The organism is Robertmurraya dakarensis (genome assembly GCF_900156875.1).
In the GTDB taxonomy this organism is placed as follows: Bacteria; Bacillota; Bacilli; order Bacillales; family Cytobacillaceae; genus Robertmurraya; species Robertmurraya dakarensis.
Map to the genome: position 1 here is coordinate 1,037,789 of NZ_LT707409.1, position 115,343 is coordinate 1,153,131.

General features: G+C 38.5%; 107 protein-coding genes and 1 riboswitch (1 of these 108 cut by a window edge). Of the genes, 60 read left to right on the plus strand and 47 right to left on the minus strand.

Annotated features, from left to right (window positions below; translation table 11 throughout):
* Nucleotides 1-175 precede the first annotated feature (175 nt).
* Entirely contained in the window at nt 176-1,411 is a 1,236-nt protein-coding gene (locus CZ487_RS14010) for an IS110 family RNA-guided transposase (RefSeq protein ID WP_077210804.1), read from the minus strand.
* 614 nt (nt 1,412-2,025) lie between these two features.
* Between CZ487_RS14010 and rbsD the strand changes: the two genes are divergently transcribed.
* From rbsD to rbsB, 4 genes are all read left to right on the plus strand, one after another.
* On the plus strand, nt 2,026-2,421 hold the full coding sequence (gene rbsD / locus CZ487_RS14015; protein WP_077212912.1) for a D-ribose pyranase: 396 nt from the start codon (nt 2,026-2,028) through the stop codon (nt 2,419-2,421).
* The gene (locus tag CZ487_RS14020; protein WP_077212914.1) at nt 2,421-3,938 is read left to right on the plus strand and encodes a sugar ABC transporter ATP-binding protein; all 1,518 of its coding nucleotides are present in this window, start codon (nt 2,421-2,423) and stop codon (nt 3,936-3,938) included. Before rbsD ends, CZ487_RS14020 begins: the two co-directional genes overlap by 1 nt.
* On the plus strand, nt 3,919-4,860 hold the full coding sequence (locus CZ487_RS14025; RefSeq protein ID WP_077212916.1) for an ABC transporter permease subunit: 942 nt from the start codon (nt 3,919-3,921) through the stop codon (nt 4,858-4,860). The genes CZ487_RS14020 and CZ487_RS14025 overlap by 20 nt, the downstream gene beginning before the upstream one ends.
* A gap of 79 nt (nt 4,861-4,939) precedes the next feature.
* Entirely contained in the window at nt 4,940-5,878 is a 939-nt protein-coding gene (gene rbsB / locus CZ487_RS14030; protein WP_077212918.1) for a ribose ABC transporter substrate-binding protein RbsB, read from the plus strand.
* Nucleotides 5,879-5,936: 58 nt separating this feature from the next.
* Here rbsB and CZ487_RS14035 read toward each other — a convergent pair whose 3' ends face one another.
* On the minus strand, nt 5,937-6,353 hold the full coding sequence (locus CZ487_RS14035; protein WP_077212920.1) for a DUF1284 domain-containing protein: 417 nt from the start codon (nt 6,351-6,353) through the stop codon (nt 5,937-5,939).
* A 235-nt stretch (nt 6,354-6,588) separates the two neighbouring features.
* Complete coding sequence (locus tag CZ487_RS14040; RefSeq protein ID WP_077212922.1) at nt 6,589-6,783, minus strand: H-type small acid-soluble spore protein; 195 nt, start codon at nt 6,781-6,783, stop codon at nt 6,589-6,591.
* Nucleotides 6,784-6,935: 152 nt separating this feature from the next.
* Here CZ487_RS14040 and CZ487_RS14045 point away from each other — a divergent pair, with 152 nt between their 5' ends.
* The 6 genes from CZ487_RS14045 (at nt 6,936) to CZ487_RS14070 (ending at nt 18,429) form a co-directional block, all read left to right on the plus strand.
* Nucleotides 6,936-7,859 (plus strand): YhcN/YlaJ family sporulation lipoprotein, encoded by a 924-nt coding sequence (locus CZ487_RS14045; protein ID WP_077212924.1) that lies wholly within the window; start codon nt 6,936-6,938, stop codon nt 7,857-7,859.
* A gap of 5,642 nt (nt 7,860-13,501) precedes the next feature.
* The gene (locus CZ487_RS14050; RefSeq protein ID WP_077212925.1) at nt 13,502-14,455 is read left to right on the plus strand and encodes an aldolase catalytic domain-containing protein; all 954 of its coding nucleotides are present in this window, start codon (nt 13,502-13,504) and stop codon (nt 14,453-14,455) included.
* A gap of 204 nt (nt 14,456-14,659) precedes the next feature.
* Nucleotides 14,660-15,691, plus strand: coding sequence for a Delta(5) desaturase DesA (gene desA / locus CZ487_RS14055; protein WP_077212926.1), 1,032 nt, complete (start codon nt 14,660-14,662; stop codon nt 15,689-15,691).
* 65 nt (nt 15,692-15,756) lie between these two features.
* Nucleotides 15,757-16,260 (plus strand): response regulator, encoded by a 504-nt coding sequence (locus CZ487_RS14060; RefSeq protein ID WP_077212928.1) that lies wholly within the window; start codon nt 15,757-15,759, stop codon nt 16,258-16,260.
* A 413-nt stretch (nt 16,261-16,673) separates the two neighbouring features.
* Nucleotides 16,674-17,831, plus strand: coding sequence for a DUF4317 domain-containing protein (locus tag CZ487_RS14065; protein WP_077212930.1), 1,158 nt, complete (start codon nt 16,674-16,676; stop codon nt 17,829-17,831).
* A 133-nt stretch (nt 17,832-17,964) separates the two neighbouring features.
* Nucleotides 17,965-18,429: a RidA family protein gene (locus tag CZ487_RS14070; protein ID WP_077215323.1), complete on the plus strand. Its 465-nt coding sequence runs from the start codon at nt 17,965-17,967 to the stop codon at nt 18,427-18,429.
* Between the two features lie 67 nt (nt 18,430-18,496).
* Here the strand turns inward: CZ487_RS14070 and CZ487_RS14075 are convergent, their stop codons facing one another.
* Complete coding sequence (locus CZ487_RS14075) at nt 18,497-19,027, minus strand: ECF transporter S component (protein WP_077212932.1); 531 nt, start codon at nt 19,025-19,027, stop codon at nt 18,497-18,499.
* A 261-nt stretch (nt 19,028-19,288) separates the two neighbouring features.
* On the opposite strand from CZ487_RS14075, the gene bluB reads away from it, so the two are divergent.
* Nucleotides 19,289-19,942: a 5,6-dimethylbenzimidazole synthase gene (gene bluB, locus CZ487_RS14080; RefSeq protein ID WP_077212933.1), complete on the plus strand. Its 654-nt coding sequence runs from the start codon at nt 19,289-19,291 to the stop codon at nt 19,940-19,942.
* A gap of 36 nt (nt 19,943-19,978) precedes the next feature.
* On the opposite strand, the gene CZ487_RS14085 is transcribed toward bluB, so the two are convergent.
* Complete coding sequence (locus tag CZ487_RS14085; protein ID WP_237562888.1) at nt 19,979-20,389, minus strand: VanZ family protein; 411 nt, start codon at nt 20,387-20,389, stop codon at nt 19,979-19,981.
* Nucleotides 20,390-20,792: 403 nt separating this feature from the next.
* Between CZ487_RS14085 and lepB the strand changes: the two genes are divergently transcribed.
* Both lepB and CZ487_RS14095 read left to right on the plus strand, forming a co-directional pair.
* On the plus strand, nt 20,793-21,338 hold the full coding sequence (gene lepB / locus CZ487_RS14090; protein ID WP_077212935.1) for a signal peptidase I: 546 nt from the start codon (nt 20,793-20,795) through the stop codon (nt 21,336-21,338).
* A 75-nt stretch (nt 21,339-21,413) separates the two neighbouring features.
* Nucleotides 21,414-22,151: a YwaF family protein gene (locus tag CZ487_RS14095; RefSeq protein ID WP_077212936.1), complete on the plus strand. Its 738-nt coding sequence runs from the start codon at nt 21,414-21,416 to the stop codon at nt 22,149-22,151.
* Between the two features lie 348 nt (nt 22,152-22,499).
* On the opposite strand, the gene CZ487_RS14100 is transcribed toward CZ487_RS14095, so the two are convergent.
* On the minus strand, nt 22,500-23,510 hold the full coding sequence (locus CZ487_RS14100; protein WP_077212937.1) for a DUF3231 family protein: 1,011 nt from the start codon (nt 23,508-23,510) through the stop codon (nt 22,500-22,502).
* Between the two features lie 193 nt (nt 23,511-23,703).
* On the opposite strand from CZ487_RS14100, the gene CZ487_RS14105 reads away from it, so the two are divergent.
* Nucleotides 23,704-25,140, plus strand: coding sequence for a glycoside hydrolase family 1 protein (locus CZ487_RS14105; RefSeq protein WP_077212938.1), 1,437 nt, complete (start codon nt 23,704-23,706; stop codon nt 25,138-25,140).
* A gap of 81 nt (nt 25,141-25,221) precedes the next feature.
* On the plus strand, nt 25,222-25,554 hold the full coding sequence (locus CZ487_RS14110; RefSeq protein WP_077212939.1) for a hypothetical protein: 333 nt from the start codon (nt 25,222-25,224) through the stop codon (nt 25,552-25,554).
* Between the two features lie 80 nt (nt 25,555-25,634).
* Here the strand turns inward: CZ487_RS14110 and CZ487_RS14115 are convergent, their stop codons facing one another.
* Nucleotides 25,635-26,264, minus strand: coding sequence for a nitroreductase family protein (locus tag CZ487_RS14115; protein WP_077212940.1), 630 nt, complete (start codon nt 26,262-26,264; stop codon nt 25,635-25,637).
* 142 nt (nt 26,265-26,406) lie between these two features.
* On the opposite strand from CZ487_RS14115, the gene CZ487_RS14120 reads away from it, so the two are divergent.
* The 5 genes from CZ487_RS14120 to CZ487_RS14140 all read left to right on the plus strand — a co-directional run bounded on the left by CZ487_RS14120 (nt 26,407) and on the right by CZ487_RS14140 (nt 30,415).
* Entirely contained in the window at nt 26,407-26,760 is a 354-nt protein-coding gene (locus CZ487_RS14120; RefSeq protein ID WP_084783272.1) for a winged helix-turn-helix transcriptional regulator, read from the plus strand.
* A 29-nt stretch (nt 26,761-26,789) separates the two neighbouring features.
* Nucleotides 26,790-27,731 (plus strand): hypothetical protein, encoded by a 942-nt coding sequence (locus tag CZ487_RS14125; protein WP_077212941.1) that lies wholly within the window; start codon nt 26,790-26,792, stop codon nt 27,729-27,731.
* A gap of 95 nt (nt 27,732-27,826) precedes the next feature.
* Nucleotides 27,827-28,057 (plus strand): spore germination protein, encoded by a 231-nt coding sequence (locus tag CZ487_RS14130; protein WP_077212942.1) that lies wholly within the window; start codon nt 27,827-27,829, stop codon nt 28,055-28,057.
* A 216-nt stretch (nt 28,058-28,273) separates the two neighbouring features.
* A complete protein-coding gene (locus CZ487_RS14135; RefSeq protein WP_077212943.1) occupies nt 28,274-28,657 on the plus strand; it encodes a VOC family protein in 384 nt (127 codons plus the stop codon).
* A gap of 333 nt (nt 28,658-28,990) precedes the next feature.
* Entirely contained in the window at nt 28,991-30,415 is a 1,425-nt protein-coding gene (locus CZ487_RS14140; RefSeq protein WP_077212944.1) for an aldehyde dehydrogenase family protein, read from the plus strand.
* Between the two features lie 118 nt (nt 30,416-30,533).
* Here the strand turns inward: CZ487_RS14140 and CZ487_RS26655 are convergent, their stop codons facing one another.
* From CZ487_RS26655 to CZ487_RS14155, 4 genes are all read right to left on the minus strand, one after another.
* Nucleotides 30,534-30,674 (minus strand): hypothetical protein, encoded by a 141-nt coding sequence (locus CZ487_RS26655; protein ID WP_154676038.1) that lies wholly within the window; start codon nt 30,672-30,674, stop codon nt 30,534-30,536.
* A gap of 38 nt (nt 30,675-30,712) precedes the next feature.
* Nucleotides 30,713-31,447: a twin-arginine translocase subunit TatC gene (gene tatC, locus CZ487_RS14145; protein WP_077212945.1), complete on the minus strand. Its 735-nt coding sequence runs from the start codon at nt 31,445-31,447 to the stop codon at nt 30,713-30,715.
* A gap of 70 nt (nt 31,448-31,517) precedes the next feature.
* Nucleotides 31,518-31,745 (minus strand): twin-arginine translocase TatA/TatE family subunit, encoded by a 228-nt coding sequence (locus CZ487_RS14150; RefSeq protein WP_077212946.1) that lies wholly within the window; start codon nt 31,743-31,745, stop codon nt 31,518-31,520.
* 30 nt (nt 31,746-31,775) lie between these two features.
* Nucleotides 31,776-33,221 (minus strand): alkaline phosphatase PhoX, encoded by a 1,446-nt coding sequence (locus CZ487_RS14155; protein ID WP_077212947.1) that lies wholly within the window; start codon nt 33,219-33,221, stop codon nt 31,776-31,778.
* Between the two features lie 513 nt (nt 33,222-33,734).
* On the opposite strand from CZ487_RS14155, the gene CZ487_RS14160 reads away from it, so the two are divergent.
* The 3 genes from CZ487_RS14160 (at nt 33,735) to CZ487_RS14170 (ending at nt 36,773) form a co-directional block, all read left to right on the plus strand.
* The gene (locus CZ487_RS14160) at nt 33,735-34,709 is read left to right on the plus strand and encodes a 2-hydroxyacid dehydrogenase family protein (RefSeq protein ID WP_077212948.1); all 975 of its coding nucleotides are present in this window, start codon (nt 33,735-33,737) and stop codon (nt 34,707-34,709) included.
* A gap of 144 nt (nt 34,710-34,853) precedes the next feature.
* Complete coding sequence (locus CZ487_RS14165) at nt 34,854-35,669, plus strand: MOSC domain-containing protein (RefSeq protein ID WP_077212949.1); 816 nt, start codon at nt 34,854-34,856, stop codon at nt 35,667-35,669.
* A gap of 231 nt (nt 35,670-35,900) precedes the next feature.
* Complete coding sequence (locus CZ487_RS14170; protein WP_077212950.1) at nt 35,901-36,773, plus strand: patatin-like phospholipase family protein; 873 nt, start codon at nt 35,901-35,903, stop codon at nt 36,771-36,773.
* 78 nt (nt 36,774-36,851) lie between these two features.
* Here the strand turns inward: CZ487_RS14170 and CZ487_RS14175 are convergent, their stop codons facing one another.
* The gene (locus CZ487_RS14175; RefSeq protein WP_077212951.1) at nt 36,852-38,045 is read right to left on the minus strand and encodes an MFS transporter; all 1,194 of its coding nucleotides are present in this window, start codon (nt 38,043-38,045) and stop codon (nt 36,852-36,854) included.
* Between the two features lie 97 nt (nt 38,046-38,142).
* A riboswitch (purine riboswitch) is annotated at nt 38,143-38,242 on the minus strand.
* Between the two features lie 216 nt (nt 38,243-38,458).
* Between CZ487_RS14175 and CZ487_RS28170 the strand changes: the two genes are divergently transcribed.
* Nucleotides 38,459-40,426 (plus strand): methyl-accepting chemotaxis protein, encoded by a 1,968-nt coding sequence (locus tag CZ487_RS28170; RefSeq protein ID WP_077212952.1) that lies wholly within the window; start codon nt 38,459-38,461, stop codon nt 40,424-40,426.
* Between the two features lie 49 nt (nt 40,427-40,475).
* Entirely contained in the window at nt 40,476-40,631 is a 156-nt protein-coding gene (locus CZ487_RS26355) for an FbpB family small basic protein (RefSeq protein WP_139339575.1), read from the plus strand.
* Between the two features lie 76 nt (nt 40,632-40,707).
* Here CZ487_RS26355 and CZ487_RS14185 read toward each other — a convergent pair whose 3' ends face one another.
* From CZ487_RS14185 to CZ487_RS14195, 3 genes are read right to left on the minus strand one after another with little or no spacing between them, the layout of a single operon-like run.
* Nucleotides 40,708-41,820 carry a Ger(x)C family spore germination protein gene (locus CZ487_RS14185; RefSeq protein WP_077212953.1) on the minus strand — a complete coding sequence of 371 codons (1,113 nt, stop codon included), beginning with the start codon at nt 41,818-41,820 and terminating at the stop codon, nt 40,708-40,710.
* On the minus strand, nt 41,817-42,911 hold the full coding sequence (locus CZ487_RS14190) for a GerAB/ArcD/ProY family transporter (protein WP_077212954.1): 1,095 nt from the start codon (nt 42,909-42,911) through the stop codon (nt 41,817-41,819). The genes CZ487_RS14185 and CZ487_RS14190 overlap by 4 nt, the downstream gene beginning before the upstream one ends.
* The gene (locus CZ487_RS14195) at nt 42,908-44,275 is read right to left on the minus strand and encodes a spore germination protein (RefSeq protein ID WP_077212955.1); all 1,368 of its coding nucleotides are present in this window, start codon (nt 44,273-44,275) and stop codon (nt 42,908-42,910) included. Before CZ487_RS14195 ends, CZ487_RS14190 begins: the two co-directional genes overlap by 4 nt.
* A 306-nt stretch (nt 44,276-44,581) precedes the next feature.
* Between CZ487_RS14195 and CZ487_RS14200 the strand changes: the two genes are divergently transcribed.
* From CZ487_RS14200 to CZ487_RS14210, 3 genes are all read left to right on the plus strand, one after another.
* A complete protein-coding gene (locus CZ487_RS14200) occupies nt 44,582-44,851 on the plus strand; it encodes a hypothetical protein (protein ID WP_077212956.1) in 270 nt (89 codons plus the stop codon).
* Between the two features lie 325 nt (nt 44,852-45,176).
* The gene (locus tag CZ487_RS14205; protein ID WP_077212957.1) at nt 45,177-46,220 is read left to right on the plus strand and encodes an SGNH/GDSL hydrolase family protein; all 1,044 of its coding nucleotides are present in this window, start codon (nt 45,177-45,179) and stop codon (nt 46,218-46,220) included.
* A gap of 368 nt (nt 46,221-46,588) precedes the next feature.
* A complete protein-coding gene (locus tag CZ487_RS14210; RefSeq protein WP_077212958.1) occupies nt 46,589-47,422 on the plus strand; it encodes an STAS domain-containing protein in 834 nt (277 codons plus the stop codon).
* Between the two features lie 172 nt (nt 47,423-47,594).
* Here the strand turns inward: CZ487_RS14210 and CZ487_RS14215 are convergent, their stop codons facing one another.
* On the minus strand, nt 47,595-47,774 hold the full coding sequence (locus CZ487_RS14215) for a hypothetical protein (protein ID WP_077212959.1): 180 nt from the start codon (nt 47,772-47,774) through the stop codon (nt 47,595-47,597).
* Between the two features lie 365 nt (nt 47,775-48,139).
* Between CZ487_RS14215 and CZ487_RS27540 the strand changes: the two genes are divergently transcribed.
* The 4 genes from CZ487_RS27540 to CZ487_RS14235 all read left to right on the plus strand — a co-directional run bounded on the left by CZ487_RS27540 (nt 48,140) and on the right by CZ487_RS14235 (nt 51,969).
* Nucleotides 48,140-48,520 carry a hypothetical protein gene (locus CZ487_RS27540; RefSeq protein WP_077212960.1) on the plus strand — a complete coding sequence of 127 codons (381 nt, stop codon included), beginning with the start codon at nt 48,140-48,142 and terminating at the stop codon, nt 48,518-48,520.
* Nucleotides 48,521-48,691: 171 nt separating this feature from the next.
* Nucleotides 48,692-49,993, plus strand: coding sequence for an aminotransferase family protein (locus CZ487_RS14225; protein WP_077212961.1), 1,302 nt, complete (start codon nt 48,692-48,694; stop codon nt 49,991-49,993).
* A 22-nt stretch (nt 49,994-50,015) separates the two neighbouring features.
* Nucleotides 50,016-51,443, plus strand: coding sequence for an aldehyde dehydrogenase family protein (locus CZ487_RS14230; protein WP_077212962.1), 1,428 nt, complete (start codon nt 50,016-50,018; stop codon nt 51,441-51,443).
* A gap of 313 nt (nt 51,444-51,756) precedes the next feature.
* Complete coding sequence (locus CZ487_RS14235) at nt 51,757-51,969, plus strand: DUF2187 family protein (RefSeq protein ID WP_077212963.1); 213 nt, start codon at nt 51,757-51,759, stop codon at nt 51,967-51,969.
* Between the two features lie 124 nt (nt 51,970-52,093).
* Here CZ487_RS14235 and CZ487_RS14240 read toward each other — a convergent pair whose 3' ends face one another.
* From CZ487_RS14240 to CZ487_RS14255, 4 genes are all read right to left on the minus strand, one after another.
* Nucleotides 52,094-54,175 carry an EAL domain-containing protein gene (locus CZ487_RS14240; RefSeq protein ID WP_161949647.1) on the minus strand — a complete coding sequence of 694 codons (2,082 nt, stop codon included), beginning with the start codon at nt 54,173-54,175 and terminating at the stop codon, nt 52,094-52,096.
* 218 nt (nt 54,176-54,393) lie between these two features.
* On the minus strand, nt 54,394-55,758 hold the full coding sequence (locus CZ487_RS14245; protein ID WP_077212964.1) for an MFS transporter: 1,365 nt from the start codon (nt 55,756-55,758) through the stop codon (nt 54,394-54,396).
* A 316-nt stretch (nt 55,759-56,074) separates the two neighbouring features.
* Nucleotides 56,075-56,209, minus strand: coding sequence for a sporulation histidine kinase inhibitor Sda (locus CZ487_RS14250; protein ID WP_077212965.1), 135 nt, complete (start codon nt 56,207-56,209; stop codon nt 56,075-56,077).
* Nucleotides 56,210-56,614: 405 nt separating this feature from the next.
* The gene (locus CZ487_RS14255) at nt 56,615-57,556 is read right to left on the minus strand and encodes a LysR family transcriptional regulator (RefSeq protein ID WP_077212966.1); all 942 of its coding nucleotides are present in this window, start codon (nt 57,554-57,556) and stop codon (nt 56,615-56,617) included.
* Nucleotides 57,557-57,795: 239 nt separating this feature from the next.
* Between CZ487_RS14255 and CZ487_RS14260 the strand changes: the two genes are divergently transcribed.
* The 13 genes from CZ487_RS14260 to CZ487_RS27190 all read left to right on the plus strand — a co-directional run bounded on the left by CZ487_RS14260 (nt 57,796) and on the right by CZ487_RS27190 (nt 72,951).
* Nucleotides 57,796-59,214, plus strand: a complete 1,419-nt coding sequence (locus tag CZ487_RS14260) for an amidase (protein WP_077212967.1) — start codon at nt 57,796-57,798, stop codon at nt 59,212-59,214.
* Nucleotides 59,215-59,237: 23 nt separating this feature from the next.
* Entirely contained in the window at nt 59,238-60,218 is a 981-nt protein-coding gene (locus CZ487_RS14265; RefSeq protein WP_077212968.1) for an ABC transporter ATP-binding protein, read from the plus strand.
* Between the two features lie 22 nt (nt 60,219-60,240).
* Nucleotides 60,241-61,836, plus strand: coding sequence for an ABC transporter substrate-binding protein (locus tag CZ487_RS14270; RefSeq protein WP_077212969.1), 1,596 nt, complete (start codon nt 60,241-60,243; stop codon nt 61,834-61,836).
* Nucleotides 61,837-61,862: 26 nt separating this feature from the next.
* Nucleotides 61,863-62,810 carry an ABC transporter permease gene (locus CZ487_RS14275; RefSeq protein WP_077212970.1) on the plus strand — a complete coding sequence of 316 codons (948 nt, stop codon included), beginning with the start codon at nt 61,863-61,865 and terminating at the stop codon, nt 62,808-62,810.
* Nucleotides 62,811-62,823: 13 nt separating this feature from the next.
* On the plus strand, nt 62,824-63,723 hold the full coding sequence (locus tag CZ487_RS14280) for an ABC transporter permease (protein WP_077212971.1): 900 nt from the start codon (nt 62,824-62,826) through the stop codon (nt 63,721-63,723).
* A 14-nt stretch (nt 63,724-63,737) separates the two neighbouring features.
* Nucleotides 63,738-64,727 carry an ABC transporter ATP-binding protein gene (locus CZ487_RS14285; RefSeq protein WP_139339576.1) on the plus strand — a complete coding sequence of 330 codons (990 nt, stop codon included), beginning with the start codon at nt 63,738-63,740 and terminating at the stop codon, nt 64,725-64,727.
* 24 nt (nt 64,728-64,751) lie between these two features.
* Complete coding sequence (locus tag CZ487_RS14290; RefSeq protein WP_161949648.1) at nt 64,752-65,381, plus strand: cysteine hydrolase family protein; 630 nt, start codon at nt 64,752-64,754, stop codon at nt 65,379-65,381.
* A 25-nt stretch (nt 65,382-65,406) separates the two neighbouring features.
* Nucleotides 65,407-65,589 (plus strand): hypothetical protein, encoded by a 183-nt coding sequence (locus CZ487_RS14295; RefSeq protein ID WP_077212974.1) that lies wholly within the window; start codon nt 65,407-65,409, stop codon nt 65,587-65,589.
* A 129-nt stretch (nt 65,590-65,718) separates the two neighbouring features.
* On the plus strand, nt 65,719-67,137 hold the full coding sequence (locus CZ487_RS14300) for an Asp-tRNA(Asn)/Glu-tRNA(Gln) amidotransferase GatCAB subunit A (RefSeq protein ID WP_077212975.1): 1,419 nt from the start codon (nt 65,719-65,721) through the stop codon (nt 67,135-67,137).
* Nucleotides 67,138-67,150: 13 nt separating this feature from the next.
* Complete coding sequence (locus CZ487_RS14305) at nt 67,151-68,578, plus strand: DHA2 family efflux MFS transporter permease subunit (protein ID WP_077212976.1); 1,428 nt, start codon at nt 67,151-67,153, stop codon at nt 68,576-68,578.
* Nucleotides 68,579-68,777: 199 nt separating this feature from the next.
* Nucleotides 68,778-71,939, plus strand: coding sequence for an efflux RND transporter permease subunit (locus tag CZ487_RS14310; RefSeq protein ID WP_084783276.1), 3,162 nt, complete (start codon nt 68,778-68,780; stop codon nt 71,937-71,939).
* 257 nt (nt 71,940-72,196) lie between these two features.
* Nucleotides 72,197-72,601: a YkvA family protein gene (locus CZ487_RS14315; protein WP_077212977.1), complete on the plus strand. Its 405-nt coding sequence runs from the start codon at nt 72,197-72,199 to the stop codon at nt 72,599-72,601.
* 209 nt (nt 72,602-72,810) lie between these two features.
* A complete protein-coding gene (locus CZ487_RS27190; protein WP_202617838.1) occupies nt 72,811-72,951 on the plus strand; it encodes a hypothetical protein in 141 nt (46 codons plus the stop codon).
* Nucleotides 72,952-73,002: 51 nt separating this feature from the next.
* Here the strand turns inward: CZ487_RS27190 and CZ487_RS14320 are convergent, their stop codons facing one another.
* Nucleotides 73,003-73,380 (minus strand): hypothetical protein, encoded by a 378-nt coding sequence (locus CZ487_RS14320; RefSeq protein WP_077215326.1) that lies wholly within the window; start codon nt 73,378-73,380, stop codon nt 73,003-73,005.
* Between the two features lie 21 nt (nt 73,381-73,401).
* The gene (locus CZ487_RS14325; RefSeq protein WP_237562889.1) at nt 73,402-73,668 is read right to left on the minus strand and encodes a DUF1292 domain-containing protein; all 267 of its coding nucleotides are present in this window, start codon (nt 73,666-73,668) and stop codon (nt 73,402-73,404) included.
* 233 nt (nt 73,669-73,901) lie between these two features.
* Here CZ487_RS14325 and CZ487_RS14330 point away from each other — a divergent pair, with 233 nt between their 5' ends.
* The 5 genes from CZ487_RS14330 to CZ487_RS14350 all read left to right on the plus strand — a co-directional run bounded on the left by CZ487_RS14330 (nt 73,902) and on the right by CZ487_RS14350 (nt 77,890).
* On the plus strand, nt 73,902-74,276 hold the full coding sequence (locus CZ487_RS14330; protein WP_077212978.1) for a hypothetical protein: 375 nt from the start codon (nt 73,902-73,904) through the stop codon (nt 74,274-74,276).
* A complete protein-coding gene (locus CZ487_RS14335; protein ID WP_077212979.1) occupies nt 74,266-74,739 on the plus strand; it encodes a hypothetical protein in 474 nt (157 codons plus the stop codon). The genes CZ487_RS14330 and CZ487_RS14335 overlap by 11 nt, the downstream gene beginning before the upstream one ends.
* A 70-nt stretch (nt 74,740-74,809) precedes the next feature.
* Nucleotides 74,810-75,376 (plus strand): class I SAM-dependent methyltransferase, encoded by a 567-nt coding sequence (locus tag CZ487_RS14340; RefSeq protein ID WP_077212980.1) that lies wholly within the window; start codon nt 74,810-74,812, stop codon nt 75,374-75,376.
* Between the two features lie 210 nt (nt 75,377-75,586).
* Nucleotides 75,587-75,871, plus strand: coding sequence for a putative quinol monooxygenase (locus tag CZ487_RS14345; RefSeq protein WP_077212981.1), 285 nt, complete (start codon nt 75,587-75,589; stop codon nt 75,869-75,871).
* A gap of 390 nt (nt 75,872-76,261) precedes the next feature.
* Entirely contained in the window at nt 76,262-77,890 is a 1,629-nt protein-coding gene (locus CZ487_RS14350) for an MDR family MFS transporter (protein ID WP_077212982.1), read from the plus strand.
* 35 nt (nt 77,891-77,925) lie between these two features.
* Here the strand turns inward: CZ487_RS14350 and CZ487_RS14355 are convergent, their stop codons facing one another.
* Entirely contained in the window at nt 77,926-78,141 is a 216-nt protein-coding gene (locus CZ487_RS14355) for a hypothetical protein (protein WP_077212983.1), read from the minus strand.
* Between the two features lie 239 nt (nt 78,142-78,380).
* On the opposite strand from CZ487_RS14355, the gene CZ487_RS14360 reads away from it, so the two are divergent.
* Nucleotides 78,381-80,030, plus strand: coding sequence for a hypothetical protein (locus CZ487_RS14360; protein WP_077212984.1), 1,650 nt, complete (start codon nt 78,381-78,383; stop codon nt 80,028-80,030).
* Between the two features lie 152 nt (nt 80,031-80,182).
* Here CZ487_RS14360 and CZ487_RS14365 read toward each other — a convergent pair whose 3' ends face one another.
* Complete coding sequence (locus tag CZ487_RS14365; RefSeq protein WP_077212985.1) at nt 80,183-81,151, minus strand: DMT family transporter; 969 nt, start codon at nt 81,149-81,151, stop codon at nt 80,183-80,185.
* A 145-nt stretch (nt 81,152-81,296) separates the two neighbouring features.
* Here CZ487_RS14365 and CZ487_RS14370 point away from each other — a divergent pair, with 145 nt between their 5' ends.
* From CZ487_RS14370 to CZ487_RS14385, 4 genes are all read left to right on the plus strand, one after another.
* Nucleotides 81,297-82,151 (plus strand): LysR family transcriptional regulator, encoded by an 855-nt coding sequence (locus tag CZ487_RS14370; RefSeq protein WP_077212986.1) that lies wholly within the window; start codon nt 81,297-81,299, stop codon nt 82,149-82,151.
* A gap of 157 nt (nt 82,152-82,308) precedes the next feature.
* Nucleotides 82,309-82,959, plus strand: a complete 651-nt coding sequence (locus tag CZ487_RS14375; RefSeq protein ID WP_077212987.1) for an NUDIX hydrolase — start codon at nt 82,309-82,311, stop codon at nt 82,957-82,959.
* A 154-nt stretch (nt 82,960-83,113) separates the two neighbouring features.
* A complete protein-coding gene (locus CZ487_RS14380; RefSeq protein WP_077212988.1) occupies nt 83,114-83,563 on the plus strand; it encodes an LAGLIDADG family homing endonuclease in 450 nt (149 codons plus the stop codon).
* A gap of 3 nt (nt 83,564-83,566) precedes the next feature.
* Entirely contained in the window at nt 83,567-83,938 is a 372-nt protein-coding gene (locus CZ487_RS14385) for an rRNA methyltransferase (protein ID WP_077212989.1), read from the plus strand.
* A gap of 469 nt (nt 83,939-84,407) precedes the next feature.
* On the opposite strand, the gene CZ487_RS14390 is transcribed toward CZ487_RS14385, so the two are convergent.
* From CZ487_RS14390 to CZ487_RS14460, 15 genes are all read right to left on the minus strand, one after another.
* Nucleotides 84,408-85,628 carry an acyl-CoA dehydrogenase family protein gene (locus CZ487_RS14390; RefSeq protein ID WP_077212990.1) on the minus strand — a complete coding sequence of 407 codons (1,221 nt, stop codon included), beginning with the start codon at nt 85,626-85,628 and terminating at the stop codon, nt 84,408-84,410.
* A gap of 64 nt (nt 85,629-85,692) precedes the next feature.
* Nucleotides 85,693-86,496, minus strand: coding sequence for a cyclase family protein (locus CZ487_RS14395; protein WP_077212991.1), 804 nt, complete (start codon nt 86,494-86,496; stop codon nt 85,693-85,695).
* A gap of 34 nt (nt 86,497-86,530) precedes the next feature.
* A complete protein-coding gene (locus tag CZ487_RS14400) occupies nt 86,531-87,532 on the minus strand; it encodes a hydroxyacid dehydrogenase (protein ID WP_077212992.1) in 1,002 nt (333 codons plus the stop codon).
* A 26-nt stretch (nt 87,533-87,558) separates the two neighbouring features.
* The gene (locus CZ487_RS14405) at nt 87,559-89,214 is read right to left on the minus strand and encodes a thiamine pyrophosphate-binding protein (RefSeq protein ID WP_077212993.1); all 1,656 of its coding nucleotides are present in this window, start codon (nt 89,212-89,214) and stop codon (nt 87,559-87,561) included.
* 26 nt (nt 89,215-89,240) lie between these two features.
* Complete coding sequence (locus CZ487_RS14410) at nt 89,241-90,320, minus strand: mandelate racemase/muconate lactonizing enzyme family protein (protein WP_077212994.1); 1,080 nt, start codon at nt 90,318-90,320, stop codon at nt 89,241-89,243.
* A 34-nt stretch (nt 90,321-90,354) separates the two neighbouring features.
* Nucleotides 90,355-91,476 carry a mandelate racemase/muconate lactonizing enzyme family protein gene (locus tag CZ487_RS14415; protein ID WP_077212995.1) on the minus strand — a complete coding sequence of 374 codons (1,122 nt, stop codon included), beginning with the start codon at nt 91,474-91,476 and terminating at the stop codon, nt 90,355-90,357.
* A 31-nt stretch (nt 91,477-91,507) separates the two neighbouring features.
* Complete coding sequence (locus tag CZ487_RS14420) at nt 91,508-92,878, minus strand: MFS transporter (RefSeq protein WP_077212996.1); 1,371 nt, start codon at nt 92,876-92,878, stop codon at nt 91,508-91,510.
* 181 nt (nt 92,879-93,059) lie between these two features.
* Nucleotides 93,060-93,887, minus strand: a complete 828-nt coding sequence (locus tag CZ487_RS14425) for an aldo/keto reductase (protein WP_077212997.1) — start codon at nt 93,885-93,887, stop codon at nt 93,060-93,062.
* A 124-nt stretch (nt 93,888-94,011) separates the two neighbouring features.
* Nucleotides 94,012-94,491, minus strand: coding sequence for a staygreen family protein (locus CZ487_RS14430; RefSeq protein WP_077212998.1), 480 nt, complete (start codon nt 94,489-94,491; stop codon nt 94,012-94,014).
* 80 nt (nt 94,492-94,571) lie between these two features.
* Complete coding sequence (locus CZ487_RS14435) at nt 94,572-95,345, minus strand: hypothetical protein (RefSeq protein WP_077212999.1); 774 nt, start codon at nt 95,343-95,345, stop codon at nt 94,572-94,574.
* A 128-nt stretch (nt 95,346-95,473) separates the two neighbouring features.
* Nucleotides 95,474-96,928 carry an alanine/glycine:cation symporter family protein gene (locus CZ487_RS14440; protein WP_084783279.1) on the minus strand — a complete coding sequence of 485 codons (1,455 nt, stop codon included), beginning with the start codon at nt 96,926-96,928 and terminating at the stop codon, nt 95,474-95,476.
* Between the two features lie 175 nt (nt 96,929-97,103).
* Complete coding sequence (gene parC, locus CZ487_RS14445) at nt 97,104-99,545, minus strand: DNA topoisomerase IV subunit A (protein ID WP_077213000.1); 2,442 nt, start codon at nt 99,543-99,545, stop codon at nt 97,104-97,106.
* Nucleotides 99,542-101,521, minus strand: coding sequence for a DNA topoisomerase IV subunit B (gene parE, locus CZ487_RS14450; protein WP_077213001.1), 1,980 nt, complete (start codon nt 101,519-101,521; stop codon nt 99,542-99,544). The genes parC and parE overlap by 4 nt, the downstream gene beginning before the upstream one ends.
* A gap of 334 nt (nt 101,522-101,855) precedes the next feature.
* Nucleotides 101,856-102,269 carry a CoA-binding protein gene (locus CZ487_RS14455; protein ID WP_077213002.1) on the minus strand — a complete coding sequence of 138 codons (414 nt, stop codon included), beginning with the start codon at nt 102,267-102,269 and terminating at the stop codon, nt 101,856-101,858.
* Between the two features lie 164 nt (nt 102,270-102,433).
* Nucleotides 102,434-104,152 carry a glycosyl hydrolase family 18 protein gene (locus CZ487_RS14460; protein ID WP_077213003.1) on the minus strand — a complete coding sequence of 573 codons (1,719 nt, stop codon included), beginning with the start codon at nt 104,150-104,152 and terminating at the stop codon, nt 102,434-102,436.
* A 291-nt stretch (nt 104,153-104,443) separates the two neighbouring features.
* Between CZ487_RS14460 and plsY the strand changes: the two genes are divergently transcribed.
* The 5 genes from plsY (at nt 104,444) to CZ487_RS14485 (ending at nt 108,118) form a co-directional block, all read left to right on the plus strand.
* Nucleotides 104,444-105,028, plus strand: coding sequence for a glycerol-3-phosphate 1-O-acyltransferase PlsY (gene plsY / locus CZ487_RS14465; RefSeq protein ID WP_077213004.1), 585 nt, complete (start codon nt 104,444-104,446; stop codon nt 105,026-105,028).
* Between the two features lie 259 nt (nt 105,029-105,287).
* Nucleotides 105,288-106,064, plus strand: a complete 777-nt coding sequence (locus CZ487_RS14470; protein ID WP_077213005.1) for a two-component system sensor histidine kinase NtrB — start codon at nt 105,288-105,290, stop codon at nt 106,062-106,064.
* A gap of 136 nt (nt 106,065-106,200) precedes the next feature.
* Entirely contained in the window at nt 106,201-106,392 is a 192-nt protein-coding gene (locus tag CZ487_RS14475) for a hypothetical protein (RefSeq protein ID WP_077213006.1), read from the plus strand.
* Between the two features lie 483 nt (nt 106,393-106,875).
* Nucleotides 106,876-107,712, plus strand: coding sequence for a CPBP family intramembrane glutamic endopeptidase (locus CZ487_RS14480; protein ID WP_077213007.1), 837 nt, complete (start codon nt 106,876-106,878; stop codon nt 107,710-107,712).
* Between the two features lie 118 nt (nt 107,713-107,830).
* Nucleotides 107,831-108,118, plus strand: a complete 288-nt coding sequence (locus tag CZ487_RS14485) for a HesB/YadR/YfhF family protein (RefSeq protein WP_077213008.1) — start codon at nt 107,831-107,833, stop codon at nt 108,116-108,118.
* Between the two features lie 32 nt (nt 108,119-108,150).
* Here CZ487_RS14485 and CZ487_RS14490 read toward each other — a convergent pair whose 3' ends face one another.
* The 8 genes from CZ487_RS14490 to acnA all read right to left on the minus strand — a co-directional run.
* Nucleotides 108,151-108,447 (minus strand): hypothetical protein, encoded by a 297-nt coding sequence (locus CZ487_RS14490; RefSeq protein WP_077213009.1) that lies wholly within the window; start codon nt 108,445-108,447, stop codon nt 108,151-108,153.
* Between the two features lie 12 nt (nt 108,448-108,459).
* Nucleotides 108,460-108,891, minus strand: a complete 432-nt coding sequence (locus CZ487_RS14495) for an acyl-CoA thioesterase (RefSeq protein ID WP_077213010.1) — start codon at nt 108,889-108,891, stop codon at nt 108,460-108,462.
* The gene (locus tag CZ487_RS14500; protein WP_077213011.1) at nt 108,891-111,236 is read right to left on the minus strand and encodes an AAA family ATPase; all 2,346 of its coding nucleotides are present in this window, start codon (nt 111,234-111,236) and stop codon (nt 108,891-108,893) included. Before CZ487_RS14500 ends, CZ487_RS14495 begins: the two co-directional genes overlap by 1 nt.
* A 127-nt stretch (nt 111,237-111,363) precedes the next feature.
* Entirely contained in the window at nt 111,364-111,603 is a 240-nt protein-coding gene (gene tlp, locus CZ487_RS14505; protein WP_077213012.1) for a small acid-soluble spore protein Tlp, read from the minus strand.
* Nucleotides 111,604-111,770: 167 nt separating this feature from the next.
* Entirely contained in the window at nt 111,771-111,923 is a 153-nt protein-coding gene (locus CZ487_RS14510) for an acid-soluble spore protein N (RefSeq protein WP_077213013.1), read from the minus strand.
* A gap of 71 nt (nt 111,924-111,994) precedes the next feature.
* Nucleotides 111,995-112,126, minus strand: coding sequence for an FbpB family small basic protein (locus tag CZ487_RS14515; RefSeq protein ID WP_077213014.1), 132 nt, complete (start codon nt 112,124-112,126; stop codon nt 111,995-111,997).
* 232 nt (nt 112,127-112,358) lie between these two features.
* Nucleotides 112,359-112,871, minus strand: a complete 513-nt coding sequence (locus CZ487_RS14520) for a peroxiredoxin family protein (protein ID WP_077213015.1) — start codon at nt 112,869-112,871, stop codon at nt 112,359-112,361.
* A gap of 157 nt (nt 112,872-113,028) precedes the next feature.
* Nucleotides 113,029-115,343, minus strand: the 3' portion of a protein-coding gene (acnA, locus tag CZ487_RS14525; protein ID WP_077213016.1) for an aconitate hydratase AcnA. 394 nt of this gene lie beyond the right edge of the window; the window shows 2,315 of its 2,709 coding nt (coding positions 395-2,709); the start codon falls outside the window, past its right edge; it ends in the stop codon at nt 113,029-113,031.

Genomic DNA, 115,343 nt, shown 5'->3' on the forward strand with positions numbered 1-115,343 from the left:
AAGCCCAGTGGTAATATGTCAAGCACTAAAATTCAATGAATTGGAAATTAATATTGTCTTTCATTGAAAAGTGTTTAAAAAAGAGTATACCTAATAAACCTCACACTATTTTCAATTTTTTACCAATACTTTCAAGTGTGAAGCTGGGTGTTTGAAAGGGTGTGAATGAGAAGTTTTAATCTCTCCTTTCGGGTGGTGTGTACAACTGATTGGTGCGTAGTAGCGAAAACACCAATCGTACCAGTTTTCTTGCGGTTAAGACGAGAGCGCGTTTGTGTTTATGTTTTGGAACTTCATCGTACTTCTTTGTGTAAAAAGCTTTATATTCAGAGTCGTACTTTCGGATCTTATCGGCAGCTTGAATAAGGTAGTAACGCAGGTATTTATTACCTGTCCTCATTCTAGCCGTTTCCTGGGATTCGAATTCGCCTGATTGGTTCTGGTTCCATACCAAACCTGCATATTTCGCTAAGGCATGATGATCTTTAAATCGCTTTATATCGCTAATTTCAGCTATCAACCCTGCCGCATAAACGTCTCCAATTCCTTTTACAGACGTTAGGGTTTGCGGTATGCCTTTCATTAACTTGGCAATTTCTTTATCCAGACGCTTTACCTGTGACTCGATATGTTGAATGGTACTTAAAGTAACAGACATCGAAATATTTACGGGGTCCTGCATAGCCTTATTCAGCCGGTAAGATGATCTAGCCAACTTTTGAAGGTATTTTGCGATTTCCTCTGGCTTTTCAAATCGGTTTTTTCCTTTATCTTGCAGGAACTCGACGAGTTCCTCGAGGCTCATTTCAGCGATCGTTTCGGGCTCTAGTTCCTCCATGACAGCCATACTCGTAGCTCCGAATTTATCTGAAAATGGATTATCCTGTCTCAGTCCACTGAACTTTAAAAAGAGCTGGTTAAGGAAATACGTTTTATTTCGGGCAATCTCCCGCATAAAATGAAACCTTGTTCGCGTTAAGCGCTGAAGAGCTTCATATTGTATGGCATCTTTCATTTGGGCTGGCAGTCGGCCAAAGCGCAAGTGGTCAGCGATGACCCAGGCATCTATGCGATCGTTTTTTACAAGAGAATCATACCCTTTTTTGAAACGAGCGACTTTTCTCGCATTTAGTACGTAGATAGAGGCTTGAAACTTAGGTTCATAGCCTTTCATTTGGTCTTGTAGATAATGGGCAAGGTGCCAACTGTAAAGATCAGTGGCTTCCATCCCAATCTTCAATTGGTTGGCCTGACTTTTTTCCGCAGTTTCTAGCATTCGTTTGATCAGGGTTTCGGCCCCGGTTTGATCATTAGAAACAGAAAAGTCGGCGAGTGTGGACCCGTCCTCCTTCATGAAATGGACATGATGGGACTTCAAGCTTACATCTACACCAACAAGCATTTGTGACATACCAATCACCTCCAGTATGTAAGTTAATCAAGAACGTTCAGACCTGGGTGCCCACGGGAATCATCGATGTCTTCCTCGTCATCAGCACTCAAAGAAAAGAAGTCCATCATGAGCGCTACACTCACTTCTTTTACGGCGGCGCAACCAGTGGTTAGACCTTCAATAATGAACCATGGGTAGCAGGCTTATGAAGCAGTACACCAAAGTGTCCGCAAGGGGGAGAAGCAATATCCTGATACGATCCTGTCGGTTCCATTGTCCCATGAGCAGGTCTATGAACGCTATAAAAAAATGACGGAGTAAAACGCTGGAGCTTCCTCCATTCTCCGCCATTTCTCGATATTCAGTTAAAGGCATTTCAAAGAAGCAGTAGGGAAACTATCCCCCTGCGAAATAAGAACAACACATTAATCTATTATTGATAGTTTGAACTTTACCTCGGCTTCCCCATCAGGTGGGTGAAACAAGGGTAAAACTAAAATATTTAAGATGGGGAAGCCGAAAGGCTAACCTTGATAACCTATAGGAATCTAGAGTGAATTTTAGAGGATCCGGATCAACTGGAAATTCTTCTAGAAAGAGCTCTTACTAGTACTATACGAGGGGGGAGAGTAATGAAAAAGCATGGTATTTTAAATAGTCCCATCGCAAACGTGTTATCTTCCTTAGGTCATACAGATACGATTGTCATTGCGGATTGTGGACTGCCGATCCCTGATGGTGTGCAAAGAATCGATGTATCGCTGAAAAAAGGCTTTCCAAGTTTCTATGAAACTCTTGAAATTATTTTGGAAGATATGGAAGTAGAGAAAATTACGCTTGCTCATGAGATTAAGGAAAAGAATGCCCCTTTACATGAGAAGCTGCAAGAAACATTTGCAACAACTGACGCCGACTATGTCTCTCATGAAGAGTTTAAAGCTTTAACGAAAAATGCGAAGGCGATTATTCGTACGGGAGAAATCACCCCTTATGCGAATATCATTCTCCATTCTGGGGTGATTTTCTAATGAACAAACAAGCGCTAGTAGAAATGAAGGGCATTAGTAAGGCATTTTCAGGAAACCAAGTTTTAACCAATGTTGATTTCGATTTATTGCCTGGAGAGATTCATGCCTTGATGGGTGAAAATGGTGCAGGAAAATCAACCATGATGAAAATCTTGACAGGAATATACGAACGAGATACCGGGACTGTTTTTAGCAAAGGACAAGAAGTCCAATTCAAGGATGCCAAAGAAGCGGAAAAAGCCGGGATTGCAGTTATCCACCAAGAATTAAATATTATTCCTTACTTAACGGTAACGGAAAATATGTTTCTTGGAAAAGAGCTGACTGTTGGAAAAACAGGAATTCTCCGTATGGCGGAAATGAAGAAAAAGACGGAAGAATATTTAAGCCGCTTAGGGATTGATATTGATCCGAATATCGAAGCTAGAGAACTATCTGTCGGACAGCAGCAAATGATTGAAATCGCGCGCGCAATCGCAGCAGATACAGATGTACTAATTATGGATGAACCAACAGCTGCTTTAACGGACCGTGAAATTGAAGCCTTATTTAAGGTAATGCGCGGCTTGCAAGAGCAAGGGGTAGGGATTGTCTATATCTCTCACCGAATGGAAGAGATTTTTAAAATGTGTGATCGCATCTCTGTATTGCGTGACGGTGAATATATCGGAACGAAAGTGATTAAAGAAACAAATTTTGAAGAGATTGTCAAAATGATGGTAGGCCGTGATATTGGCGAAAGGTACCCAGAACGACATGTGGAACTTGGTCCTGAACGAATTCGTGTGGACAAGCTAAGCCATGAGAAAAAATTCCGTGACGTCAGCTTCTCTGTACACCAAGGAGAGATTCTCGGAGTGTCTGGTTTAATGGGGGCTGGACGAACTGAAATTATGGAAACCATTTTTGGTTCAAGAAAAAAGTCTAGCGGTGAGATCTGGATTGATGAGAAGCAAGTGAATATCCGCAATCCTTATGATGCCATCCAATTAGGAATCGGTTTTATCACAGAGGACCGTAAAGATGAAGGACTTGTCCTTGACCTTTCCGTAAGAGAAAACATTTCTCTTACCAATTTAAAGCGTATTTCCAGCCAATCGGTGATATCAAAAACAAAAGAAACAGAGCTTGTGTCAAAGATGATTGAAAAGCTTCGCGTGAAAACCAGCGGTTCTGAACAAAGTGTGAAATCACTGAGCGGTGGTAATCAGCAGAAGGTCGTAATCGGAAAGTGGTTAGGGATAGATCCGAAAATATTAATTCTTGATGAACCAACAAGAGGGGTAGACGTTGGGGCGAAAAAAGAAATCTATCAAATTATGAATGAACTTACCGAACGTGGAGTCGCCATCATTATGGTGTCATCTGATCTTCCGGAAATTCTCGGAATGAGTGATCGAATCCTAGTCGTCCACGAAGGTAAGGCCACAGCAATCCTTGACCGTCAAGACGCGAATCAAGAAATCATTATGCAAGCGGCAACGGGAGGTAACTCACATGAAAAATCAGGCTCTTAGTCAAACGGTTCAGAAGTTAGGTCCATTATTAGGTTTAGGCGCGATTGTAATCATTTTGTCTATCTTAAGTCCAAACTTTCTAGAACTAAACAACTTACTAAATTTATTGCGGCAAGTTTCAATTAATGCGTTAATCGCATTTGGAATGACCTTTGTTATTTTAACCGGCGGAATTGATTTATCCGTTGGATCGATGCTCGCATTAGGGGCAGCGCTTACAGCTGGTATGTTATCAAGCGGGTTTGACCCTATCCTAGCTATTCTGTTAGGTTTGATGGCAGGGGCAATTATGGGTGCACTGAACGGTTTTATTATTACCAAAGGGAAAGTTGCTCCTTTTATTGCAACTCTAGCAACAATGACGATTTTCCGCGGTCTAACACTTGTGTACACTGAAGGCCGTCCTATTACTGGTCTTGGAGAGAGCGTTGCCTTTGAATTAATGGGTCGCGGTTATTTCTTCGGAATACCAGTTCCTGTAGTACTAATGATTATTTCTTATGGTGTTCTCTATTTTATTCTGAAAAAGACAACTTTTGGCCGCCGCGTTTATGCAATTGGCGGAAATGAGGAAGCATCACGTCTATCTGGTATTAAGGTCGATCGAGTGAAGGTAGCGATTTACTCTATTACTGGGATGCTGTCGGTTTTAGCAGGGATCATCTTAACATCACGCCTGAATTCTGCACAGCCAACCGCAGGTGTCTCGTATGAATTGGATGCCATTGCAGCGGTAGTGCTTGGTGGTACAAGTCTTTCTGGAGGACGCGGATGGATTTTTGGAACATTTGTAGGCGCTCTCATCATTGGAGTATTAAATAACGGTCTTAACTTATTAGATGTTTCATCATTCTATCAACAGGTGGTTAAAGGTGGAGTTATTCTACTAGCTGTTATTCTTGATAGAAAAAAGGCGTCATAACACATTGAAATGCCCTTCTCCGTAAACAATACGTGGAAGATCATTAATAAAAATTAATTTATTATTAGGGGGATTTATCATGAAAAAGTGGTTACAAGCTTTCCTTTTTGTAGCATTAAGTGCCATCCTTTTAGCCGGCTGTTCAACAGAGGCTCCAGGATCTAATTCAGACAGTGAAGGAGAAGCTTCAGATAGCAGTGAAGGAAGCGCTAAAATTGGACTTTCCATTTCAACTCTGAATAATCCATTTTTCGTAACATTAAAGGATGGAGCTGAAGCAGAAGCTGAAAAGCAAGGAATTGAATTAACAGTAGTTGATGCACAAAACGATCCAGCGAAACAAGTTAGTGATATTGAAGATTTAATTCAACAAGGTGTCGATGTTCTTTTAATCAATCCAGCTGACTCTGCTGCGATCGCATCAGCAGTAGAATCTGCGAACAATGCTGGTATCCCTGTTATTACGGTTGACCGCAGTGCAGAAGGTGGAGAAGTTGTAGCTCATATTGCTTCTGATAACGTAGCAGGTGGAAAAATGGCTGGTGATTTCATTGTTGAGCAATTAGGCGGAGAAGGAAATATCGTTGAGCTAGAAGGAATTCCAGGTTCTTCTGCTGCACGTGAACGCGGAGAAGGTTTCCATTCAGCAGTTGATGGTGTAGAAGGTCTTGAAGTGGTAGCGAAGCAAGCAGCAGATTTTGACCGTGCAAAAGGGTTAACAACGATGGAAAATATCATTCAAAGCTCAAGCGATATCAAAGCTGTGTTTGCACACAATGATGAAATGGCACTAGGTGCTCTTCAAGCAATTGAAGCGGCTGGTTTAACTGATGTTCTTGTAGTTGGATTCGACGCAACTGAAGATGCAGTAAAAGCTGTAGAAGAAGGCCGTATGCAAGCAACAGTAGCTCAAAAGCCGACAGTAATTGGTGAAACAGCAGTAGCAACAGCTGTAAAACTTTCAAATGGTGAAGAAGTGGAAGCATTTATTCCAGTAGAGCTTGAATTAGTAAAATAATGATGTATGATTACCCCGGTCTTTTGGCCGGGGCTATTTATTATAAAAATAGCCCTTGTCACTTAACCTCTCTTAAACCCTTCCCATCTAAAATTTCCTGAATTCCTTCCTGGCAGACGCCATAAGACCGCCACGAACAAGTTTCACAGACGTGAAGAATATCAGAAGGGTTGATATGTTTTTGGATGTGGTCCTCAATGTCCTTCCATGTGAGGATATCACCGACTTTAAGGTTCATTTTTTTTAAAATAGCAGCATCTCTAGCATAGATATTTTCATTTTCACAATGGTATTCGCCCGAGTTCGGGTATTTCTCACACAGTTTATCTGGTCCATTAACAATTTGAACCCATGTCTCTGGATGATTTCTTAATGTTTGATGCCAAGCTGTCATATTTTCAACATATTCCTTTGAATAGCCCATTCCTCGATACCCAGGCAGGCAAAAAAGGTGATGTCCACGCAATTTTAACATAATTCGCCCCTCATACATGGATATTTGTTAACCTAAACTCATCTTCGGTTAACTACTTTCATCATATCATATTAAAGTTTATAAATTGGGAATTTTTTTAAAAAATAAGGGCTTGTATTGGAAGTGATGAATATCGAAGGTTTCATAAGCGAGCATCAAAGATACCATTTCATCACGCTAGGCATCGATGACGCTGCGGCGCTTTGGGTTATAAAAGGAATACTAGGATCTTGCACTAGACATTATTTTTTCTCGCTTCTTGTAAAGCATCGATGGAAACTAGCTGCTTTTCCCCGTGGTTTCCCTGATTTGAAATAAGCGCCATACTTGACGTGTCCTCAATACTTTCAATCCATACTGGATCTCCATGATAGTGTACAGGGATTTCTTGATTAGAATTTAAAACTTCTTTGACACGGTTAAAATCCATTTTTTTATCACCTCAATATATACTTTCCCCGAACAGCTGCTGTAAAATCATTTCAAAAATTAGCAATATGAGGCAGCATGAAACTTCCCATCTTCGTTTCGTACTGAGATGTGTGACCCGGGTCTGAAAATAACCTTGGGTTGGACAGTTTAATGACTTTATTATCCAGAATAGAACCCTTCGCAAAAGCCATGATAGTTATTAGTAAAACAAAGGGAGTGAAGCATGTGAAAAAAACTTGGGCAATTGCCGCATCTGCAGCATTATCACTAACTCTTGTTGGCTGCGGAGCTAATGATGATACCGCAATGAATAACAATAACAACAACAACCAGAGTCAAGGTTTTAACACAGAGCAAGTCAGAACGAGAAATGTCAACAATAACAATAATAACAACCAAACTAACGATCGCAATCTTTCCGTTTCCGATCGAGCAGAGCTTCAGGTCGAGAGAATGAATGAAGTGGAAGAGGCTAACGTCATAATCTGGAACAATAACGCTTATGTAGCTGTCAGGCTAGCTAATCAGGGTGATAACAGAAACAATCGCAACGGTGGTATGAACGCTTCCGACGTTAACAATGGAGGGGACAATAACGGCAACGCTGTTGATCGTACCCTTGATAACGGAGGAAATGCACTAAATAATGGGACTGTTAATCAATCTGACAACAGAAATGGGAATAACGGCATGATCGATGGACAAGGCGATGCTGGTAAGGGAAGTCAGCAAAACACAGGAAATAACAATAACTTGTTTGATGTAAACAATAACAATAACAATAATAACAACAATAATGAACAGAGCGGGGCTACACCAGATCACGTAACAACAGATTATGCCTCAAACTGGAACAACTACAGCCCTGTATCAAATGCTTTTGAGCAAAAAATTGCAGACAGAGTACGCCAAGCGGAAAATAAAATCCATAAAGTCTATGTTTCCAATAACCCTGATTTATACGGAAAAATGAGCACATACGCAGATGAACTCAGAACAAATGGAAACGGAAACGGGATCCTCGATGACTTTAATAATACAGTTAACAATTTCTTTGGAAGAAATAATGAATAATTAACTAAAAAATAATCGCCCGTTTCCATGCAAAAGGCATTAGCTAAAGCAAGGAGACGGGTGGTTTTTGATATTAAGGGATTTGGTCTTCATAAAGCCAATGAGGACCGCTTGGTTGGTATTTTAAAAGGACTATGGTCTTCATAAAGGCAATGAAGACCGTTTAATTGGTTTCTTACAAGGCCTATCGTCTTCATAAAGGCAATGAAGACCGTTTGTTCGGTATTTTATAAAGCCTTTGGTCTTCATAAAAGCAATGAAGACCGTTTGGTTGGTTTTTTAAGTGACTCTTGGTCTTCATTAAGCGAATGAAGACCGTTTGTTTGTATTTTTACAAAGCTCTTGGTCTTCATAAAGGCAATAAAGACCGTTTGGTTGGGTTTTCAAATGACTTTTGGTCTTCATAAAGCCAATGAGGACCGCTTGGTTGGTATTTTAAAAGGACTATGGTCTTCATAAAGGCAATGAAGACCGTTTAATTGGTTTCTTACAAGGCCTATCGTCTTCATAAAGGCAATGAAGACCGTTTGTTCGGTATTTTATAAAGCCTTTGGTCTTCATAAAAGCAATGAAGACCGTTTGGTTGGTTTTTTAAGTGACTCTTGGTCTTCATTAAGCGAATGAAGACCGTTTGTTTGTATTTTTACAAAGCTCTTGGTCTTCATAAAGGCAATAAAGACCGTTTGGTTGGGTTTTCAAATGACTTTTGGTCTTCATAAAGCCAATGAGGACCGCTTGGTTGGTATTTTAAAAGGACTATGGTCTTCATAAAGGCAATGAAGACCGTTTAATTGGTTTCTTACAAGGCCTATCGTCTTCATAAAGGCAATGAAGACCGTTTGTTCGGTATTTTATAAAGCCTTTGGTCTTCATAAAAGCAATGAAGACCGTTTGGTTGGTTTTTTAAGTGACTCTTGGTCTTCATTAAGCGAATGAAGACCGTTTGTTTGTATTTTTACAAAGCTCTTGGTCTTCATAAAGGCAATAAAGACCGTTTGGTTGGGTTTTCAAATGACTTTTGGTCTTCATAAAGCCAATGAGGACCGCTTGGTTGGTATTTTAAAAGGACTATGGTCTTCATAAAGGCAATGAAGACCGTTTAATTGGTTTCTTACAAGGCCTATCGTCTTCATAAAGGCAATGAAGACCGTTTGTTCGGTATTTTATAAAGCCTTTGGTCTTCATAAAAGCAATGAAGACCGTTTGGTTGGTTTTTTAAGTGACTCTTGGTCTTCATTAAGCGAATGAAGACCGTTTGTTTGTATTTTTACAAAGCTCTTGGTCTTCATAAAGGCAATAAAGACCGTTTGGTTGGGTTTTCAAATGACTTTTGGTCTTCATAAAGCCAATGAGGACCGCTTGGTTGGTATTTTAAAAGGACTATGGTCTTCATAAAGGCAATGAAGACCGTTTAATTGGTTTCTTACAAGGCCTATCGTCTTCATAAAGGCAATGAAGACCGTTTGTTCGGTATTTTATAAAGCCTTTGGTCTTCATAAAAGCAATGAAGACCGTTTGGTTGGTTTTTTAAGTGACTCTTGGTCTTCATTAAGCGAATGAAGACCGTTTGTTTGTATTTTTACAAAGCTCTTGGTCTTCATAAAGGCAATAAAGACCGTTTGGTTGGGTTTTCAAATGACTTTTGGTCTTCATAAAGCCAATGAGGACCGCTTGGTTGGTATTTTAAAAGGACTATGGTCTTCATAAAGGCAATGAAGACCGTTTAATTGGTTTCTTACAAGGCCTATCGTCTTCATAAAGGCAATGAAGACCGTTTGTTCGGTATTTTATAAAGCCTTTGGTCTTCATAAAAGCAATGAAGACCGTTTGGTTGGTTTTTTAAGTGACTCTTGGTCTTCATTAAGCGAATGAAGACCGTTTGTTTGTATTTTTACAAAGCTCTTGGTCTTCATAAAGGCAATAAAGACCGTTTGGTTGGGTTTTCAAATGACTTTTGGTCTTCATAAAGCCAATGAGGACCGCTTGGTTGGTATTTTAAAAGGACTATGGTCTTCATAAAGGCAATGAAGACCGTTTAATTGGTTTCTTACAAGGCCTATCGTCTTCATAAAGGCAATGAAGACCGTTTGTTCGGTATTTTATAAAGCCTTTGGTCTTCATAAAAGCAATGAAGACCGTTTGGTTGGTTTTTTAAGTGACTCTTGGTCTTCATTAAGCGAATGAAGACCGTTTGTTTGTATTTTTACAAAGCTCTTGGTCTTCATAAAGGCAATAAAGACCGTTTGGTTGGGTTTTCAAATGACTTTTGGTCTTCATAAAGCCAATGAGGACCGCTTGGTTGGTATTTTAAAAGGACTATGGTCTTCATAAAGGCAATGAAGACCGTTTAATTGGTTTCTTACAAGGCCTATCGTCTTCATAAAGGCAATGAAGACCGTTTGTTCGGTATTTTATAAAGCCTTTGGTCTTCATAAAAGCAATGAAGACCGTTTGGTTGGTTTTTTAAGTGACTCTTGGTCTTCATTAAGCGAATGAAGACCGTTTGTTTGTATTTTTACAAAGCTCTTGGTCTTCATAAAGGCAATAAAGACCGTTTGGTTGGGTTTTCAAATGACTTTTGGTCTTCATAAAGCCAATGAGGACCGCTTGGTTGGTATTTTAAAAGGACTATGGTCTTCATAAAGGCAATGAAGACCGTTTAATTGGTTTCTTACAAGGCCTATCGTCTTCATAAAGGCAATGAAGACCGTTTGTTCGGTATTTTATAAAGCCTTTGGTCTTCATAAAAGCAATGAAGACCGTTTGGTTGGTTTTTTAAGTGACTCTTGGTCTTCATTAAGCGAATGAAGACCGTTTGTTTGTATTTTTACAAAGCTCTTGGTCTTCATAAAGGCAATAAAGACCGTTTGGTTGGGTTTTCAAATGACTTTTGGTCTTCATAAAGCCAATGAGGACCGCTTGGTTGGTATTTTAAAAGGACTATGGTCTTCATAAAGGCAATGAAGACCGTTTAATTGGTTTCTTACAAGGCCTATCGTCTTCATAAAGGCAATGAAGACCGTTTGTTCGGTATTTTATAAAGCCTTTGGTCTTCATAAAAGCAATGAAGACCGTTTGGTTGGTTTTTTAAGTGACTCTTGGTCTTCATTAAGCGAATGAAGACCGTTTGTTTGTATTTTTACAAAGCTCTTGGTCTTCATAAAGGCAATAAAGACCGTTTGGTTGGGTTTTCAAATGACTTTTGGTCTTCATAAAGCCAATGAGGACCGCTTGGTTGGTATTTTAAAAGGACTATGGTCTTCATAAAGGCAATGAAGACCGTTTAATTGGTTTCTTACAAGGCCTATCGTCTTCATAAAGGCAATGAAGACCGTTTGTTCGGTATTTTATAAAGCCTTTGGTCTTCATAAAAGCAATGAAGACCGTTTGGTTGGTTTTTTAAGTGACTCTTGGTCTTCATTAAGCGAATGAAGACCGTTTGTTTGTATTTTTACAAAGCTCTTGGTCTTCATAAAGGCAATAAAGACCGTTTGGTTGGGTTTTCAAATGACTTTTGGTCTTCATAAAGCCAATGAGGACCGCTTGGTTGGTATTTTAAAAGGACTATGGTCTTCATAAAGGCAATGAAGACCGTTTAATTGGTTTCTTACAAGGCCTATCGTCTTCATAAAGGCAATGAAGACCGTTTGTTCGGTATTTTATAAAGCCTTTGGTCTTCATAAAAGCAATGAAGACCGTTTGGTTGGTTTTTTAAGTGACTCTTGGTCTTCATTAAGCGAATGAAGACCGTTTGTTTGTATTTTTACAAAGCTCTTGGTCTTCATAAAGGCAATAAAGACCGTTTGGTTGGGTTTTCAAATGACTTTTGGTCTTCATAAAGCCAATGAGGACCGCTTGGTTGGTATTTTAAAAGGACTATGGTCTTCATAAAGGCAATGAAGACCGTTTAATTGGTTTCTTACAAGGCCTATCGTCTTCATAAAGGCAATGAAGACCGTTTGTTCGGTATTTTATAAAGCCTTTGGTCTTCATAAAAGCAATGAAGACCGTTTGGTTGGTTTTTTAAGTGACTCTTGGTCTTCATTAAGCGAATGAAGACCGTTTGTTTGTATTTTTACAAAGCTCTTGGTCTTCATAAAGGCAATAAAGACCGTTTGGTTGGGTTTTCAAATGACTTTTGGTCTTCATAAAGCCAATGAGGACCGCTTGGTTGGTATTTTAAAAGGACTATGGTCTTCATAAAGGCAATGAAGACCGTTTAATTGGTTTCTTACAAGGCCTATCGTCTTCATAAAGGCAATGAAGACCGTTTGTTCGGTATTTTATAAAGCCTTTGGTCTTCATAAAAGCAATGAAGACCGTTTGGTTGGTTTTTTAAGTGACTCTTGGTCTTCATTAAGCGAATGAAGACCGTTTGTTTGTATTTTTACAAAGCTCTTGGTCTTCATAAAGGCAATAAAGACCGTTTGGTTGGGTTTTCAAATGACTTTTGGTCTTCATAAAGCCAATGAGGACCGCTTGGTTGGTATTTTAAAAGGACTATGGTCTTCATAAAGGCAATGAAGACCGTTTAATTGGTTTCTTACAAGGCCTATCGTCTTCATAAAGGCAATGAAGACCGTTTGTTCGGTATTTTATAAAGCCTTTGGTCTTCATAAAAGCAATGAAGACCGTTTGGTTGGTTTTTTAAGTGACTCTTGGTCTTCATTAAGCGAATGAAGACCGTTTGTTTGTATTTTTACAAAGCTCTTGGTCTTCATAAAGGCAATAAAGACCGTTTGGTTGGGTTTTCAAATGACTTTTGGTCTTCATAAAGCCAATGAGGACCGCTTGGTTGGTATTTTAAAAGGACTATGGTCTTCATAAAGGCAATGAAGACCGTTTAATTGGTTTCTTACAAGGCCTATCGTCTTCATAAAGGCAATGAAGACCGTTTGTTCGGTATTTTATAAAGCCTTTGGTCTTCATAAAAGCAATGAAGACCGTTTGGTTGGTTTTTTAAGTGACTCTTGGTCTTCATTAAGCGAATGAAGACCGTTTGTTTGTATTTTTACAAAGCTCTTGGTCTTCATAAAGGCAATAAAGACCGTTTGGTTGGGTTTTCAAATGACTTTTGGTCTTCATAAAGCCAATGAGGACCGCTTGGTTGGTATTTTAAAAGGACTATGGTCTTCATAAAGGCAATGAAGACCGTTTAATTGGTTTCTTACAAGGCCTATCGTCTTCATAAAGGCAATGAAGACCGTTTGTTCGGTATTTTATAAAGCCTTTGGTCTTCATAAAGGCAATGAAGACCATTTGGTTGTATTTTTACAAAGCCTTTAGTCTTCATAAAGGCAGTACCATTTATTCCTACTGATCATTTTGCTTTTGTCCTTCATCATAGCAATGAAGACCATTGCCAATTTCCAGCACCTTTCCGTAGGCCAAATGCAGATGTAACTGCCCCACTGTTTTCACTGAATTTGACCACCGCCCATTTCTTCATAAAACCTATAGTCCATTCTGCTTATAAAAACGATTCAGCTATAAGGGAGAACCTGGTAAACTAAACCGATTTGACCTGTCGAATAACATTTTTTAGAAAAGTTTCATTTTTTTAATAAAAGTGCTTGTATTAATACATGGTTGTGATATATTACTATAATATATTTCGTTTCAATAGGAGGGGGCAATAACAAATGGAAAATCGCAGCAAGATTTTAGACTGTACCATTCGTGACGGAGGTTTAGTGAATAATTGGGACTTCAGCGTGGAATTTGTGCAAGATTTATATAATGGCTTGAGTGCCGCTGGAGTTGAATACATGGAGATTGGTTATAAAAACTCTCCAAAGCTGCTTAATGCAACTGAGCCCAATCCGTGGAGATTTCTCGATGACAATTTCCTTAAAGAAGTCATCCCTGAAAAGAAATTCACAAAGTTATCTGCTCTAGTCGATATTGGACGTGTAGACCCTGATGACATCTTGCCAAGAGAAGAATCAGTTCTCGATATGATTAGAGTAGCTTGCTATATTCGTGAAGTTGATAAAGGCTTAGAGCTTGTCAACATGTTCCATGACTTAGGATATGAAACAACTCTGAACATTATGGCACTATCCAGTGTACCGGAAAGTCAACTGATCAAAGCATTTGAAATGGTGGAGAAAAGTCCTGTAGATGTCGTCTATATCGTTGATTCTTTCGGCAGCTTAGATCCAGCTGATATCGAACATCAAGTGAAAAAATTCAAAAGCATGCTTCCAAACAAAGAATTAGGGATACATACACATAACAACATGCAATTAGCTTTTGCAAACACATTAGCGGCTATGCGCAGCGGCGTAACTTACCTAGATTCATCTGTCTATGGAATGGGACGTGCGGCTGGAAATTGTCATACAGAGCTTCTTGTAAGCTGTATCCAAAAAACAAACTATGAATTAAAACCAATCCTTGGTGTCATTGAAAAACATATGCTGGAAATGCGTCAAAAGTGGGAGTGGGGCTATATCATTCCTTATATGATTTCCGGTGTCTTAAATGAACATCCACGTGTTGCGATGGCGTATAGAGCTAGTGACGACCGCGACAAATTTGTAGACTTTTATGACAAAGTAACGTCACCTGAAACGACTAATTCAAGTAACTGAATTAAGAGCTAACCAACCTAGATCATGCTGTGATCTAGGTTTTTTCTATTTTTTTAAAAAGAGTTATTGTGCGCTGTTAAGCGATTTTTAGCTCCTTATATGACATTTATCATACTCCACCTATGACACCTGCTACTTACATATGACATTCTCCTTCTATATAATTCAATGTAACGACGCAACACAGGAAGGGAATTCGAATTAATGACCTTACAAAACACGAAAACTTTGAGAAAACAAGTAGCTCCATTTGAAAAATCAACGACAAAAGAAAGTATATGGCAATTGATTAACACAGTGCTGCCATTTATAGGATTATGGTTTATCTCGTATATAAGTCTTTCCGTATCTTATTGGCTGGCTCTGGTCCCGATTATCATCGCTGCAGGATTTTTAGTAAGAATCTTCATTATCTTTCACGACTGCACCCATCATTCCTTTTTTAAAAGCCGCCGTGCAAACCGTATCGTCGGAACTGCTATGGGAGTATTAACACTATTTCCATTTGATCAATGGGGACATGAGCATTCCATTCATCACGCGACAAGCGGGAATCTTGATAAACGCGGAACGGGAGATATCTGGACGCTGACTGTTGAAGAATATTTAGCTGCACCATTAAGCATTCGTCTAGCTTACCGTTTTTACCGCAACCCTCTTGTCATGTTCGGTTTAGGACCATTTTATCAATTTCTTTTAATGAATAGATTCAACCGAAAAGGTGCCAAAAAGAAGGAACGTAATAACACATATTTAACGAATATTCTAATCGTTGCTTTGGCTGCCCTGCTTTCTTGGGCTGTCGGCTGGCAGTCATTTCTGTTTATCCAAGGGTTCATCTTCTTTTTATCAGGATCAGTAGGGATTTGGCTATTTTATGTCCAGCACACTTTCGAGGATTCTTATTTTGAGGAAGACCAAGAGTGGGAATATGTGAAAGCAGCAGTGGAAGGAAGTTCTTTCTACAAACTTCCGAAGTTCTTTCAATTCTTAACAGGAAATATCGGCTTTCACCATGTGCATCATTTAAGCCCAAGGGTTCCGAACTATAAATTAGAAGAGGCACACAAGAACACGCCTCCATTACAGAACGTTCCAACGATTTCCCTTTTAACAAGCTTGAAGTCACTTCGTTTCCGCCTCTGGGATGAAAAAAGTAAAAACTTTGTGAGCTTTAAAGAGGGCAGAGCATTAGCACAACAAAGTATTTCCGTAAAAGTGAAACCTGAACTGTAACTCCGTCAACTATATGACTCCCCGCTGGAATGGGGAGTTTCTATTTTATCAAAGGAGAGACATACATGATACGAATAGTCATCGCTGAGGATCAAGAAATGATATTGGGGGTAATCGGTTCCCTGCTTAACCTGGAAGAGGATATGGAAGTGGTCGGCCACGCAAAGAATGGAAGAGAAGCCATTACTCTCGTTCAACGATTACAGCCTGACCTTTGTATGATGGATATCGACATGCCGGAAATGAATGGACTAGATGCGGCACATGTTCTAAGAACGGAAAAATGCAAAGTGATTATTTTAACAACCTTTGCTAAAAAGGGAAATACAGAACGTCTCTTAAATGCTGGCGTTAAAGGTTATTTCCTGAAGGATAGTCCGAGCGAAGAGTTGGTGTCAGCTATTCGCAGCATTATGAACGGTACTCAAATATACGCACAAGAACTTCTAGAGGAAAATAATGCTATGGACATATTAATCCATGATCTTCCTGCCAAAAGAAATACAGTAACAAAGATAAGAAATTATTTTACAACCATAGTTGATAAAATAAAACAGCCGACCGGATAAAGGGAGGCTCTTTTGAAAAACAGGTTAAATAACTTACGAAAAGCATGGCATAGAAAATTTGCCATGCTTTTTAAGTGGAGAATTTCCCGCTATTGTCTAGAGGGGCGGCTTAAGAAGCAGATATAAGGGTAGAAATTCCCTTTATCCTATCTAATTAACGCAAAATCCAAAGATTTTGATCATATAACCGGAAAAACTCCCTCTATTTTTCAGCAAATCTGGGTATTTCCCTATATAGCGGGAATTTCTCCTTTTATTTTTCTAACACAATGAAAATCAATATTAGATCACTTTAATGTTAACATAATTAGATTATAGTTAAGTTAACTCTTAAAAATTGCAAAAGACTAGGAGTTTATAGGTATTTCAATTTTGAAATCTGAACGATATAATCAAGGATGGGAGTGAAATGAATGAACAAAAATGACATCGCGAATATCAGAAAGCAATTTAAATTAAACAACGAACGCATGAGAATACGAGAAATCTTCAATGTTTATGTTAAGAAGGAATCAGGTGAAATTTACCATTATTTTAGTCAGCCGTTTCAAATGTTAGACATGGAAGCACAAGAGATATTTTTGCAAAACTTTAAAAAGATACTGACCGGAAATTTGGATGGTAAATTGTTTGAACTGAAATTCAGGCGCGATGTAGAGGATAGCACGCAACAGATTCTTTACGAAGGCTTGCAAATGGATTCAGAAGATTGGAAGGAAAATATGCTTCAAATCGTTGAGAAAATGTATGCTCATAAGGTTTATGAGTTTGATACAGTGGTGACGTTTATTCGGGGAGAATACAGCAAATTCACCAAACCTCGGGATCATGAATCCGATTTCGGCGGGAATGATGAACGCTTTTCAAAGGAGTTTATTCTCTGCAGTCTTAATAAAACAGATCAGCCGAAAAAGGCACTGCTGTTTGATTATATTGAAAAAATCTTCAAACCTAATAATGTCATTGATCCGATTATCAATATGGCAGCGCCATTGTCAGGCTTTATGTTTCCTGCGTTCAACGACAACGCGGCCGACGTAAATCATATTCTTTATCGTGCCGGAAAAGAGAACGAGCCGGATGAAAGGTTTATTGAAGAAGTTCTCAATTGTGAAGACATCATCACCGCCATCGAGGATAAGGGCAGTTTCGAAATGGTCCTAAATAAGGTGATTGGCGACGAAGTAGAGCCAAGGGTCATTTCCAGCGTGTATGAAGAAATTGATAAACTGATCCAGGAGAACGAAGAAAGCGAAGAAAGTGAAGTTCCAAAACTAGATTATCAAGATGTCGAACGCATCCTAAAGGTCAGCGGCGTGGAGAATGTCGACACCGCCAAAGTAGAGCATGCTTTTAAAGATGTCATGGCGGACGAAAAACATGAATTCAAAGCAAGCAGCTTAGTTCCGAAAAACATCAAAATCAAAACAAATGTGGCTAGTGTAACGATCAACCCGAAAGATCTGAAAAATATAAAGTATATTACATATGAAGGAAAACGCTGCTTATTAGTCGAAATCGATGAAGATGTTGTGATCGAAGGTTTTCGCATAGAGCAGGAAACACTTTAAAGGGACAAGCCAAACAGGACGATTTTCTTGAAATCGTCCTGTTTTTTTATTAAAAGAAGGGATGCTCATTGGTGAAAGAGAATTAATGATAAAGGTGCTGCCATTAAAAATACAAATAAAAGGTGATTTAACGATGAATAGAATTGAAGCTACACCTGAACAAAAAATAGAGGAACTAGGACTATTACTGCCTGCCCCGCGACAAGCAGCAGGAAATTACGTCGGCTGTGTCCGGACTGGGAACCTTATTTTCACGGCGGGTCAAGGTACGAATGAATACCGTGGCAAGCTAGGTGAGGACGTCACGGTCGAAGTGGGCTATCAGGCGGCAAGACAGTGCATGCTCAACCTTTTAGCCGTCATCAAACAAGAAATTGGTGAACTAAGCAAAGTAAGAAGAGTTGTAAAAGTCTTGGGCTTTGTAAACAGTGCGCCTGGATTTACGGACCAGCCAAAGGTGTTGAATGGTTCCTCTGATTTGCTGGTGCAAGTTTTTGGAGAGAAAGGAAAGCATGCACGTTCTGCAGTCGGGATGGCTGAACTTCCGCTTAACAATGCCGTTGAAGTAGAAATGATTGTGGAAATTGATCCGTCATGATTAAGAGATAGAAGAAACAAAAAAGGGGACGGCACGAAGTATGCTGTCCCCATGTTTTGTTCTATATTTATTTAACTAATCTTTTTAAGCGTCCTGCAACAGGGATAACAATAATACCTGCTAGGAGAACCTGCATTAAGTTTCCTGGAATCGATCCAAATGGAAGAATCCAGTTACCGTAAAGAATTACTTCAGTAAAATAGTAACCTACAATTTTAATAACTAGTGCAACGGCAACCGCTAAAGAGTATACCAACACTCGATTGCCCGGTACCTTTTCCGCTATCAGCCCTGCTAAATAACCCATTGCTCCAACAATAACGAATGTAAACGGCGCCCATGCTGCCCAGCCCATGATCAAGTCAAAAAACGCCATTCCGAAGGCACCAGCGATAGCTCCAGTTTTTTTCCCAAATACAAACGCGGCGATGAAGAGAGGGACGTTCCCCATATGGATTAAGCCACCGTTACCCATGATCGGCAGCTTGATGTTAATGAACATCGTAGCTACTAAAGTAAAAGCAATAAAAAGTGCGTTGATGACTAAGCTCTTTGTTTTTGTCCTAGTCACTTGTGTTGTTGACAAAGTTGAATTCATATGACAACCTCTTTCGTTTTTTTTAATATAATACTGCTAATATGACACTGATTGTAGACCCAATTCTGTTAATTTTAATAGGGTCAGTTTTGTTAGCTAGCTATAATCTACTCATTTCATCGGGATGATAAGAAAATTAATGGTAAAATCATATTTAGATATGAAACTAGCAGTATATGTTGCAAGCAAAGTTAAGTAGCTCATCATATAAAGCTCTTAGACGGAACATTAACTCTATATGAAAAAGGAGAGAAAACTCATATGTTCACAAACGAAGAGAGAGATGCCATCTATAAGGTCATTTATAACAGGAGGGATATTCGTACCTTTTTGCCAAAACCTGTACCAGAAAACAAGATCAATCGAATCTTAAACGCCGCTCACCACGCACCATCTGTAGGATTTATGCAGCCATGGAACTTTATTCTTATTACATCGACTGAGGTAAAGGAAAAGCTGGCTTGGGCAGCGGAAAAAGAAAGAAAAGCGTTAGCCATTCATTATGATGGGGAAAAAGAAATGAAGTTTCTTGATTTAAAGATTGAGGGCTTAAAAGAAGCACCGCTGACGATTTGTGTAACATGTGATCCGACCAGGGGAGGTTCCCATGTGTTAGGGCGAAATTCCATCCCTGAAACGGATATTCTATCAACTGCCTGCGCAATTCAAAACATGTGGTTAGCATCCTGTGCTGAAGGATTAGCGATGGGGTGGGTAAGTTTTTATAAAAAGAATGATATTCGAGATATATTAGGTATCCCTCCGCATATTGACCCAACGGCACTTATTTCAATTGGATACACAGACGATTATCCAGAAAAACCTATTTTAGAACTAGCCAATTGGGAACAAAGGCGTTCATTAGAACATCTTATTTTCGAGAATAAGTGGGGTAATCATAAAGATTCGAAATAAAGCATACTTTCGGGCCCTCAATATCGAAGGCCCATATTACTTAATATCCAAGACTTTTTGAAAAACTGGCTGGACTAAATATCCAATCCATACACCTACTACATTTAGCAGCAAATCATCAATATCTAAACTTCCTCTTTTGGTGAAAAATTGCAACCCTTCAATTGTGCTTATCGTAAAAATGGTGATGATCAGCAATTCCTTCATTGAAGCTGGCTGCTTTATGTACCTGTAATACAATCCGAACGGAATGAATAACCCAATATTTGCGCTTAAATTATAAAAAGCGATTAAAAATCCGACGTTACCAGACAAATAAAAATAGATGGTTTCAAAAGGGATAAGATTAACGCTTCCATAGTTTGAGCCATTCGGTCTGAAAAATAATAAAATGAGCAATCCTGATAAATAAAGAAACGTGATGGCATGGAAAATTCGCTTTGGCAACTGTATTTTTTCTTCCCGAAACCAGCATACACATAATAAAACAAATACCGTAATACAGAACCACACAACTCCGATGACAACCTGGTGCAGATGCTCTGTTAACTCTATCCATACTGGTAAAAGGATCAATAAAAAAGTTTGCGAATAAACGAGACTAATGATAATGTTTTTTTTCATACAGAAATTATAACAAGATTAAGGCAGTAAAGGGAAAATGAATCCTAGATTCTCAATTAGTTGTTTTTTCAACAGCCCCATTAAAAAAAACAACCTTTTAAGAAAATTTAGTTTATTATCTAGACGGTTCTAGTGTTAAGATATAGATAGATTATATTGTTTCTAAAAGAACAGCTGTCCCATTTTTAACACGACAGCGATCCTATAATCAAATGGGGAGGAAATCATGAAAGAAAGTACAAAAAAAGAGATTTATTCATGGGTGAAATCAATTGCTTTTGCTTTTATTCTCGTATTTATTTGCAGGCAATTTCTTTTTTTACCATCTACTGTGCTGGGTGCATCCATGTTCCCAACTTTCGAAGATCATGATCGAGTAGTAGTCAGCAAAATTTCTGAAATTCAACGATTTGATGTGATTGTGTTTGATGCACCGGATTCGGATGAATACTATATCAAACGAGTCATTGGTCTGCCGGGAGATTCAATTGAAGTGAAAGATGATGTTCTATATATTAATGGCGATGTATATGAAGAGCCTTATTTAGAAGAAAACAAAAAACAGACCCTGCAAAAAAGACTTACATATGATTTTACATTAGACGAATTGACGGGCGAGTCCACTGTTCCGCAAAACTCATTATTTGTCATGGGGGATAATCGCGCAAAAAGTACAGACAGCCGTGAATTCGGTTTTATTTCCGAGGACTCTATCATTGGAGAAGTGAGATTTCGATTCTATCCAATAAAAGCAATTGGCATCCCGAAGTAATAAAAGAATGGAGCAACGTTCGTTTTAACAGCACGTTGCTCCTATTAATTTATCACAGGAAAAAATGGTGATTCTATGGAAAAATATTTTCAAGCATACGGAAGTGAGGGCTTTGTTCTATTTTCATTGACGCATTTGTTAACGATAATTTTCTTGTTACTGCTAGTCGTCATCATGTTTCTCTCACGGAAATTTCTTAGAGAAACGAAAGCAAATACAATTTTTCGAATCGGTCTTGCATCTATATTAATATTATCGGAGATCGCCCTGCATATTTGGTGGTGGGGGTATGATTTTTGGGATATTCGGCATTCTTTGCCGCTTCACTTAAGCAGCATATCCCTGTTATTATCGGCAGGATTACTTATCACCAAAGATTTTCGTATTTTTGAGTTCACTTATTTTGCAGGACTGGGCAGTGCCATCCAGGCGATGATAACACCGGATATTAGTGCCTATTCTTTTCCACATTTCCGCTACGTTCATTTCTTTATATCCCATGGCGGGATCGTTCTTGCAAATTTGTTTTTTGTCCTAGTGGAACAGTACAGGCCAAGATTTAAAAGTCTGCTAAAAGCCTTTCTTTATTTGAATCTTTATGCTTTCATTGTATTTCTAGTTAATCTGATATTAAGTGGAAACTATATGTATATTTCAAAAAAACCTGTCAATCCGTCAATAATGGATTATTTAGGACCATGGCCGTTTTATATTATCCCCTTAGAAATCATTGCATTTATAACTTTTATGATCCTTTATCTTCCATTTGGTCTTAAAAAATTTTTTAATAAAAGGATAAGAACCAGGGGATAAGAAGAGCCCCAAACATGGGTTTTTCCTATTACAATTTTTTCCTAGTTTCCTTCGCAAGCGAGACTTCAAGTTAACATAACGAAAAAAGGCAAACACAATTGTGCTCACCCTTTTGTCAATGTGGAAATAATGATGTGCTACTATCTCGTTACGATAAAGGCTGCAGCCTCCATAAAGGGCGGAGTTGTTTTCTTAACATCTCCATTATGAATTTTACCCTAATCATTAAAGTGATGATTCTGTTAACGAGACTATATAGAGTATTCACATTCAATCCCCCCACATTGTTATTCGTGTACGGAAGAACCGACACTAAGTATAGTATCTTCTATAAACGGATAACCATACTCATTTACCTTTTTGGATGATGTTCGGTCGATCCTCCATTTGAGGAGGCTCCTCAAACCAGCCGTTTTTTATCTTAATTTCAATGCCTTCCTGGGCGTAGAAGTAGATATCCTTAGCTAATAACATGGATTTCATTGCTAAATCATTTCTTAAACTAAAGAATGCACCAGTTCCTGATCCAACGAGACTAAATCCATTGAGAATATAGATACAATGCATCATAAGCTTGTCAGAAAAGGGAGGAGTGATTGATGGTGTAACCGTAGCACCAGAAGTCGCAGATAGTTGAACATTTTCTTCTAGCAGTACTTCTTCCATCATCTTGATCTGTTTCTTAGCCAGTTCCATTCCTTTTACAAAGTATTGTTTTACTTCTTCGTTTTGTGCGCATTGAGCAAACCCCGTAATCAATTGCATTCCAATATTATTTGCTTCCAAATTATGATGAAGAATTCCAATTTCAAGGTCATTCAATGCTCTTTTGTCACCGAAGAGCTTAAATCCTTCCAAATACTTTTTAGACTTGATAAATTCAGTACTTTTTGGAATCGTGACTTTTGGCGGCAATGCCAGAATCCCTCTTTCTAGTAAGTAAAAGGTAGGGAGTTTGTAAATCTTCTGCGTTACAGTCGTAAGCCCCTCATAAATCGCCATTACATCTTTATTGTAGCTCATATTCATGCTGAGGGTATATAGACCCATACTAACTTCCTTTAAGATACGGACAAACATGATATCAAATCCATTGTCATAAAGCTTTGGAGCATCCAAGTTAACATCCTCTGGCAGAAATCCAATTGGTTTTACCATACCGTGCTTGGAGAAAGTTTCTTCTATCTCTTTCACATAAAAGTTAAGCTCCTGCCACAATCCTCCCATAATATTTCTGGCTTCTTGGTCATCTGCTTTCTCAATAAAATATTCCAAAAACCTCATGATCAACGTTTTCTCCTGGTATATCTGCCAGAGTGTTCCTATTTCTGATACATTAATAGGATTTGTTAAAATCATGGATCTGCCTCCTGATTCCTAAAGATTGTCATCTGCAAATTATGTACACACTAACCAAATTTCTTCATTATTATTTGTCAATTACAAGAACATATGTAGTTAATATTCCGCCGAGGATCCTTTAATGCGTAAATCTATTCTCCAAACCCATACTAATAAAATGATCTTGAAGTAAGTTAGAGGAGGGCTTTCAATGAAAAAATATTCGTTTCCTAAAGAATTTTTATGGGGAGGAGCCACGGCTGCGAATCAAATTGAGGGAGGATTTGGTGAGGGAAGTAAGGGGTTAAATATCGCCGATGTTCTTCCAGGCGGAAAAGAAAGATTGACGATTCTGCAATCTCCAGGCTTCAATTTCGAAATCGATCGAGACAAATACGATTATCCTAATCATGAAGCCATAGACTTTTATCATCGTTACAAAGAAGATATTGCTCTTTTTGCAGAAATGGGATTTAGGGTTTTTCGTATGTCAATTGCTTGGACAAGGATTTTTCCAAACGGGAACGAGTTGGAGGCCAATGAGGAAGGGTTGGCCTTCTATGATCGTGTCTTTGATGAATTACATCAACATGGGATAGAACCAGTTGTTACGATTTCACATTATGAAATGCCGTTAACCCTGGTAAAAGACTATGGGGGCTGGAGGAATCGAGAAGTCATTACTTTTTTTGAGAGATATGTAAACACAATCTTTCATCGTTATAAAGACAAAGTAAAATATTGGGTGACATTTAATGAAATCAACAGCGGATTTATCATGCCCATCCAAGGACTCGGATTTTCTATTCAAAAAGAAGAAGATAAATACCAGCCGACGTTTCAAGCATTTCATCATCAATTTGTCGCCAGCTCCATCGCTGTAAAGGCTTGTCATGAAATTATTCCAGGCGCAAAAATTGGATGTATGATTCTTTATGCACCCGTTTATTCTTATGATTCAAATCCTGAGAATGTGATGTATGCTCTAGAGGAAGAACGGTTATTCAACTACTTTTGTGCAGATGTTCAAGTAAGAGGAGAATATCCTGCTTTTATAGAGCGATATTTTAAGGAACATGGAATTCAAATTAATATGAAGGATGGTGATCTAAAATTATTGAAAGAAGGAAGAGTTGATTTTATTGGCTTTAGCTATTACATGTCGAGAACAGAGAGAAAAGACAAGACTGATTTGGAACAATCCCAAGGTAACCTCATAGGCGGAGTTAAAAATCCTTTTTTAAAAGCGAGTGATTGGGGATGGGAAATTGATCCTGTAGGATTGCGTATTAGTTTAAACCAATTATATGACAGGTACCAGGTACCGTTGTTTGTCGTCGAAAACGGTTTAGGTGCCCATGACAAAGTAGAAGAAGACGGGTCTATTCATGATGACTATCGGATCGATTACCTTCGTGATCATATAAAAGCGGCAGGTGAGGCGATTGAGGACGGAGTGGACTTAATGGGTTACACGATCTGGGGCTGCATTGATTTGGTCAGTGCATCATCAGGAGAATTCTCTAAGCGATATGGGCTCATTTATGTGGACAAGCATGATGATGGCAGTGGAACACTGGAGCGTAAAAGAAAAAAGTCTTTTTACTGGTATAAAGATGTGATTGCTTCAAATGGGGAGAAACTATAATATTGGGATCAGAATTTTGAAACGAAATGACCATCTCTATCGACTAATTTATTACATGGAAATAAATAGGAGGTAGAGAGTGTGTTTAAATATGCTTTAATGATCATTTGTTTTGTTACAATTTCAACTCTAGCTGGATGCGGGGATCAACCTAAAATTAATGAAGAGTCAACAGATGATATCACTGGAATTGTACTTGCTGGACAGGAAGCCCCCGAGCTAACAGGAGTGTTAAAAAGCATCCAGAATAATAATGAAGCTGTCCTAGTGATTGAAGGGAGAGATGTCGTTTATCATCTTTCTGAAGAAGCTAAAACTCAAATAAAGAATATTGATCTGGGTAGTGAGGTAGTCTTTACAACCTTCTCAATCGGAGATAGCAAAGAAACTATAGCTGAGTTTATAGTCCGATAAAGATTGCTATCTAAAATAGGTTGAAAACGAAACAAAGTCCCCGCTGGCAGCATTTCCAGTTGGGACTTTATTTAATGTTATTAGATGAAATCAATTAGTTCCACTGCAGGAATTCGCGTAGTCTTAAACGCAGGGGCAGCAGCTTTACCAAGAGCAATTAACACCATTGGCATATAACGATCAGAAACCTGAAACTTGTCCATGAATTTTTGTTTGTCAAAGCCCGCCATTGGAACCGTGTCATAGCCTTTTGCTTTGGCAACCAGCATCAGCTGCATGGATACTAGTCCTGTGTCAAATGAAGCAATATTTTTAAGGACTTCTTCTGGTGCATGAGGGTACGTTCTGTTCGCGCTCTCGATTAGACGATGCATATTTGCTTCGTCCATAAAGCCCGCATCAAAACTGCTTCTGTACACCTTTTCAATATTTTTAAACATTTCCTTATCCCCTAGAACAGCAATCACCGCTGAAGAAGTTTCAACCGGCTCTTGATTGTACGCAATCTGACGAAGTTCTTTCTTTGTTTCTTGATCATCAATCACAATAAAACGCCATGGCTGAAGGTTACTTGAAGAAGGAGCAAGAGTTGCCTCTTCTAATATTTCTACTATTTCCTCACGTGAAATTTTTACATTTGTATCATATTTTCGAACAGAGTGACGTTCTCTGATTATATCGCTTATATTTTGTGAAGTTGCAGTTGTCATGTAGTTTACCTCCCAAGTTCATAAACTTACTTAAAGTAAGCTCGAATTTAAGCTTACTATTAGTAAGCTTGTCCGTCAAGCGAAAAAACTTTTATGCTATAATAAAAAATATTGGTAGAAATGAACAAATGAGGGTAATAAAATGGATCAATTCCACGAAACGAACTGTAGTCATGACGAACAAGAGTTGAATAAAATTTGTAAAGATTTTCATGGAACAATCGAATTCATTGGTAAAAGGTGGATGGGTATGATACTCTATCAACTTTTGCAGGGACCAAAGAGGTACTATGAATTAGTTGAGAATATTCCCGGTATTTCTGACAGACTGCTAACGGAACGATTGCGTGAACTAGAAAAAGAAGGTTTGCTGATTAAAACAGTGCTAATTCCGTCACAAAAGAAGGTTCAGTATGCGTTGACGCCAAAAGGCAAGGAGCTTGAGGCGGTGTTTAACTCCATTCTTGGCTGGATAAAATCTAAGCAAAATGAGTAAAGTTTTTACAAAACAAGGGGGAGAGGAAATTGTTTGCAGACATAAATAAACAACTGCAAGATGTAAAAGAAAATTTGCGAAAGAAAAAGAAGTATGAAGAGCATGTACAACGTGCAACAGCCGTTCTATTGGAGGAGAGACAGAAACGAGATCAATTGAAAACAATATTAACAAAAGAAAAAGAAGATGTTGCAAGACTGGAAGGATTCTCTTTAACGAATATCTTTTATACATTGATAGGCAAAAAGCTAGAAAAACTAGATCAGGAACAGCAAGAGGTTTTATCAGCAAAATTAAAGTATAAGGAAGCGCTTCAAACCATTGAAGATCTAGAGGGGGAGATACGAGAGTATAAAGAAAAACTTGTGCTTGTCGTTGATGCAGACCATCAATATAAACAATTGCTTCAAAAAAAGGAGCTTTTGATTCACGATACTCAATCTCCTTGGAGTGAAGAGCTTTTTGAGATCACCGAAAAAGAAGCTGAAATCTTTTCAAATATTGAGGAATACAACGAAGCGATTACAGCTGGGGAAGAGGCCGTAGAAATGCTTGATCTAGCCATTAAATCATTGGACTCTGCTAAAGGATGGTCTACATTTGATATGATTGGCGGCGGGATGATCTCAACAGCCATTAAGCATAGTCATCTTGATGATGCAGAAGAACATATTCATCAAGCACAAAAAGGATTGCGGCATTTTCAAGAGGAATTAGCCGATATAGAAAATCATTATAATGGAAATTTAGACATTGGAGCAGTGCTAACCTTTGCAGATTATTTCTTTGATGGAATTATCTTTGATTGGTTCGTTCATGGCAAAATTGCCGATTGCTACGATCAAACGTTCCAAACGAAAGAAGATGTAGCGGCACTGTTATCGAAATTAGCACATCAGAAAAAGAGTTTACAAGATGAGCTTGCATTGATAAAGAATAAAAGAACGGAAATATTGGAATCCGCAAGATAAATCTAGCGGGAAACAGTCTCTTTGTCCAAGCAGTATTATTATTAAAACATAAGTTAGTAAAACAGTAGATCTCAATAAAGAAAGGAGGGTTTTAGTTGCCCGTTTTTATCGGGAAAGTTTATATTGGTTCTATAGAAGGCGGAACGGTACAATTTGGTGATACGAAATATCATTCCCCTAAAAGCAGTACAGACTCGGTTAATGGTTCGGGGGCAGCAAATAACGGAGGTTTTGTGATTACAAATAATGGAATGAGTACAATCAATGATTTTGGCACCGTTTTTGCCGACCAGCCGCCAGCTAATGGACAAACCTTAATTGATTAAAGAATTTTATTAGCATCTATTATTGTATTGAATTTTGTTATAGGCGTTTCTCCCGAATTAGGGGAACACGCCTTTTTTATTTTTAAAATGATTATGGATCGTTTGATTTTGGGATACTGAATAAAATGCTATGATGAATTTGGAACAAGAATTCTCATGAGATTGTTAAATTAGGGTTCTATACAAGAAATGGTAAATGCTGAGGAGGAAAATAGGATGAAAATCATTGTAACCAGTTTATTCGTAGAAGATCAAGATAAGGCACTGAAGTTTTATTCAGAAACCCTGGGTTTTGTTAAAAAGCATGATGTTCCCACAGGAGAATACAGGTGGATAACACTTGTTTCTCCCGAAGAACAAGGAGGGACCGAGCTTCTGCTTGAACCCAATAACCATCCAGCCGCCAAAGAGTATCAGAAGAAGATATATGATGAAGGCATCCCAGCAACAATGTTTGGCGTAGCAGATGTTCACAAAGAGTACGAAAGATTATTGAAACACGGCGTAAAATTCACAATGGAGCCGACGAAAATGGGTGACATTACGTTAGCTGTCTTCGATGATACATGCGGTAACCTTATTCAGATAGCGCAGCAGTAAAACTATCTTGGATTAAACTAAATTGAATATACATTCCAAAAAACGCATGATAGAAAAATGTCATGTGTTTTTTGCTGTTGAATATAATAAATCTGATAATGAGCAAAAAGAGAAGAGTAGAATATTACATAAACGATTCGGGCCCTATCTTTAATAAGGATCTAATTCTTATTGAAAATATGAAACAACCAGAAACTTAATAAGCAAAATATGGAAAGTTTTCTATTATATTTTTGTAAAGGTTATGAATAGTCATAATATTTGAAATATTTGTCCATATAGATTAATATAGGTTTAGTGGTAAAATATAACTTTTGAAAAGGGGTATGTTATATGCGTAACAGGTTACAACATTTTATTAATGGTGAATGGGTAGATTCAACTGGGTCAAAGACAATTGAAGTAATTAACCCGGCTACTGAAGAAGTTATTGGTCGAATTAGCGATGGAACACAAGAAGATCTTGATAAGGCAGTTGCAGCAGCACGTGCAGCGTTTCCTTCATTCTCACAAACATCAAAAGAAGAACGGATTGCAATGTTAAATCGAATTGCTGATGAATATGAAAAACGAAAAGACGAAATCGTTGAAGTCATTACACAAGAATTGGGATCCCCACTCTCAATAAGTGAGCAAACTCACTATAACTTAGGCTTAGCTCATTACCGTCAAGCGGCAGTAGAGTTAGAAAACTTCGAATTCACAGAGAAACGAGGCGGCGCGGTCGTTCGTAAAGAACCAATTGGTGTAAGCGGTCTTATTACACCTTGGAACTTCCCAACTAATCAGACATCTACGAAACTTGCAAGTGCTTTCGCAGCTGGATGTACGGTAGTTTTAAAACCATCTGAACTTACACCATTTGCAGCGATTCTACTTGCAGAGATTTTCCAAGCCGCTGGTGTACCAAAAGGCGTCTTTAATCTTGTGAATGGTTATGGTGAAGTAGTTGGAAACGGAATCAGTTCTCACCCAGATATTGATTTTGTATCATTTACTGGTTCAGGTGCAGTCGGTCAAAAAATCACCGAAAATGCTGCAAAAACGATTAAAAGAGTGGCGCTCGAACTTGGAGGTAAATCCCCGCTTGTTGTACTCGATGACGCCGATATGAGTAAAGCAGCGCAAATTGCGATTTCTAATGTTGTATTTAACTCTGGCCAAGTATGTGTAGCAGCTACACGGACACTTGTTCCAAAATCTAAACACGATGAATTCATTGCAGCTGTTAAGGCAATCTTGCCTAACATTGCGTATGGTGATCCACAAGATAAGAAAAATGTCTTTGGACCACTTGTTTCGGAAAAACAATACAACCGCGTTCAAGGTTATATCCAGAAAGGATTAGAAGAAGGGGCAACACTAGTCTATGGTGGACCAGGTAAACCAGAAGGACTTGAAAAAGGATACTATGTAAAGCCAACTGTGTTTGCTAATGTAAAGAATGATATGACAATTGCTCAAGAAGAAATCTTTGGGCCAGTTATGTCAATCATTACTTACGAAGACCTTGATGAGGCAATTGAAATCGCTAACGATACCGTGTATGGATTAGCAGGATATGTAGTGGGAGAGGACAGCGAAAAAGTTCAGAAAGTTGCAAATTCTATCCGCGCCGGTCATATTACGGTTAATAACGCTTCCATGGAATTCTCTGCACCATTTGGCGGCTATAAACAATCCGGAAACGGCCGCGAGTGGGGAAGCTACGGTATTGAGGAATACCTAGAAGTGAAATCCATTGTTGGTATTGGATAATAATCATTAAGAAACATACAAAAGGACTGCCAGGAATTAGAGAGAAACTGATTCTTGGCAGTCCTTTTTTTGTTGCAAAAAGTACCTGGTTTGTATGTAGGTCTTAACAATAGGATAACTAGTTAACAAGCTCTTTTTCTTTATTGGCCAAACAAGAACATGTTTTGCATTTCTTGCATTGATCTTGTTTTAATTTTGGCTGTTCTTTAAGGGTGAACTCAATAGATTTCATCTTGTTTTTGCTTTCTGTATGTATCATAAAAATTCCTCCTCGCGTTATACGGCAGTAAGTACAGTTTAAGAATGGTAAACCATGTTTTCCTCCACATTTTCTCTTTTTCGAAAAACGAATTTACTTAAGGTTATACTTAATTCGTAAAGCAGTAATAAGGGAATGATTACTAGAATATCAGAAATAAAATCTGGTGGTGTAATGAGTATGGATACCACGATTAACGAAAAATAAGAAATTTTCCTCATCTTCACTAGTTTATGTGGATCGATGATTCCTAGTTTCGTCAAAAACATGATCACTGCTGGCATTTCAAATAAAAACCCAAAAGGCAGGGTAAGATTCAACATGAATCTGAAATATTTCTCAGCTGTAAAGAATGCTTCAAAAGTATTTCCTGCCAGATTTTCTAAAAAGGAAAGTACGATAGGAAATAAAATAAAGTACCCGAAAGCAATCCCAAATAAAAATAGAAGAAAAATTCCGGGAATAAAGGCAAAAGTTACTTTTACTTCTGTTCCTGTTAAAGCCGGTTTAACAAACTTCCATACCTGATAGGCGGCAATCGGAAGGGTGACCGCAATCGCCATTACTCCAGATATCATCATATAAATCCAAATAATCTCACTAGGTCCTAATAGAGCCAGTTTGCTATCTAAACCACGTACAAGAAAAAGATAAATTTCTTGTACAAAAACAAAAGCTATAATAAAAGCTGCCACGAATGAAATGACCGTAATAATAATTCTTTTTCTCAGCTCATCTAAATGCTCCATTAAATTCATTTCTGTCTGATCCATTTCTGAACTCCTTTTTACAAAGAAAGATGTAAGTAGGATGAGATCCTAGCCTACATCTTTTAAAATATGTCTAACTTCCAGTTTTTTCAGACTTCTCTATCGTTACTACATTTTTCATATGCTCCGGTGAGTTATTTTCTTCCTTATCATTGCTCATCAAGTCATTCGTCGCTTTCTTAAATTCCTTTAATGTGTTTCCAAAAGCGCGTCCAATCTCAGGTAATTTGGATGGACCGAAAATAATTAACGCGATGACGAGAATTAAGATAAGACCCGGTACACCAATATTGGATAACATTTATTTTCCCTCCTAGGAGCTAATTCATTATTATAAAATCGGCATTCCGTGACGTTCTAGAGCAGCTGCTTCCAAGATAGACATACCTTGTTCTTCAGCAAAAGCCGTTAGTTTCCCAGATGCAACAGGAGCCAGTCCAGCTGGCGGTGCAGCATGGTTCATTGCACGTCTGCGAGTAGAATTATGTCTTGCAAACGGCCCCCAAATCGCAAATGTAATACCAGGTGTTTGCATATTTACAAAGAACGTTTTTCCATCCGGAGAGAAGGTAGGTCCGGCAAATTCAGAACCATTCATTTTATTTTCAGCAAAGGTATATACATTTCCCTCCGGTGTTAATCCGACAATTCGATCATTTCCACCGCCATCTTCTGCGATCCAGAGATCACCCCAAGGAGTGATGGTAATATTATCTGGCATTTCTAAATCATTTTTGTCAGTAGACTCATAGAATAGTTCTAATGTATTAGTAGAAGGCGTGTAACGATACACACGACCGAGATTTTTAGAACCCGCGCTTGTATCATCAAACCAGAAAGTACCTTCAGAGAAATATGCTCCTTCTAGGCGGCTAAATTGGATACAGCCTAAATCTTTTGCATCCTGCTGCGCTCGTTCAGGGTTTACTTTTTTCCAAACTACGCCAAACGTTTGGCCGGTATGGAACTGGCTTGCTTTATTGCTTGGTAATTCCTCAATTGCCAGGGCTTCAAGTGTTCCTCCTTTTTGAAGCGATCCAAGTGTTTGGCTGCGATCATTAGGAGTAAATCGATATAAGAAGCTTGGGCTGGCATCTTCTGTTAAGTACCAAATTCCTGTTGAAGGATCAACATGTCCAGCTTCATGAGAGAAGTAACCCATATCACGTATAGGTGTTTTAGACATTTCATTTTCAGGATCTAAAGGATTTACTTCAAATACAAAACCATGTCCCATATTTCGAGTTTCTTCCATTGTTAACCAAGTACCCCAAGTCGTTGCGCCGCCAGCACAGTTACGGATTGTTCCTGAACTTGATACATAATGATCAACAAGCTCTCTATCTGGTCCCACTATCAACGTAGTAGTACCGCCGGCAGCACCATTGCTCCAAGGGTTTTTTCCGTTAACCGGATGATCAGAGTTTGTACTATTTTCATGATTTCTGACAAGGATTGTCGTATTTTTTTCACCTTGAAATGCCGCCATTCCGTCATGCATTGCAGGAACTTTGTCACCGTTTGACATAAGATCTCCTGTTTGAGATAGCATTTTGTAATGAAACCCTCTTGGCAGATCAAGAATTCCATTCGGATCCTTTACGAGAGGTCCAAAACCTCCAAATCCACTAACAGGATTATCTTTCGGAGATGCAAAGCTTTTCGTAGCTCCAGCAAGAGAATAAACCCCTGTTGTCCCGAGTGTTAACGCCAATGTACTCATGCTGCCAACCTTTAAAAAATCACGTCTGTTCATACCATTACTACTAGATTTCATCTACATTCCCTCCAACTATTTTTGAGGTTGCCACTATTGTTAGCGAACTCTAGTAATAAAGGTAACAATTTAACTTAAATGCACTGTTAAGAAATTGTATATTTCTCCCGTTTATTGAAAAACAAACCAATAGTCTTGTTCAATTGTTATCAAAACGGCTCGAAATGTAACGTAAGTAGTATGAATATGATAAAAAATGAAGATTATTTGAACAATTTGAAGAATGATTGCTATCTTTTAGCAATAAATACCTACAAAAAATATTAAGTTTTTTAAATGTTTGTAAAGGGCTTGTGTAACCTAAGACGAGAAGCTAAAAAAAGGAAGGGGTTTTACTAAAAAAATTTGTTATTCCTATTATGCCCATTAGAATTATATAGTTTGGACACAAAAGAAATGTTATCCTATAATAACATTATAAAAAGGATTTCAAGTGTATATTACTACCAAAAAAGTATGTTTAACGATGAAATCACTAACATTAGTATCAACCAGTGAAAGGGGATAACAACCATGAAAAAAGTATTTGTAGCAGGAAAAATCCCGGAAATAGGCTTAAAAATGCTTCAAAAAGAATTTCATGTAGAAGTGTATGACAAAGAAGAACTAATCAGTGAAGCGGAATTAAGAGAAAGAGTTAAAGACAAAGATGCTTTACTAAGTTTACTATCTACTCCTGTAAATAAGGAAACCATTGACAATGCCAAGAATTTGAAAATCATTGCGAACTTTGGAGCAGGATTTAATAATATTGATATTAATTATGCTGGAGATAAGGGGATTCCCGTCACAAATACTCCACAAGTTTCTACTGCAGCAACAGCTGATTTAACTTTTGCATTGGTACTATCAGTTGCCAGAAGAATTGCAGAAGGAGACCAATTATGCCGAACAAAAGGCTTTAATGGCTGGGCACCATTATTTTTCCTTGGAAGAGAAGTTAGCGGAAAAAAATTAGGAATTGTTGGTCTTGGAAATATCGGAAAAGCAGTTGCACAGCGGGCAAAAGGATTTGAAATGGAAATTCTCTATACTGGTAACACACGAAAGTCTCCCGAGGTTGAAAAAGAGTTAAACGCTACTTTTGTATCTTTTGAGGAACTGCTGCAGCAATCTGATTTCATAACGATTAATTGTGCTTATACTCCTGAGTCGAAACATATGTTCAGCACAGAACAATTCAAGATGATGAAACCAACCTCTTATCTAGTGAACGCTGCCAGAGGACCAATTGTCGATGAACAAGCGTTAGTAGAAGCGTTGAAAGCAAAAGAAATTGAAGGAGCTGCCCTGGACGTATTTGAATTTGAACCAAAAATTACAGACGAATTAAAGTCCATGGATAATGTTGTTCTTACTCCTCATATTGGGAATGCAACAATTGAAACAAGAGACGCAATGGCTGAAATGGCTGTTCAAAATATTATCAGCGTGTTGAATGGAAAGGAAGCAATCAATCCAGTTAATAAGGTAGCGGTCACAGTCTAACAATTCAGCGCTTGTCCTGGGATAAAGCAGGACAAGCCTTTTTTTGAATCTATTTTTTTGAATATTCACATCTTTTCTTGCAAATTTACCTTAAGGCGATATACTTACAGTTAGGACATGATTTATTACATAAGTATAGAAAGGATGAGTGTTGTGACATTCCAAAAAGTTGCTTCCATTTGGAGATACCCTGTAAAGTCAATGATGGGCGAGGAATTAAACGCATGCGTCATTACGGATAAAGGGTTAGCAGGAGACAGGGCCTATGGTGTAATTGATCAAGAAACAGGGAAACTTGCTAATGCAAAAAATCCTAAGAAATGGCCCAATATGTTTCAGTATCAGGCAGCATTTATAGACACGCCGCAGGAGGATGCCGCAATACCACCAGTAAGAATTACTACCCCGGATGGAAGGATGATAAGAAGTACAGACGAGAATAAAAATAACATGCTTTCCGCAAGCTTTCATCGAAATGTCTATTTGTCTACTCCATCATTTGAAGATGTACAGTTTGAAGGATACATCCCCGAAGAAATTGAAGAACTTGACGACAAAGGCTCAATTTTCACAAGAACCTCACCTAAAAACACTTTCTTTGACATAGACATGGTTCATATTATTACAACCTCAACAATTAATTACTTAAGAAAACTAGCGCCCGAAAGCAGAATAGAGGCACGCCGATTCAGACCCAATTTGATCCTTGAAGTACCGGATACGGAAGGTTTTATAGAAAATGATTGGGTGGGAAAAACCCTAAAGATAGGTGATGTGAAACTCAAAATCTCTCAAGAAACGAAACGCTGCGTGATGACAACATTAAATCAAGGCGACCTTCCAAAAGACCCCAATGTTTTAAGATCTATTGTGAGGAATAACGCTGGAAGCTTTGGTGTCTATGCTTCCGTCGTAAAACCGGGAAAAGTGAGTATCGGGGACAGGATCGAAATAGAATAGAAAAGCTGTTCTTAATTCATGAGTGTTCTCATGAATTTTTTTGTATTCATAAAAAAATTGTTTTAAAGCGATTTTACGTAATCCAATTCCTGTAAAAATATGTTATGATTTTATTATTATTTGAATGTACAAGGTAATTCACGTTCAAGAAATAATGAAGTATTATCAAAAAAAGAGCCGTTGTATTTGATGTGCATCGCGTCTTTTGTCGTGTCCAAGGAGGTTAACAATATGGAAAAAACGGGACTTGTTCTAGAAGGCGGTGGAATGAGAGGCGTCTATACGGCAGGAGTACTGGAATTCTTTATGGAACAGCAGTTATTTTTCCCTTATATTATAGGGGTCTCAGCGGGTGCATGTAATGCAGCATCCTATGTTTCAAGACAAAAAGGCAGAAACCAAGAAGTGACGATCGGGTATGCCAATCATCCGGAATATATATCGTATAAAAATCTTTTCTTAAAAAAAGAGCTCTTTGGAATGAATTTTATATTTGATAAAATTCCAAACGAACTCGTTCCATTTGACTTTAACCGTTTTGCAGCAGCAAATGAAAGATTCATAGTTGGAACAACCGATTGCCATACAGGCAAGCCAGTGTATTTTGATAATCATAAGCATGCCAAAGATATTTTAACAATCATCAGGGCTTCAAGCTCACTGCCATTTATGGCCCCAGTCATCCAGTACAACGGAAAATCATTAATGGATGGGGGAATATCAGATCCTATTCCTATTAGAAAGACTATAGAGGACGGCATGGAAAAAAGTGTCATCATTCTTACTCGGAACAAAGGCTACCGTAAAAAGAAATCCTCTCTTACTAAACTTACTCAATATTTTTATAAAGAGTATAGTGGTTTAGCAGCTTCGTTGGAAAACCGCTATAAAGTATATAATGACACTTTAGATTATATTGAACAGCTAGAAGCGGAAAATCAAGTATTCATTATCAGGCCCCAGCAAGAGTTAAAAGTAGGAAGAGTGGAACGAAATCAACTAAAACTGACACAATTATATGAACAAGGCTATGAAGATGCCAGCAGATTATATCATGAGCTAGTAAACTGGATTCAAACTAATCGAAAAAGCGCCTTGATTTAATTTTATAGAACAATAAAAGAGCCCGATGTCGTAGAATTTTTTAGACACATCGGGCTCTTTGTTTATGTTTTCCCATCTTTAAATCTTTGAACTTTGCATAGAATTCGTTGCCAATTCCTTTTTGCGAGTCATGCTCGGTCTCGTTAACGAAAAGACAGCAAATAATAGAGAGATGACAACAACAGCACTTCCAACCCAAGCCATATTGGTAACTGTGCCTGTTTGGTTTAAGACAAGGCCGCCAATTCCTGAACCAAGTGAAATCCCAATTTGTAATGCCGAATTATTAAAACTTTGCTGGATATCAGAGGTAGCTGGATCTGTTTCAATCAAATAGCTTTGCAGCGGAGGTGATAGACTCCAGCTTAATGCTGCCCAAATCATCATCACCGGAATGAATAAAGCAAGTGATACAGTTGTGAAAGGCAATAATAACAGGACAGCTGCAAATGCGCTTATGACAATCATGATACTTTTTGGTGCGCCAATTCGGTCGGAAAGAGCACCACCGAATGCACCTCCGCTAACCGCTGCAATACCAAAAATAAAATAGATGACACTGACCCAATTTGAACTTAGCCCAAGATTGCTTTCTAAAAAGGGGGTGAAATAAGCATATAACGTATAGTGGCCAGCAAGCATAAACATCATGGCAAGATGAGCACTGCCGATTTTGGCGCTTGCTACTGCTTTTAATTGCTTGGTAAGCGGAATTGTTTTTTCTCCAGGAATACGTTCTAAAAACAACGAAATCAGGATCATTGATCCAACTGATAACAGTGCGATTCCAAGGAAAATCACGCGCCAGCCAAAGAAATCAGATATTAGGATTCCAAGTGGAACACCAAGCACAAGGGATGAACTGATTCCCATGTAAATGAGGCCTAATGCCTTAGCACGGTGAGCAGGCGCGACCACTTTTGCAGCAATAGTCAACGATAAAACAACGATTAACGCTGTACTTGCAGCAGACAAAACTCGGGCAACCATCATAAAAGTAAAATTAGGACTAAAATAAGTCATCAAGTTTCCAATTAAAAACACGAACAAGGATGTTAAATATAATTTCTTCCGCTCCACTTTGCTTGTCATGACAAGCAGAACTGGTCCAGCAACAGCATAGATCAAAGCAAACACGGTAATAAGCTGTCCAGCGGAGCTTATCGATATACCAAAATCGTCAGCAATCGTCGGTAAAATTCCGCCAACAATTAATTCAACCAATCCAACTGCGATTGTGGATAACGCCAATATAAAAACTTTTAAATTCATAATCTAGCTCTCGTCCTTTCTAGTCAAAAGTTATATCAATAGGCTTAAGGGATTTTTTCAGAGAAAAACAAAAAATCCTGATTACAAAAAACGAATGCATGTTACTTTCATTTTCTGTAATCAGGATTTTAAGGTTCCTGGTAGAGACCCTCAAGCCATATTCTTGAGGTTATACAGGTTTATATAGTTTTAAATAATCACTTTGAAAATTTTACTACGATACATTTTATATTTCAAGTGTAAATTTTTTCTGAGATGTGATTTAGTTCATTGTAAACGTTTCACAATTCGATATAATACTAAAGGTATGGTTGGTTTATTAGGAGAAAAGAAATATTTTATAGCTGTTCACAATGGATGTTCCTGAATGAAACACTAACTACATACATCAAATAATAAAGGAGACAACAGATGTGAAACACTTCTTTAGAAACATCAAAACGAAATTAATACTGGCTTTCTCTTTCATTCTTATTATTCCATCACTTTTGATTGGAACAGAAGCCTATATCACAGCAAAAGATGCTGTAGAACACGAAATATTAGCTAGTATTGATGAAAATATTAATCTATTAAACTCCATCATCGATAACTCCATTAAGCCGAAGATGCATGATGTTGAATTTCTGTCTACAAAGATCCATGCTGATTTATATGACGGGGAAGATAGTCCTGAAATCAGAAGGATTCTCGACCAGTATGCCAAACTGCATCCAGAAGCCCAGAGCGTCTATGTCGGTACTGAAACAGGTTTGTTTGTTCAGGAACCAAAAGTAGACATGGCTGATGATTACGACCCAAGAAAAAGAGATTGGTATGTCGAGGCTATGGAGCAAAAAGGTAGTGTGATGATATCAGATCCTTATATTTCCGCAGGGACAGACGATATGGTCATTACTGTTTCAAAAATCACTGAAGATGGAACGGGTGTTTTGGCCGTAAATATCTTTTTGACTCATATTCAACAACTAACCAATACAGTAAAAATAGGGGATGAAGGTTACGCTCTTCTTTTAGACAAAGAGAGAAAATTTATCGCTCACCCAACAGAACCAATTGGCAGCGATGCAGCGGAAGAATTCTATCAAGAAATGTACACAAAGGAAAAAGGGCAATTTGATTATCTCCTTAATGGAGAAAATAAAGTCATGAGCTTTGCGACAAACGAGTTAACGGGCTGGAAAATCGGAGGAAATATGTACTCTTCTGAAATTAGCCAGGCGGCTGCACCGATATTAAAAAATACCACCATCGTTATTGTCATTGCCTTTATGGCAGGAGCGCTGCTTGTTTTCTTCATACTCAAATCGGTAATGAAGCCAATTAAGGAACTAAAGGAAAAAGCGTTGACAATTAGCCAAGGCGACTTGACTCAAGGAGTCATTATAAAATCTAATGATGAAATAGGTCAATTGGGCAGGGCATTCAATGAAATGCAGGTAAGTCTTAAAGATGTAGTAAAGCAGGTTGATTTTAATGCTGACCAAGTGGCGGCCTCTGCAGAAGAATTGACAGCAAGTGCAGAAATGACCACCAGTGCAAGCGAACAAGTCGCATCCTCCATTCAAGAAGTAGCCGGAAATGCAGACAAGCAAACAAGTGGAGTAGATCAAAATGCTCAATCTCTGGATGAAATTTCTGAAGGAATTACGTTAATTGCCAAAAATTCAATGAGAGTGGCAGAGTTATCTCAACAAACAACAGAGCAAGCGGAAGTTGGCGGAGTGGCTGTTAAAAATACGGTCAATCAAATGAATTCCATACAGGTATCAGTTTCTGAATCAAACACCATGATTCATTCTTTACATGAAAGCTCTAGGAAGGTTAGTTCTATTCTAGACGTGATCACAGGAATTGCTGATCAAACTAATCTATTATCATTAAACGCTGCCATTGAAGCAGCCAGAGCTGGGGAACATGGAAAAGGCTTTGCAGTCGTAGCAGATGAGGTCCGAAAGCTAGCGGAGCAATCACAGCAATCCGCAAAGGAAATCTATGATATCATTCAAAGGATCCAGAAAGATACAGAGAACTCAGTTAGCATTATGGCAAAAGTTTCAGATGATGTGCAGGCAGGGGTTCAAATATCCAATGAAGCAATTGAGAAATTCACACAAATCCTAATGAGCACGAAAGAAATGACACCGCAAATGGAGGATATTTCAGCAACTGCTCAACAGATATCATCTGCCGTACAAGAAGTAGCAGCAACCGCAAATGAGCTGGCCATTATTGCCAAAAATAATGCCACGACTTCTGAAGAAGTTGCAGCTTCAACAGAAGAACAGTTAGCTTCAATGGAAGAAATTTCAGCATCAGCTAATGCTTTATCCACTATGGCTGAAGATTTAAAAGGATTAATTTCAAAATTTAAATACTAATATAGACTTTCCTGCAATAAACAGGGAAAGAATTCGGAGGAAACATCAGATGAGCAGATATTCACACCATAAAAACTTAAAGGACTTAATAAAGAAAAACATTCGGGATTTACAACAGGATTCAAAATTACTAGACAAGATTGAAGAAAGAATCGAAAGCAAATTTATGAAAGAATCTGCTAAAATAGCTGGAATGGAAAAGTAATTTTCTTCATTCGTGATTTGAAAAATGGGCCAATTCTCAGTTTATGAGGACTGGCCTCTTAATATTAAAACAGCTTTTATTCGATTATCCCTGTACTCATAATTGAAACATTAACGTTCACGTCAAAAGCCAATTCAGGATAAAGTTCTTCCCATTCCTTAAAGGTATCTCTTGTATGCAGTCTCGTCGCCTTATAACGAAGACCAAAACCAATAGGATCCGCATCATATTCCTGAAGCTTCTTTAATAATTCGGTTATCTCTTTTTTTGCCATTTCGCTTGCGTACTTGCTATAGGTAGATAATTGACTAGGATCCATTTGCTTATTGGATTCCTCAATAATTCCTTTTACCGAAACATCCAGTTTTATGCCGGGTTTGTTTTTGGTATTTGTAACTAACTTGTACTTTGTCTTTGCTGTATCAACAGCAATGGTATAAATTAGGTCATCTCTATTTACAATTAAATCTAGCTTTTGAGTATTATTTGCCAACAGATTATAAAATTTAGTCTCCCTAGGGCTCAGCTTGAAAGGATGTTTATTTTTAGCAAAAAGGATTGAGCTATTTACAACAATTTTCTTTTTGTCATTACTAGAGCTTAAAACAGGTAAAATAGGGTCAAATCCCGTCTCTATCATCCTCCGCCGGAAGTCGAATAGATAAGTTGAGACAATATAGGCACTTTCCACACCGTTTTGATCAAATAAATTAAACAACGCAGAACCAGCTTTTTCGGAAGAGGGTTGTGTCTTTAATACCCCCTCTGCATTGGGACTTCCTACCGCAACCCACGATACTCTTTGGATATCTCTTCTCCGTACAAAGAAGTCTGCTATCTCGGTTAAATCGTGATGGAGAAGGTCCTCCCCAAAGACGATAACTTTCGCATGTCCAAAATCTAATTCCTTATCAGCATGTGTCTTTAGTAAGCGAATTGCCGATGCAATCGATTCACTTTCCTTTGTTAAATAAGTAAACTCAGTTCCTGATTCCCTGAGAGATCCAGTTGGAATGGCAAGCTTTAGGATTACCTTATAAGGTCTTTCTTCATTATCAGTATGGTCAACTCCTATTGACAGGACGAAGACTCTTTTATCAATGTCTTTAAATCCGCATCCAGACTGAAGGATAAGAGATAGTGAAACGATGATAGCCATCAACCGTCTACCTGTACATATAACACTCATACCTTCGCCCTCCTTTTAATAAACAAAAAAAGGCTGAACATAACGACAAATGAACAGAGCAGAAAATTCAAGAAGTAACTTGAATACTGAATAAGATGGTATTCTGTGAGATAGGAGACAGCGATCAAGCTTGCAACCCAAAAAAAGCTAAGGAATAGATAGGGAGTCAGATTACGCTTTTTCAATTGAAACTTCTTAAACCAAATAATGCTTTTCAATAATTCCAACGTGACATGCCAGTGAATTAAAACACTCAGAAACGAAATCGCCAAATACAGGAGGAGGAAGATGTAAATCACTCTTTCCACAATAAAAAATTCTAATCGCAGCGAGTCACTGGTTGTAATCCAGGGATAAACGACGTCGCCGACAGCATCAAAGCCAAGCATTCCAATGGGGATAAAATAGGTAGTCACAAGCGCTGTACCGCCAATAAGCGCAATGAATAGCATGTTCTTCCAATTAATTTGCTGCTTCTTTTTAAAAAGACGGTTAAAAATGATGAGATTAAAACCACCCAACAATAAATAGGCAGAAGCAGATATAGCTGTAAAACTGGGCGGGTTATGGATATACATCAATGATTCTCCGATAAAATCCCAATTAAGTTCATGGGATGTGTAAGCTTTAATAGTAATGATAAAGACAAACGGTAAACTGCATATCAGAACGAACTCAACCGTATAAAGAACACTCTTACTATTCAACAAAATTCCATAGGTGAGAAATAGCAAAAAAGTAATGGTGATCCAGGATAAGGGCATATCTGGTGTTAAAAATCTTTTTAATAAAAAAGAAAATGTTACTAACGTAATAAGCCCTGCGATGTACCAAGTAACTGCTATAACGAATAAAATAACAAAAGAAAACCAGCGCGGCATGTATTTCTTTGTCAAGTCAGGCAGTCCCTCGCCAGGGAATAAGTTAAAAAATCGAGCGCAAAGATAGCAGAAAACGAGTCCTAAAATGTAGGAAATTATCATAGAAAGGAGGGCACCCTCTGATCTTTGTGATATGAGAATTTTAGGAACAGACGCAACAACATTGGCCACCATATTAACAAAAACAAGGTAAATAAAATAACGGTTCATGATGATGTTTTCTCCGTTTCTGCCCTCTTGCTTTGAAGGTAAATCTTAAAATAAGGTTCTCCAAAGCTGTTTAATTGTGTTAAATACATGAGGAATCCAATTAATCCGAATACCAGACCTGCCAGTCCAGCGAAACTAGCGAATACTAGGAGGATTAAGCGGACGACTCGTATGCCAAAGCTCATCTCATTAATGGGGATGACAAAGGTTGAGATTGCCACAGCTCCCACAATAATAATCATGATATTGGAAGCAAGGGCTGCTTCCGTTGCAGCTTGTCCTAGAATTAACCCTCCAACTGTAGTTGCGGCACCTGTTACAGCCTTAGGCAGCCGTATACTGGCTTCAGTCAGGAGTTCCATGAAAACCAGCATAAAAAGTACTTCAACAAACGAAGGATATGGTACGCCGATTCTGCTGCCAGCAATCGATAGGGCAAGCTCCACACGGAACACCTCAGGATTATAGGAGGTAGCCGCAACATAGATTCCTGGCAGAGTTAAGCATGCAAATAATCCAAAATAGCGAAGTAATTTTAAGAATCTTGTGATCCAATAGGATCCGTATATGTCATCCATAGAAGTCATGAAATCAAAAAAGACGACGGGTGCAATAACGGTTGTATGACTGCCATCCAATAAAAGAACAACTTTTCCGCCGGCGAGGTTAAAGACAACCCTGTCCGTACGTTCGGTCATCATCATAATCGGCATTAGGGAGCGTTTCTTATCGTTCAATAACCGGTTGAGTTCAGTTGTTGATTGGATGATAGGAGGATTAAGGGCACTTAGCTTTTTTTTAATGTTTTCTAGAACATCGCTAATAACCAATTCTTCATCATAAATGATCGCCAACGACTGATGTGTGTTTTCACCTAACTCCATCATCTCTACCGTAAGAGAAGGCTTATGGTAGCGTTGGCGGATAATATTAATATTTGTCGCAATATCTTCACTTAGAGAATATTGCGGGCCTTGGATGGTCGGTTCTATACTAGTTTCCAATACTGCTTCCGTGTTGCTTTTTTTTATATCCAGCAGCAAGAGTTGGTCTCTGACCTCAACAACAACACTTCCCTTAGTCAATTCAAGCAGCATTTGCTCCCTTGGCTGGTTTTCTTGCAGGTTAGGGAGGGAGTTTAGGTAAGCTTCCACATGCTCAAGGCTTTCTAATTCAAAGAAAGGCTTAATGACAAGCTGCTGGAGTTGTTCTCCATCCACAACAGTTTTGATATACAATAGCTCTACGTGTTTTTCGCCAACATGTAATGGTTTGTTTACCAAATCAGAAGTTGACTTTAATTCTTCAAATAACCATTCCAAAGTCTCGTGGGAGGTCGATATTTTGTTTGTAAATGAACGCATCCAAACCTCTCCTAACCGGATTTATCATCAGTCAATTTCCACCAAGGAAATTTTAGGTATATCTTTACCTGAATCACAAACATCATACATATAACTGTTAATCAGAGGTAATTCATTTACTAAGATCTAGTTGGCTTTACATAAATCTAAGTTCAGTGAAATGTTTATTCACAACGAACAAAGTAGAGGTAAATTATGTTATTTTATATATAGAGGTTTAATATCGTGTTTTAGGTTTCAGCTAGGGTTCTAACGCAGGATTCATCACGAATTGACGGCTATCTATTTTACGAAAGGGGTGATAACTTGGAAGAAACAATGGGTTTTTTGCTTGGTACATTAGATTTATTTTATCCCTTACTGATCGCATCAGTCTTTACCTTTTTATATGCTCTGGTTATGCGTTCTTGGGTTTGGATGTTAGTAAGTGCAATATTACTCTATCCTGAAGCTTGGCTTTTCAGCGGCTATCCCCCGTATCCTTGGGCGAAGTTCGTTCCCTTTATACAATTGATATTAGCCATCATTTTTTATTTTAAGAAAACCAGTAAACTAAAGTCCCGCGAATTAAAGTAATACATTCAATCGTCTCTACCTGATGGACACCATCGTCTAGACTGCAACATATAATCTTATAGAAGTAATCGTCTGGTAACATTGTAGGTTAGTTGAATTCTTATTTGAAATCATGTAAGGATTCATCATTCTTTTTCCTTTTAATCGACCTCCATTCCGCAAAGTCCCCGGGTTATATACCTTTTAAAAACAATAAACTTTACTATATTTTGATATCTTACGCATGATGGGTATTCATGTTAAAATAAAAAGACTATTTCTAACTCTTAGAAAAGGCTTTTAATGAAACTAATAATCTATCATAAATGGCAGGTGTGGCTTCAACGTGAAGAGACAGAAAGCAATGATCATGTTTGCTGGTCTGCAAGTGGTATGCTTTCTGCTATATCTAGTATTTTTTGATTTCAAACAGACAGAGGAAGTAAGTGTGATCACTAAAACCCAAACGTCGATGGCGTATCTACAAAAAGAAAATTTCCCTAGTGATGCTCACGCTTCTGCAAATGATGAAATGACGGTGGCAGCAGACGGGAAGGAATCTAGAGAGAACATTTCAGATGATACTCAAGCTATGGCAGAGGAACAACTAGAAGCAGATGGCGGGCATGAAACACTAACAATAAAAGAAGAAATTAAGGAAAAAGTTAGGGAAGTGTTAGAAGGAACCCTTAATTTATTCAAAAAAGATTTAAAGGTTGTGTCAATTGGGGACTCTCTCACTCAAGGGATAGGCGATGAGACTGAGAGCGGCGGTTATGTTGGGATACTAAACCATACATTTGAAGCGAATAGCTTAAATATTAGTATCGAAAACTACGGAAAAAGAGGAAACCGCTCGGACCAATTACTAAAACGTTTGGAAGAGAAAGAAATTGCTTCATCAATTAAGAAAGCAGATGTGGTATTAATCACGATTGGTGCCAACGATATAATGAAGGTATTTAAAAATAATTTTACAAACCTCCAATTAGAACCCTTCGAGGAAGAAAGACTAAGATATATTGAAAGATTAAAAGAGATTTTTAATAAAATTCATAAATTGAACCCGGATGCTAAAATTTATTTAATTGGTTTTTATAATCCATTCGAAAAGTATTTTAGTGACATTGAAGAGTTAGAAATGATCATTACTAGTTGGAATGAAACAGGTCGGTCTATAACGGAAGAGTTGGGTTATGCTGAGTATATCCCGATTGCAGATTTATTTGCAGATCCTAACATGAATTTGCTTGCTGATGATTATTTCCACCCCAACACAAGTGCTTATAAGTTAATTGCCAAGCGTGTCTTAGAAACTATAGAAGAAATTAGCGTAGTGCCAGAGGTCACCACAGAGAGTGAAACAGTAAAAGATCCAGATTCTGAATGAATCATGCCTATTATGATCTTTTAAAAATAAAAGCCCATCATTCCAGTCAATGAACGAATTGGAATGATGGGTTTTTATTCATATGATGATGTTTTGTTGTTTTGTTCAGTTGTTACAGGGGTAATGTATAAAGAGGTTATTGTTATTATCCGTTGAATTGAAAAGTTTCAAATTGTAACGATAAATGTACCATTAAATCTTTTTTGAATGATAAGTTTCATCTATAATAGAAATTACGATTTAGTTTTCACTATAAGCGTAGTGTAAACTAAGAGCTTCTTAGAGGAATCTTTCGGAGGAAGTCGAAATGTTATTATAGGAAAAATAATTTCGCACAACATACTATGTAGAAAAGGGGAATTGCCTGGATGGATTGGACCTTTCAAAAACGTTCAGATATTACATTATTTATCAATAACAACAAAGAAAGTTTTGAAAAAAGACTTTTATCAGAGGCAGTTAATGTGGCATCTAATATACAACAGATTCTGAAAAATGGGAATATTAATCTTCTAGTCAATGCACAGAAGTTAGTTTTCTATATCATTCAGGAAAAAGAACATGAACTCATTGAATTCGCGAAGCAAGAAGGGATTATTTGGGCAAAACATTCGCTCACGCTTGCATTTAAATTAGAGTGGGTTCAAGCTATAAGACGAACACTATGGCACTTTCTGTATGAATACAATGAAAAAGCCGCAAGTATCAGCAATATTGATGATTTCTTTGTTCTGGAGAAGAAGATTAACGATCAAATCGATAGTTTTCTCAATTATTTCTTCCTTAGCTATTCCAATTATAAGGATGAGTTAATTGAAACTCAAAGAAAGACAGTTGAACATTTATCAGTTCCCATTATCCCTGTTAGTCCAACTGTAGCTGTTCTTCCTTTAATTGGAATGGTTGATTCCTTCAGAATCTCGACCATCGAAGAAAAGGTTTTGTTAGAGATAGATAGACTCAAGCTTCATACACTTGTTATTGATCTTTCAGGAATCATCTCTATGGATGAAGACATAATCGATCATTTTAAAAGAATTATTTCTGGAGTTACTATGATGGGTTCTAAAGTCATTCTTACCGGGCTGCGTCCTGATTTAGTTAAATATATGGTTCACACCGGCATTACTTTTGATAACAATGTCGTCACCGAGGGAACGCTTCAGCAGACAATAAAAAAGTATCTAGTGATTGACCAGTAAGATAGCTCGTCTCAAAATCAATGTTTTATTAGCAGCTTGAGACTTGTGGTACATTCACAATACAAAGAAGATGAACGATGGAAGATTGCATAAAATCTTCTATCGTTCATCTTCTTATTTAGCTACCATTAATTAATATTGCAGTTATTTAGATTCTTAGCTTAGAAATATTCTATTTGATCACTTTAAGATGCCCGCGTGACTGAATTGTTTTCCTCCTGCGCTTTTTCCTGCCGATAGAGTTGCTGCCTTTGAGATTTTCTGTTTTATCAAGGCAATTAATATCTCCGTACAACGAATTTGCATACATCGTCATCCCAGCCTTGAATGATTGAATTATCTTCTTCAACATTTCCTAACTCCCTTTCACTGTTATTTTCTATGCTGAATTGACACAAATAAATAGTGAACAGTTTGGCGTACGGCCAGACAGTTTTTAGGTATATGGGAGTATTCTTGATTGGACAATGTGAATCCTTCAACTATACTAGTATACTTATTTGGTTTTTTCTGGATCAAATCAGCTGTTCATATTATACATGAGAGTAAATAAGGGGAAAGGAGGATTAGTGGAATACTTAATCGTTTTGACAGTCTTAGAATCTAAACTCTTTGGGGACGATCACACATTTTGCTCCAAAATGGTCATCTGCCGTGACATGCTTGTCTTTATTGCATCTCCTATAATGTACAAAAAAATTAAGGAGGACCAGCAGCATGGGATGTATTCGAGATGATTTTAGTCAATCGGTTTGTTTAACCCTTGTTTACAATATCTACACAGGAGCGCTAATTTCTTCTACAGTAGAAAATAACGAGTGTGAACTATCCACTGAGTTTGATTCCGAAAGTAAGAACCTGACGATTAGAGTTCCATTTACAGTGGAAGGTATTCTTAGAATTAATGATCATTTCCAAGCTAATTATATGACTAGTAATATTTTTCTGACAGACAATCACCCCCCTAACGAGCAAACCACAACTGAGACCCCCTTAGAAAGTGTTAATCGAACAGAAACCAACACTGTCGCAGCTGATAATAATAGGCCTCACGAAAGAAGAGTTAAAACGAAGAGATCTTCACGATCAAAGAAGTAAATAGGATTGTTGGTTACTACCGACACAGAACCTACATTCACCTGAATGTGGGTTCTTTATGTTATTCGCTTCGCTTTCCCCTTAATTTTTCCCGCTTTAGAATGATGGCCTGCGTAAAGCAATATATTTAGATGTGAGACGTAATATTTAATTTGAAAAGAGGGAAGAGAAATGAATCCTTATGAAAAAAGACGGGAAGAGTTGGCGGAGCTAGATAAAAGGCATTTCTTGCATCCAACTTCTCCAATCAAGCAACAGCAGGAACAAGGGCCAGCGTTTATTTTTGTAAAAGGAGAAGGAGTATATCTAGAAGATATAAATGGAAAGCGATTGATAGACGGCATGTCCTCTCTCTGGAATGTCAATATTGGTCATGGGAGAGAAGAGTTAGCTCAAGCAGCGGCAGAGCAAATGAAAACATTGGCATTCAGTTCTTGCTTTGCCACTTTTAGTAATGAACCAGCGATTAACTTAGCAGCAAAGTTGGCTAAGATTTCTCCTAAAGACTTAACCACCACTTTTTTTACTTCTGGCGGCTCCGAAGCAAACGACACTGCCTATAAATTAGCCCGGCATTATTGGATATTAAAAGGTAGACATGAAAAAAAGAAGATTATCTCCCGCCACAGATCGTATCACGGGGTCGCGATGGGTTCTACGAGTGCTACAGGCTTGAAGCCATTCAGAGATTTTACCAACTCAATCGCTCCTGATTTTTATCATGTGGAAAATTTATCAGCAGAAGCATTGCGTGAAGTAATCGATCAAGAAGGTCCCGACACAATTGCAGCTTTTGTAGCAGAGCCCGTACAAGGAGCAGGCGGCGTTCATATTGCACCCGATGATTATTTTAAAAAGGTGCGAAAAATCTGTGATGATCATGATATTTTATTTATTGCCGATGAAGTGATTACCGGCTTTGGGCGGACTGGAACATACTTTGGGCTGAATCATTACGGAGTCACGCCTGATTTAATGTGTTTTGCGAAAGGGGTGACAAGCGGATACGCTCAGCTTGGCGGCGTGATGTTATCTCAATCTATTTTTGATGACTTGAAGAAACATTCAACCGGTACACTTCTACATGGTTACACATACAGCGGCCACCCCATGGCGTGCGCAGTCACTTTGAAAAATATTGAAATTATTGAGAACGAAAAATTGATCGAAAATGCACAAAAAATGGGAGAGGAGATGTTAAAAGGCTTCAAATGGTTGCAGGATAAGCATGATCTGATCAGTGAAGTAAGAGGAATCGGCTTAATGGGAGCGATTGAATTACATTCTTCAACGAAACAAGCCGCCCCAATGATTGTTAACAAAGCTGCTGAACTTGGGCTCATTTGTCGTTCAGTTGTGTTTGATCATATGGATATTCTTGTGTTTTCACCGCCATTAATCATAACGAAACAAGAAATGGATAAGATGATTGATATTCTCGATCATGCAATCTATTCAGTTGAGCAAATCTAAAGAAAGGGGGTTCGTATTTTTCATGCAAAAAAAACGCTTATATATAAATGGCAAGTGGATCGACTCACAGCATCATTCCTTGTTATTATCCCCTTATACTCGAGAGGAAATAGCAGAGGTGCCAAGGGCTACAGTAGAAGAAGTAGAATTTGCGATAAAGGCAGCCTATGAAACCAGAAACAAAATGGCTGACATGCCGAAACATCAACGCGCAAAGATTCTCGAACAATTAGCCTGTAAACTGGAACAGAGATCGGAAGAAGCGGCTAGGATAATTGCCTTAGAGGCCTCAAAACCTATTAAGGATGCCAGAATAGAAGTGGCGCGAACAATCCAAACGTATAAGTTCTCAAGCGAAGAAGCGAAAAGAATTAACGGTGAAACTATCTCAATGGATGCAGCTCCAGGCGGAGAAGGAAAGATCGCTTTTACAACTAGAGAGCCCTTAGGAGTTATTGGAGCGATTACTCCATTTAACTTTCCGATGAACCTAGTTGCGCATAAGGTGGGACCAGCGCTAGCATCTGGAAATACAATTGTACTGAAACCTGCCAGTCAAACCCCTTTATCAGCCTATTTTCTTGCTGAGTTGCTCCACGATACAGACTTGCCAGCTGGTGCTTTTAATGTCGTATCAGGAAGCGGCGCTGTCATTGGAGACAAACTTGTACAAGATGAGAGAGTCAAGAAAATTTCTTTTACAGGCAGTCCTGAGGTTGGAATTGGAATCCGTAATAAAGCAAGGTTAAAGCATGTTACCCTTGAATTAGGATCCAATTCTGCACTGATTGTTGACGGTAACGTTGATGTTGATAAGATTATCGATCGCTGTGTAACCGGTGCTTTTAGTTTCCAAGGGCAGGTTTGTATTTCATTACAGAGAATTTACGTTCATGGTAACGTTTATGATCTTTTCGTTGAGCGTTTTATAAAAGCAGCGAAGAGTTTGAGGGTTGGAGATCCTTTAGATCCAAATACAAATGTTTCAGCATTGATTCATCCAAATGAAGTTAGCCGTACTCTAGATTGGATTAAAGAAGCGGAACAAAGAGGAGCAGTTCTTGCTGCTGGCGGAACAAGGCAAGGAAATATTCTAATGCCGACTGTTTTACTTGAAGTGGACCCTTCCGCAAAAGTTTCCTGTCAGGAGGTTTTTGCTCCAGTTGTCCTCATCAATAAAGTGTCATCCATAGAGGAAGCCATCGACTGCGTCAATGATTCAGACTATGGTTTGCAAGCAGGAATATATACAGAGAACATCCATCATGCCATGCTGGCTTCGAAAAAATTACAGGTTGGCGGTGTCCTTATAAATGATATCCCAACCTACCGTGTCGATCATATGCCCTATGGAGGAGTAAAAGACAGCGGCGTGGGGCGTGAGGGAATAAAGTACGCTATTCAAGAGATGACGGAACAAAAATTAATCATCATAAACTCTATGGTATAAAGAGGGTTTGATCAAGCAAAGGTCAAGCAATTTTGAAAATATGTAAAATAAATTTTTTACTCTGCAGGGTAAAATGTTGAAGTGGATAGGACCTATCCATTTATTTTTATTTTACTTAAACATAATTATCTAGACTCCATTTTTAGTTATGATCGCGGTTAGCTAACATGAATAGGGTACTCTAGTCATTGATCTTTATTATAGCTGTTCCTCCTATTTTTATTAAATATAAGATTTGGGATTGTATACTCATCAATTAGGGGAATACTAGCAAGGTGCGCACTCTGCATATTTAATACGAGGGGGCTATAATATGGCAGAAGATAACAATGACAAGCAGACAGTAAAAAAAGCAAATATTGGAGATACCATCCAAATCAGTAAAGGAGAAGAAAAGGGTAAAAAGGGGACCGTAGTTGTAATAAGAGATAACTCAGTGATTGTCGAAATTGGCAGGAACCCTAAAAAAGATGAACCGCTTAAAACAGTAGTTAACCATAAAAATTATAAAATTATTAGCGGATAAAAATGTAAGTGCCTGACCTTTTGTATGCAAAGGCTAAGGGGTTAGGCATTTTTAATTATGATCAAAACGAAGGGATGGGAAAAAGCACAGGTAACAAATCACCTGTGCCTCATCTCTTTTTATGCTAGATGTTAATGCATCTTTTCGATAATATTTCGAGAATTTCCTCGCCTGGAAGCGGTTTACTAAATAAGTAGCCTTGACCCTCTGAACAATGGAGATTTGATAAGAACCGCAATTGACTCTGTGTTTCTATTCCTTCCGCAATAACATTCACGTTGAGATGTGTTGCCATGTTCAATATGGTTTTAACCATAATTCCATTATCTTTTTTAATATCTTCCATAAAGGAACGGTCAATTTTTAAGCAATCTATCGGAAAATCTCTTAGGGAAGCGAGAGAGGAGTATCCTGTTCCAAAGTCATCGATCGATAACCTCACCCCTAAAGCACGCAGCTGTTGAAGAACAGGAATGGTTCTACGCTGGTTCTGCAAGACCCCTTCGGTCATCTCAAGCTCTAAAAAGGAAGAGGGGAGATTCCATTTTTTTAAAGTCCGTGTAATCAATGAAACTAAATCTTCATGGAAAAAATTAGGGGAAATATTGACGGCTATTCTAATCGATTCCATTCCATTACTCAGCCAATACTGATAGTTACGGCACACAGTTTCAAGAACCCATTCCGTAATAGGAGTTATTAAGCCTGTTTCTTCTGCTATCGGAATAAATTCAGAAGGTGGTATATTGCCCCATTTCGGATGCTTCCAGCGAATCAAAGCCTCTAAACCAACAATTTTCTGCGTACGTAAATCTACTTGAGGCTGGTAATGTAGATGAAAGGATTTCTCCTCGATTGCGCCCCTAAGTTCCCTTTCCATTTCCATCATTTTCGATAAGCTTTCATACATTTCCGATGTAAAATACTGTACCTCGTTTGTGTTGCTTTTCTTTCCAATATACATCGCACTATCCGCTTTTTTAACCAAGTTCTCAAGATCTGTCCCATCCTTTGGGTAAAAGCTGACACCTATGCTAGTGCTTAAATAAATTTTTTCACTATTATAATGGAAAGGAGTAGAAAATAGGTTGTTAATTTTCGATGCCATCTGTTCTGCACAAGAACCTGAACAGCCTTTCATTACAGCAATAAATTCGTCACCACCGAAACGATATAAATCTACTTCATTTTTGAGGTGAGTAGATAATCGATTTGCAACCACTTTTAGCACTTGATCACCACTATCATGACCCAATGTATCATTAACATGTTTGAAACGGTCCAAATCTATGAAATAAAATGCCATTTCTTCATCTTTGTTTTGTTGAATTGATTTATTGATCTCATAATTAAAACAACGGCGATTCCGCAGACCTGTTAACTCATCATGGTAAGCGTTATAGAGGATTTTTTCTTCTATTTCTTTTTGATTCGTAATGTCATGACGGATAGAAATGTATTGATATGGAACTCCAGCTTCGTTCAAAAAAGGAACAATCGTCGTTTTAACCCAGTATAAAGACCCATCCTTTGCTTTATTTCGTAACACACCATTCCATACTTTCCCACTGCCAATCGTCGCCCACATGTCTTTAAAGAAATTTCTAGAGTGATAACCTGAATTAACTAAACTGTGAGTGCTGCCCATTAATTCATCTCTGCTATATTGAGATAACTCACAAAATTTATTATTTACATAGGTGATTTTTCCTTTATTATCTGTGATCGCTACAATCGAGGATTGATCAAGAGCAAACTGAATATCCCGCAGTTCCTTAATCTTATTAGCAAGCTTCAACTGACTCACTGTTCCGACTGTTTTATCCTTGCCGAAAACTAATAAACCTTTGCGACTTCCATTTTCATAAAAAAGAGGCAGCTCTATAATATCAAAGATTTTAGTTTGGTCACCAATGCTATATATATGTTCCCGATTGGTGGTTAATTTTCCATTTGTCCAGGTGTGTTCATCAGTAGCGGAGAGATTATCAAAAAAACTCTTTAAAAAGGGGAAATGCAATGATAATTCTTCATCCTTTTTTCCAATCAATTCGCACTTATTTATATGTAAGTATTCATGTATTTTTCCGCCGACACGAATATAACGGCCTTCTCCATCTTTCAGAAAAAAGATATCATTAAATGAATCTATAAGATCTAAAATGGAGTCCATATCACTTGCAAATTCTTGAAGTAGTTCATTCATTGTTAGATCTCCTTTTTCGAAATAACTAGACAGCATGATACACATCTTTAAGTTGTGACAAACTTCACAGAATGCTTTGCCCTATATTATACAAAATCACTAAGTGTTTGACTGTGGATATATTATGACAGTTTTTCTTTAAAACCGTTGTAATAAGAGAATGAAAAAAAGGAAGACAGTAGAACTCTGCCTTCCTTCATAAATTATAAGCCAAGTGGTTAACCTGCATTCTCTGGTATAACAACCGCGTTTCTAGCTTCCTCAGCTTTTTTCTTTGTCCAGTAGCCACTCATGCCAAATACAAATGGGATGAATACGATGGCTCCTGCCATACAGATCTTCCACCAAGTTCCCCATCCTTCTGGAGTTCCGATGATATGCGGCATAAGAAGACCCTGTGCAACAACAACCCAGCGGATGAGAGAACCCCAAATTGCCACTCCAGTTGCTACAAAGGAAGGGTTGATATCTTCAACGGTCTCAGTGTAACTAGCCATCCAAGGGGCGTAAGTAAGACCAATCATCAACGCCATAAAACTAAGCAATAATGACATTGAAAGAACGGTTGCAGGCTGCCCGATATTGGCAATAAAGAACCCGATGCCGACAGCCATGCCAATAGCTCCAACGATCATAAAAGGCTTACGTACTTGCAGTTTGTCAGAAATCATCCCGAAAGTGACTAACCCCACCGCTTCAGCCAGCCAGAAGAGAGTCATCATCCCGTTTGCTTGTTCTAGCGTAAACGTATAGATCGTGGTTAAGTATAGCGGGAAGTAACCGACGGCTGAGTAATAGAGCAAAAGAAAAACACTGATGGCAAAAGCGCTGCCGATCAATCGTCCGCTAAGCATTTGTGTCCAAGTTCTCTTTTGCGGCGCCTCTGTATCATTTCCATTCAATTGAGCTTCTACTTTCGCTGACTCTTCAACGCTAACCATGATTTGATTCCGAATAGCTGGTGATAGCTCTTTTAACCCAAACAAACTGATGAAAAAGACAATAACGCCAAAAATCGTACAGATGATAAATTGTGATTCCCAAGTTCCATAAATAGGTAATGTTTGATTAGCAAAAAACGTAGTTAATAAACTACCGCCAACAGGTCCGATTGACCAGAAGGCCATCGCTGTTGCACGTCCTAATCTCGGAGAAAAATCCCGAACAAGTGCAGGAGTGGCTACGAGAAGGACACCCTCGACGAATCCCAGCATACAAAACAGAATACTGAATGACATTACAGACGAAGTAAATATTAATGAAAAGGTTAAAATAGCACTAACTAAAACACCATAGACTACAAAATTTGCCCGCCCGATTTTGTCTGCTAATCCACCAATTAAGGATGATATGGCTCCGAGACCATTTGCAACTACCCAAAGATAAGCATACCAATCTATGGACATTTGCAAATCTTCCATGACAAGCGGCGCAACAGCAGCAAGAACGTAATATTGGTAATACAAAACAATAGTAACTAAGACCGATACACATAAATACCAAATTCGTTTACGATTTTCAGGATAATAATCCAAATTACGATTCCAGAAGGACTTGGTTCCAGCAACAGAATTTGAGCTCATATCAGCTTCCTCCTAATAAATTTTTTATCCACTAATAACTTGTTCTCCTTTCTTATTAAAAAATTCTATAGACACCCTCGTAATGGGGGGGACTACTCCAATGAAAAGGTAAGGTATGTAAAGCTAAACATGCTTTTAATGGTAAAAATATGAAATCTATAAAGATCATAATCTGCTTATTGAATATTGTCAATATTCTGAAAATAAAATAAGCACTTTTTTATCTAATCTTTTATTACAAGAAAAGGAGCTGCATCTGCAGCTCCTTTTCTCTAAGTCACCCTATATCATGACCTTAATAGTTTCATTTTTATTTTTATGATGTTTTAGAAATTTTTAAGTTTCTTTTAGATATTTCTTTTTCCAGTAATCTGATAAACTCTTTATCCAATTGCAGGTTTATGGCTTTTTTTCTTGTCTCAAGCAATAAATCATCTTGTAATTGTCTCAAACCATTCTGTCCACCTTGGAAGTTTACGATGCTATCAGCTCCTTATTGCTTTCATATATATAAATAACACAAATTAATAGTTGCTAAACATATAATCTAAAAATGCAGTTCTAAGTAGAAGAGATAACGCATGTATTCGTCCATAATGTTTTGGGCTCTAATCCAAAATTTAACTTAAATACAACACATTAATACCTAACATATATTTTCAAAATAGTTAAAAGGCCAGGTCTCTATAAGTAGAGCCCAGCCTTTTATTTGTTGTTATTCAAATAACTAGTAATGAATGCGAAATCTCTTTATTTCCTTTAATAAATTTATTTTTCCGGAAGTACATACGAACATCTGAAACGAGAATAGTTAGATAGCGCTCACTTACTCCTTATCTAATGGTTACTTATTAAGTTATAGGTCAGCAAGGGCAAATCTTCTTCGAAAAGCATCTAATATGTCATCATTCTCCCGGCTTTTTGAATAAATGATGTGGATATGGCCAAGTGCTGCTTGGTCTCCTAATCTAGTGACCGTAAATGGAAGATTGTCGTTAAGGCTTCTTATATTCCTCTCTATAGAATAACAATTCATTTGATCAATTGACGTATTCGGAATGAAAGACAACGGAAGGATCGCGTATCCTAAACCACAAGAAATCATGCTGATTAAGGCAAACGTATCATTCACTTCTTGAACTTTTTCTGGTAATCTTCCAAATCGGTCTAAAAGAATCTCGATAATGTTACTTCGGAAAGGAATGGAAGAGTCATATAGAAAAAATGGCTCTGATAAAAATGATCCAGTATTAAAAGGGTTTCCCGTTGTAAATTCATTTTTTGGTCCTGCCATCACCAGCTCATCTTTATACAAAGGAAGGTAGACCAGATCATCAAGATAGCTATTTGCTCTAATTATTCCCATGTGCAGTTCATTAAATAACACTAAATCAATAATCATCTCATTGAATTCCACTGTAATATCGTATGTGATACTTGGATCACAGTGTGATAGTAAAGAAGATAGAAGCAATGGTGCCAGCGGTCTAGTGATCCCAATTTTAAATTTTTCATTAGTTAGAGAGGTGCTTAAATCGTATGGCAGAATGTTGTTTTCCTGGTTCACCCCAGCGAATTCCCGTGTCATTCTCAGGGCTTTTATTAAGAAATATCCACCTTCCTTTGTGAGTTCAACCCCTTGTCGACTCCTTTTAAAAAGCTTTGCCCCAATTTCATTTTCCATTTGCTTTAGCTTTGATGTTAGAGCTGGCTGGGTAATATGTAATAAATGTGAAGCTTTCGTGATACTTTTTTCTCTTGCTATCGTAATAAAGCAGTTAATAGAATTTAAATCCATCTTACATACTCCCCTCTAAAATGAAAATGTCACAGAACTTATTTGTAAGAAAACCTACCGAGACTTGCCAAAAACCACATTTATAAGACATATATTGAACAAGTATAAAGGTCCATGTTAAAAAAATCACAATCTTCGTCAGAAAATATTACATATTTTTTTACTATTACCACTTTAGTAAAAAATGCCTTTATAGTTATTACCAAGAAACAAAACAAAATTTTACGAGGAGGAAGACGATGGGAAAATTAATTGGCAATACCATTAAAGATTTAGCAGCCCTTATCCAGAAAAGAGAGATATCTCCAGTTGAACTGGTTGATCAGACTTTGGAGCGAATTGAGGAAACCGAACCATCCATCAATGCTTACATTACCGTTTTAGCTGACGAAGCGAAAGAGGAAGCAAAACAAGCAGAGAAGGAAATCATGGATGGCAATTATCGAGGTGTACTACACGGAATTCCTTATTCCGCAAAAGACTTATATACAACAAAAGGAATCGTAACGACAGCAGGTTCGAAAGTGTTGCGTGATTATATACCAGATTATGATGCCACTGCTATTGAACGATTGCGGAAGGCAGGAGCGATACTAGTTGGGAAGAATAATTTACATGAATTTGCTTATGGAGGAACAAATGAAAATGAATATTTTGGACCTACCGGAAACCCAGTCAACTCAGATTATATCCCAGGAGGGTCTAGTGGAGGATCAGGAGCCTCTGTTGGTGTATCTAGTTCAATCTTTTCCTTAGGTACAGACACAGGCGGTTCCATCCGGATGCCTGCCGCCCTATGCGGAGTCGTTGGGATCAAGCCAACTTATGGACGAGTGAGCCGCTATGGTGTATTGCCGCTTAGTTCTTCATTAGATCATGCTGGTCCATTAACGAAAACAACTTGGGATGCCGCAGCCGTACTTTCCGTTATCGCCGGATTTGACCCCCATGATCCTACTTCTTCAAAAGAAGAAGTTCCGAATTATTTTGAAGCGTTTGATGAAGAAAACCTCTCACTAGAAGGATTAACCATTGGCATTTGTGAGAAGTATTATTTTGAAAATTTAGATCCTGAAGTGGAGAAATCCGTTCGTGATTCAATCGAAGTGTTTAAAAAGATGGGAGCAAATATTGTAGAAATAGACATTCCTTCCATTGTAGAAGCCACTTATTATCAAATGATCATTACCGCCTCTGAAGCATACAGCTATCATGCAGATTTCCTAAAAGAAAAATATGAAGATTACGGGTTAAATGTTCGCACAAGGTTGGAACCCGGTCAATTCACTCCTGCCTGGGCATATATACAAGCACAGCGATTAAGAGAAACGATGCGCAGGGAATGGCTGGAAGTCTATAAAACAATTGATCTACTTATTGCACCGACAACAGCCATTCCTGCATTTCCGATCAATTGTAAAAGTATTAATCTCGGCGGAAAAGATGTAAACCCGAGAGATCTTGGAATTTTATCCCGCACCTCCCCAAGTAATTTCAATGGATTCCCATCCATTTCCGTGCCATGCGGGGTGACAGCAGCAGGTTTGCCGATCGGATTACAAATTCAAGGAAGGCCATTTGAAGAGGGATTAGTATTTAGAGCAGCCAACGCTTATGAACATTCATCCATGTTAGTAGGTACAGAAGAAAATGCGTAATAAAGAGGAGGAGAGGTGGCTTAATGAGCAATGTGTTAGAACTCATAGACTTGGTTACACAGTTCTCAACGAAAAAAGGCATGGTGCCCGCAGTGCGAGGTGTGAATTTATCAGTAAAAAGAGGGAAAACACTGGTGATTCTCGGGGAGTCCGGCTCCGGAAAGAGTGTCACGCTTCGTTCTATCTTACGGATTACCCCACCTGGTGCAAAAATTCTAGGGTCCATTCTATTTAATGAAGAAGAAATTCTGACTAAATCCAATAATGAAATTCAAGCATTGCGTGGAAACCGAATTGCAATGATCTTCCAAGATTCCCTATCCGCCTTTGATCCTCTTTATAAAGTAGGAAAACAAATAGAAGAAACAATCATTTCTCACCAAAAAGTAACTAGAAAACAAGCTAAAGAGCTAGTGATCGACTTATTCCGGAAAGTAGGGATACCGTCTCCGGAAGAACGCGTGAAGGTATATCCTCATGAAATGAGTGGAGGGATGAGGCAGCGGGCTGTTATTTCAATGGCCCTTGCCTGTAAGCCAGAAGTGCTGCTGGCAGATGAACCTACAACGGCGCTCGACGTAACCATACAGGCTCAAATACTTAAGCTTTTCAAACAAATTCAAACAGAATTCGGCATGTCGATCGTACTTGTTACTCATGATATCGGTGTAGCGGCTGAAATGGCAGATGACATTGCCGTCATGTATGCGGGAAAAATTGTCGAGTATGGAGAAGCAAAACAAATTCTCTTTTCTCCTGAACATCCCTATACAAAGGGTCTAATCGCCGCCACACCAAAAAAAGGGCAAAAAGGAGAATTAATTACCATTCCCGGCCAGCCTCCGCTTATTACCAATATGCCAAAAGGTTGTGCGTTTGCAGATCGATGTTCTGATGCTATCTCATCATGCCATTCAGAAAATCCTGAATTAAAAGAGGTGAAACCTAAACAGCATGCCGCTTGTTTTTTAGTAAGACAAAAGAAAGAGATGATAACGATTTGATAGAAAAGAAGGGGGTTTGTATATGACATCTATATTAAAATTAAAAGCTTTTATCCTACTTATGATTACTGCTGTATTCTTAGCAGGATGCAATAATAACAGTTCCTCAAGTACTTCTGATAGTAAAACTCTAGTTATCGCTATGTCCGCATCTAATATCCCGAGCACGGATACAACCCCTACCGAAGGCTATGAAGGCTATCGATTTGTAGGGCATCAACTTTATGACGGACTCGTCAACTGGGATCTAAGCAAAGAAGACACACCTGCAGATGTAACGCCAGGTCTCGCTGAATCTTGGGAAGTATCACCTGATGATCCGACTATTTGGACATTTACACTGCGCCAGGATGTCAAATTCCATGACGGAACACCATTTACAGCAGATGATATCATCTTCAACTTTGATCGAAATAAAAATCCAGATTCAGAATACTACAATGCTAGTGTAGCTGGCGGAGTTTTATCTTACTTAAAGTATATTGAAAGCTATGAGAAGATCGACGACTTTACGATTCAAATTAAAACGACTGAACCATATAGCTTTTTGCCATATGATTTGACTTTTATTAAGATTGCTAGTCCTAAAGCTATCAAAGAACACGGCGAGGATTATGTCAGTCATCCTATTGGGACCGGTCCATTTAAATTCGTTAATATGACTCAGGGACAGGAACTGACTTTAGAAGCAAACCCTTCTTATTGGGGAAACAAACCAAAAATTGATCAGCTCATTTTACGTCCAATGCCAGATTCTTCTGCAAGGCTAGCAGCGCTGCAATCAGGTCAAGTACATTGGGCAGAAATTCCTCCTACTGAATCGATTGGAAAACTCAAAGCTGATGGCTTTCAAGTGCTACTAAATGAATACCCTCATGTATGGCCATATGTTTTGAACACGAAAGAAGGACCATGGAGTGATGAAAGAGTCCGTCAGGCGGCAAATTTCTCCATCGATCGGGAAGCACTATCTAACTCCCTATTAAATGGTGTTGCAAAACCCGCTACACAAGTACTTTACCCAGGTCACCCATGGTTCAATGAAGAAGTCGATCCATACACCTATGACCCTGAGAAAGCAAAGGAATTATTGGCTGAAGCCGGGTATCCTAATGGCTTTGATACCACCTTCATTGTTCCGACAAGTGGATCTGGGAATATGTGGCCGCTACCGATGAATGAATTTATCCAAAAGAACTTTAAGGAAGTGGGAATCAATGTCACGATTGAAGCGATTGAATGGCAAACGTTAATTACCGAATACCGTGCTGGATTCCCTGATGATAAAGAAGTGGGTGCCTATAACATCTCGCTGGCACCAATTGCCCCTTGGACCTTTGATCGTTATTTTGCAACCAGTTCGTTTAAGCCCAATGGGGTTAATATTGGAGAATACTCAAATGCAGAACTTGATGAATGGTTGAAAAAGGCACGTGAATCTTTTGACACCGCTGAAAGAGACAGATATTTAAATGAAGCTGCAGGTATTGTCGCTGAAGAATCTCCATGGATTTACGTGGTTCATGATCTAAATTTAAGGGTTCTTAGTGAAAATGTAGAAGGGTTTGTCCAGCCGCAATCATGGTTTGCTGACTTAACCACCATCAGTCTTGAATAGAAACAAAGAGGAGAGGTGATGATTGAATGTTCCAATTTATCTTAAAAAGATGTCTATTAATGATCCCAACTTTGTTGGGGGTAACAATTATCGTATTTCTCATGCTGCAAATTGTACCAGGAGATCCTGTTAATACTATTCTTCCTGCTGACGCAACGGAGGAAGACCGCTTAAGAGTTGAACAAGAGTTGGGGCTCGATCAGCCCCTCGTTGTTCAATATTTAAGCTGGTTAGGGCGCACGCTTGAAGGAGATTTTGGCAGGTCGATTATTAAGCAGCTGGAAGTAGGAACCTTACTATTTGATGCGATGAAAAATACGTTCATTCTAGCGATTGGAGCTGCTTTTTTCTCCTTTATCTTAAGCTTAATAATCGGGGTATACAGTGCCTATCATCCGAAATCATGGATTGCTTCATTTGGAAATATGATTGGCCTGACCGGTGTAAGTATTCCGAATTTCTGGGCCGCTCTTCTGTTAATTGGTCTATTCTCCGTAATCTTAGGATGGCTCCCCTCTACAGGAATGTCTGGTGTGGGGGGTGGAGGAGGCAGCTTTGATATGCTGAAACATATGATTTTGCCGTCCATTGCTGCAGGCATGACTACACTCGGTGTTATGACGAGAATGATTCGGAGTACTGTGATCGATTTGCTGCAAAAGGATTTTGTGATTACTCTCAAGGCCAAAGGAGCCAGTTCTTACATTATATTGATGCATGTCTTAAAAAACTGCACACCGACGATTCTAACCGTTGCAGGTTTGCAGTTTGGCTATCTAATTGGAGGTTCCGTTCTTGTTGAAACCGTCTTTTCATGGCCGGGTGTCGGACAGTTAATTTATCAGGCGATTAGTCAACGAGACTTCCCGATTATCCAAGCAGGTGTACTGATGGTGTCCATTGTGTTTGTACTGCTGAATTTAATGGTTGATTTATTACATGCTGTCATTGATCCAAGGGTAAGACACGCATAGGAGGGTGATTGATATGATTACTGAAAATACTGGGCAACTATCAAATCCGGTTATTTTGAATAAGGAAGAAAAAGAGGATTCAAGATTCAAAGAGTTTTCTAGGAGATTTTTAAAAAATCGGCCTGCATTCTTGGCTTTAATCCTGTTAGGGATCATTGTTATTTCTACTATAATGGCACCGATTATTGCACCGTATGATCCCTATGAGGGCGAAATTACGAATCGCTTGCAAGTGATTGGAGCCGAGGGCCATATTTTAGGAACTGATGAACAAGGACGCGATATATTATCACGAATTCTATATGGAGGTCAACTTAGTCTACTAGCAGGTATAGTACCAGTTCTGATTGCTGGTTTAATAGGTGGGTCTTTAGGAGTAATGGCAGGTTATTTTGGCGGAATGATCAATACAATCATCATGCGGACACTCGATATCTTTTATGCATTCCCTGCCATTTTACTCGCAATTGGAATTTCAGCCGCTTTAGGGCAAGGTATCGATAACATCATCATTGCGATATCGATTGTCTTTATCCCGCCCGTGGCTCGGATCGCTGAATCTGCCGTAAAGGAGGTGAGGGAAGAAGAATTTATTGAAGCGGCAAGAACGACCGGTGCAAAAAACTTTTCGATTATCCGCTATCACATCCTCATGAATATTTTCAGCAGAGTGTTTGTCTATTGTACGACTCAAATCAGCATCAGCTTAGTGCTTGCTTCTGGCTTAAGTTTCTTAGGATTAGGAGTATCTCCACCAACAGCAGAATGGGGCGTCATGCTGAATAACTTAAAAGAACAGATCTTTATTAACCCTTTAGTGACGGTAATTCCAGGTTTATTTATCTTCATTTCTGCCTTAACGATTAACTTGGTAGCAGACGGCTTTCGAGATGCCCTTGAAATCAAACAATAAGAGAGGTGAAACAAGTGGAAAACATACTAGAAGGAGTCAATATAAGCAAATCATTTCCAATTAAAGGCTTTCTTGGTAAAACAAAAGGGACTGTATCCGCAGTCCACGACGTGTCTTTTTCACTTAAAGAGCAAGCCACCCTTGGTATCGTCGGTGAATCTGGATGCGGGAAGTCAACTCTAGCAAGATTGATCATGCGCTTGATCCAAACTGATGAAGGGAAGGTGAATTATCGGGGAGAAAATATTCTTAACCTTACAGGAAGCAAGCTTCAAGATGTTAGAAAAAAAATCCAAATGGTGTTTCAAAACCCTTATTCCTCTATCAATCCAAAGTTATCCATCATAGACAATGTCGCCTTTTCCCTTTGGGAAAATGGTGTGCCAAAAGAAGAAGCACGAAAAAAAGCACTCTATTATCTTGATGCAGTCGGTCTGCCAAAATCTTATGCCCTCCGCTTTCCTTCTAGTTTAAGCGGAGGACAAAGGCAGCGTGTCGCAATTGCTAGAGCATTAGTGCTAGAACCAGAGATTGTGATTGCAGACGAAGCTGTATCAGCTCTTGATAAATCGGTCCAGGCCCAAGTATTAAAATTGTTTCAAGAGTTGAAAAAAGAATTCTCACTATCGTTGATTTTCATCTCCCATGATTTAAATGTTGTGGAATATATGAGCGATGAAGTAATGGTGATGTACTTAGGAAAAGTAGTTGAAAAAGGGCCGGCTGTACAAATTTATTCCAACCCTCATCATCCGTACACACAAGCGTTATTCAACTCAATCCCTTCCATGGAAGTGGGGGAATCAACATTAAATAATTCTCCAATTAATGGGGAATTGCCTAGCCCAATGAATCCCCCATCAGGCTGCCGTTTTAGGACGCGCTGCCCCCTTGTTACCGAAAAATGCGCAGGGGATTTGCCACCTAATGTAGAGATTAGCCCAGGACATACAGCAGCCTGTGTTCTATATGAAAGGGTAGGAAATGAGAAAGTACTATCTTAATAAAATAATTGGAGGCTGATGAAAATGAAAAACCATTTAGATCCAAAAGAAACTGCCTTAATTCTTGTTGATATCCAAAATGATTTCTGCCATGAGGATGGTATTTGTGCTCAGCGAGGAAGAAATGTGACAGGAGCACAGGCAATTATTCCAAATGTAGAACTTTTAATAGAAAATGCTAATGCATTATCAGTGCCGGTTATCTTTATTCAAATGACACAGACTGAACATACCGTTTCTGATGCATGGTCAAACCGCCCACGGAAAGAAGGATATGCACATCCGTTAGAAGTTTGTAAAAAGAATTCCTGGGGTGCAGATTTTTATAAGGTGGCTCCAATGGAAAATGACATTGTCGTTGAAAAACATCGTTATAGTGCTTTTATTGAGACTGAATTGAACATGATACTAAAAAATTTGAAATGTAAATCTCTTATCGTGACAGGTGTGGCTACCAATGTTTGTGTCGAGTCGACGGCACGGGACGGATTTATGCTTGATTACAATGTCACAGTTGTAAAGGATGCCAGCGCCGGTTATGTGGAGGAGCTGTATCACGCAACCTTCCAAAACATAGAAAATAACTTTGGGCTTGCACTTGAAACAAATGAAATCATTAGTTACTGGGTAAAGCAATTGAAAAAAATTGGTTAAAAAACATTTTAGAGGAGGAAACAAAATGAGCAAGGTGTTATTCGAATCGATGAGCGTTGAACTAAACGGCCGAACATTAGATCATGTTATGGAAGAAGCTATTTCCATTTATATGAAAGATTTCATGCCTGTCCTTAACGGCCTTCGCAATATGTCAAAGGAATTTCCATTGTCCCTTGAACCAGCTCCTGTCTACTCGCCTGAATAAATACTTAACCACAGGACTGTCCCATGATCTAATATCTTCATGGGACAGGACCTCCCTAAAAGACTAGAAAAACTTCATAACGCAACTCGTACAGAACCAATTTGATTAAAAATAAGGAGGTACTTATCAATGGAACAAAATGATCAAATATTTACAATAAGCGGCTTGGCTAGACAAATAAAAGATAAAGAAGTGTCCCCGGTAGAACTGTTGAACACTTTGCTGGAACGAGTGAAAAAATATGAAGGGAAGTTAAACACTTTTATCACCGTTATGTCGGACATCGCCAAGAAACAAGCATTAAAAGCGGAAAATGAAATTATGTCTGGCTTGTACAAAGGGCCGCTGCACGGAATTCCAATATCGATCAAAGATATAATATCTTTCGCACAGATCCCACTCACAAACGGGTCGAGAGTTCAACCTGATTATATTCCTTCCACCCACGCAACCGTTACGGAAAAACTACTTAAATCTGGAGCTGTTATTCTAGGAAAAGCCCATTTACATGAATTTGCCTATAAAGAACCGCATCCTTATTATCAATGGACCAAAAACCCATGGGATTTAAACCGTGTTCCAGGGGGTTCAAGTTCTGGTTCAGGAGCAGCCGTCCAAGCGGGCCTTGTGCTAGGGTCAATTGGTTCTGATACAGGGGGTTCAATTCGATTTCCAGCAAGCTTTTGCGGGGTGGTAGGCTTAAAACCAACTTATGGCAGAGTAAGCCGCTATGGGGTAACCCCGCTCTCTTGGTCACTTGACCATATTGGTCCATTAACAAGAACCTGTGAAGACGCTGCTATTATTCTTGCAAGTATAGCAGGATACGATGAAAAGGATCGTGCTTCTTTCCCAAGATCAGACTGGGATTTAAAGGAGTTTAAAAAATTAGATGATTTAAAAGGAAAGAAAATCGGTGTTCCTGAATCCTTTATTTTTGAAAACTTAGGAAAGGATACGGAAAGAGCATTTCGGTCAGCCATTACAACTCTTGCTGAAGCAGGAGCAACTTTGATTCCAATCGAATTAAAGGGAATGAAAGAACTTCAATTTGCGCAAACAGCCATTCTAATCTCAGAAGCTTACAGCTATCATATGAACCATTTAGAAAGTCATTCAGAAGGGTATAATCCCCGTTTGCGTCAGTCGTTTGAAGTCGGTCAATTTTATTCTGCAGCTGATTACATTCAAGCTCAGCGCTGCCGCAAGCAGATGAAGGAAAAATTCTACGAGATCTTTGAGAATGTCGACTGCATTGTAACACCTACAGCTCCAGATGTAGCGCAGAAAATTGAAGAATACGAGAAGGAAACATCATTTACAAGAGGAAAATTCACGTATATGGCCAATATTCTAGGATTACCCGCACTCTCGATTCCATGCGGCTTTTCAAAAGAAAACATGCCAATTGGATTACAAATTATCGGACCTTCCTGCCATGAAGGAGAGGTATTGTCAATCGGATCGGTATTTGAACAAATGAACAATTACCATAAAGTGATGCCAGATACATCATTATGGGAGGAACCTGCCGAATTTTTAACGTAAGAAGGAGAGGAAAATGAATGATCATCCGCCTGCAGCACCCATAAATAAATATGGTGTCTTACTTGCTATGCTATTGGGTTCGTTCTCCGTCATCCTAAATAATAGCATGATGAATGTGTCGATTCCATTTTTTATGGAGGAATTCGGGCTTAAAACAGTAGAAGCACAGAATATTATTCTCGGATTTATGATTCCGATGATGATCACGATATCGTTATCCGCTTATCTATCAGATGTATACGGTAAGAAATTGGTTTATTTAATTGGAATGGCCTTATTCTTAAGCGGTTCACTTTTCGGAACGTTAGCTTGGGACTTTCAAACTCTAATCATGGCTAGGGCGATCCAAGGTATCGGAGGCGGGATAGTGATGCCGCTAAGTATCGTGATTCTCTTTTCATATTTTGAAAAAAATGAAAGAGGTTTTGCGACAGGACTTTGGGGAGTTGCTGTGATGGTGGCACCCGCGATAGGTCCAACAATTGGTGGACTTCTATTAGTCAATAATTCGTGGGAAATGTTATTTTCGATCAATATCCCAAGCGGTTTATTTTGCATAGCTGCCACACTTTACTTTATTAAAGAAAAAGTGATTAGGAAAAAGCTAAAATTTGATTATATCGGTTTTATTGCCATATCAATTGGAGTAATTTTGCTAACTGTTGGAATAAACCGACTTCCAAATGGGGGATTAGAACAAGGCGGCATGAATGCAGCCTTGATCATCTTAGGTTTATTGGGAATCTTCTATTTTGTTTGGACGGAACTACATACATCCGTTCCTTTAATTGATATTCGTGTTTTTAAAAATCCAGTCTTCGCGATAAGCACGATGCTCGTCGCAGTCAATACCGCTTGTTTGTTCAGCGGCATGCTCCTAATTCCGCTGCTGCTGCAAGATGTATTGAAATTTAATGCACTGACCTCTGGTTTGGTTTTATTACCCCAAGGAATTATGATGGGGGTGGCGATGACGATTAGCGGAAGAATTGTAGATAGACAAGGAACCAATTTAATTATCCCGGTCGGTTTTATGATTGTAACTGCAGCCACCTTTACAATTGGTGTTTTTATAGGTGAAAGCAGTTTTTTTCTCTTAATGCTTCTCCTTGTCTTTAGGGGAATTGGCATTGGATTTATTAATACACCGGCTACAACAGCTGGTTTAAACGCTCTTCCTCATGTTCAAATATCACGGGCGATGAGCATCAATAATGTGGTAAGGCAATTAACTGGGGCACTAACTGTAACGATTTTCTCCATGTTTTATGAGACAAGGAGAACGATTTATATGGAAGAAATGCCCCAGCAAGAAGCAGGGATCATGGCGATTCAACATTCCTTCCTATTAATGGGAGTGATCGTTCTTCTATTTTCCCCGATGCTGTTAAAATTAAATTCCTCCACACGATCACTAAAGAGGGAGAAAAGTTTTACATGACAATGAATAGGGCCTAATCCCGGTAAGCTGGGGTTAGGCCCTTGTTATTGACGTTGCAAAAATATCTATTTCCAAACTCTCGCTTCCAAAAATGGGTCTTTTTGGGGATAGAAAAGAATCTACTGTTTGTTATTTTTAAAAGATACTATTTTCGTTTACAATTGTTGGAACAGCGTTTGACGTCGAAAGGAGCAAGGGTATGAACATCAGTCAGTTTTCAATCCGGAGGCCCATTTTTACTATAGTAACCATGTTGCTTGTCCTGATACTGGGGGCAGTATCGCTTTTTAATATTCCACTCAAGCTGATTCCGGATATCAATCCTCCGGTTGGTGTGGTTGTCACCAATTATCAAGGCGCGGGTCCTGAAGAAGTAGTTGAAAAAGTGACCAAACCGCTTGAAGCCAGTCTCGCAACACTTCCGGGTTTGAAAACGATGACCTCTACCTCTCAAGAAGGAGCCAATTTGATTTTACTGGAGTTTTCTTGGACCACCGATATTGATGAAATTCAGGATGATGTCATCCAAAGACTAGACACAGCAGTCATGCCTAACGATGCAGATCGGCCGAGGTTTTTAAAATTTGATCCAGCTCAATTTCCAATCATTCAACTGACTTTGAGTACCAGCGGAGCGGAAGATGAGCTTAAGAATTTAGCAAAAGAACTCGAACTGCAGCTTAGCAAAGTTGACGGAGTTGCTAGTGTTAATCTGTCTGGAACATCTGTCAAGGAAGTTAGAGTTGAACTCGATCAGGACATGCTTATGGAGTATGGGTTGACTCAATCTGATATTGTCCAAATAATCCGTTCTAACGATATCTCAATGCCAGGAGACACGATTTTAACAGACGGAAAAGAATTGACAACCAGAATTATTAGTACGATCGATACGTTAGATACATTAAAAAACCTTACCGTAACCATCGATCCTTTAACGGGTCTGAAGGTCAAACTTCATGAGATAGGAGAAGTTAACCTCCAAGAAGAGGATGACCGCACGATTACGAGGACGAATGGAGAGCCGTCCGTTCTTCTGAGCGTTCTGCAGCAATCTGATGCGAATACCGCGGTGGTTTCAAAAGAGTTTAAGAAGGAACTGGATGAGCTGTTAACACGAGACAAATATAAAGAAATCCAATCCGAAATTATGTTCGATCAAGGTGATTTTATAAAAATTGCTATCGGTAATATCTCGAACTCCCTTATTATCGGGGGCATCTTTGCGATGGGAGTGTTATTCTTTTTTCTAAGGAATGTGAAAAGTCCCCTTATTATCGGTATCTCGATTCCTTATTCAGTTATTTTTACATTTGTACTGATGTATTTTGCTGATTTCACATTAAATATTATGACACTTGGCGGACTAGCCCTCGGAATTGGAATGCTAGTAGATAATGCGATTGTTGTGATTGAAAATATTTATCGGCATCTGGCAATGGGGAAAGATTCCAAGGAGGCTGCCCGTGATGGAGCGAGAGAAGTGGGTGCTGCTATTACGGCTTCGACGCTTACGACGGTTGCCGTTTTTCTTCCGGTTGTCTTCATCACCGGAATTATCGGAGAGCTTTTCACAGAATTTGCGATGACCATTTCGTTTAGTTTGATTGCTTCACTAATTGTGGCGCTGACTGTTGTGCCAATGCTCGCCAGTATGATGCTGACATCGCCAAAGACGAATATAGAAATCAAAAGGCAGCAGTCGGGGATGATGACGCTGCTTGACCGAATGGTGAGGTGGGCACTTCTTCACAGACTTACTGTGATTCTATTTACGCTCGTTATTCTTGGTGGCAGCGTATACGGGATGACAACAGTTGGAATGCAATTTCTTCCTGCATCAGATGAAGGATTTTTTAGCATAAGAGTGAAGCTCGAGAATGGAGCGGCATTGACCGAAACCGAGAAAGTGCTGACTGCATTAGAAGCTGAATTGAAACATGAAGATGATGTTGATGCCTATGTTAGTTTGATCGGCACAACACAGGAAGCATCCTTCCGCGGCACCAAAAGTGCCAATGTAGCAGAACTGTATGTCAAGATGAAGGGACAAGGTGACCGAGGCAAATCCACTTTCGCATTTGTTGACCAAGAAAAAAAGAATTTGGAAAAGGCCGCACAAAGTGTTAATGAAACTGCAAAATTGAAGTTCAATTTGCAGTCAACATCCGGGTCGACCCCACATACGCTTACGTTTAGCGTAAGGGATTATAATGAGGAACGTTTAAATGAGTCAGTAGATAAAGTATATAATAAGTTACAAAACCTTGAAAATGTCAATGAATTATCGACTGACGTGAAGAAAACTGTAGAAGAAGTAAGTATGACTGTTGATCGAGATAAAGCCCTGGCATATGGACTGCAACCAGCACATATTGCACTGGTTGTGAACGACGTGACGCGTGGAACGATGGCTACGAGAATGATCACTGAGAGCGGTGATGTTATGGGAGTCCACGTTGAGTACGATAATAAAGTGACACAGGACTTGGAACAGTTAAAAAACCTGTTGATAAAAACACCAGATGGCAGCTATATACCGCTTTCAAGTGTTGCTAATATTGAAAGAGGAAATGGCCCAGTCAGTATACAGCGAATAAATCAGCAGGATGCGGTTAAATTTACATTAAAATACACATCGACTACGAATCTTGGTGCCATGTCTAAACAGGTGGACCAAGCGATAGCAGATTTGAATTTATCAGAAGATACCGAGGTTGTTTTCAGCGGTGATCGAGAGTTGCTGGAATCTTCCATGGACGAGCTGATCCTTGCGCTTGGGTTAGCTGTTGTATTTGTTTATTTAGTGATGGCTGCTCAGTTCGAATCACTGAAATATCCGTTTGTCATCATGTTTACTGTACCATTGATGGTGATAGGAGTTGCCGGAGCATTGGTTATAACAGGAACTCCCATATCATTGACAGTGGTAATTGGCTTAATTGTCCTTGCAGGTATTGTGGTAAATAACGCGATTGTCATAGTGGATTACATTAATCAGAAAAAGCAAAGCGGCATGATTGGATGTGAAGCAATTGTGGTTGCTGTTAAGGATCGAGTAAGACCGATAATGATGACTGCGCTGACCACGATTTTAGGACTGATTCCGCTAGCATTGGGGATCGGGGAAGGTACGGAAATCAATCAGCCAATGGCTTTATCCGTTATCGGCGGTTTGATCAGCAGCACATTTCTTACTTTATTTGTTATCCCGGTAGTATACTCCCTGTTCGATAATGAAACGCGGAAGCTAAGTGCTGTTGATGTCGTTCATGCCACTGACCAAAAGCCTACGACGTCGAATGGAGTGAATTTTTATAAGCGAAGGCTGAAAGATAAAGATGAGCTGCCAGAACGTTAAGAGTCAAACCTACAAATTTAAAGGGGTTCTTATACGCAAAAACTTGTTAATAAGTGGAAGATAAGTCCTATAAAAACTCTTTATCAAACAAAATATGGATTAATTTGGAACATTACGTTGTAAAAATTTTTTTATAGCGCTAAATCTGGTTAAAAATAGAAAAAGTATACTTAAAAACTAATTTTGAGAAAAAAGTTATCCAAAAACTAGGAAATCAATGTCCAAAACATAAAGAGTACAAGTTGGAGGAATACGGTATGAACGATTCTAAAGAATACGAACAAGGCTATAAAAAATATGAATCAAAAGCTATCGAGTATATGGAAGATAAAGAAAAGGCTGAAGGTTTATTAAAAAATGCGATTAGTAAGGCAAATGAGAAAAAAGGTAAGCTCGGGGAAGCATGGGAGAAGCTGCAGTTATTGTTTGAAGTACTCCGTGCTTGGATCAAAGGAGAGTACAAGGAAATCCCCAAAGGTTCAATTATCATGATTATCGCTACAATCATCTATTTTATCTCTCCCGTAGACCTTGTTCCTGACTTTATCGCGGGACTGGGTTTAATCGATGATGCAGCAGTCATTGGCTTTGCGATCAAGCAAATTTCTAATGATCTTGAGAAATTTAAGATTTGGAAAAATAATCATAAAATCGAAGAATAAGAAGTGTTATGAGATTTGTTTAAAAACCTAGTCCGCATTGGGCTAGGTTTTCGTACGTGCCCGCACCCGGAGTCCAACTGTATGAACATAATTCATCAACACCACCAAATGATATCTCCAGTTTTTAAAAACATCGTTGTAATATTCCTTAGTATTTTCTCTTGTATTTGTACAATATAAAAACATCTTAACAAGAGGAGGGGATATGGATGGATGAGCTATGTTTTTACTGTGATAACAGCATTGAGGACAAGTATTACCACGGGGTGTTTGTTATGCAAAATGAACATGTAGAGAAACCCTTATGTAAAGATTGTTATCAGGACTGGCTCGAAGGAATTAAAGAGTAATGAGTCTTAGTATAGAAAGAAGGGCATTGCCCTTCTCAATTTTGTACTTCTTCACTGTTTGTACTCTGCATTATACGAATTTTCCCCAGAATGGACGGATAATAAGGTATCAGCATACCCTACCAAACGGTTAACTATCTCATCAGCTATGGCATAAACCAAGTGGTGATGTTCAGGTTTGTGCAGAGCTGGATCATCCAGGATAATCGTTGTATTAATAAAAATTTCCCGAGTATCTAACAGATTGTAATGAATGATGGTTTTACCTGCTGCCCCGCCTGTTATCGGGTCATGAAAGGTAGGCAGAAATACATACCATTCTTCAGCTGAAGGAGAACGGAAATTTTTTGTAAAAGAAAGCCCGCTAATTTCACGCTGAATTTGCTCTTTTTGTTTGTCACTCAACACTTCAATGATGTCATCTTCCATATACATTTTACACAATCCTAGTTATTCAGCTGGATTTGCATCTACGGCAATTTCATACGCATCGAGAAGCATTTCTTTATCATCTGCGTTATCTAAACCGATAAGATGCTGTCCATTCTCATCTTCTTCAACTTGCATAATAAACGTATCATCCTGGTCGTAAGCTGATCTTAATAATGCGTATGTTTTATCTTTAATATCAAACAAGGCCTCAACAGCAAATTGTTGTTCTTGTCCATTTTCGTCCGTGACTGTGATATAATCCCTTAATTCATCATTCTTCATCATTGTACACCTCCAGTGAAATTTCAAGGTTAGTATTTCCCTGTTGCTTTATTTTCATTTCTTTATTAACTGTCTGTAACAGGACTTAAGATGTTGCTGTCGGTAATTCTTTCCATTCAAATGTGAAAACTTCGACCTTTTGTAGTATTTTGGTGAAATTAATCGAAAAAACTCGTTTTTGAATGTATAATAGTAAATTGCAAGTGTATGTTTCATTGAGGGAGGATTACAATTAAATGGAATGGGCATTAACAATCTTATTCTGTATTGCGGCTGGTTTGCTGATTTGGTCAACAATAAAAGCAAAACAAGATCAACGAGCAAAACAGCGGGAAATGGATACATCCTATGTTGCACTGATGGAAGAAATTACAAAACTGCAAAAGCATGTACGCAGTGTTGAACTAGATGGAGAAATAACTGCACAAGTAGCCGGCATCTCCGGTGAGGAACGTGCATTATTGAGAAACCTCCTAGATTTATACAAGCGCGGCTACACTGTTGAAGGAATTGCTGCGAACTTGGAGATAAGTGAAAACGAAGTAAAACGTTTAATAGCTCCTTATATGTCATCAAAAGGCGAAAGGAGAAAAGTTGCCAATGACCGCTAAAGGGATGCGCAGTTTTGCCGCAGGACTAATTGTTGCTGCGGGTGTACTTGCAGCTGTTTACTATTCGGGTCCAACCGAGGAAACGAAAGCACAGGCACCTAAAAGTTTGACTGAAGAGGAAATGAAGACGACACTAGCTTCTAGTGGGTATGTCATTCTGACTGAAGAAGAATTGAATGAGCAGCTTGCAGCTGTTGAACAAAAGGAGCCAAAGCAAGAAGCTGTTAAGGAACAAAAAGACCAAAAAGAAAAAGTGGTTTACCGCACAATTATCAATGTTGCATCTGGCATGACGAGCATTGATGTAGGAAATGCATTGGTACAGGGAAAAATCATTGATAATGCAAAAACCTTTTTTAATGAAGTGGAAAAAAGAGGGTTATCAAATGAATTGCGGCCTGGAACGTTTGAACTAGACAGCAGCATGACAATGGATGAAGTCATTGCGATTATTTTTAAATGATAAGATAGTATGAGAGACTGCATTATAATAGTAATGCAGTCTCTATTTTGTTTAAGGAGGTCAGAGCCCTATGAATTCGAGAGAAAAGTGGAATGGGAAGTACCAAGAACGATTAAACGATTTTAAGCAACCCAATCCAAATACAAGATTAACTAATCTTTCTAATTATCTAAAAGGTGGATTCGCACTAGATCTAGCTTGTGGCCTTGGTGGTAACAGCCTGTTTCTTGCAGGGCAGGGTTATGCTGTAGATGCCATCGACATATCTGATGTGGCGATTACCTATTTAAAAGAACATACTGAAGTGCAAAACTTATCAATCACTGCAAAACAATGTGATTTGACTAATTTAGACAGTCTCAACTTCCAAAATGAGTTCTATGATCTTGCTGTTATTACATACTATCTTGATCGAAAAATCTTCCCGTATTTAAAGACACTTATTAAAGAGAATGGATATATATTTATAGAGACGTTTTATTTGGCAGAAGAAAATAAAAATGAGCACATCTCAAATGAGTACAAGCTTCAACCTCAAGAATTACTCCGGGAATTTTCTGATTGGCTGATTCTTTATTATGAAGAAAATGAACAGGACGGAAGGCAAACCATTTTCTGTAAAAAATCTCAGAAATAAACATAGAGAACATATCCCGGCGGGAATTTCCATCTCCGAAAAACTACTAGACACGCATGCAAGTTAAATAATTCATCGCCTCCCACGTACCTGAATAGTATAAATTTTTAAAAAATTTACTATAAAAGTCTTTCTAAAGCAGGTATAAATAGAATAAAATAGAGAAAACATGAATGACAGCCTGACAAATTAAGAGGGGGAGGAATTTATATGGCATCTATTAATATTACAGCCGTTATTAAAGCTAAGGAAGGTCTTGGAAACCAATTAAAAGAGGAACTAAAAAAAGTACAGGTACTATCACAGCAGGAAGAAGGCAACATTAAATATGATCTTTTTCAATCAAATGAGAATACCTTTATTTTTCAAGAAGAATGGGCGACAAAAGAAGCATTAAAGAATCATGCGCAAGCGCCGCATTTTCTGGAATATCGGGATCGTTCTGCCGATTTAGTTTTAGATCGAGATGTGTATATGTTAAGGAAAGTAGAATAGTGCATTAGGAAGTTTATAGGCATGAGTCCGTACTTGAACGGACCCATGTCTATTATTTTTTGGCTATCATGTGCGGCAGGAGCATTTATGTCAATTTTGTGAACATTCTATTGACGAACCATTAAACTTAACTATACAATAAATGGTAATATACTTTTCCGAACATTTAGATTTTTTATAAAATCAAGTCATTCCCTAAATCATTAGCTCTTACTTAAGTAGTGTGTTTTAAACATACGTGCTATTGGGTTGACGATAAGCATATCTTATTAATGTTAACACACTGTAATACCCTGGTATGTTTATGACGATCGCCATATTACCATTGCAAAAAGAACCCACTTTGGTAAGGAGGATTAGAGAAGGGTCATAAAAAAGGAGAGGGGCAAGATGGAAAGTCTTGAGTTTAAGAAAAAGATCGTAATCATGTTAGCTGTCATGTCAGCGATGTTATTCGCTGCCCTTAATCAAACAATTGTGGGTACAGCTCTGCCTAAGATCATTTCTGAACTGCAAGGAATCAACTATTACAGCTGGGTCTTTACCATGTTCATGCTAGCATCGAGTGTTACCGCTATATTGGTAGGTAAATTATCGGATATATATGGACGTAAAATCTTTATTTTAGTAGGAATCGGCATCTTTACTTTAGGATCATTTCTTTGCGGCCTAGCCAATACCATGGTGCAGCTGATTATTTTCCGCGGCATTCAGGGGTTTGGAGCTGGGATGATTATGTCAACATCCTTTACTGTTGTCGGAGATTTATTTTCTCCAAGAGAAAGAGGTAAATGGCAAGGGTTAATGACCAGCATTTTTGGTATTTCAAGCTTAATCGGACCCACATTAGGCGGCTGGATTGTTGATAATGCAGACTGGCATTGGGTATTTTGGGTGTTTTTACCCGTTGGCGTTGTAGCTTTTATAATGATCTTAATTATTTATCCAAGTCACACAGTTAAGGCAAAAGAGCCAATTGACTATTTTGGATCTATATTCATATCATTAACGATCATTCCATTACTGCTTGCTCTCACATGGGGAGGAAATGAGTATGAATGGTCATCAACTCCGATTCTGCTGCTATTTGCGGGTACTATCATCGCTTTTTTCTTCTTTATTTATACAGAAAAAAGAGTTACGAGTCCTGTACTTCCATTAAATTTATTTAAAAATAGGATTTTTACGATCTCGAATATTATTAACCTTCTAATTGGAATAGGGATGTTCGGGGCGATTATGTATATGCCGTTTTTCATTCAAGGTGCGCTTGGTTCATCTGCAACTAAGTCGGGGCTTATTATGATGCCGATGACATTTTGTATGGTTTGTACGAGTGCGATATGTGGTCAGTTAATATCTAAAACTGGTAAATATAAAATATTCGTTATTCTTGGTTTACTTGTAATGGGAACAGGGATGTTCTCTTTATCATTTATGGATTTACATACTACAAGCATAAGAGCCGTGATTAATATTATTATTGTAGGAGTTGGAATAGGACTTTGTCTTCCAGTCGTCACGTTAGCTGTGCAAAACGCCGTGTCCCAAAAATTATTAGGTGTCGCCACATCATCCGTGCAGCTTTTTAGACAGTTAGGAGGTACTGTAGGGGTTGCGATCATGGGAACCATCATGAATATGAGTTTGCAAAATCGGATGTCTGATGCAACAACAAATTCTGAGCTTGGAGAGCAGATTCAACAAAATCCTAATCTTCAACAACTCCAGGATCCACAAATCCTAATGAATCATGAGGAATTAACCAATATAAGAGAATCATTGTCTCCAGAGCTTCAAGTAACGATGTCCAACATGATCGCCATGGCCAGGGAGGCACTCAGCTACTCGTTAACGAATGTATTTTTTATTACGAGTATTATACTTTGCATCGGTTTTCTTTTGACATTTTTATTAAAAGAAATCCCATTGAGGCTATCCAATAGTGTGAAGGAGGAAGAGACACCCGCCCCAAGCCCGTGTCAAAAAAAGGAAACATCAGCATTTTCAAATCATTGATGTCTTAAAAGTCTTGCTGCCGCAGCAAGACTTTTTTATTTCTTCTTCTTAGTATCCTTAGCGGATGGTTTTGGTTTTTGTACTTTTTCAAAGAGCACATGCACATGAATCGTATGATCGTCAATTTGTGTGATAGAAGCAACTTTTCCTTTACGGCCTTTGATTTTAATGTTTTCGTTCAAGACAGGAACTGTGCTGCGAAGTTGTGTCAAAACCACATTATTGTGGTCAAAAAAATGAATGACTGTCATCGATTTTTCCTCCTTCATTCAGCCTAAGTGAGGGATGAGGAAATCCACCGTCTCCTTACTAAACTATTTTGACGTTTTTGATTTTAGACCGGACTATTTAGTGATAATTTATTTGTTTTATCCGCATGGCGATATATGCTATTCAAACACTTAAAGATGTATGAAAGTCTGCAATGATACCTATTTGACTGGTATAATTTTGGCGTTTTTACAGAAAATGTAGAAACGGAGGTGGGGATGTGTTCAATCAGATAAAATTTTTCGTAATGTTTTGTTTTGTGGTTGTGCTGGCGGTTATAAATTCTGAACAAGTATATTCTTCTGAATTACCTCAAGAGAAGGCTTCCATTTCCTTACCAAACTCTGCACAATTAAATTTGGAAGTACAAGGAAAACTACTGCAAAAAAGCAATAGTAGTCAAAATAAAAATATTCGTTCGAAGGATATAACTACTGTTTATGAAGTTGTTGAAGATCATAAGAATGTTGGTTCACTTAATGTAACCATTAGAGAATTAGATAACGGAGATTTTTTCATCTTCACCCAATTAAAGAATAATAGCAGCAATGGATATGACGCTTCCATATCAATGCCTATAAGCGGAAATGTAAGGTACAATCTGACTGATTTTGAACGAACGGAAATTCAACGTGAACATCATCATGTGTATGGAATTGACCCAACAACCTATCCTGTTGGTCTATTGAAGGTTAGAGAATATGATCAATTGGTCACTAATATGATGATTAGTCGAAACTACGTTTCAAAAGAACTTGTAAAAGAATATGAAAATGGAGAGAAGAGTGTGCTCCGTGAATTGACAAGTGAGAATAAAGCTTTGAATTTAGCTATGGATAATAGTGGTCTCACTGTCACTCTTCCACTCCATTCAACAGGCAATGATCTATCTGAAAATTGGATGCTGGTGTCTAAAGAGCCTCTTTTTAAGGATAAGGAAGTTCTGGATGAATGGATAGCGCGAACATCAAAACAATATACCGAAATTAATAAATGGTTTACAGCGAAAGGACCTTACAGCAAACTCCCTTGGTCCATCGAACCTGGAACGACGTTAGGATATGGGCGTAATCTTGTAACCGTTCAAGATAAAAAAGCATTAAATCACTATGATGCTACAAAGGAAAGATATTTCTATGATCTCATTTTAAACTCTGTTGCGAATTTATTTATCTTTCAGGGAGAGAAAGAGGGATTATGGGAAACAGAATACACAAGTACATGGCTGAAAAGGGATTATGGTATAAATGCGCCATATGTTGATACAAGACACAATGAAAATATAGCGCTATTTTTGAAGCATACGGGGGAATTACTAGATATCGATGAGCTAAAGAAGGCCAATATTATGTATGCTGACTTCTTGGTTAACCAGGTGGAGATTGGAAACATCATTGAAATACCAAATGGCGGTTATTTTGTGACAGATTATTATTCCCCCCAGCAGACAAGAAAGACACATGTTTCCTTAAACCACGCTTTAGGAGAAATGAACTTTTTATTAGAGACCTATCAACAAACAAAGAAAAAAGCCTATTTAGAAGTAGCAAAAAATATGAGATTGGCAGTAGAAAATATTGGAGAAAAGTGGGTGCGCGATAACGGTGATGTATGGTACCAAATAAATGGCGATCTCACCTTTGGAGGCACAGACTACCCTTTATTAACATTAGAAGATCTATTGAAATCACAAAAGCATTGGGAGGAAGCGGGAGAAAAGAGAAGTGACATGTTTGATCTGCTCATTCGTTCTAAAACAAAATATCTTGTTGATAGCAAACAAGAAATTCTTGGTCATGTAGCGAATGCACTTGCCGAACAAGGGTTTGAGGAAATAATTGATGGCTACGAAAATATTTCAAAGTTTTAAATAGTTCGGATTGGATTACTAGAGCAGGATTTCTTATGCCCCTTAGAGCATCTTTCGAGCGTAAAAGGAGAAAACATTTAAATGTTTTCTCCTTTTTTATTGCTAATTATCGTAAGTCCAGTATCAAGTTTCTCTCCTAAGTAGTACAGTTGTTAGGAGGTCCGCTCACGCAATTTGGTTTGAACATGCACTTTGGATTCTTTCTTTTGTGATATTCGTACAAAAATATTATTAGACACAAGCGAAACAATGATAAAGACCGTACCAATGAGATCGAACGATGTTACAGGACTTCCTTGGATGATCGCAATTAAAAGGGTTGTAACGGGAACAAAGTTAATAAATAGGAGCCCATTTAATGGTGATAATATTCCCACACCGATATTCCAGCCAAGTAATGCAATGACACCAGGGAAAATTGTCATAAACAATAAATGCGGGCTCACAATTTTAATAGCTTCTACCGATGGAACTGATATATATCCTGTAAATGTTACCCCTGCGGTTACCACAATAGCTGTAACCGTACCTAGTAAACAACTTAGGGTTGAATACCGTAAAGCTGACCAGCCCCTAAACTTACTGCCGCCCATTGTGTAAATGACCCACCCAATAACGGCAATGAGGATAAGCAGGGAAGGGATGATATCTTCCGTTGCTCCTAAAAATGCTTTAATATCCCCTTTTGTTATTACTAACACAGCACCGATAAAGGACACAATTACACAGAGTAATGTAAAAAGATGGGGGCTTTTCTTAAAGATCACCCATGCAATCACGATTGATATCATTGGCATTAATGATTCCATAATTGATGCCACCATTACTCCTGGTTCTCCTAATAAATCCTCTCCCCAAAAGATGAAAAGATTATAAACCGTAAAGGCCATTGTGCCGTAGAACCATAGCTTGAGACCTTTTCCTTCAAAACGAAAGGCCTTCTTTCCTTCTTTCCATAAAAGCAACACAACTAAAATTATCGTAACAGATCCATAACGGATGATTGTAAAATAGAAGGGGTCAATATGTTTGAAGGCCGCATGTGCCACTGGAAACATTGCTCCCCATGAAACAGCAGCAATAAAACATAAGATGGCTCCTAATAATAAACTATTTTTCAATGATCCTCTACCTCCCTCACTAAGCTGACTTAATTCATTATCTATGTATTTAATTATCTTGTAAAACGAATAAAAATAATGATTATTATCATTTTTATTGATACCATAGAAAGTAAGAGCGCGAATGATAAAAGGGGGATAACAAATGGAATTTAAAGACTTAGAGATTTTTCAAAGGGTAGCGGAAAAGGGAACGATCACAGAAGCGGCAAAAGAGTTTCGATATGTGCAATCGAATATTACTTCGAGAATACAAAAGCTCGAAACGGAATTGAATACACCTTTGTTCAACCGGCATCGCCGCGGTATGAGTTTGACCCCAGAAGGAAAAAAACTCTTAACTTATTGTGAAAAAATATTACGATTAACAGATGAAATGAAAAAAGCCGTTCAAAGTAAAGACGAACCTCATGGAAAACTAGAAATCGGCACAGTTGAAACTGTCATTCGTTTACCCCAAATATTATCTACCTATATCAAAAAATATAAAAATGTGGATTTGTCACTATATACAGGAGTCACGGAAAATTTAGAGCAAGATGTTTTAAATCATAAGTTAGACGGAGCGTTCGTGACAGAATCAAAGTTTCATTCCGACCTTGTATCACATGAGGTCTTTCAAGAGGAGCTTGTCTTAATTTCTGATAACAGTGTCTCTAAATTGGAAGAATTAGAGGGGCTGCCTATTCTATGCTTTAGTGAAGGGTGTGGATATCGATCACGTCTCAGCGCATGGTATAAAGACCATAACAAAACGCCACAAAAAATAATGGAATTCGGTACATTAGAGACGATTCTGCGGAGTGTGGCAATGGGACTAGGGATTACATTTGTTCCAAGATCAGCAGTCTCTCATATGGAACAAAGCGGACTGATCCGATGTCATTTACTTCCAGATCAATATAGTAAAATTAAAACCGTTTTTATAAGAAGAGCAGATACTTACTTAACTTCAAGTATTGAAAAATTCATCGAAACAATTGAAATGAATAAGCAGTAATTCATTAGAAGCTGTAAACGGGGTGGGGAGGACGAAATGTTTTTCCCCACCCTGTTTCTGTGTTCAAGATTTTAACAAACAGTTAATTTAAAAGGATTCTATATTTGTTATGTTGAATATATATGTATATGTGATGTTTAAGAAAGGTGGTAAAGAATTGACAGTAGTTCCTAGAAAGGCGTCGACCGTTGTTTTAATGGATCAGGACTTAAAAACGTATTTAACCAAGCGACCGCTTACGATGAAATTTTTTGGGGGACATTATGTTTTTCCTGGAGGTGCAATAGAACAAAGTGACCTGGATATAAGTAATGAATACATGAAAGGTCAAAACTTGAATCCAACATTTGAAAAACCTCATTATGTAGCGGCAGCGAGAGAATTATTTGAAGAAGTCGGGATATTAATAAGTGATGACCTTTCGAATCTGCCTCATGATAAAATCAATGAGTATCGACAGCTTCTCAAAAATAAAGAAATTTCTTTTTTACAAATGTTAATACAAAAAGATATTACAATTAACCTAGACCGCTTACGTTATTTTGGACATCGTGTGACATCAAAAGGAAGACCCATTCGTTTTGATACAAGATTCTTTCTTACACAACTGCCAAAAGGACAAACCCCATTACCTGACTTCAGCGAGATTGATGAAGCAAGATGGTATACCCCTAAAGAAGCACTAACTGCACATGAAAATGAAGAAATTGCCTTACCTCTGCCTACGATTCTTGCACTGAATTCCATCATTGATCATCTGGAAGGAAAACCTTTAATATTACCAGGTCGTAAACCTGAATCCAATTGAATGCAGATTCCAAATATATAAATATAATCTATACATGCTGAGGAAGGTGAATAGGCCTTCCTCTTTATTTTAGTTTACATAATCAATAGAAATCATTCTATTTAATTGCATAAAAGAACATTCGTTCGTATAATAGAGATAGATAATATCACCGATGAAAAGCTCAATTCGACCAACAAGATTAACTCCAACACTAATCATTAATTCGAAAGTGATTAAAAACGATCTTGAAAACTTAGGTATCGTAGCAAATAAATCGTTAACTGTAGCATTTCCACCTGTACCAGAAGAGTACCTGCCTTCGTTTATTAGAGGAGTTATTGATGGTGATGGGTGGGTTCAACGAACTGGTTATGTAATGAATATTACAACCGGAAGTTTGCTTTTTGCAATTGGTCTTTACTCTGTATTTGAAGAATGGAGACTACGTACAGAGATTACTCGAACTACTAGTCAAACAGGTAACTCTATATATCGAGTTTGGGTTAAAGGAAAAAAAGATCTCCCTAAATTGGCAGATATTATTTATAATACTACCTATGATAACTATATTACGTATAAAAAAGAAAACATGACACGACATAAAACGGAAGAGGAGTTGTAATATATGTGGAAAAAAGGAGAAGGAAAACTAATACAAATTCCTGACCCCAGCAGAGTAAAATTTAGAACCAATATTAGTAAATCACTTCTAGAACAACTTAATAGAATTGCTGAAGAACATAACACTTATGTAAACTATCTGATTGAAACTGGATTAAGGAACGTTTTATCTCAAAATGTTATAATTTTTAATAAGGAAACTAGACCTAAAGATCGTGTCCAGTATAAAACAACCTACGATGAATCATTATTAAACGATGCAAAAGAGTTTGCTAAGAAACATAATCTGTACTTAAATGATTTAATTGAATATAGCGCAAAATTTATTGATTTAGAACATATTAAAAAAAGAGATTACAAACATAGGATTGAGTAAAGTGGGGTACTCAATCCCTTATTTTTAATTTCCTATAACGCCCCCAACATAATATACATTATCGGAAGCAATTAAAACAAAGAAAAAGCAGGTCTCAATGACAAAGTATACTTATATTTATGAGACAAAATTTAATTTTTACTTAAATTCAACTTATGATTATCTATAGTTTCCATAATAAATCATGGACTTATAACAAATCCTTAATTACAATGCCTATAAAATATCACAAGTAATTTAACAAAATATAAAATTTCGTAATTAGCTGTACTGGATGTAAACAAAATAACTTATTTACATATCTAACGCTTGATCCCCCACAATCTTTATGCTTATTTTAGTTAACATAATATTCTCATGAAAATTACCTCCTGCTGCATAATATGTATGGATATTTCTTGATTTGCCCGAAGAATAATTATCATTCTTCGGGCAAATCCATTCATTTTATATTGTTATAAAAGGATAATTATTTTGAAACGTTACGCAATCTTTTTAAATCTAACTTTGCAATTGTTTCTTTATGCACTTCATCAGGCCCATCTGCAATACTTAATGCGCGCAAACCTGCCCACATTTTTGCTAATGGGAATACATCACTGACACCGCCGCCACCATGTACTTGGATGGCTCTGTCAACGACTTTTTGGGCCATGCGTGGTGCAACCACTTTAATCATCGCAATTTCTTTCCTCGCCACTTTATTTCCAACTGTATCCATCATATAGGCTGCGTGTAGAGTTAGAAGTCTTGCTTGATCAATCTCACATCTTGACTCTGCTAACCAACTGCGAATAACACCTTGTTGTGTAAGCGGCTTGCCAAATGGAGATCTTTCTTCTGCCCTCTTAACCATCAATTCGAACGCGCGTTCGGCCATTCCAATTGCCCGCATACAGTGATGAATTCTCCCTGGCCCAAGACGCCCTTGAGCAATTTCAAAACCTCTTCCTTCTCCTAAAAGCATATTAGAAGCAGGAACACGAACATCCTTAAATTCAACCAATCCGTGACCATGTGGTGCATCGTCAAACCCAAACACAGGCAATGACCTTTTAATAGTAATTCCTGGCGTATCCATAGGAACAAGAATCATAGATTGCTGCCTATATGTTTCAGCAGTCGGGTCACTTTTTCCCATAACGATTAGCACTTTACAGCGGGGATCCATGATCCCTGACGTCCACCACTTTAAACCGTTAATAACATACTCGTCGCCTTCACGTTCAATTCTGGTGCAAATATTTGTTGCATCGGATGAAGCTACATCAGGCTCAGTCATAGCAAACGCAGACCGTATTTCCCCATTTAACAGTGGTATTAACCACTTTTCTTTTTGTTCTTCAGTGCCGTATTTCACTAATACTTCCATATTCCCAGTATCAGGAGCAGCACTGTTAAATACTTCAGGTGCAATAGAAGATCGTCCCATAATTTCTTTTAAATGAGCATATTCTAAGTTTGATAATCCTGCACCATATTGGGGATCGGAAATAAAGAGATTCCATAATCCAGCTTTTTTTGCTTTCGCTTTCATTTCTTCCATAATAGGAGGAACCTCACTCCATCTAGACTCTCCTTCATTGAGCTGGTCACGATAGGTCTGTTCGTTCGGATAAATAACCTCATCCATAAAGACTAGAAGTTTCTCTCTTAATTCTTTAACTCTATCATTCATTTCTAATAACATATTAAGTCCTCCCTAAATATTATATTTTAGTAAAAACCTCTATCAAAAAAACAAATGATCCTCCCTAAGCAATCGCAATCGGCCGAACAGGAGATCCCGTCCCACCTTTTATCCTCAAAGGAAGACAAATAAATAAAAATTCATACACTTGGCTGCTTGCTAACGCTTCTAAATTCAAAACTTCCATAATATGAATACCTTGTTCCATTAAAAGATAGCGGTGTACGGGCAGTTCATGCGTGGGTTGTTTCTCGTATGCTACCGTGTCGCTGCCTGTAATTGACATCCCTTGTTGTACTAACCAGCGTGCGCCGGATTCCGTGACGCCTGGTACTCCTTTGTCGCCTGATAAAAATAGTCTTGGATTCGAGTAATGATTTGCCCACCCGGTTCTAACTAGGACGGCATCATCCTTTTTTAACTCTATTCCTTGATTCTTAACTGCAGACTCTAAAACATCCTCTGTAATTTCAAAATCATGATCCAGTATATCGACATTAACCAAACTTGGTATATCTAATAACACGCCTCTCTTAATAATGGGCGCTGCATCCATGATACTGTGAACTTTTAGCCCTTCCGTTTTGGACTGATTCTCCTCGGCGTCAAAACCTCCGTGCAAATGACCATTGCAAGAAATATGTCCAATTGCATCAATATGTGTACCGGTATGTGTCCCGCTCGCAAAAAAGTCGTTGGCAGTGGACAAGCCCTTTTCATAAAAGGCATCGTTGTGCATCTTCCCCATTGAATAAATAAAAGGCGCATGTGCAGAATGATGAGGGACTCCTTGATATAGAGGCTGACCTAATTCAAACACCTGCCCTTCTTTTGGGACTGAAAAAATCGTTGGATCCAGTTGAAACATAAAAACCTCTCCCTCTCTCTATTTTTATAAAAACTCAAGAATGAATCTCCCAAACACTTTCATTCAACAAATTTTTAGGCTTAACGCCATTTAACGCATCTAACACTTGCTTTGCTGCAGAAAGTGATAACTTACGATTGGTTTCCTCTGTTAAACCGGCAATATGCGGCGTAGCAATGATTCTTTCATTCAAACGTTCTATTTCCTCTCGATCAGGAGGTTCAATAGGAAAGACATCAATCCCTGCCCCAGCTATTTTCCCAGATTTAACAGCTTGAACTAATGCATCCTGATCCACTACATTACCTCTAGCACAATTGATTAAGAATGACGTTGGTTTCATACACTCCAGAATACTTTGGTCAATCAAGTGATGCGTTTCTGCACTGTAGGGCAAATGAAGAGAAACATAATCTGCTTTTTCACAAATTTCTCGTACATCACGAAACCGTTCCACGCCATTCTCAATAAACACACCATCCGGAAGCAGTGGATCAAAGGCAATAATTTTTACACCAAAACCATTACTAAGAATAGATGCTGTTTCCCTTCCGATATGACCGAAGCCAATAATCCCAACCGTTTTCCCGGTTAGTTCCACACCAAGATTTTCCTGAAGGAACGATTCTCTGCTATTCCAGCCTTTTTCTTTGAGCGCATTATTGCTCATCACGATCATTTTCCCAAGTGCGAGCATCAATCCAACAACATGCTCTGCAACAGGACGCGCACCTACCCCGGCATTGTTAACAACCATGATCCCTTTCCTTGTTGCGCAATCAATATCAATATGATCGGTTCCAGTGCCGCTTGAAGAAATGATTTTTAAGATTGGAGCAGAATCCAGCAGCTCTTGATCCACCCCAGCAGGAAGCCTTACGATTATGCCGTCAGCATCATGCAGCTTTGCCAATATTTCATGTGATAATTTCTTTTGTTTTGAGTAAACAACCTCAACTTGCAGACCATTCTCTCTTAAAAAATCTTCCCCAGCACGATGGAGCATAGGATTTATCAGCACTACTTTTCTTTGCAAAACATCACGACCTTCATAATCATCTATTAGGAAAGAGCAAGCGGATAAACATCTGGCAAGACCTCGATAAGACGGGGCCCTTTTTCACTAACAACTTCATTTAACACACTCGTTATTTGGTCATTAGAATTAATTCTCCATGTTTTCCATCCCATTCCCTCTGCTACCTTTCCAAAATCCACATTCCCAATGTCTGTACCGAAATGGCGGTTTGGAAATTGTTTTTCTTGATGTGCTTGGATTGTGCCAAAAATTCCATTGTTGATGACGACGATTGTTACATCCAATCCATGTCTTGCAATCGTTTCTAATTCACCAACGGTCATCATCGAACCGCCATCACCGGCAACCCCCCATACAGGCCGATTATGTAAACTAACTTTTGCTCCCAGTGCCGAAGGAATTCCATATCCCATCGCACCGTTAACCGGACCCAAGTAGACTCGTTCTCCACCAAAAGATATGTATCGCAATAGCCAATGAGCAAAGTTACCAGCATCACTAGTAACAATCGCATTTTTTTCCATTACTTTATTGATTTCGTTAAAAACAAGATTTAAATTAGCTCTTTCGGTCCTATTTTCATCATTATTGAATCGGTTTTCAAATTGTTCCCGAAGTGAAGCAGTTCTCGGTCTATTCTTTTCCCTTAAGTTCTTCACCAGCGTCTCATCTTCTTTACAAATTTCCACTAATGCCGACAACACGCCTTTTTCTGAAGCAATAAAACCATGCAGTATTGAGTTTCCGCTTCTTCTGATACTGCCGCTGTCAATATGCTTTGCGACTTGAATAATTTGCGTATTGTCACTGATGAGAGATCCTCCGCTAACAGCTATATCTTCCATCGATTGACCAAAACCGATAATGCAGTCTGCTTGCTTCATCGCATCTGATGTTACTTTTGGAGAACCTAAACCGACTGATCCAATAAAATGAGGATGATCATTTGGAAAAGAGGAGAATCTCCTCCATGCCCCGCACACCGGAACTCCTGTTAATGACGCTAATTCTGCAAGCAATTGACTTTCCTCACCGCGAACAGCAGGCAAAGCAGAAAGAAATAATGGATATTCTGCTTGACGTATTTTTTCTAAAATAGAACAGGCAATGTCGTTTTCTTGGTCAGAAAAAGCGAGTCCGGGTGCTTTTGGCAGCAGGGCACCGTACAATGTAGAGCCAAGAATGTCAGTCGGCAGAGTAATGACTACAGGACCTTGGCGTCCATTGCAAGCCAGCCAGTACGCTTGACGCAGCACTCCAGGTAACTGTTCTACAGAGGTAATCGAAAAAACTTCCTTAGATATCGACCCAAAGAACGATTTAAAGTCAACATCTTGAAAAGCACCGCTCTGCATAATAGATGTTGGTACTTGCCCAATCAAAGCAATCATAGGCGTCTGGTCATAGTAGGCTGTTTGAACACCAATACTTAAGTTACTTGCTCCGGGTCCCCTAGTAGCCATGCATACCGCTGGTTTTCCTGTCAATTTCCCATAAGCATCTGCTGCAAAAGAAGCCCCCGATTCATGTCTCGTTGTGATGGCTTGGATTTTGGGACTGTCATGTAAAGCATCTAGTACATGCAGAAAACTTTCTCCTGGAACAAAAAAGAATTTATCAATCTCCATTTGCTCCATCCATTTCACTAAATATTGTCCCGCCGTTATTTGTTCACTCATATTTTTCACCTCACAGTGTTATATTTTTATCGACGATACTTCTGAAGTGCCTCCTCTGATAAAACAAACCCTAGACCTGGAGTATTACTCAGCCTAATCTTGCCATTCTTTACCGCTGGTGCACCGTCAAACAACTCTTCCCACCAGCCTGGAATATATTCTGCCAAAGTACCGTTTGGTGCCGCTGCCATCAAATGGGCACTTACTTCTGTAAATGTATGAGAAGAGACAGCAATATTAAAAGAATCTGCAAGACTAGCAATCTGCATAAATTCAGTAGGTCCGCCGCATCGCATCAAATCAGGCATCAATACATCTGCCACTCCATTTTCAATTAGAGGCTTGAAGCCCGGACGAGCATAGACCGTTTCACCTGTTGCCAGCTGCTGAGGAATACTTTCTGCAACTCGTTTTGTCCCTTCTAGATCATGGATGTTAATCGGTTCCTCAAACCAGTATAAATCATATTCTTCTGTCGCTTTACCGAATCTGATGGCTTCTTGTACAGTCCAGGCTTGATTAGAATCAACCATAATTCCCAGATTGTAACCGATTTCATCACGAAGCAATTTAACCCTTTCTACATCTGCACGCCAATCTTTCTGTCCTACTTTTATTTTGTAATGTGTATGGCCTTGTTCGACATACTTAGCCGCTTCATTTACTAGGTCCTCATTGGAATAGGAGATCCACCCGCCTGTTGCATAGACCGGAACTTCATCACGGACAGCGCCAAGCATTTTATAAAGAGGGACACCCTGTTTTTTTGAAAATAAATCCCACAAAGCCGTATCAATCGCTGCGAGGGCCATAACAGGAGGACCGGCCTGGCCGATAAAACTGATCTTCCACCATAGTTCATTCCAAATTCCTCGGATATTGGAAACCTCTCTGCCAATCAGACCTTCCATCAAACTGTGAACCATCGACGTTATGGCATTTGCTTGATGATGATCAAAGCAAAATGCATAGCCTAGACCGGTTACACCTTCAGCGTGAATCTTGATGACGACATTTTCTAATCCGAGAAATTGATGTATTCCAGTTGTTAAGGGACGGTCGAATGGCATTGATAAATTTAAGACTTCAAAACGCTCTATCTTCATAACTTCACATACTCCTCTCCGTAAAACTGAACATTCAAATTAAGTATGGTTTAATATGTTCTTCGTCTATTTCTACTCCCAATCCTGGTCCAGAAGGGGTGTCAATCTTCCCATTTTCAATCTTTAACTCTTTAAAACAATGATCTCTAATTGGATCGTTCAAGAGAGTACATTCATAAGGAAGCTGGACAAAATCTCCTAATAAAGAATAAAATTGCAGTGTTGCACCGTACATGAAGCCCGAACCCCACACATGGGGTGTCACGCCTACGTTCTCTTTCTGTGCAAAGTCTTTTAGATGCTCCACCTGAGAAAATCCACCGCATAAGGAAAGTTCGGGTTGTATAATGGCAACCCCTGAATCTATTAATTTTTTAAAACCCTCCAGAGTGTACTCGTTTTCTCCGGCAGAAATCGGGATGTTAGCAGCGGATGCTAATCTGCCATACAAATGGTAGTCTGTCGGAGCAAAAGGCTCTTCCAGCCACTTTACTCCCATGTCCTGGAGGCGCCTTGCTAGTTCAACCGTTTCCTCAAATGTGTTCATTCCACAATTGACATCAACCATGATATCCACTGAGTCCGGCAATTCTTTTATAATCTGTTGTATTAGCCAACATTCCTGCTCAATCGAATAACGGCCAGCCTTCATTTTAATGGACTTATACCCCTTTTCCACAAATCCTTCTATTTCTTTCATAAAATAAGGAAGCTGGCCCATGTAATTGTCAACTTGACGGTAAAACAGACCAGTCCCATACACCGGAATGTCTTTTCTAGGTGCTGCCCCAAATAATTGACAGATCGATTTGTTTTCCATTTTTCCTTTTATATCCCAGTACGCTAGATTAAAGGCACTCTCAATGCTTCCTTGAAAATAAGGAGAAAGTTTCCCCTGAATTCTTGTACGAATCTCACCGAGAAGTTCCTCCCATTTTTCAAAACTGAAATTCACTAAATATGGAAAAAGCTCATTCATTGCTTTTCTTAATAAATCACTGTCGAAGCCATATGCGTCTCCATGGCCGACGATTCCGTCATCTGTGGTGATTTTTATAAGATTACAATACTTGCCTTCAAACCATACTAATGAATTTCCAATAGGTTGTTCAAAAGGATAATATAAAAACATGCACTCCAGCTTTTTGATTTTCAAATCACTCATCCTTTTATTTTCGTTATTAACTTCATGCTTGTTCTTCTTTCATCCGCCGTACTTGTCTGTAATAAGATAAATGGGTAAAGCCTGCTATGCATAAAAGGAAGAACAGTACGAAAAATATATTTCGATAAACTATCTCTGGTGAAAATCCTTCTTGCAAAGTAATAAGTATTCCAGAAAGAGTTGCTCCAATCCCTGCACCAACAAATTGGAGCAGCTGAAGAATACCCATGCCTGAGCCAAGGTCTTCCCTTTTTAGCAATCTGGAAACCTCATTAGAAAGTGCGGAACTTGTCATTGTAAAACCGATACTGGCAAACATATAGATAAATAGAATGTAATAGGGAGACAAGGTTGATAGAAATGCAAACAATATGGAAGATGTCATAAGAAGTCCTTGTCCAATAAAGATGATAGGCATAGATCCATAAGTATCAATGAATTTCCCTAAGTATTTCCCGGCAAACACAGCCAAAATAGCTCCGGGAAAAATCATGATACCGACCTCCAATGGTTCTTTATGAAACAAGCTAGTTAAGATGATGGGCATAAGAAATAGGTTTGCAAAGTTCAGAAGAAAGTTCGTAAATCCAATGGTTAACAGCTTTGCATATTGTTTGTTTCTTAAAAGGTACGGCTGGATAAAAGGTACATCTTTTTTGTTCAGGTAGATCCACCAGACAGCCAATAAAATCAACGAACCTATTAAAATAACATAAGAAAAAGTAGACAGAAACAGGAGTACGCCTGTAACGCATACTGCAGTTAGGACTGCGCCTGCTAAATCAAAATTTCCTTTTTTAAATATCTCTTTTGGAATCAATTTTTTAAAGACTGGCAAGAGGAAAATCACGAAAATTGTGACCATAAATAAATAATGCCAACCTAAATACTGAATGATGACACCGCCTACAACGGGACCGAGACCAAAGCCTAATGATGCACCTGCTGCAATGATGGCCATTGCTTTCCCGCGTCTTTCTATAGGAATATAGCGGCTTGTTATAATCATCCCTAAGCCTTGGACCGCACCCGCTCCAATTGCTTGAACGATCCGTGCAATTAATAAAACGTAGAATTGATTTGAATAGAAGCCTAGAACAGATGCTACAGCAAATAAGACCAGACCTATCAGCAATAACCTCGTTAATGGGATAAAATCAGAAAGCCGGCTGAACGTTAAGGTTGAAAGAGCAAATGCAATGGCATTGGCAGAAACAATCCATGCGACAGTGGAGGAGTTTAAGGACAGATCAATTAGGATGGATGGCAGAGCAATATTGAACATAGTTGAATTCATGACTACAAACCAAGTTGAAATCCCCAATATAACTATAAGTTTATTTTCTTGAATAGGAACGTTAGCCTTTGCAGCAGGTAATGTTATCGTTTGCATTTGATCACACCTAAACATATTGATATTTAATTTTACACTCAAAGAAACATATTATGGTAAAAGGTTAGCATGCTTTTTTTGCGTTTGTCAAATAATTTTTAATTTTCAATAAATTTACGCAATGCTCTTTCGCAACAGTAAGCACGCCCAACTACATTGTTAGACGTGCTATCTTTCTCTATTAATTTGAAAATGTATCCGGATCTGGACCTGTGCGTTCATCTTTATTTAATTGATCGATTTTCTCTACTTCCTCTGAAGTTAGACTAAAATCAAAGACATCAGCATTTTCAATGATTCGATGTTCCTTGACTGATTTTGGGATGGTTACAACCTCATGCTCAAGATCCCAACGAAGAACAATCTGTGCTGGCGTCTTTCCGTATTTTTCAGCAAGCTCCGTAATGACAGGATGATCTAGTATCTTCCCTCGCATTAAAGGCGCCCATGCTTCCAGCTGGATATCATTCTCTTTACAGAATTGTAAGACATCTTTTTGTGTTAAGCGTGGATGATATTCAACCTGATTAATAACTGGTTTAACTTCACAGCTGCTTAGTAAATCCTCTAAATGATGAACCTTAAAGTTACATACACCAATCGCACGAACTTTTCCTTCATGATAAAGCTTTTCAAGTGCTCTCCACGTATCTTTAAATTTACCTTTGACAGGCCAGTGAATAAGAAATAAATCTATGTATTCTAAGTCAAGTTTTTTTCTGCTTTCTTCAAATGAAGCCAATGTATTTTCGTAACCCTGCATGTCATTCCAGACTTTCGTTGTGACAAAGATTTCTTCACGAGGAATTCCAGACTCTTTTATGGCCTTGCCTACACCCGCTTCATTTTGATAAAAAGCAGCTGTATCGATGCTGCGATAGCCATGCTTTAGGGCAGTATTAACGGCATTTTCTACTTCTGCGCCCTCTTCTGATTTATAAACACCGAGACCAAACCAAGGCATCTTCACACCATTATTCAGAACTGTGCAGCTACTAAGATCTTTCATTTATTAAGCCTCCATTAGCAATGATTATGATTGAAAGTAGTTAACAATTATAGTTTATCATGTGTGATCATTTAGGAGTAGTGAGAGGTTGACAGAAATGAAAAAACACAGGAAAATCCTGTGTTCAAGAAACTGACTGCTTCAGTGCTGAAGCTAAATATTGTCTTGGAGTTCCATAGTAGAGTACCTGGTGATACGTTGGGTAAATGGATTCGAATTCAATATAAATCGGGGAATCCAACAACCATGGGTAGTTGTGAAAAAAGATCCGATCACCATAAATAATTGCTGTTAAAGCCAGATTTAACTCGCGTTGAAAGATCATAAAGCGGACTTTAGAATATTGCTCGTCAAACTCTCCTCCGCTCACATGAACTTTTCCTTTTAGCACGAACTGACCACCTGATGGTACCCATTCTGCCAGCACTTCGTCATGTTTTTCAGCGTTAATCATGCTTATATCATAACAATAACCAACCGTTAAGAATAACTCACCTGTTTCATCTGAGTGTGTCATGGTATATTTTCTTTCCTCAACAGGCTTATATGGTGTCGCTGGCGGTAAGAAAGTCACACTTAGGTTAGAAGGATTAAACTTGCTCATGGAATATGTCCCCCTAAATTAAATAGTTTTATCTAAGATATTTTATGTATCTAGACAAATAATGTGACAACCGCCTACCGTTATTTTCCTTCATCTTCCTTCTTTACTTGCTTCACCTTTGTTTTAATTAATTTCCACTCGCCTTTATGATGCAGCCATGAGGATTCAATCTTGGCAATATGATCCTCTTCATGTGTACCATAAATGTTCTGAATCCCTACTAATCCCCATTTGTTTCCTTTGACTTTGGCAAGTTCCAAAGTATCATATGCTAATACCATCAGTTCCATTGGTTCATTCAACATTCCGTCATAATATACTCCAAGGCTTTCATATTCTTTTGCTCTGTCTTTCATATTAAATTTATAAGATTTGTTATTGTTTTCAATGTTAATTTTTGCTTTATAGTGATTTAAGAATTCACTTTGAATCACTAGTGGTTCAGGTACACTGATCTCCGTCAGCTTTTCATCCTCTATCGTGTAAAGATAAAAATTTGATAATTGTTCACTGCCACCTGTTGGCATAGAAATAAACAAGTCGTTAACTCCATCGTTGTTAACGTCTTTTATGTCGATACTAGGCTTTTCACCACTTTCATCTAAAGGAGTTTTATGCACCTTTCCGTCTTTTTCTTCAATGTGTAGGAAGATGTTTCTTAAAAGCTTCTTATCTATGTCACTTTGTTCAGCCTTTATATAAATGGAATCTTCAATTCCATCACCTGTCACGTCAGCACTTTCCTCTGAGAGGATCTTTATCTCATTAGTTTCCTCAACTGCGTTTACTACTGACAACGCCGACAATGACATAAAAAAGAATGCTGCAAAAGCAAAAAGCATCTCTTTTTTCATTATTCATTCCTCCCTAGACATGATATATTCTATTATGTCCATTTTTGGAAAAAACATGTAAAATCTATAAAAAGGGAAATAAAAAAAGGGTGGACTGTATGTCCACCACTTAAGGTTGTTTCCTCGATTTACTTTGATTGTTTCCGTGACTCCCAGCCCTCGACTCCCTTCAGTCCAGGGATTGAGTCTGAATAAAAGACTGGGTCTTTTCCTTGCTTTCTTTGTTTCTTATAATCTGTCAGCGCCTTAAAGGCAATGTTCCCGAGCAAGACAATAGCAGCAATATTAATTAAAGCCATAATTCCCATAAATAAATCTGCCATGCCCCAAACGACTTCAAGATCGACTAGTGCACCAAATAATACCATGCCAATTACAGCCAGGCGATAAATTAATAGTGCAGGGTAACTCTCTTTAATAAATTCAATATTTGTCTCTCCGTAATAGTAATTTCCAATTACAGAGCTGTAAGCAAATAAAAATATCGCGACCGCAACAAAAATAGTTGCCCATTCCCCAAGATGGGAACTCAAAGCAGTCTGCGTTAATTGGATGCCCGTCTCACCAGATAAGAAATCATTGGAAAGTAAAATCATAAATGCGGTTGCCGAACAGATTAAGATAGTATCTACAAAAACTCCCAGTGTTTGGATCAGTCCTTGTTTTACAGGGTGTGAAACGCTGGCCGTTGCAGCTGCATTCGGAGCACTTCCCATCCCAGCTTCGTTAGAGAATAAACCACGCTTAATCCCCATCATTAAGGCAGCACCCATTCCACCGCCAACCATTTCTTGTATTCCAAATGCGTTCTCGAATATCATGACGAACAAGGAAGGAATTAGTGTAAAATTTATGATCACAACGTAAAGAGCAATCGCTAGATAGATAACAGCCATAATCGGTACAATGATTTGAGTTACATGAGCAATTCGTTTCACTCCTCCGAAGATGACAATCGCTGTTAAAATTGCAAGAATAATCCCAACAACAACACGGCTCATGCCAAATGCTTCAACAAATGCAAGAGAGATTGTATTAGATTGGACGGAATTAAATACTAATCCAAAGCAGAAAGTAATAATAACCGCAAATAAAATCCCCATCCAGCGCATATTAAGTCCTTTTTCCATATAATAGGCAGGACCGCCTCTAAAACCATCTCGATCTTTCACTTTATAAATTTGTGCTAATGTACTCTCGACAAAGCTGGATCCAGCACCCAAAAAGGCAATCACCCACATCCAGAATACGGCACCGGGACCACCAGCAGCAATTGCGGTCGCAACCCCGGCAATATTTCCGGTCCCAACTCGAGAAGCGGCACTGATTGTAAAAGCTTGGAAAGAAGAAAGTCCTTTCTGTCCATCAGTTGAAACCATCGCTTTGTCACCCAAAATTCGAAACATCTCTCCAAAATAACTTAATTGGACAAATTTGCTGCGAATACTAAAAAACAAACCAGCCCCAATTAAGACGACAATTAAAATATAACTCCACATCAAATCATTCAAAAAATTTAAAATGGCCACTCTGTTTCCCCCTCGGTGTATTGCTGTTATATTCTTATAACAGCGTTTAGACATTCATGACTGTCATATTTAGGAAAAAGGTCGTCAGTCATCATTAGTTTTTATTCCCATTTTTATTAAACAATATGCCTTAGCATCATTTTGTTTTATGTAATACGGCGTGGGACTTGCCGCTAAACCTCTCCGCCTAAAAAACCCTCCTGCTCCAACAGAAGGGTTTCAGAATACATTATTCTATCTTTTCCTCTTGTACAGCATCGACTTTCCAAATTGTCGTAACTTTACCGCTTTCTGTTTCATCAATAAAGAAGGACCCATTAGAATATCGATCATTATGTCGTAAATCTGACACTTTCAAGCTTACAATTTGTCCTTTTTCAGACTGAATAAATACTTCATCATCGTTCATGGCAAGAACAGCACCTACCACTCGATGTGGATTAGATTTTAGCTCTCTAAGCATAACGAGACCGCGTTTGGCCCGCGATGTTAACTCAAACTCATCAATCTTCATCCTCTTAGCGGCACCGCGCTGGGTGACAATCACGATACTTTGCTGGTTTGCGTCATGGATTACGTTTCCGCTTGTGACATAGTCACCATCTTTTAAGTTAATGCCCTTGACACCCGCTGCACGTGCGCCAACAATACTAACCTCTTCCTCAAGAAATCTTAATCCATATCCTAGATAAGTCGTAAGGATCAATTCTTTTGTTCCATCTGTTTCATGAACATCTACCACTTCGTCATCACCTTTTAAATTAACAGCAACAAGTGGTTTAGAATAACGCTGCGCTTTATATGCTTTTAATTCTGTTTTCTTAACCATCCCATTTTTTGTAATAAACAGGAGGTATGCTTCCTTTTCAAAATCATGAACTGGAATCACTTTAACAATGGATTCATTTCGATCAATTGGAACGATATTAGCGATATGCTGTCCAAGATCTTTCCACCTGATATCCGGCAATTCATGAACAGGACAATATAAATAATTACCTCTATTCGTGAACAAGAGAAGAACATCCGTTGTGTTCATATTTAACTGAGCAAGCACTTGATCGGAATCTTTCATACCAAAATCTTGACCATTTGAAGCAGCATATGATCTTGGGCTTGTCCTCTTCACATAGCCTTCCTTTGTAACAGTGACGATGACATCTTCACTAGCTACGAGAACTTCCAAATTAATCTTGATTTCTTCAATTTCAGCTTCAATCACTGTTCTCCGCTCATCTTCGAAGCGTTTTTTGACGTCTTTTAACTCTTTTTTGATCACTGATAGGAGCTTCTTTTCACTTTCCAAAATAGCCGTCAGTTCTGTAACCTTTTTCTCAAGCTCTTCAGCCTCTGCTTGAAGTGCAGTTATATCGGTATTGGTTAAGCGGTAAAGCTGTAAGGAAACGATGGCTTCTGCCTGTGCCTCGGAAAATTGAAACTTCGCAATTAAATTATCCTTTGCATCACGCTTATCTTTTGAAGCACGGATCGTTGAAATGACTTCATCAAGGATGGAAAGAGCCTTCATCAACCCTTCAACAATATGCTGACGGTCTTTCGCTTTTTGAAGATCATACTGTGATCTTCTTGTAACCACTTCTTTTTGATGCTCTACATACGCGACCAAAAGATCTTTCAGGCTCATTAACTTTGGTCTGCGATTATAAATAGCCACCATATTAAAGTTATAGGTGATTTGAAGATCGGTATTTTTATATAAATAATTTAAAACGCCCGCTGCATCGGCATCCTTTTTCAGTTCAATAACAACTCGTAAACCTGTTCGGTCTGTTTCGTCACGGACTTCAGCAATGCCTTCCACCTTCCGATCTAATCGGAATTCATCCATTTTTTTTACAAGATTGGCCTTATTCACTTCGTAAGGTATCTCTGTAATGACAATTTGCTGCTTACCGCCGCGAATGGTTTCAATCTCTGTTTTACCGCGGACGATTACTTTCCCTTTTCCTGTTTCATAAGCCTTCTTAATGCCTTCCAAACCCTGGATTATTCCGCCTGTTGGGAAATCTGGTCCTTTGATAACCGTCATAAGCTGCTCAACTGTACAATCGGGATTGTCCATTTGCATCATAACAGCATCAATGACCTCGCCTAAATGATGGGGAGGTATATCTGTCGCATAACCTGCAGAAATCCCAGTTGACCCGTTAACAAGCAAATTCGGGTACATTGCAGGAAGTACTGTAGGTTCATTAGCGGTATCATCAAAGTTCGGGATGAAATCAACCGTTCTTTTATCAATATCTCTTAACAGCTCAGAAGCGATAGCTGATAGCCGTGCCTCTGTATAACGCATCGCAGCGGGAGGATCTCCATCGATGCTCCCGTTATTTCCATGCATTTCAATCAGCAGCTTTCGAACCTTCCAATCCTGGCTCATACGAACCATGGCTTCATATACTGAACTATCACCATGCGGGTGATAGTTACCAATCACGTTTCCGACAGTTTTTGCTGACTTTCTGAATCCCTTTTCATAGGTATTCCCTTCAACATGCATTGCATAGAGAATCCTGCGCTGTACCGGCTTTAGGCCATCACGCGCATCTGGCAGGGCACGATCCTGAATAATATACTTACTGTACCGTCCAAAACGGTCTCCTAATACATCTTCTAACGGAAGGTCACGAAACATCTCAGCTGAACTCATTCTTTAGCGACCTCCTCTGTAACCGAAATATTTTCATTTTCTAAAATACTACCGTCCTCTTCTAATCCGAATGCTACGTTGGATTCAATCCACTTGCGTCTCGGCTCTACTTTATCACCCATAAGCGTTGTAATCCGTCGTTCAGCTCTTGCGGCGTCGTCTATTCTAACGCGAATCAGCGTTCTCGTTTCAGGATTCATCGTTGTATCCCAAAGCTGATCGGCGTTCATTTCACCAAGACCTTTGTAGCGCTGAATCATATAGCCTTTACCGACTTTCTTAATGGCATCCTGCAGATCATCATCGCTCCATGCATATTCGATGACTTCTTTCTTTCCTGCTCCCTTGCTTACCTTGTATAAAGGCGGAAGAGCGATGAACACTTTACCAGCCTCAACCAGCGGCTTCATATAGCGGTAGAAGAATGTTAATAGAAGTACTTGAATATGAGCACCGTCTGTATCGGCATCCGTCATAATCACGACTTTATCATAGTTGCAATCTTCAACTTGGAAATCCGAGCCCACACCAGAACCGATGGTATGAATAATCGTGTTGATTTCTTCGTTTTTAAAAATATCAGCAAGTTTAGCTTTTTCCGTATTAATGACCTTACCCCGTAGTGGCAGAACCGCTTGGAATCTACGGTCACGCCCTTGTTTAGCTGAACCGCCGGCTGAATCTCCCTCAACAAGATAAAGTTCATTACGATCAGGATTTCGCGATTGCGCTGGTGTTAATTTCCCTGAAAGCAGTGTTTCAGAACGCTTTCTTTTCTTTCCGCCTCGTGCATCCTCACGTGCTTTTCGAGCAGCTTCGCGGGCTTGATAAGCCTTAATAGATTTTCTAATTAACAAGGAACTTATATCCGGATTTTCCTCCAGGAAATACGATAAATACTCAGAAACAACTGAATCAACAGCGGATCTTGCTTCGCTTGTTCCTAATTTTCCCTTCGTTTGTCCCTCGAACTGAAGCAATTCTTCTGGAACTCTTACAGAGATAATCGCAGATAATCCTTCACGAATATCGGAACCTTCCAAGTTCTTGTCTTTTTCCTTTAATAGATTTACTTTACGTGCGTACTCATTAATGACACGTGTCATGGCTGTTCTAGCTCCGACCTCATGAGTCCCGCCATCCTTTGTGCGGACATTGTTAACAAAGGACAAGACATTCTCCGAATAGCCGTCATTGAATTGAAAGGCAAAATCCACCTCAATGTTCGCATGAGCACCTTCAAAGCTGACGACTGGATGAAGTACATCCTTCTCTTCATTTAAGTATTCTACGAAAGCTTCAATACCGTTTTCATAATGAAAAATCTCTCGAACTTCATTTCGTTCATCAATAATCTCAATTTTCATGCCTTTTAATAGAAAGGCAGATTCACGAAGTCGTTCACATAATGTTTCATAGTTATAAGTAGTAGACGAAAAAATCGTGGTATCCGGCTTGAAATGAATGGTTGTCCCTGTTTGGTGTGTTTTCCCCACCTTCTCAAGTGTTGTTACAGGCTTACCTCCATTTTCAAATCTTTGCTCATAAACAAACCCGTCACGTTTAATTTTAACAACCAGCCACTCTGATAAGGCGTTGACGACAGATGCCCCAACTCCATGTAATCCACCGCTTGTCTTATAACCGCCCTGGCCAAACTTCCCGCCAGCGTGCAGAATCGTTAAGATGACTTCTGGGGTAGGTTTTCCTAGCTTATGCATTCCAGTCGGCATTCCACGGCCTTTATCTTGAACACTTATGGAATTATCTTTGTGTATTTTTACAATGATATGATCCCCGTATCCAGCAAGAGCCTCATCCACAGAGTTATCGACAATTTCATAAACTAAGTGATGAAGTCCTCTGCCATCAGTGCTTCCAATGTACATTCCTGGGCGTTTACGAACCGCTTCCAGACCTTCCAGTACCTGTATGGCATCATCATTGTAATCAAAGCTTTGTTGATTGTTTGCCACGAACATACCCCTTTCATTTGCTGCACATACATCAATCTTGCCTTCATATTTCTCTAAAATTCTTTATTAATATCGATCAATATATACGTTAGAACGAACGTTCTCATGACTTATTTTAGCACAAGAATGAAAAACGTTCATGCTTAATTGTATAGAAAGATAAAGATTTGGCAAATGCCCCTAGTAGGAAAAGCTGGTCAAACTTTTCTAAGATAGAATTTTTTGGCCGTATAATTCCTGTCCCTTTAACATCTTACCAGAACCAACCTGATAAAGAGTAGAAAAATATGTGAATAAAAGCTGCCGAGTTACCTCGACAGCTTCAGTAAAAATATTACTTTGTTAAAGCATGCTCGACTTTTATACAGCGGTCCATTACTACAGTATAGCCTTTTTCTTTCAAGAAGTCATATGCTTCTTCGTTAACGAGACCTAACTGAGCCCAAAATATATCTGCATCGATTTCAGCGAATTCTTTTGCTACATCGAATAAGTGCTCAGAACGGCGGAATACATTGACGATATCAACATGACCTTGAATCTCACCCAATGATTTTACCGCTTTAACCCCTAATACTTCATCGACAGTAGGATTTACTGGAATGATCTCATATCCTGCATCCTGCATCGCTTTTGACACCATGTAGGAGGTTTTTTCTGGATTTGCACTTAGTCCAACAACAGCAATTCTTTTTGCCTTTTTTAAGATTTTGCCAAGTTCTTCACGACTAGGGATTTCAATAGCCATATGTAAACATCTCCTTTTATTTATAGCGCTTACAATCAGTTTACTTTTAAAACATGGAAATTTCTACCCACTGTGTAATTTTCCTAAAAAGAAATTTAAAAAACTATGTCATTTTGACACAAACAACCCTACTAGCATGCATCTGCTAATAGGGTGCAGGTCAATTATTTTTGTGTCACTTGCTGATTAATAGAGTTAAGAGCTGTCCAAGCTGTTTCATCAGCGAAATATCGAGACCAGCTGGCAATACCTGCGAGTTCGTAGGTTTGAGCCAATTCTGCCCTTTTTCTTAATGATAGCTCATCCTCTAACCAAACTTTATAAGTGGTTTTCTCTTCTTCTACGTAAAGCTCCGCATAATTTTGTCCACTACCTTCATCATATGCCGGGGTCAATCCATTTTCAGTCAGCCACTTTTTCACTTCTTGCATTGATAAAGCTTTTGAAGAAACCTCCCCAGAATCACTTTCCGCCCATAAACGGGTATACAACGGTACACCTAATACGAGCTTTTCGTTCGGAATCATTTCAAGGAGCTTTTTCAAATTGGACTCCACCCACGGAAAGCTTGACACACTTCCTGCTACAGGCGATGAGCCCCAGTGCTCATCATAAGCCATGACAATCAAGTAATCTACTATACTAGCAAGCTTATCTCTTTCATAAAAAGCAGACCAATTGCCTCCCGCTATGAATGTGATATCCATCGAAACGATTAGTCCCGCTTCATGAAAATAAGGTGTTGCTTCCCTGACAAATTGAGTAACCAATGGTCCATGCTCTGGATTCACGTTCTCAATATCAAGGTTGATTCCATCGAGCTCATACATTTGACTATAATGCAAAAGCTGCCTTATCATTTTTTGTCTCGTTTCAAAATCCTTAAATGCTAAATACGTTAACTCCGGGTCAAAAGCGTTTGAAAATAAGCCCCATACCTGGTAGCCTTGCTTCTTTGCCCAATGAACATAGTCCAAAGAGGCTAAATTATAAATTTCTCCCGTTTCATCTCCAAGTTCAAACCATGTTGGCGAGACGATATTGACACCAGGCATCTTTGGAATCATCTCTGTATTAGGGTTTTTCGTATAGACAGCTTCCCATGTTAATTGAATAGGTCCTTTTATTTCAGGCAAACTAACTTCTTTTTGTTCGCGCTGAACGGTAATTTTTTCAGTCTCCCCAACAGTCACATACTTTTTACCTAAGTATCCCGCTGTTCCGTCTTCCTTACGTACAAAATAGAAATCTTCGTTTTCACTTTCTATGAAAATAGGTTCATTCGGGTATACTTGCGCAGTATAGGCTGAGCGAATACTTGTTTCCGTTCGCAAACGCAGCAATTCTTCATGTACACTCTCATTTGTAATTTTTCCATGAGTAAATTCATCGCCATCCTTCTGAACCCAAACACCATTGCTATCAGGTAAAACTTCATACTGAACAGCGTAAAAATTAATGATAGGGTCTAAGGAAACAAATAGCACGCCCTCTTCATCAATGATTGGAGAAAAATGCAGCTCTACGGGGGTTTCATTCACATAGTATGTTAACGACTCTGTAGGCATTTGAACCACTTTGTCCTTTGTCGTTACAATAATGGAATTTGATTTCTCATCAAAGGTAATGCTATCGTCTATATACTCTTTCATAAAATCCAGTGGGACATATACAGATTCACCATTTAAGATGGCGTTACCTGCCTGCTCTCCATTAAAAATAATCGGATGTTCACCCTCAAAATAAGCGGATTTATCAGAAGAGGCAAAGGGATATAAAAGCAATAGAATACTAGAAACGCACATCAAAAAGGCAGCTAGTAATCCAGCAAGTATCCACCCTCTTGTTACTGGTTTTTTCTTATAATACTCAACACGACTCATGATCTTTCCTCCCTGCTACCATCGTAACGAAAAGGGCAGCACAATTAAAGAAATTTTTTGGAAAAGTTTATATATATATAACGAATTTTGACGAATAAAAGTTTCAAATTTGTCTTTAGTTAGTAATGCTTGGCGCAAGTCAGGCTCCTATTTCACAAATGCTGCGATAAAGCTGTTGGAAAGAGCAGCTTTTTTTTCATGCGATGGAAATATTTCGATAATTATTGGAGTTTTTTCCTTGATACGTGATACAATTGATAACGTTATATGAAGTGTGAAGGAGATCAATTTATGGTAATAGCATTCATCCTTATTCTAGCTTACTTACTAGGCTCGATCCCCTCCGGTTTGATTGTAGGGAAAGCGTTTTATGGCATTGATATTCGCGAACATGGAAGTGGAAATTTAGGCGGAACAAACAGCTTCCGCATATTAGGGAAAAAAGCGGGAATTGCAGTAACTTTGGCAGATATCCTAAAGGGAACACTTGCTACGTCTTTACCTTTCTTTTTTCAGTCCGATTTACATCCATTAATTGCGGGGGTATTAGCGGTAATCGGCCATATGTTTCCGATCTTTGCTTCTTTCAAAGGTGGTAAAGCAGTGGCTACTTCAGGTGGAGTACTGTTATGTTACGCACCGTTTATGTTTGTGATTATACTAGCAGTCTTTGTCATCAGCTTATTCACAACGAGATATGTTTCGCTTTCCTCGATAATGGCAGGGTTAGCAGCACTTATTTATGCGCTCATTAACGGAGACATTCCTCTTATCATTGTCGTCTCCATTCTAGTATTCTTTGTCATCTATCGGCATCGTGCGAACATTCAACGAATTAGAAATAAAACAGAACCAAAAGTTAAATGGAGAAAATAATACATCACTAACATAGTGGTGTATTTTTTATTTTAAAAAATTCTTTAAAAAGAATTCGCTGTTCTTAATTGATATATATTCTTACTTCATATATGATGGACGATGGTAGAAAAAGGTAAAGGAATGGATCCCTAAAAATAAACTTACAATCTTATACATATAGTGATCTTTTTCGTCATAGATATATGGTATTCATGTCTATTTTTATAAGCAATCCTCAGGCAATGATGAATAGAATATCTTTAAGGATGGATGAAAATTGTCAGAAAACCAATTGATGAACATGCAAACTGATGAGTGTAAAAATTCTTATGAAGCTTTGAGAAAAGATTACGATGAACTAGTATTAAAATCGGCCTATCATGAACAAATCGGTACATTAGCTGCAGGCATTGCTCATGAAATTAGGAATCCCTTAACGACAGTAAAAGGATTTCTGCAGCTGATCCAACCATTTCTAGCTCAAATTGAAAAAGAAGAATATGCCAAGATTGCTCTCAAGGAAATTGACCGTGCCAATGAAATCCTATACGAATTTTTAAATGCAGTTAAGCCTTCCTCTAGGGTTTCAACATCCATTGATGTCAATCATCTTCTTCGAGAAATAGAACTTCTCTATGAAAGTGAAGCCAAGCTGCGAAATATTATTTTAACCATAAAGTACGACACGGAAAATCCGTTTATTTATATGGATGAAAAACAATTAAAACAAGTGTTAATCAATATGATTAAAAACTCTATAGAAGCAATTGATAGCCGCCATCAAGGGAGAATCGAGCTCTCATCAGAAATTTCGGGAAAGTATGTTAACATCATCATTAAGGACAACGGCTGCGGGCTGCCTGAAGATGCTGTACAAAGCATTTTCACCCCATTCTTTACGACGAAATCGGAAGGAACTGGGCTGGGTCTTCCTATATGCAAAAAAATTATTGACGAATCTGGTGGTCAAATTAACATTAGCAGCAGGCTTGGCGAAGGAACGATGATTAAAATTGAATTGCCATTATGCACAGAATTTAAGTTGAATGCTTAATTGTTTCCCTGTTAACCATGGTGGTAATGAATATTTATTCATTTTTCGCAAAACCGTCAAATTATTTTCAGTTATTCCGTTCCCTTTTATCCTAAAATAAAACTAACAAATAATCGCAATAAGGACGGTGCTTTACATGAAAGCTCCTCAGAAAATAAAAAATGACTATATGTTTGCCACCTGCATTTCAAGCTCTTGTGAAGGCGATAAATTCTTAGTTGAACTTTCCCCACTTTCCTCAAATTTAGAGAATAGCAGTGAAGCCTCTCAGTTAATACGGAATTTCGATGAATTAATAGATTTCTTTGAGGAACATTTTGAAGAATAAGGAAAAGGAATCCTATGTTCGTAGGATTCCTTCCTTTTTGTCTATAGCTTAATCAATTGCAACCGGCCCTTCCCTAGAACATCTTTTACATAGTCCAGTTTTGTATGATCAAAATAGACCTTATCTTTTTCATGAATGAGGATTTTTAAATCGCCAAATTCAAATAATTCGTCCTTGCTTAACGGCCGCTCTTCCAGAGACAGCTTAATCTCGGGGCCCCCTCAACCAATTCCGGTTGTGACTCGAACCAATAGCTGTTCCTCGTCATGTGCTTTTTCCTGCTCAATGATGGAAACAAGGAAATCGTGTGCACTTCCTGTAATCTTAAACATCATTCTCACCTCTTATACATCCATGCTTCTAGTATACGAAAAATTCGACAAAATTAACAATCACAAGCATCAGCTCGCAAAACGAATGGGATCATAGAATGCTCTTTTTAGCTAACAATGGTTCCGATCATGTTAAAATAGCAGTAAGAACATGACGGAAAGGGTGACTCATACGATTGAGAAAAATAAAAGCAAATTAATGGCCATTATTCTTGTTATTCTATTTTTATCCATTCAATTGCTGTTCCTACTGAAGACTTTTACTTTAGTTTTCATCATTCTGCTTGGGCTTTTACTCGGAATTTTATTTATGGCTGAACGAAATCGGTTGTTTGTATGGATGACCATTAGTTTTACAGTTGGGCTTCTTGCCTTTATTTACGGAGACCGTCTTATATTGGAAGTGAATGTGACACACGCTGAAATTTTAATCCTAAATCGAATTTTGCTCTTCCTCCCCATTATCTTAGTCGCTTTTGTAGTGTATAAGTTTAATCGTGGAGTTCTATCTTTCCTTCATAAACCGAGTTGGAACGAGAACACCAAATTACCTTTTATATGGAGTGGCTTTTGGGAATTATCTGTAAAGCGCTTTTTTATCATTGGCACGGTCGTTTACATCGTGATCCTTCTTATACTCGGTGTCAACGCTGGACCCCTAAATTGGCATATAGTAGGAAACATCTTCTTCTTTTCCATCTTGAATGGAATTACCATTGAATTTTTATGGAGAAGTCTCTTCTTAGCCCAGATACGAATGCTAATAGGGGATAAATCTGCTGTATTGGTCACAAGTCTTTCCTGTGCGATGTTTTATTATCTTTTGGGGTTTTCCTTAGCTCATTGCTTGATTTTCTTTGTGGCAGGTATTTTTCACGGTGGAATAACACTCCGTTCAAACAGCCTGTATCCTGCAATGATTTGGAATATATGTCTTACTATCACATTTGTTTTTACAGGTTCTATTCCATTACTAGCACTAATGTAAAAATGACATAGATTTTTCAAAAAACTTTGAACAAAGTTTGTACATTACTTCACAAAATCCTCCATTAATAAATTTTCATATATACTAAGGGTGTCCAACAAAGAAGGAGTTGATCATAATGAAAATCAAAATTAGTGAAAAAGCATCTGCATGGTACAAAGAAGAAATGTATGTAACTGAAGGCGATCATATCCGGTTTTTCGCACGCTACGGTGGTTTTAGCACAGTGCACCCAGGCTACTCTTTAGGGATGTCTAAGGACGAACCATTTGATCTTGGAATTGAAACGATTATTGATGGAGTTCACTTTTTTATTGAAGAAAAAGATTTATGGTACTTTGACGGTCATGATTTGTTGGTAGATGTAAATCCAAAAATAGGCGAACCTGAATATATTATCGCATAAAAAACGCAGGCGAAAAATCGCCTGCTTTCCTTTTAAAATTTAATAATAGTATGGAGGAGATTCTCTTTTTGCAGTATTTTCTTCTGCCAGTCGCCAATCAGGTCATAATGCGAATACCCATCTTTGCGTATATGAATCCATTCTGCTTTCAAGTCATGCTTCTTCCCCCATGCCTTAAGCTTTTCTAAATCATTGCAGCCGACTTTCGTGACAGTATTGCTTCCAGGAAAACGGTCGTCCATCCAATAATGAGTTAAAAAAGCGATTTCTCCTTTGTCAATTTGAGCTTTCCATTTCTTAAGCTCCTCACGTTTAATGCCAAAAGCCATTGTTACAACCCCTTATGCTTCCACCGATTGCTTTTTGGCTTTCTCATAGGCCTCATGCCAATCTGGATACTTTCTTTTGATTGATATTGGACGGAAAGAATCTTTTTGCACACAGACATGCTTGGATACTCCTGTAACAGCAAGTTCTCCGTCTTCTTTCAGGATTTCATATCCATAAGTGACTCTCAATCCGTCATACTCCTCAATCCATGTATTGACAATCGCTTTTTCACCATAACGTACAGGCATCTTGTAAGAAGCTTGAATGTCCAATACGGGAGAAATAACCCCTTCCTTTTCTAACTCTGCGTAATTAAAACCAAGTTCCGAAATTAGACTTGTTCTTCCTAACTCCATCCAAATAAGGTAGTTGGCATGATAGACAACACCCATCTGGTCTGTTTCAGCATAACGCACTTCGATTTCTTTACTTGCAACAATCATCATGATTCCCCTTTTCTAATCTTCTTTAGTGCTCTATCCATATCCTCTTCTGTTATTCTCGTCACCTGTTGTATCGATGTTGCTGCATCAGGGTCTTCCATCAGTCTCAGTGCTTGAGCTTGAATCGCTTCATCCATCACATTTGCTGCAAACCGGCCATTGCCATTAATCGTCGTCTCAGCTAGTTCTTTTGTTAAAAATTCTTTAGCACCTTCTGTGAGCTCATACTGAAAACGCGCACTGTAGGACTCCATGATGCTAATTAATTCTGGCATTGTGTAATCATGGAAATGAAAGAATTTCTTAAAGCGTGATTTAAGACCAGGATTGCTCTCTAATAGCTGCTTCATCTCATTTGGATAACCAGCTAAAATCACGACTAAGTTCTCATTGTGCTTCGTCATTTCATCGACGATCGTATCAATGACCTCTTTTCCAAAGTCACCTTGTGTTTGACTAAGAAGTGCATAAGCTTCATCAATAAATAGGACACCGCCCAATGCTTCGCGAATTTTCTTTTTGGTTTTAATCGCAGTTTGTCCAACATATCCAGCTACAAAATCTGCCCGGCTCGTTACAATTAAATGACCCCTTTTTAGGATCCCGCATTCTTTCAAAAGCTCTGCGTAAAGCTTGGCAACCGTTGTCTTTCCTGTTCCCGGGTTTCCCATAAAGACGGAATGGAGCTGAATTGGCACAACTGGTAAATTACTTTCTCTTCTCATTTGCTGAACTTTTACAAAGGAGATTAACGAGTGCACTTCTTCTTTTACGTTTTTCAAACCAACCAGCTCTTCTAGCTTGATTGACGGACTAATATCGTCCTGTTTCTCCTCTATATAAAAATCTTCTTTTTCCAAAATCGTGTAATCAAGAATATTATGCACTTCCTTGAGGCCAGATCCTTTTTTGAAGATGGCATCAAGAACGATATTACGAACAGTCCGTGCATTTCCGAATGTATCGTCTACACGTTCTTTATCAAGACGTTTTTCAAGTTCGACTTTAGCATTAGCAGTTAAAACATAATCATTATCCTCTGCAAGCTTTTCGGCAATTTGGATGAGCTCTTCATTGCTGTAATCTTCCAAATGAATTTGATTTGAACCTGGAAAGCGGCTTCTTAATCCTGGATTGGCATCGAGAAATTGGCGCATCTCCTCCGGATAACCTGCCAGGACCACTGCAAATTTACCGCCATACTCTTTTCCTGTCATCAGCGACACAAGTGTATCAACGACAGTCTGTCCATAATCATTTCCTGTTTGTCCTTCTCGTTTCAAACTATAGGCTTCATCTATAAAAAGAACACCGCCTAACGCTTTCTCCACAATGGCTCGCACATTTTCTTCTGTTTGCCCGACATAAGCACCAACAAGCTGCGATCGGTCAGCCTCGATCACTTCTTCCCTAGGTAAAACACCTAACTCATGAAAAATTTTTGCAAGAAGACGCACGAGTGTAGTCTTGCCCGTTCCGGGATTTCCTGTTAACACCATGTTCAGGCTGATTTCATCTTTTGTTAAAAACCCAAGTGCTTTTCGTTCTTTTTGGTATTTTAGGAATTGATAAAAGTCGTTTACACGCTTTTTTACAGCTGTTAAACCGATCATTTGGTCAAGCTCTTTCAGCGCACTTTCAGAATCTCCATCGGCCTTAACATTTTCTGAAAAGAGCTGCGTCCATTCTTCCTTGATTTGTTCGATGCTCTCTAAATGAGCCTTCATTTCATGGTAGTACGGTGTATTATAGAATACTCCTGATATTGATTGTTGAAATTCCTCAGCGGATTTCAAGACACCGCCTGTTTCTTCCATAGATTTTTCAAGGAGATTGATTAATGCATCATATTTTTTGATTAGACCATGATCACCATATGGCTTCACTATTTTCCGACTTTTTTCCAGATCCTCCAAATGGTCCTCTACGTCATTAAGAAATTGTCGAGAAATTTGAATGATTTGATCGGCCGTTTTCTTTTTTGTTTGACGGTGATCAGTTTCCCGAATCGTTGGGAATACTAAAATATCAAAAATATCCTTCTTCGCTTTCCATTGAAACTGTGCAAGAAATTCAGATACCTTTTCATTTTCAGAATCTAAGCTCTTTGCCCGGTCCATCCAGGCCAGTACAAGAGAATCCGAATCATGGAGCTTTCCCATCCGTGACATAGCGGCTATGCTCAATAATAAAGAAAGCAATTCCGGGTGGTCTATTTCATTGAGATTCTTCATTTCCTCAAAGACTGATTTTTCATTTTCTATGTATCCTGCTATTTTAAGCTCATGCTCCCATGCTTTTATTTGCTTCGACAATCGATTCAAATGTGTTTCTTGCTGCTTCATATTCATCACTTCTTTTCATAAATTCACATCTATCTTAACATATTTCCTATTTTGTTTAAAAAAATAGCAATGGATTTAAAAAGACCTGATCTAAAAAGACCAGGTCATCACCACATTATAATAGATGCTACTCCGTTTTAAAACCGTTTTGTTGAGCACGATATTCGTCTTTAATTTCTGCTCTCATACCTTCAATACTTTCACGTCGTCTGTCATTTTTAGCCGCAATGTTTGCGCGTTCATCCTCACTTGCAAACTCCATGGTAGCTTCAGCCTCTTCCATGTTTTCAATGGTATTGTGAACCATCTCCTGAAGCTTTTCCACATTATCGCTGCGGTCATCTGGTTTTGGTTTGTTATAAGCCATTTTTGTAACCTCCTGTGAATAAAGATTTGTTACGTAGTTAGTTTGTGTTTTTCTAAGTAAAATATAAAGGAAAGGAATGGATTTTAATTATTAACGGTAATTATTTTATGTAAACTAAATCTCTCAACAAAAAACTCGCCATGCATGATGGCGAGCTGCTTTTTTATTTACTCTCCCTTAGTTTGAATCACATCAGGATGTTGTCCAGACTGATCTTGCATTTTTTTGCCTTTATTGCCTCCAAATCCACGTGGTTGAGTACCGATATGGTTAGGTACAAAATGTTCGGAGTTACGTTTTTTATGTTTGCTTTTGCTCATAGTGATCCCTCCTATTAAAGAGTATCACCATATCTATAGGATTCATGAATGGGAAAGTTTGTTTGTTTAGGTTATCTTGCTTTTCCAAGACGTTTTTGCTCAAGACGCTCCTCGATCTTTTCTAATGCCTCTTGATCTTGTAATAATTGGCGTTTATTTTCCAGAATAAGTTCTGAAAAAGAACGTTTTCTTGGCTTTCTCATTATGTCTTCACCTTCCTTAGCACCATTGTAACAGTTATTATTGACAATAACTGTTTTAATTATTACAACTTTTTGAAAATTTACCCTATAAACTTAAAGAGTAAACCTTTGTTGTTAACAAAAATCTGATTATTCAAAATTTTTATTAGAAAGATTTCAGACCTCTATATGTTATGCAGAACACTCAAGGTTTGTTACAGATAAGAAAGCCCCGGCAATTGTGCCAGGACCTCTATAGATCTGATAGGTATTCCTTCATTTTATCCAGCGGGATTGCACCAATAATCTTTTGTTTTATGATGCCGTCTTCGTCTATAAAAAAGGTAGTTGGGATAGAGATAATATTGTACTGCTTCATTACATCCTCTTTTTTATCTAAAAGGATTGGAAAAGTGAGTCCATATTCTTCTACGAATCCAGCTACATCGTTATCGGGGTCAATATTTACGGAAACAATTTTTATTTCCTCCCCTTTTTCCTTGTGAAGTGCTTCCATATCCGGCATTTCTGCTTTACAAGGTGGACACCAGGTTGTCCAGAAATTTAGCATGATTCTTTGCCCTTTATAATCAGAAAGCTTCACTGTTTTTCCATCAATCGTTTGCAGTTCGAAATCCTTGGCTTTAAAACCAATATCTACACCAGGAGGCTGATTTGCTGATGTGTTCTCTTTTTCCATTGCTTGAACGACGACAACCATCGTAAGTGCAAATAGTACAACCGCTGCGATTATCTTTTTAAACATTGTCTACCTCCTTTGTAAAAAAATCCTAGTACATCGTAGTTTACCCATTTATATTAATTTCATTATAAACCGATTCAGTTTACACATAATGTGCAACATGTGACAATCCAACAACAAAAACACCTGCAATTTTTAATTGCAGGTGTTTTTTATTACATTAGTTCGCTAATTTTTCACGAAGAACCATTTGCAGGATTCCACCATGACGGTAGTAATCGATTTCTACTTCAGAATCAAAACGTACAAGAACTTCGAATTCTTTCTTGCTGCCGTTTTCGTCAGTAGCAGTTACTTTTAGAAGATCACGTGGTCTTACGTTCTCATCAATTTGAACATCGATTGTTTCTTTCCCTGTTAAACCAAGTGTTTCAGCGTTTTCGCCTTCTTTAAATTGAAGAGGAAGAACACCCATCAACACTAGGTTTGAACGGTGAATTCGCTCGAAGCTTTCTGCGATAACTGTTTTGATTCCAAGAAGGTTTGTACCTTTTGCTGCCCAGTCACGAGATGATCCCATTCCGTAATCTTTACCAGCAAGTACAACTAAGCCTGTACCTTCTTCTTTGTACTTCATGCAAGCATCGTAGATTGAAGTAACTTCGCCTGTAGGCCAGTGAGTAGTGAATCCACCTTCTGTACCAGGAGCGATTTGGTTACGGATACGGATGTTTGCAAAAGTACCGCGCATCATTACTTCATGGTTACCACGACGAGAACCATAAGAGTTAAAGTCGCGGATTTCTACGCCGTTTTCACGAAGGTATTTACCAGCAGGTGTATCTTTACCGATTGCACCAGCAGGAGAAATGTGGTCAGTTGTAACAGAGTCACCGAACTTACCAACAACACGAAGACCAGCTAATGGCTTCACTTCTTCTGGATCTGGCTTTAAGCCTTCAAAGAATGGCGGGTTTTGAATATATGTTGATTTATCATCGAATGAATATAATGGTTCGTTGCTTGTCTTAATTTCGTTCCAACGCTCATTATCATTGAAGACATTTTCGTATTCAGCTTTAAATAGTTCTGGAGTAACGGTACGTGACACTACTTCGTTAACTTCAGCAGTTGATGGCCAAATATCCTTAAAGAATACATCGTTACCATCTTTATCTTTTCCAAGTGATTCGTTTTGAAGATCGATATCCACTGTTCCAGCTAATGAGTAAGCTACTACTAATGGTGGTGAAGCTAAGTAGTTACCCTTCACTAATGGATGGATACGTCCTTCAAAGTTACGGTTACCAGAAAGTACAGATGTAACTAATAGATCGCTGTCAGCTACTGCTTTTTCAATTTCATCTTTTAAAGGACCAGAGTTACCGATACATGTTGTACATCCGTAACCAACAAGGTTATAGCCAAGCTGCTCAAGGTATGGAAGTAATCCAGAATCACGAAGGTAACCTGTAACTACTTTAGAACCAGGAGCCAATGAAGTTTTAACATACTTAGGAACTTCTAGTCCTAATTCTGTTGCTTTCTTCGCTACTAAACCAGCAGCTACTAGTACATATGGGTTTGAAGTGTTTGTACAACTTGTGATCGCAGCAATAGCGATTGCACCAGTCTTCATAACAGCAGTATCGCCGTTGTTGAAGTTTACAGTAACTTCTTTTTCAATTTCAGACGCTTCTAATCCGAAACCTTGGTTTCCTTGTGGAGCTGTTAGCGCTTTATTGAATTCTTCTTTCATTTGAGAAAGAGGAATTAAATCTTGCGGACGCTTAGGACCTGAAAGATTCGCTTCAATTTCAGCAAGGTTGATTTCGATTACGTCAGTGTATACTGGATCAAGGTTTGGATCGAAGAATAATCCAGTTTCCTTGCAGTATGTTTCAACGATTTGGATTTGCTCTTCTGAACGGCCTGTTAAACGCATGTAGTCAAGAGACTCAGAATCTACTGGGAAGAATCCACATGTAGCACCGTATTCAGGAGCCATGTTAGCAACTGTTGCACGGTCTGCTAATGGAAGTGTAGTCACACCAGGTCCGAAGAATTCAACGAACTTGCCAACTACTCCATGCTGACGAAGTACTTGAGTTACTTTTAATGCTAAGTCAGTAGCTGTAGCACCGTTTGGAAGTTCGCCAGTTAATTTAACACCGACAACTTCTGGTACTGGGAAGTATGAAGGTTGTCCAAGCATTCCAGCTTCTGCTTCAATACCACCAACACCCCATCCAAGTACACCGATACCATTGATCATTGTTGTATGAGAGTCAGTACCTACTAGTGAATCTGGGAATGTTTCGAATTCTCCGTTTTCACCTTCAACAGCGTGAACAACGTTTGCTAAGAACTCAAGGTTAACTTGGTGAACGATACCAGTTGCAGGTGGTACTGCACGGTAGTTATCAAATGCTTTTTGAGCCCAGCTAAGGAATTGATAACGCTCAGCGTTACGTTCAAATTCAAGATCCATGTTAGCTTGTAATGCATCAGCAGTTCCGTACTTATCAACTTGTA

Excerpts from the sequence above, each read along its gene's own strand:
- CZ487_RS14120 (WP_084783272.1), top strand. The coding sequence starts at position 26,407 with ATGGATCAATTCCACGAAACGAACTGTAGTCATGACGAACAAGAGTTG.
- CZ487_RS14455 (WP_077213002.1), bottom strand. The coding sequence starts at position 102,269 with ATGGCTATTGAAATCCCTAGTCGTGAAGAACTTGGCAAAATCTTAAAA.
- CZ487_RS14385 (WP_077212989.1), top strand. The coding sequence starts at position 83,567 with ATGTGGAAAAAAGGAGAAGGAAAACTAATACAAATTCCTGACCCCAGC.
- CZ487_RS14210 (WP_077212958.1), top strand. The coding sequence starts at position 46,589 with ATGGATTGGACCTTTCAAAAACGTTCAGATATTACATTATTTATCAAT.
- bluB (WP_077212933.1), top strand. The coding sequence starts at position 19,289 with ATGTTCACAAACGAAGAGAGAGATGCCATCTATAAGGTCATTTATAAC.
- CZ487_RS14515 (WP_077213014.1), bottom strand. The coding sequence starts at position 112,126 with ATGAGAAAGCCAAGAAAACGTTCTTTTTCAGAACTTATTCTGGAAAAT.
- CZ487_RS14260 (WP_077212967.1), top strand. The coding sequence starts at position 57,796 with ATGGGAAAATTAATTGGCAATACCATTAAAGATTTAGCAGCCCTTATC.
- CZ487_RS14310 (WP_084783276.1), top strand. The coding sequence starts at position 68,778 with ATGAACATCAGTCAGTTTTCAATCCGGAGGCCCATTTTTACTATAGTA.
- CZ487_RS14520 (WP_077213015.1), bottom strand. The coding sequence starts at position 112,871 with ATGTTTAAAAAGATAATCGCAGCGGTTGTACTATTTGCACTTACGATG.
- CZ487_RS14330 (WP_077212978.1), top strand. The coding sequence starts at position 73,902 with ATGGAATGGGCATTAACAATCTTATTCTGTATTGCGGCTGGTTTGCTG.
- CZ487_RS14165 (WP_077212949.1), top strand. The coding sequence starts at position 34,854 with ATGAGTGTTGTGACATTCCAAAAAGTTGCTTCCATTTGGAGATACCCT.
- CZ487_RS14410 (WP_077212994.1), bottom strand. The coding sequence starts at position 90,320 with ATGAAGATAGAGCGTTTTGAAGTCTTAAATTTATCAATGCCATTCGAC.
- CZ487_RS14495 (WP_077213010.1), bottom strand. The coding sequence starts at position 108,891 with ATGATTGTTGCAAGTAAAGAAATCGAAGTGCGTTATGCTGAAACAGAC.
- CZ487_RS14405 (WP_077212993.1), bottom strand. The coding sequence starts at position 89,214 with ATGAGTGAACAAATAACGGCGGGACAATATTTAGTGAAATGGATGGAG.
- CZ487_RS14510 (WP_077213013.1), bottom strand. The coding sequence starts at position 111,923 with ATGAGCAAAAGCAAACATAAAAAACGTAACTCCGAACATTTTGTACCT.
- CZ487_RS14045 (WP_077212924.1), top strand. The coding sequence starts at position 6,936 with ATGACTTTATTATCCAGAATAGAACCCTTCGCAAAAGCCATGATAGTT.
- CZ487_RS14135 (WP_077212943.1), top strand. The coding sequence starts at position 28,274 with ATGAAAATCATTGTAACCAGTTTATTCGTAGAAGATCAAGATAAGGCA.
- CZ487_RS14025 (WP_077212916.1), top strand. The coding sequence starts at position 3,919 with ATGAAAAATCAGGCTCTTAGTCAAACGGTTCAGAAGTTAGGTCCATTA.
- CZ487_RS14010 (WP_077210804.1), bottom strand. The coding sequence starts at position 1,411 with ATGTCACAAATGCTTGTTGGTGTAGATGTAAGCTTGAAGTCCCATCAT.
- CZ487_RS14235 (WP_077212963.1), top strand. The coding sequence starts at position 51,757 with ATGGCAGAAGATAACAATGACAAGCAGACAGTAAAAAAAGCAAATATT.
- CZ487_RS14300 (WP_077212975.1), top strand. The coding sequence starts at position 65,719 with ATGGAACAAAATGATCAAATATTTACAATAAGCGGCTTGGCTAGACAA.
- CZ487_RS14095 (WP_077212936.1), top strand. The coding sequence starts at position 21,414 with ATGGAAAAATATTTTCAAGCATACGGAAGTGAGGGCTTTGTTCTATTT.
- CZ487_RS14425 (WP_077212997.1), bottom strand. The coding sequence starts at position 93,887 with ATGAAAGATCTTAGTAGCTGCACAGTTCTGAATAATGGTGTGAAGATG.
- CZ487_RS14070 (WP_077215323.1), top strand. The coding sequence starts at position 17,965 with ATGAATAGAATTGAAGCTACACCTGAACAAAAAATAGAGGAACTAGGA.
- CZ487_RS14275 (WP_077212970.1), top strand. The coding sequence starts at position 61,863 with ATGTTCCAATTTATCTTAAAAAGATGTCTATTAATGATCCCAACTTTG.
- CZ487_RS26355 (WP_139339575.1), top strand. The coding sequence starts at position 40,476 with ATGAGCAGATATTCACACCATAAAAACTTAAAGGACTTAATAAAGAAA.
- CZ487_RS26655 (WP_154676038.1), bottom strand. The coding sequence starts at position 30,674 with ATGATACATACAGAAAGCAAAAACAAGATGAAATCTATTGAGTTCACC.
- CZ487_RS14295 (WP_077212974.1), top strand. The coding sequence starts at position 65,407 with ATGAGCAAGGTGTTATTCGAATCGATGAGCGTTGAACTAAACGGCCGA.
- CZ487_RS14475 (WP_077213006.1), top strand. The coding sequence starts at position 106,201 with ATGAAAGCTCCTCAGAAAATAAAAAATGACTATATGTTTGCCACCTGC.
- CZ487_RS14140 (WP_077212944.1), top strand. The coding sequence starts at position 28,991 with ATGCGTAACAGGTTACAACATTTTATTAATGGTGAATGGGTAGATTCA.
- CZ487_RS14395 (WP_077212991.1), bottom strand. The coding sequence starts at position 86,496 with ATGTTTCAACTGGATCCAACGATTTTTTCAGTCCCAAAAGAAGGGCAG.
- CZ487_RS14270 (WP_077212969.1), top strand. The coding sequence starts at position 60,241 with ATGACATCTATATTAAAATTAAAAGCTTTTATCCTACTTATGATTACT.
- CZ487_RS14500 (WP_077213011.1), bottom strand. The coding sequence starts at position 111,236 with ATGAAGCAGCAAGAAACACATTTGAATCGATTGTCGAAGCAAATAAAA.
- CZ487_RS14035 (WP_077212920.1), bottom strand. The coding sequence starts at position 6,353 with ATGTTAAAATTGCGTGGACATCACCTTTTTTGCCTGCCTGGGTATCGA.
- CZ487_RS14490 (WP_077213009.1), bottom strand. The coding sequence starts at position 108,447 with ATGGCTTTTGGCATTAAACGTGAGGAGCTTAAGAAATGGAAAGCTCAA.
- CZ487_RS14160 (WP_077212948.1), top strand. The coding sequence starts at position 33,735 with ATGAAAAAAGTATTTGTAGCAGGAAAAATCCCGGAAATAGGCTTAAAA.
- tatC (WP_077212945.1), bottom strand. The coding sequence starts at position 31,447 with ATGGATCAGACAGAAATGAATTTAATGGAGCATTTAGATGAGCTGAGA.
- CZ487_RS14305 (WP_077212976.1), top strand. The coding sequence starts at position 67,151 with ATGAATGATCATCCGCCTGCAGCACCCATAAATAAATATGGTGTCTTA.
- CZ487_RS14245 (WP_077212964.1), bottom strand. The coding sequence starts at position 55,758 with ATGAGCTCAAATTCTGTTGCTGGAACCAAGTCCTTCTGGAATCGTAAT.
- CZ487_RS14185 (WP_077212953.1), bottom strand. The coding sequence starts at position 41,820 with ATGAGTGTTATATGTACAGGTAGACGGTTGATGGCTATCATCGTTTCA.
- plsY (WP_077213004.1), top strand. The coding sequence starts at position 104,444 with ATGGTAATAGCATTCATCCTTATTCTAGCTTACTTACTAGGCTCGATC.
- CZ487_RS14255 (WP_077212966.1), bottom strand. The coding sequence starts at position 57,556 with ATGGATTTAAATTCTATTAACTGCTTTATTACGATAGCAAGAGAAAAA.
- CZ487_RS14170 (WP_077212950.1), top strand. The coding sequence starts at position 35,901 with ATGGAAAAAACGGGACTTGTTCTAGAAGGCGGTGGAATGAGAGGCGTC.
- CZ487_RS14345 (WP_077212981.1), top strand. The coding sequence starts at position 75,587 with ATGGCATCTATTAATATTACAGCCGTTATTAAAGCTAAGGAAGGTCTT.
- rbsB (WP_077212918.1), top strand. The coding sequence starts at position 4,940 with ATGAAAAAGTGGTTACAAGCTTTCCTTTTTGTAGCATTAAGTGCCATC.
- CZ487_RS14100 (WP_077212937.1), bottom strand. The coding sequence starts at position 23,510 with ATGATTTTAACAAATCCTATTAATGTATCAGAAATAGGAACACTCTGG.
- CZ487_RS14105 (WP_077212938.1), top strand. The coding sequence starts at position 23,704 with ATGAAAAAATATTCGTTTCCTAAAGAATTTTTATGGGGAGGAGCCACG.
- CZ487_RS14335 (WP_077212979.1), top strand. The coding sequence starts at position 74,266 with ATGACCGCTAAAGGGATGCGCAGTTTTGCCGCAGGACTAATTGTTGCT.
- rbsD (WP_077212912.1), top strand. The coding sequence starts at position 2,026 with ATGAAAAAGCATGGTATTTTAAATAGTCCCATCGCAAACGTGTTATCT.
- CZ487_RS14420 (WP_077212996.1), bottom strand. The coding sequence starts at position 92,878 with ATGCAAACGATAACATTACCTGCTGCAAAGGCTAACGTTCCTATTCAA.
- CZ487_RS14020 (WP_077212914.1), top strand. The coding sequence starts at position 2,421 with ATGAACAAACAAGCGCTAGTAGAAATGAAGGGCATTAGTAAGGCATTT.
- CZ487_RS27540 (WP_077212960.1), top strand. The coding sequence starts at position 48,140 with ATGGGATGTATTCGAGATGATTTTAGTCAATCGGTTTGTTTAACCCTT.
- CZ487_RS14480 (WP_077213007.1), top strand. The coding sequence starts at position 106,876 with ATGACGGAAAGGGTGACTCATACGATTGAGAAAAATAAAAGCAAATTA.
- CZ487_RS14380 (WP_077212988.1), top strand. The coding sequence starts at position 83,114 with ATGAAAAGCTCAATTCGACCAACAAGATTAACTCCAACACTAATCATT.
- CZ487_RS14435 (WP_077212999.1), bottom strand. The coding sequence starts at position 95,345 with ATGAAAAAAGAGATGCTTTTTGCTTTTGCAGCATTCTTTTTTATGTCA.
- CZ487_RS14230 (WP_077212962.1), top strand. The coding sequence starts at position 50,016 with ATGCAAAAAAAACGCTTATATATAAATGGCAAGTGGATCGACTCACAG.
- CZ487_RS14225 (WP_077212961.1), top strand. The coding sequence starts at position 48,692 with ATGAATCCTTATGAAAAAAGACGGGAAGAGTTGGCGGAGCTAGATAAA.
- CZ487_RS14115 (WP_077212940.1), bottom strand. The coding sequence starts at position 26,264 with ATGACAACTGCAACTTCACAAAATATAAGCGATATAATCAGAGAACGT.
- CZ487_RS14355 (WP_077212983.1), bottom strand. The coding sequence starts at position 78,141 with ATGACAGTCATTCATTTTTTTGACCACAATAATGTGGTTTTGACACAA.
- parC (WP_077213000.1), bottom strand. The coding sequence starts at position 99,545 with ATGAGTTCAGCTGAGATGTTTCGTGACCTTCCGTTAGAAGATGTATTA.
- CZ487_RS14430 (WP_077212998.1), bottom strand. The coding sequence starts at position 94,491 with ATGAGCAAGTTTAATCCTTCTAACCTAAGTGTGACTTTCTTACCGCCA.
- CZ487_RS14175 (WP_077212951.1), bottom strand. The coding sequence starts at position 38,045 with ATGAATTTAAAAGTTTTTATATTGGCGTTATCCACAATCGCAGTTGGA.
- CZ487_RS14040 (WP_077212922.1), bottom strand. The coding sequence starts at position 6,783 with ATGGATTTTAACCGTGTCAAAGAAGTTTTAAATTCTAATCAAGAAATC.
- CZ487_RS14460 (WP_077213003.1), bottom strand. The coding sequence starts at position 104,152 with ATGAGTCGTGTTGAGTATTATAAGAAAAAACCAGTAACAAGAGGGTGG.
- CZ487_RS14050 (WP_077212925.1), top strand. The coding sequence starts at position 13,502 with ATGGAAAATCGCAGCAAGATTTTAGACTGTACCATTCGTGACGGAGGT.
- CZ487_RS14440 (WP_084783279.1), bottom strand. The coding sequence starts at position 96,928 with ATGTCTAAACGCTGTTATAAGAATATAACAGCAATACACCGAGGGGGA.
- desA (WP_077212926.1), top strand. The coding sequence starts at position 14,660 with ATGACCTTACAAAACACGAAAACTTTGAGAAAACAAGTAGCTCCATTT.
- CZ487_RS14390 (WP_077212990.1), bottom strand. The coding sequence starts at position 85,628 with ATGTTATTAGAAATGAATGATAGAGTTAAAGAATTAAGAGAGAAACTT.
- CZ487_RS14370 (WP_077212986.1), top strand. The coding sequence starts at position 81,297 with ATGGAATTTAAAGACTTAGAGATTTTTCAAAGGGTAGCGGAAAAGGGA.
- CZ487_RS14265 (WP_077212968.1), top strand. The coding sequence starts at position 59,238 with ATGAGCAATGTGTTAGAACTCATAGACTTGGTTACACAGTTCTCAACG.
- lepB (WP_077212935.1), top strand. The coding sequence starts at position 20,793 with ATGAAAGAAAGTACAAAAAAAGAGATTTATTCATGGGTGAAATCAATT.
- CZ487_RS14190 (WP_077212954.1), bottom strand. The coding sequence starts at position 42,911 with ATGAACCGTTATTTTATTTACCTTGTTTTTGTTAATATGGTGGCCAAT.
- CZ487_RS27190 (WP_202617838.1), top strand. The coding sequence starts at position 72,811 with ATGGATGAGCTATGTTTTTACTGTGATAACAGCATTGAGGACAAGTAT.
- CZ487_RS14060 (WP_077212928.1), top strand. The coding sequence starts at position 15,757 with ATGATACGAATAGTCATCGCTGAGGATCAAGAAATGATATTGGGGGTA.
- CZ487_RS14340 (WP_077212980.1), top strand. The coding sequence starts at position 74,810 with ATGAATTCGAGAGAAAAGTGGAATGGGAAGTACCAAGAACGATTAAAC.
- CZ487_RS14215 (WP_077212959.1), bottom strand. The coding sequence starts at position 47,774 with ATGTTGAAGAAGATAATTCAATCATTCAAGGCTGGGATGACGATGTAT.
- CZ487_RS14195 (WP_077212955.1), bottom strand. The coding sequence starts at position 44,275 with ATGCGTTCATTTACAAACAAAATATCGACCTCCCACGAGACTTTGGAA.
- CZ487_RS14350 (WP_077212982.1), top strand. The coding sequence starts at position 76,262 with ATGGAAAGTCTTGAGTTTAAGAAAAAGATCGTAATCATGTTAGCTGTC.
- CZ487_RS14075 (WP_077212932.1), bottom strand. The coding sequence starts at position 19,027 with ATGAATTCAACTTTGTCAACAACACAAGTGACTAGGACAAAAACAAAG.
- CZ487_RS14290 (WP_161949648.1), top strand. The coding sequence starts at position 64,752 with ATGAAAAACCATTTAGATCCAAAAGAAACTGCCTTAATTCTTGTTGAT.
- CZ487_RS14325 (WP_237562889.1), bottom strand. The coding sequence starts at position 73,668 with ATGATGAAGAATGATGAATTAAGGGATTATATCACAGTCACGGACGAA.
- CZ487_RS14315 (WP_077212977.1), top strand. The coding sequence starts at position 72,197 with ATGAACGATTCTAAAGAATACGAACAAGGCTATAAAAAATATGAATCA.
- tlp (WP_077213012.1), bottom strand. The coding sequence starts at position 111,603 with ATGGCTTATAACAAACCAAAACCAGATGACCGCAGCGATAATGTGGAA.
- CZ487_RS14280 (WP_077212971.1), top strand. The coding sequence starts at position 62,824 with ATGATTACTGAAAATACTGGGCAACTATCAAATCCGGTTATTTTGAAT.
- CZ487_RS14065 (WP_077212930.1), top strand. The coding sequence starts at position 16,674 with ATGAACAAAAATGACATCGCGAATATCAGAAAGCAATTTAAATTAAAC.
- CZ487_RS14320 (WP_077215326.1), bottom strand. The coding sequence starts at position 73,380 with ATGGAAGATGACATCATTGAAGTGTTGAGTGACAAACAAAAAGAGCAA.
- CZ487_RS14240 (WP_161949647.1), bottom strand. The coding sequence starts at position 54,175 with ATGAATGAACTACTTCAAGAATTTGCAAGTGATATGGACTCCATTTTA.
- CZ487_RS14150 (WP_077212946.1), bottom strand. The coding sequence starts at position 31,745 with ATGTTATCCAATATTGGTGTACCGGGTCTTATCTTAATTCTCGTCATC.
- CZ487_RS14485 (WP_077213008.1), top strand. The coding sequence starts at position 107,831 with ATGAAAATCAAAATTAGTGAAAAAGCATCTGCATGGTACAAAGAAGAA.
- CZ487_RS14155 (WP_077212947.1), bottom strand. The coding sequence starts at position 33,221 with ATGAAATCTAGTAGTAATGGTATGAACAGACGTGATTTTTTAAAGGTT.